The organism is Roseateles noduli, assembly GCF_050626985.1.
In the GTDB taxonomy this organism is placed as follows: Bacteria; Pseudomonadota; Gammaproteobacteria; order Burkholderiales; family Burkholderiaceae_C; genus Roseateles; species Roseateles noduli_A.
In genome coordinates this window covers 5,086,671-5,196,972 of sequence record NZ_CP192463.1, presented here as the reverse complement: position 1 = coordinate 5,196,972, position 110,302 = coordinate 5,086,671, and the positions used below count along the sequence as shown (strand labels likewise).

Here is a 110,302-nt window from a genome sequence, read left to right as displayed (position 1 = left end):
GGCACCAAGCTCTACGGCGGCAAGTACACCACCGACGAGTACGACGCGACCGCGTCCGGCCCGCTGTTCAAGCTGCCGGCCGGCGACGTGATGGGCGCGGTGGGCGTGGACTACCGGATCGAGAAGTACCGCTTCGACGGCAACCAGACGGTCAACACCAACGACATCAACACCTGGATCTTCAACGCGCCGTTCGACAACGTGAACGCGCTGAACGGCGTGAAGCGCAAGGTGGGCGCGATCTTCGGCGAGACCATCATCCCGATCGTCAAGAACCTGGACCTGAACCTGTCGGTACGCTACGACAAGTACACCGGCTTCGGCAGCACGACCAACCCGAAGGCCTCGATCCGCTACGCGCCGATCGACAGCCTGGTGTTCCGCGCGTCGTACAGCACCGGCTTCCGCGTGCCGACCTTCAACCAGCTGTTCAACGGCGTGACCGAGTCGCCGTACACCGGCGCCGGCGTGCCGGATCCGGCCACCTGCCCGACCAACGTGGTCAGCAACGCGCCGGGCTGCCAGGCGGTGACCTTCAACACGCTGTTCGGCGGTCGCTCGGACCTGAAGCCGGAAGAGTCGAAGATGTCCAACATCGGCTTCGTGTGGCAGCCGGTGAAGGACTTCAGCGCCTCGGTCGACCTGTGGGACATCCGTCGTGACGGCCAGATCCAGAGCCTGACGCTAACGCAGATCCTGAACAACTACCAGCTGTTCCCGCAGGCCTTCCAGCGCGACGCCAACGGCGTGCTGCAGACGGTGGACACCCGTTGGGTGAACACCGGCGAGACGCAGACCCGCGGCCTGGAGCTGTCGATGCGCGGCAGCACGCCGATGAACGGCGGCCGCCTGAGCGCGGGGCTGGACGGCACCTACCTGCTGAAGAAGCGTTCCAAGCTGCTGGACAACGTGGCCTTCGGCCCGAGCGAGATCGGCCAGTTCACGCGGTCGAGCGAGCTGGGCATCCGCTGGAAGCACAGCGCGTACATCACCTACACGTATGGCGACTGGGCCTGGTCGCTGCGCCAGCAGTACAGCACCGGCTACTACGGCTATGTCCCGCCGGGCGTGGCCAACGGCAACGCGTCGGCACCGGCCTTCGATCCGTGGGTCAAGCCGTACTACCTGCATCACGCGAGCGTGGCCTACAGCGGCATCAAGAACCTGACGGTCACGGTGGGCGTGAAGAACATCTTCGACCAGGACCCGCCGTTCGCGAACAGCTACGACACGAACACCGGTTCGGGCAGCTCGTGGGAGCCGCGTGTGGCCGACCCGCGCGGACGTTCGTTCACGCTGGGCCTGGACTACAAGTTCTTCTGATCAAGCAGTGTCTGCCGCCTCGCGCGGCGGCCCTTCGGACACCAAGCCCGCCGGGAGACCGGCGGGCTTTTTCGTGATGCCGCCGAGTGCACGGGAACTCAGGGGAAAAACGTTCCTCATGCCCTGTTCCCGGATCGTGTGCAGCAGTCGGAGGACGGGTCCGGTGGGTCGGGTCATTCCCTGCTCATAGCGGCGCAGCAGACGCGCCGTCGTGTTGAGCATGTTGGCGAAGACATAGAGGTTCAGATCCTCCTCCTCCCGGATGGCGCGGACCTCCTCGGGCGTCAGGTCCCCAGGAGGCGCTATGCCGCCCCATCCCAGACGCTGCATGTGTTCGTCGCTCATCAGCCCGAGAGCGTGCATGCCTCGTCCGGTCTTCACCATTCGGTCAATCGAGTCGTACTTGCGCTTGCGCATCACAGTTCACCTCTTTCAAGAATCCTGAGTTGATGGCGGTTTCAAGACGGCCTGCGTCCATTGCGGAAAGGAAAACATTCATGGTCCTGCAGTTGTGCAACTGCTGCTCATCCATGTTTGCGACGACGTTCTTCGCGTAGCCCTCGATGAAGAACCACGGAGCCCCTTGTCGATGGGCCACGATCACGCGATAGCCATCGCGTTTGCCGGCTCCGGATCGTGCAATCCGCTTCTTGAAGAGTCCACTACCGAGATTTGCATCGATCAGCCCGCGTTCCATTTCTGCCACGGCGCGGCAGAGGTCGGCGTCTCTGCATGGCCTGCTTGCGCATCCAACGTTGAAAGCCTTCGACCAGATAGACGGCATGCGCCACATCGACCTCCTCGCACGGTTGCGAGAGGAGTGAGTGACAGGTCATGCCCGGGACTGATTCGTCCTGAAGTCGGCCCTCCGATGGGGGAGGCGCCCCGCTCAGACGCTGAGCGTTCTTTCGACCGGATCCAAGGTCACCGCCACGCCGATCGGCAATGGCAGGTTGGGCGTCGTATGGCCGCTCGGCCAGCCGGCGAGGACCGGGACGCCGAGGTCGCCGAAGTAGTCGGCGAGCACCTCGTCGGGCGTGTCGGCATCGGTGAAGCTGCCGAGCAGCACACCGGCGATGTCGTCGAACACGCCGCCCAGGCGCAGTTGGCACAGCAGGCGATCGATCTTGTACGGGTCCTCGCCGATGTCCTCGAGGAACAGGATCGCGCCGCGCAGGTCCGGCATGAACGGCGTGCCCATCAGCGCGACGAGCACCGCCAGGTTGCCGCCGCTCAGCAGGCCGCGCACCGCCGTCGAGCCGCGATTCAGCGGATGGGGCGCGAGCGCAGGGCCGAGAGCGTCACCCGCACGAAGCCCGCGGCGCAGCCGCTCGGCCAGCGCGACGGCATCGGCCCAGCCGGCCTCGCCCTTGTGCCAGTCCGAAGCCGGCATCGGCGCATGCCAGCCGGCGACGCCCAGTTGCTGTCGCAGCGCATGCAGCGCCGTGAGATCGCTGTAGCCGATCAGCGGCTTCGGTGATCGACGCAGCAGCGCGGGATCGATGCGATCGAGCAGGCGCAGGCAGCCGTAGCCGCCGCGCAGGCCGATCACCGCATCGACCTGGCGGTCGTCCAGCGCTTCATGCAGGTCAGCCAGCCGTCGTCCATCGTCCGCCGCAAGATGACCGAGGAACGCCGGTCCATGGCAGCTCGGGAAGAGCTTGGCGCGAAAACCCAGCCGCTCGATCAGCGGCACCACGAGGTCGAGCGTGCCGTCCCGCGGCGGTCCGGCGGGCGCGATCACGCCGAGGCAGGCGCGCTCGGGCAACGGAGGCAGCAGGAAGGTGTCTTCAGCCATGAGCAGCGTTGAGGAACATCGGCGGCGCGCGCCAGGAACATCGTCGGAATCAGGATTCCAGCCACGCCGCCATCCGCGCGTCGATCGCGGCGCCGAGCGCCGGGATGCGCCAGGTCGTGGAGCAGCTGGGGTGCGGAGCGTAGCGCGAGCCGAGGTTGCTCAGCAGCGCGATCAGGTAATGCCGGCGCCGCGGCAGGATGCCACGCACGATGCCGGCATCGGACGTGTAGTTCTCGGTGTTGCCGGTCTTGTGGGCGAACCAGACCTCGCCCCCCGTGGCGAAACGGCGCAGGTCGCCGGGCAGCGACACCTCGCCCGCGTGCAGCGCGCCGTCGGGAAGCAGCCACCGGCCCGGCAGGCGCGCCGGCAGACCCGGCACCCAGCCGGGCACGCCGCCGAGCGCGCTGCTCGACAGCACCTGATGCAGCGCCTGGTCCTGCAACGCATGCATGGCCTGGTTGCGACTCTCGGGCGAGAGCCGCGGCGCATCGGCGCGCAACCACGGCGCCCGCGGCGCCACCGGGTCCAACCACCACAGCAGCCGCACCGTGTCCCACGCGGTCATCTGGATCTGACCCACACCCGATCCCGAGCCGTTGCCCCAGCCGCCCTCCGCCGTCGTGTTGGCGAAGCGCAGCGTCGTCAGCCCGAGCGCGGCGAACAGCGTGTGCAGCTCGTTGCGCACCTCGCGCCCGCCGTCGCGGCGGATGGCGCCGGCCGCGTGCATCAAAGTGACCAGCGCCGAGGTCGCCTCGTTGCTGCTCCACGTGACCATGTCGTAGGCCCAGTCGGACACCGCGCGCTCGCGGTCGTTGTAGGTCAGCGGCTGCCACCAGCCCGCCCGGCCCTGGTCGACCAGACGGCCCACACCCACCAGCAGCATCAACTTGAGCAGCGATGCCGGGTACGGCGCCACCACGCGGCCGCCGCCCTCGCCCACGTCGCCGGCCAGCGGTACCCAGTCCATCGCGGACCAGTCGGACGCCGGCCGCCAGGCGATCGAGTTGCCCTCGGCATCGCGCTGATCTGCGAGGAACCGGATGTTGCGCACGGCGCCCGCGCCCGCCGCGATGTCGGCGACCAGGCCCTCGGGAAACTCGCGCGAGAACAGCACGTTCGCCGCGACCGGCGCGCCCCGTTCCGGGAACGCGACCACGGCGAGGTCGATGCTCGGGAAATGCCGGATCGACCGGCCCTCGTCCTGCGGATCTCGCGTGGCGCCGAAGTCCTGCGCCAGCACCGCGGCGCGCAGCGCTTCGGCGAGCGAGGCCGCGTCCAGCGCGACAGGCTTGCCGACCATCGTCATCGCGGACCCTCAGGCGGCGCGGAGTTGCAGCCCGTCCAGCGCGATCGGGCTGGGCTTGCCGGAGATGAGGTCGGCCACGATGCGGGCCGAGCCGAACGAGAAGGTGAATCCCAGGGCGCCATGGCCGACATTCAGCCACAGCCCGCGCAGCGGCGTCTCGCCGAGCATGGGCGCGCCGCTCGGTGTCGCCGGGCGCAGACCGGCCCAGGGCACGGCGTGCTCGTAGTCGGCCGCCCTCGGGAAGGTCTCGCGCACGTTGCGCTGCAGCGCCGCCAGGCGCTTGGGGTCGATGCTGGTGTCGTCGCCGACCAGGTCCACCATCGCCGCGACGCGCAGTTGGTCGCCGATGCGGGCGTAGAGCGTCTTGCGTTCGAAGTCCGTGACGCTGACCGTCGGCGGTCGATGCACGCCGTTGATCGGCGCGGACAGGCTGTAGCCCTTCAGCGGATATAGCGGCAGCCGCACGCCGACGAGTTCCGCCAGCGCCGCGCTCTGCAGGCCGGCGGCCAGCACGACGCCGTCCGCGACCAGATCGCCCTGGTCCGTCCTCAGCGCGACGACGCGGCCGCCTTCGACGACGAAGCCGGTGGCACTGGCCTTCACCCGGCCTCGGAAATTGGGATGCCGCGCGAGCCGCTCGCCCAGTTGCACGCTCAGCGCATGGCAGTCGGCGACGGCCTCCCCGGACGTGAAGATGCCCCCGGCCAGCCATTGCGCGCCGCCGTCGCCGAGCGAGGGCTCGATCGCCAGGCACTCATCGCGGGTCAACGCCCGTTCCGGCCCGCCGGCGGACGTGCGCGCGGCGACGCGGGCGAATTCCTCCGCCTTGCGGTACACGACCAGCTTGCCCGGCGTGCGCAGCGCGATGGCATCCAGCGCCGCGTGCCGCTGCAGTTCGCCGAAACACTGCTGGCTGAAGGCGCCCAGTTCGAGCAAGCGCTCGGTCGTGCGTTGATTCACCGGCCCGCGGCAATGCGCGAGGAACGAGGCCAACCAGCGCCATTGCGCGGTCGTGCCGTCGGGCTTGAAGCGCAGCGGGCCGTCCGGATCGAGCAGCCAGCGCAACGCCTTCAGCGGCACGCCGGCATCCGCCAGCGGCGACACATAGCGATAGCTGAGCTGCCCGCCGTTCGCACGGCTGGCGCCGGTGGCGAGCGTGGCCTCGCGCTCCACGAGCGTCACCTGGTGCCCCGCCTCCGCCAGGGCCCAGGCGGTGGTGACGCCCACGACGCCCCCACCGATCACGACTAGCTGCTTCATCCCGGACGAAATCATTCTTGAATGGTCCGGGAGGTTACGGACTCGTGACGACGTCAGCCAATGAAAGCGGTGCCGCTACCCATAACCTTGTTGAATGCGCGCAAGGGTGATGCCTGCGGCTTCCGTGACGTGGCGGACTTCGCCGTCCCCCTGGGGCCTGGATCGCTCCCCACCCAGCATCCCACGTTGGGACGTCCCGTGCGGTGGTCGATCGGGTGGTGCGGCGTCCATCCGGCATCGACCATGCACTGCCGGATCGCCTCCTTGATCAGATCCTCGCCGTGACTTCCCACGACAACGGTGGTCTGCCGGTTGATCACCTGCTCATTCAACAGATGACGGAAGATGGCCCGCGCCACCTCCGTGCAGACGCCCTTTCGTTCGTGCTCCGCGCCTGACTCGACGGCTCGACTGTGCAAGTCCAGCTTGTTGCTGTCCTTGTCGTAGCCCAGGCAGTGTTGGAAGGCCCCGCACGCGACGGCGTCTCTCAGATGCCTGCTTACCTGACGCCGATCGCCACCCTTCTCCAGCGCGGAGATCAGCGTGCTGTAGATGCGCGCATTCGGCTGGATGCCTTGCGCCAGCATGTGCTCGAAGCATCGGACGGCACCTTGCGTGTCGGCACGCGTGGCGTACGCCAAGATCAGCGCGCGGTAGGTGAAGATTTCCGGCTCGATGCCGTCGCTCACCATCTGATCGAGCCGGTCGCTGGCACCTTCCGCGTCCGCAGCCTTCGCATACGCCGAGATCAGCGCGTTGTACGTGACAGCGTTCGGCTCGACGCCGCTGTTCACCATGTGCTCGAACCAATCGCCGGCGCGTTTCGCGTCGGCGAGCTTTTCATACGCCGAGATCAGTGTGCCGTAGATGACCACGTCCGGCCTGATGCCCTTCTTGAGCATCTTCTCGAACCACTGGACGGCGCCGTCCGGGTCATTGGCCTTCACATGCGCCGAGATCAGCGCGCCGTAGATGAACCGGTTGGGACTGGCCCGATCGTCGCCCGACCGACGAGCCGCCCGATCCAGTTCCTCGAAGCAGGCCAGCGCGTCAACAGTCCTGGCGCCGCATTGGTGGATCGCCGTGACGGTCCGTTTCAGCGCGCTCAGCCCATTGCAGCGCCGGTCCAGGAACTCATCGATGATGCCCGCGTTGTGAGCCCGCCCGTGGCCTGGGGCCTGCTGCCTGCGCAAGGCGGCCGCGCCGGCGAAGGTGGCGGCATGGGGCACTGGCCGCTGTCTGCGAGGCCCTGCCGCCTGCCACGATGAAGCGTCCGATTCATTTGACAAACCACCATGAGGCTCGGCGGCATCGACATCCGCCGCCAGATCAACTTGACGGACTGCGGACAACGGAAGGGGATACATGGGACATCCTGGTACGAGGGGTGCACGAAGTGCGCCTGCAAACCAAGAAAGTTCGTCCCGATCGTTCGGGAAACGAAAAGGGCAGCCTCCCGGCTGCCCTCCAAACATCGGGAACTGACCGGGTCAGGTCATGCCAGGACGGCCGCCATCGCGTTCGCCGTCGCCTCGACGTTGCGCGTGTTCAGGCCCGCGATGCACATGCGGCCGGAACGCAGGATGTAGACGCCGAATTCCTCGCGCAGGCGGTCCACCTGCTCGGGCGTCAGGCCGGTGTAGCTGAACATGCCGCGCTGCTTCAGGAAGTAGTCGAAGTTGCGGCCCGGCACCTTGGCCGACACGACCTCGAACAGCGCGTTGCGCATCGCCAGGATGCGCTCGCGCATTTCCTCGACCTCGCCTTCCCAGAGCGCGCGCAGCTGCGGGTCGCCCAGCACCTTGGCCACGACCTGGCCGCCGTGCATCGGCGGGTTCGAATAGTTGCGGCGGATCGTGAACTTCAGCTGCCCCAGCACGTTGGCCGCCTGCGCCGCGTCCGGACACACGACCGACAGCGCGCCGCAGCGCTCGCCGTACAGGCTCATGTTCTTGGAGAAACTGTTCGCGACAAAGAAGCTCAGGCCCGCCGCGGTCAGCGCGCGGATCGCGAAGGTGTCCTGCTCCAGCCCGTCGCCATACCCCTGGTACGCCAGGTCCAGGAAGGGGATCAGCTCACGCTCCTGCAGGACCGGGATCAGCGCGTCCCATTGCGACTGCGACAGGTCCACGCCGGTCGGGTTGTGGCAGCACGCGTGCAGCAGCACGACGCTGCGGGCCGGCGCCTCCGACAGCGCCTGCAGCATCGCGTCGAAACGCAGGCCGCCGGTCCTGGCGTCGTAGTACGGGTAGCTGCGGCACTCGATGTAGGAGCCCTCGAAGACCGCGCGGTGGTTGTCCCAGGTCGGGTCGCTCAGGTAGATCGCGCTGTCGGGGAAGTAGCGCTTGATGAAGTCCGCGCCGACCTTCAGGCCGCCGGACGAGCCCACGCCCTGGATCGTCGCGACGCGCTTGCGCTGCAGCGCCTCGCTGTCGGCGCCGAAGAGCAGCTTCTGCACCTCGGTGCGGAAGTTGGCCGCGCCTTCCATCGGCAGGTAGGGGCGCGCGCCCGCCTGTTCCACCACGGCCAGCTCGGCCCGGCGCACCGAGTCCAGCATCGGGATGCGACCATCGTCATCGAAGTAGATGCCGATGGACAGGTTGATCTTCTGCGTGCGCGGATCCTTCTGGAAAGCCTCGTTCAGGCTGAGGATGGGATCGCCCGCGTAGGCGTCGACGTGCTGGAACATGCTGGGAACTCCCCGTTGGACTATCGGCTCGCGTCATTATCCCCAGCCGCGCCCGCCCGCACCGGAACACCCCCCCTGCCGATGCGCCGATACAGGCCGACGACAATGCCGGCTTCGCATGACCTGATCCACCCGCTCCACAGACTCACATGATCAACGACTTCAACGCGCGCGGCGCCGCCTGCCTGCCCGGCCACATGGGCATCGAGATCGTCGAGGTCGAGAAAGGCCGCGTCTTCGCCCGCCTGCCGGTCACCCAGCAGGTGATGGCGCCCAACGGCTACCTGCACGCCGGCAGCGTCGTCACGCTGGCCGACACCTGCTGCGGCTACGGCTGCATCTCGTCGCTGCCCGAGGGCGCGCAGAACTTCACCACGGTCGAACTCAAGTCCAACCACCTGGGCACCGCCCGCGACGGCGTCATCGAGTGCACCGCCACCGCCGTGCACATGGGCCGCACCACCCAGGTCTGGGACGCGACCGTCACGCACAACGGCAAGACGATCGCGCTGTTCCGCTGCACGCAGATGGTCCTGTATCCGAAGGCCTGACCGCGCTTCGTCCTGCCACCTGTCGCGCGCTTGGCCGCCATGGCATGGGGCCCCGGACGCAAGGTCCGAAACCCCACGCCATGCCGTCCCCGAATCACCGAGGACTGCTGCCGTCCCGGAACCACCGAGGACTGCTGCCTTCTCCTAGCCACCGAGGGCTGCGTCAGAGCGCCTTGCCGCTGCCGATCGCCATCACCAGGCGCGTGACGAGCACCAGCTTCGGCGCGATGGCGTCGACGACGACGTACTCGCTGTCGCTGCTGTGCGCGCCGTAGCCGCGCACGCCCAGGCCCTCGATCACCGGCGCCTTGGTCGCCAGCGATGCATAGGCGGCATCGGTGCCGCCGCCGGTCGGGCGGTCACGCACGACCAGCTCCAGCTTCTGCTCGTCGGCCAGGGCCTTGACCTTCGCGGCCAGCGCCCGCGACGCGTCGGTCGCCGCCAGCGGCGGGCGGCCGCGGTTGAAGCTCAAGCTCACTTCCGCGTCCGGGACCAGCTTGTTCTGGATGCGCTTGCGCAGCTCGGCTTCCAGGGCATCGAAGTCGGCGAAGCGGTCCGCGCGCGCATCCCCTTGGGCCTCGGCGCGTTCGGGAATCGCGTTGCGGACCGAGCCCGCCTTGGCCAGCGTCCAGTTCAGGTGCAGGCCGCGTTTCGGATCGGACAGGTCGCGCGTCTGCAGGATCTGATGCGACAGCTCGGTCAGCGCGTTGATGCCCTTCTCCGGCGCCGCGCCCGCGTGCGACGAGCGCCCCTTGACCTTCAGGTCCACCGAGGCGATGCCGCTGGTGGCCAGGCGCACCGTGTCCGGCGATGTCGGGGCGCCGCCGCCTTCGAAGGACAGCACGGCGTCGTGCTCGCCGCCGAGCTTCGTGATCAGCGCATTCGAGCCCGGGGAGCCGATCTCCTCGTCGCCGTTGATCAGCACGGTGATCTCGGCGTAGTCCTTGAAGCCGACCGACTTCAACATCGCCAGCGCATGGAGGATGGTCGCGACGCCCTGCTTGTCATCGGCGATGCCGAGTCCGTAGGCGTGGTTGCCGTCGATGCGGAAGGGTTGCTGTTTCAGGCCGCCGCGCTGGTAGACGGTGTCCATGTGCGCGATCAGCATCAGGCGCTTGCCGTTGGCGTTGCCGCCCTTGAACGACGCCCGCACGATCTGGCCGACCTTGGCCGGACCGTCGCCCGCGTCCGAGGTCGGCGAGGCGATGATCGTGTCCGGATCGATCAGCTGGACCTGCCCGCCCAGCTCACGCAAGCGCTGCGCGATGACGCCGGCGATGCGGTCCAGGCCCTGGCGGTCGGAGCTGCCGGACTCGATCTCGACCAGCTGCTGCAGCGTCTTCATCAACGCGGGCTGTTCCTTGGCGGCGAGCGCGTTGAGCTCGGGCACCGTCTGCGCCTGGGCGCCGAGGGCGGTCATCGCGGCCAGGGCCAGCGCCGCGCGCCGCAAGGTGGGAAGGGAAGCGAGCATCGGCGAAGTCTCCAGAGCGTTCTTGAAGGAACCGCCCCCCGCGGGAGCGAAGGAAGGGCCGATCCTATCGGGGCCGCGTTCTTGCGTCCGGGTTGAAAGTGTTTCGTGTGCGAGGGGCTGTTGCGTTGGACGCGGGGCGCCTAGCATTCGCCGCTTTCCCTTCCCTGGAACGCCCCATGAGCCTGACGGACACCTCTTCCCCCCGCCCGCTGACGATGATCGCGGTGCTGACGGCCGCGCCCGGCCGTCGCGACGACCTGCGGGCCGCCCTTGCCGGACTGGTGGCGCCGACGCGGCTGGAGCCCGGTTGCCGGGATTACCGCCTCTTCGAAATGCTCGACGAGCCCGGTACGTTCCAGATGCATGAGACGTTCGACGACGAGGCCGCGCTGGAGGCCCACCGCGCCACGCCGCATTTCCGCGCGTTCGAGCGGCAAGCCGGGGAACTGCTCGGCGCCCCGTTGCGCCTGGTGAAGCTGACGGCCGTCGCTTGAGGTCGGAGCGACGGGGAGTCGCTCAAGCCGGGCGGACACCCTCGGCATCCAGCCACTCGATCCACCGTCCGTGCGGATGCGACCAGGCCAGCGGCTCGGTGCGGACCTCCCCGCCGTCGCGCCATTGCAGCGTCCACAGCGTGCCGCTGCCGGGCGATTCCCCGGCCGGGCAGTCCGGGGGCGACGGGAGCGGCGCGAGCTTGCCCACTTCGCCGCTGATCCAGGCCAGACCGCGCTCGCGCACCAGCCGACCGATGCGCTCGACATGCGTCTTGAACGCCGCGGCGTCGAAGTAGGCCAGCACCCAGACGTTGAAGATCACCGGCGTGACGCCGGCGGGCAGCTCGTCGAGCCAGCGCTCCAGGACCGAGAGCCCATCCTCCGACTGGATCAACGGCACCGGATGCCGGCGCGCATCGGCCAACGCGCGGTCGAGCCGCTCGCGACGCGCCGCATCACCCGGCCAGAGGCAGGCCCGCAACCAGCGGGCGGCGGATTCGTCGGCGGGGTCGATCGGATGGAGGTCGACGCCCCTCCGGCGCGACGACCGCCAGCACGGTTCACCGAGCAGCGCAACGGGCCGTTCACCGCGCCAGACCGTGCGGATCAGCGGCGCGTCGGGCGATTCGCCGGGCAACGACCCGGCGTCGTCGTCGTCGTCGTCGCCATAGGCATACCGATCGACGCCCAGATTCAACCCGGCGCTGCAGCCGAAGTCGAACAGGGCGAACTCGACCGGCGTGCGGGACGTCCCTCCGAGACGCGTCGCCAACGCCTGCAGCGCGGGCCGCAACACGGCGCAGCGGCCGGTCTCGTTGGTCTGCGTCGTGCGCGAGCGGATCAGCGCGCGCAACGCGGCATCCTCACGGCGGATGAAGTCTCTGAGCTGCGGCCCCACCTCATCGTCCGGCGCCCGCGTGCCGCCGACACTCGCGTAGTACGCGGCCAGCGGGTGCGGCGCGCCCGCGAGGATCCGGTCATGCAGCGCGGCCAGCAGCAGCACCGGCTTGCGTTGCGTCTGCGGCGCCTCGAGCAGCAGGGCCATGAACTCCGGATCCGCCGCGATGACCGCGGCGAGCGCCTGGTACAGCGCGTCGTCCGCGCCGTCGGTCTCGGCAAACCGGGTGAAGTGGTGGGCGATGCGCCCCAAGGCTTCGCGGTCGGCGTCGTGCATGTCGTCGATGAGGTGGAAGGCGGATCGCCCCCGCCGTGAGGCTCAGTCCGCCAGCGCCGCCTCGATCTCGCCGCGGATCGAGTCCGGCGAGTCGTTCGGAGCGAAGCGCTTCAGCACCTGGCCGTCGCGGCCGACCAGGAACTTGGTGAAGTTCCACTTGATCGCCTGCGTGCCCAGGATGCCGGGCTTCTCGCCCTTGAGCCATTGCCACAGCGGGTGCGCCTCCCCGCCGTTGACCTTGATCTTGGCCATCATCGGGAAGCTCACGCCGTAGTTCAGCTGGCAGAACGACGAGATCTCCTCGTTGCTGCCCGGGTCCTGGCCGCCGAATTCATTGCTGGGGAAACCGACGACCACCAGCCCGCGCGCCTGGAAATCGCGCCACAGGTCCTCGAGCCCCTTGAACTGCGGCGTGAAGCCGCATTCGCTGGCGGTGTTGACGACCAGCAGCACACGGCCGCGGTACTGCGACAGCTCGACCGGTTCACCGGCGATGCTGACGGCGTCGAAGTCGAACGCAGTCTTGCCATTGGCGCTCATGGGGGGACCTCCTCGTTGCGGACCGGTTGGACCGGGATGCATCCTAGCGCGGCGGAACGGATCAGGCGCGGCGGCGTTCCAGCGCCGCCAGCATCGCCGCGGCCAGGATCGCGGCGCCGCCCGCCGCGGTCTTGCCGTCCAGCGTGCCGCCGCCCAGCAGCAGCGCCGAGACCGCCGCCACCGGCACCTCCGTCAGCATGACCACCGCCGTCACGTTGGCCGGCAGCCGCGCCGCCCCGTATTGCAGCGACAGGTTGGAGACGAAGAACAGCAACGCCATCCCCGCCAGCGGCAGCAGCCAGGCCGCGCCCGGCAGCGACGGCCACGGCGCGAGGCCCTGGCCGGCCATGGCCGTCGCGGACAGGCCCGCCACCAGCACGCCGCCGGCGAACATGGCCAGCGCCCGCGCGCCGGAGCTGCGGGCGGCTTCGCGGCGCAGCATCACGTTGTTGAACGCGAAGGTCATCCCCCCGAGCAGCCCGAGCACGTCCGGCAGGCTGGACGGCACCGGCCAGCCGCCCTCCGACGGCGCCAGCACCGCCAGCGCGCCGCCCAGCGCCAGGGCGATCCGCAGACCGGCCGACGTCGTCAGCGGCTCGCCCAGGACCAGCCGCGCCAGCAGCACCGCCCAGAGCGGCATCAGGTAGAAGAGCAGCACCACCCGCACCACGTCGCCGGTCGACACCCCCCAGTTGAACGCGGTGTTGGTGATCCCGGCCGCCAGCGTCACCACCCACAGCCCGGGGGAGCGCAGCCACTCCGCCATCGCCCCGCGCTGGCTGGCCAGCACCACGACGAGCGACAGGACGTACAGGATCACCGTCGTCCACAAGGGGTGCATGCCGGCCCCCTCGAACTGCCGGAACGGCCACCAGGAGAGCCCCCAGATGGTGGCGTTGAGCATCAGGGCGAGGATCGGCATTCGGGAACTGGGGACAGACGGAGGAACGGGAGGGACGCCCAAGGGGTGGGGCTTGTGCAACAGTCCCACGGACGGGGCTTGGATCCGGCCTGCGGACCGGCCAACAATGCCCAGGGTTTGTAGCATGGCGCAAGGACTGACCCTGACCTCCAATCGGGGCGCCGTGCGCCTGTCATGCACGCGGCCTACCCTGTCGCGTGTGACCCGTCCACCAAAGTAGGGAGAGCTTCTTGGATCACCTGGCCTGTTTCGCCCCCGAGGATTTGCAGTCCAAGCCCGGGCCCGACCTGCAGACTTATCACTGGCGGCTGCTGGCTCAAGGAGACTCCTGGTTCTCGACCGCCCAGGCCAAGCTCAGCGCGCACGCGAACCTGCTCCAGGAACTGGTGCTGACCAAGGCCGCCGTCGCGATCAATTGCGCCGGACAGCGCGAAAGCCTGTCCAAGGTGGTTGAACTGGCGTCTTCCCCCGACTTCGTGCGCCTGCTCGCCGCGCCGGACGCGCCCGTCTGGGACGGCGTGCTGCTGTCCGTGGGCGGCAACGACCTGATCCAGGCGGCGCAGACGCCGACGCAGATCGACGGCGTGGAAGTGCCGCTGCATCTGCGGCTGCTGCGCAACCAGACCGAATGGGGGCCGCCGTCCGCCGGCGTCGGCCGCTACTTCTCGGAGCCCGGCTGGGCCACCTACGCCGAGTACCTGAAGGCCAACCTGCGCCACCTGCTGACCTTGCGCGACCAGGGGCCGTCGGCGGGCAAGCCGGTCTTCATCCACTGCTACGCGGTGCCGATGCCGCGCCCGGCCGGCGCGGAAGACGCCGGCCACGGCCCGTGGCTGTATCCGGCGCTCAAGGCCTACGCGATCCCGGCGGCCGACTGGGCGGCGGTCAGCCGCCTGATGGTCATGCACCTGGCGCTGCTGCTGAAGACGCTGATGGCGGACAAGGAGCAGTTCCCGGGGCTGTTCGTGTTCGACTCGACCGCCGTCCCCCTGGCCGCGGCCACGCCGGGCGCCAGCGGCATCAGCGGCGACTGGCACAACGAGATCCATCTCAACCACAGCGGCTGCCTGAAGATCGGCCGCGCCTGGTCGGAGCACATCGACCAGGTGCTGACCACCGGCGGCATCGTCGTCGCGGCGCCGCCGACCGGGCGGGGGCGCGCGCGGCGCTGAAGGCTGCAGCACTGCCACCGCCGCTGGCCCTCACCCCTTCCCTCTCCCGCAAGCGGGAGAGGGGGTAGGAAGAAAGAGCGCCCAAACGACGACGGCCCCGTGAGGGGCCGTCGTCATGTCAGCGGAGGATTCAGCGCAGGCGCCGGACTCAGTGCTTGTCGCTTCGGGCGATCGCCAGCAGGCGGTTGAGCTCTTCGGCGTGCTCGCGCTTGTTGTGCTCGTGCCAGCGGCCGACGACCCACATGATCCCCGCCACCAGCAGGCCGAAGATCGTGATCGATCCGAAGGCCGAGGTGCCGAAGCGCGTCAGCATCGTGTACAGCGCGCCCAGGCCCAGGATGCAGGCCTGCTCGTTGAAGTTCTGCACGGCGATCGAGCGGCCCGCACCCATCAGGTTGTGGCCGCGGTGCTGCAGCAGCGCGTTCATCGGCACGACCAGGTAGCCGCCGATCCCGCCCAGCACGATCAGGAAGGGGATGGCCAGCCAGAGGTTGTTGATGAAGTTCAGCACCAGCATCAGCAGGCCCATGCCGATGCCCAGCGGGATGACGCTGGTGGCCTTGTCCAGCCGCACGACCATCGAGGCCACCACGGCGCCGACGGCGGTGCCGATCGCCACCACGCCGGCCAGCGCCGACGCCTGCGTCGTGCCGTAGCCCAGCGCCGCCGCGGCCCAGGCGAAGACGATGTAGCGCATGTTCCCCGACACGCCCCAGAACAGCGTCGTCATGCCGAGCGAGATCTGGCCCAGCTTGTCCTGCCAGAGCCGCGAATTGCAGGCGGCGAACTCGCGCACCAGGTCGGTCGCGTTGTGCGCGATCGGCTGCAGCGGGGACTCCGTGCGGGGGATGCGCAGGTTGAAGAGCGCGGCGATGAAGTACAGCACCACCATGAAGGCGATGGCGGCCTCGGGCGGCGTGTCGATGCCGGTGTCGATGAAGGGGACGTCGATGGCCAGCAGCCACGCCGACGCCTTGTCGCCGATCAGTTGCCCGCCGAAGACGGCGCCCAGGATGATGGAGGCGATGGTCAGGCCCTCGATCCAGCCGTTGGCCTTCACCAGCTGGGACGGCGGCAGGAGCTCGGTCAGGATGCCGTACTTGGCCGGCGAGTAGGCGGCGGCGCCGAGACCGACGATCGCATAGGCGATCAGCGGGTGCACGCCCACCAGCATGCTCAGGCATCCCAGCACCTTGATGGTGTTGGAGATGAACATGACCTTGCCTTTGGGCACCGCGTCCGCGAAGGCGCCGACGAAGGGTGCGAGCACCACGTAGAACAGCGCGAACATGGGCACCAGCGCGGCGCGCTGCCACTCGGCGGCGCCGCTGGTGCGGAGCAGTTCAACGGCGGCCACGAACAGCGCGTTATCAGCCAGCGAGCTGAAGAACTGCGCTGACATGATGGTGTAGAAGCCTTTTTTCATCGACCCGGCATACCTGGAACTGCGGTGAACACGCTGGGTCCACGGGGTGGGGAAAGGCAGCGCTGCGGCGGGTTTATAGCATGCGCTCGTTTTCGTAACAGCGCTTCACGGGACAGTGTCCCTGTGCTATCCAGCACCGCTTTTCCGTCTCCCGGACGCCCTCCCCCTCGCGCCGCGCGGCGGCATGAACCCGTTCATGGCGCGGCACAATGGGCGACCATGCCGCGTCCGATCGAAGCCCTCATCCACCAGCCCGCGCTGGCCCACAACATCGCCCGCGCCCGCGCCAGCGCGCCCGACGCGCAGGTGTTCGCGGTGGTGAAGGCCAACGCCTACGGCCACGGCATCGAGCGTGCGTTCGACGCGCTGCGCAGCGCCGACGGCTTCGCGATGCTGGACCTGGACGAGGCCCAGCGCGTGCGCGATCTCGGCTGGCGCGGCCCGATCCTGCTGCTGGAAGGCTGCTTCGAATCGCGCGACCTGGAACTGTGCTCGCGCCTCAAGCTCTGGCACGCGGTGCACCACGAGCAGCAGGTCGACTGGCTGGCCATGCACAAGACCCATGAGCCGCACCGCGTGTTCCTCAAGCTCAACAGCGGCATGAACCGGCTGGGCTTCACGCCGAGCGCCTTCCGCGGCGCCTGGACGCGGCTGAACGCGCTGCCGCAGGTGGACGAGATCTCGCTGATGACGCACTTCTCGGACGCCGACGGTCCGCGCGGCATCGCGCACCAGATCGCCGTCTTCAAGGAGGCGACGGCCGACCTGCCCGGCTCACGCACGCTGAGCAACAGCGCCGCGATCCTGCGCCACAGCCAGGACCCGGCGGTGCGGGCCGACTGGGTGCGCTCGGGGATCATGACCTACGGCAGCGCGCCGGACTTCCCGGAGCACGACATCACCCACTGGGACCTGAAGCCCACGATGACGCTGCGGGCCAAGGTGCTGGCGGTGCAGCACCTGAAGGAAGGCGACAGCGTCGGTTACGGCAGCAGCTTCGTGGCGCAACGCGCGATGCGCATCGGCACGGTCGCCTGCGGCTATGCGGACGGTTATCCGCGTCACGCCGCGCACGGCACGCCGGTGCTGGTCGGCGGCAGGCGCAGCGCGACGATCGGTCGCGTGTCGATGGACATGCTGGCGGTCGACCTGAGCGATCTTCCCAACGAGGGCATCGGCAGCGAAGTCACGCTGTGGGGCCAGGGCCCGCACGGCTCGGTGCTGCCGATCGACGAGGTGGCCCGCGCGGCCGGCACGATCGGCTACGAGCTGATGTGCGCGGTGACCCGGCGCGTGCCGGTGCACGTCGAGACGCTGGGCTGAGGCCCGGCGTTCGTCCGGCTCCGTCGGCGTCATGCACCTGGACTGGACGCCGGCCGACTGGGAGCTCGAGATCTCCGCGATCCGGGCCAGCGGTCCCGGCGGCCAGAACGTCAACAAGGTCAGCAGCGCGGTGCATCTGCGCTTCGACATCCGGCGCTCCACGCTGCCGGCGCTGATCAAGGAACGCCTGCTGGCGCTCAGCGACCAGCGGATCACGGCCGAGGGCGTCGTGGTGATCAAGGCCCAGGAATCGCGCAGCCAGGAGCAGAACCGCGCCGATGCGATCGCGCGCCTGGTCGCGCTGGCGCAGAGCGTGGCGCACACGCCGAAGACGCGTCGGGCGACGAAGCCGACCTACGGCTCGCAGAAGCGCCGGCTGGAGGCCAAGAGCCAGCGCGGCGACATCAAGGCCGGGCGCGGCAAGGTCCGCGGCGACTGAGCCGGCCGGGAGCGGAAGATCGATGAGGGAGAGGACATGTTCAAGGCATTGCGGATCCTGATCCTGCTCGGGATCCTGTTGACGGTGGCGGTGACCACGCTGGTCGGGCGCTGGCAGGCCCAGTCCTGGAAACGGCCGCAGGTCGTGACGCTGTATCCGATCAATGCGTCGGGCGACGCCGTGACGGACCTCTATCTGGAGCGACTGGACGCCGCCGCCTTCGCGGGACTGGCGCCCTACTTCCAGCGGGAGGCCGCCCGGTACGGCGTGTCCTTGTCCGAACCGGTGCGGATCGTGCTGGGCAGCCGTGTGCGTGTCGCGCCGCCCGCGGTACCGCGCGACGCGGGGCCGCTGTCGGCGATCTCGTGGAGCCTGCGGATGCGCTGGTGGGCCTGGCGCCAGACGCCGCCGAGCTCGCCGGTGCCGGACGTGAAGCTCTTCCTGATGTACCACCCGCCGGACTTCGCGGGCGCGCTGCCGCATTCGATCGGGCTGGAGAAGGGTCGGCTCGGACTGGTGCACCTGTTCGCGTCGAAGGGACAGCAGGCGCAGAACGAGGTCGTCATCGCGCACGAGGCGCTGCACACCTTCGGCGCGACCGACAAGTACGACCCGTCGACGCTGGCGCCGGTGTTCCCCGAGGGCTTTGCGGAGCCGCGACAGGAGCCGCGGTATCCGCAGTCGGCGGCCGAGCTGATGGCCGGCCGCATCCCGGTACGTGAGGGCGAGCAGCGGATCCCATCGGGCCTGGGCGAGACGGTCATCGGTCCGGCGACGGCGGTGGAGATCGGCTGGGTGAAGTAAGCGGGCGTTGCGTCCCCCTCCATTCGAGGGGGCCTGCCGACGCTTTGCAAAGCTGACATGGAGAGAATCCGGCCCGAGAGGGAAGGAACTCCATGAACAAGAAGATCGGCGGGCTGACGCTCGCCCTGGCGGCCGTCGCCGCGATGGCCGCGACGTCGGCACGGGCCGAGCGCATCGAGGTGGCGTTCAGCGGGACACTGAACCGAGCCTACGAAAACTGCAGCGCCGACTGCGCCCATCCGGGCGAGTGGACCGAAACGACGATCGCGCCGCTGGGCTTCACCCGCACGATGGTGTTCGAGATCGGCAAGGACGCCGGCATGACCTCCACATGGGTGATGGGCTACCCCTCGACAGACTTCAACGGGCGTCCGATCTGGACGGAGCTTGGCTCGCAGGACATGGGACTGACGTCCCGGCAGGCTGCACCCGCCGCGAACCTGGTGCCTGACGCGCTGTACGACTGGGCCCGCTTCGACAGGCCCGCAGGCAGCGTTGCGAGCCGCCAGTTGGCCTCACGTAACCGGATGATCGATAGCTATCCTGGAGAGACCGGTACTGAACGGCGCCAGGAACTCTGGAGTCTGAGCCAGTCCCAGACCTGGGCGGACGCGACCGGCACGCAGTTCTCCGAGAACCTGGGGTTCTTCGGCTGGAAACCGTTCAACGTGACCCCGGAAAACATCGGCGAGAGCTTCACGACCGGCCAGTACATGGACCTGTTGCGCCAGAGCATCGGCTGCGCCGGCTGCGAGACCTCCGTCTACATGGGTCTGTACGGCAGCAACAGCCAGGACGGCCGGAACGTCGAGTACTGGGGCACGATCAGCGCGATCAGTGTGCGCGACCTGAGCGCCGCCGTGGTGCCGGAGCCGTCGACCTACGCGCTGATGCTGGCCGGCGTAGCGGCGATCGGGTTTGCCGCACGCCGACGGAAGGCGGACTGACGAAGCACGTCGCGACGTGCCGATGGATCAACACAAGAGGGAGGGCTCGATGAAGAAGCAATGGATGGCCGTCGCGCTGAGCGCCGGTCTCAGCCAGATGGCGATGGCGGTGACCTACAAGGTCGACTTTGAAGGCAGCCTGCTCTCGGGCGACAAGACTGTGGACTGCCCGCCGGAATCGCCTTACTGCGTCGGCTTCTCGCAGGGCTTGGCCGTCCAGGACCAACCCTTCTCGATGAGCTTCACTTTCGAGATCGGAGCGTCACCGGGACAGACCCGCTTCTTCACGGTCCACAACACGTTCACCGATCCCTTCTCCGGTCGCTCCTACGATTCGCAGACAGCGGTCGACCGCTATGCCAACTGGGTGACGAGCGACCCGAAGGCCGCACAGGTGCCCGCCTTGCCGTCGGCCAGCTTGAATCCCTTCGACGGCGCGGCGGGCGTGACGCACGAGGTGTTGACTGCGGCGACGCGCTACCGGAACGTCCGCACCTGGACCGACAACCAGCAAGTGCGCAGTTCCTCCGAATCGTGGGACCTGACCAGTTCGGAGCTCTGGCGGAACGCCGACGGTGCCGGCTTCCAGAGCTTCGTGTCGCTGGGCGGGCGCAGCACTTTCAGCAGCGGCACGGTCGACAACTACGACGACCGCGAGCCGCTCGCCTACTTCCTCGGCCTGCTGCAGCAGGGCACGACCTGCCAGACATGCATCAGCCTGCAATGGTGGGACTCGACGCAATCGGTCAGCGGCCTGTACAGCAGTGTGCGCATCGACGGCGTCGGCCGCCTTGTCTCGATCACCGAGATCACCACGGCAGTGCCGGAACCGTCGACCTATGCGCTGATGCTGGCCGGCGTGGCGGCGATCGGCTTTGCCGCCCGCCGACGCAAGGCGGGCTGAACGGCCACGACGCAACGAGTCGGTGGCTCAGTCCACAAATAGGGAGGAACTGCGATGAAGAAGCGTTGGATGTTGGTCCTGCTGAGCGCGGGACTTTTCCAGGCGGCGGTGGCGGACGTGCTCGTCACGGCACAGGGTGCCAACTTCATGGGCGAGAAGACCGTCGATTGCCCTGGGACCTCGGTGGACTGTGCGGGCCATGTGACGGACATCAGCCTGAGCGGACCGCTGTCCGTGAACTTCAACATCGCGTTCGGTGCTACACCGGGCCAGACGACCTTCGTCACGCGGACCACGAGCTTCACCGATGTCGTGACCGGTCGCGCGTTCACTGTCTTCAGCGCCACGCAGCGTTATGCGCAGTGGGTGACGGCCGATCCGGCTGACGGACAGAACCCCACCCTCCCCGATTCCCCCGCAAACCCGCTGGAGGGGGATGCCTCCGCCACGCTCAGCGTCCTCAACTCGGCTTACCGCAACCGAAGCATCAGTGTCTGGGCCGATACCGGTGAGGTCTTCCGGTCCACCCAGAGTTGGACCCTGCAGAGTCAGCAAACCTGGCGCGGTGACGGCGTCTCCGGTTATCAGCGTCGGCTCTCGCTCACCGGGTATGACAGCGGGTTCATGGCCACCCTCGACAGCTACGATGATCTCGAATCCGCGGACTACTTCGTCGATCTGCTCGCGCGCAGCCAGGATTGCGTCAATTGCGTTGGCATCCTGATGCAAGACTGGCACACGGGCGTCGACGAGACCTTCAACTCCGTCTACCTGGCGGCCGGCGGCCAGCTCACGTCGATCACCGGAAGCACGGCGGCGGCGGTCGTGCCGGAACCGTCGACCTATGCGCTGATCCTGGCCGGCGTGGCGGGGATGGGTGTTGCCGTCCGGCGCCAGCGCGCCGCTGCGACGATCAAGCCCTGATCTCTTCCAGCAGATCCGGGTGGCGGTCGAGCAGCCTCAGCAGCTTGATCAACGCCAGCGGCGGCTGAGTCTTGCCGGTCTCGTAGCGGGAGAAGGCGTTCACGCCACCGCCGAAGATTTCTCCGGCTTCGCGCTGATCCAGCGCGAGCCTCTTTCGGACCTCCGAGATGAAAGACGGATCGACCTGCGACGCATTCACCTGCTTCGAGAATGCGCTCACCGCGCGCATGACGCGCCCAGACTCGTCCATGTCCATCGTCACCTCATCGCACGATGGGCAGAAGTCTCCGGTAACCGCGGGAATGATCGTGGACATGCCCTTGTAGACATGCTCAATATCTCGGGTGTCGCGTACCGTCTTCGCGAATCCGCAGGCCGGACATTTCATTTCACAACTCCTTGAATGAGACGAGCACAACTTCCTCGGCCACGCTCAACTTCAGGTAGATCCGACCTCGAAGCGTCGTAGGCCGATAGACGTCTTGCCACTCGCGATGATCGTGATACGTGGTCATGCTCTTGTAGAAGTCACCCTGGCCCAACGCCAGCACCACGTCGGACATCTGTTCCTCGTCGAAGCCCAGGGCCTCAGCTCCGAGGGACGCCGAGAGCGTTGCTCGAATGCGCCCTTGTGACACCAGTTGCTTGACCGTGGCCAGCGGGTAATGCGCCTTGTGCTTTTCCATCGAATATTAACCTAGTTGGTTAGTGACGGAAATCCGCATTGGCGCTCCGTCATCGAGGGCGAAGCGTGTGATCGAATGAGGCGCGAGACCTTGCGATTGCGCAAGACCTGGCCCCGCTTCCCGCTTCAGCGGGAAGCCATCAGCGAGGCATCAGGAAGAAATCAGGAAGAATTTCGAACCGAACGAGAGAAGCCGCTCACCGCTGCGGCCTTGTCGCCACGTAGATGCTGCCGAGGCACAGCACCATGCCTGCGAGCGCCAGCATCGTCGGCCGCCAGCCTTCGAAGATCGCTGAGATCCCCAGCGCGATCACCGGGATCACCACGCCGGTCAGCGCGGCGCGCGCCGTGCCCTGGCGTTGCGCCAGCTTGAAGTACAGGACGAAGGCGATCACCGAGCCGAACACCGCCAGGTACAGCAGGCTGAATACGTATTCCGGCGTCCACGCGAAGTTCAGGCCCTGCCCCGTCGTCACCGACGTGACCAGCAGGAACACCGCCCCGTAGCCCATGCTCCACGCCAGCACCGGCACCAGCGGCAGGCCGCGGCGGGTCAGGGTCAGCGTCAGCACGTTGCCGATGCACGCGGCCAGCACGGCCGCCAAGCCGATCGCCAGGCCGTAGGCCGCCGTCGGGCGGGCGCCCGTCGAGGCGATCTCCGGCCAGAAGATCATCACCACCCCAGCCACCGCGCCCGCCGACACCGCCAGGAAGCGGCCCGTCACCCGCTGGGCGAAGAAGATCCGGCCCGACAGCGCGTTGCCGAACACCATCAGACAGAACAGCACCGCCACCAGCCCGCTGGGGATGTGGCGCTCGGCCTCGTAGACAGAGTAGTAGTTGCCGCTGTACTGGACGATCCCCGTCGCCAGCATCAGCCCGTGCGCCGACCACGGCAGCTTCAACGACAGCTTCTGCCAGCGTGCAAAGCCGGCCAGCATCAGCGCCGCCAGGCCGAAGCGCCAGCCCACCGAGTTCAGGATCGGCACGCCCGAAGCGAGCTGATAGAGGATCACGTGCCAGGTGCTGGCCCAGATCAGCGTCGGGCCCCAGAACAACCAGCGGTCGGAAACGGTGGACATGATGTGCGGCAGCGATCTGTACCGGCCGCCCACGTGGGGAAGCATTCAGCGGGCCGGTGAAAACGACGAGGCCGCCCTTTGGGGGCGGCCTTCGGTGGGGAGCGACCCTTGTCGGGACCGCTCAGGATGAGCCGGAATCCGGCACTTTGGTCCGGCGCCTCAGTCGGCCGCCTTCTTGAAGGTTGCCAGCAGCGCGCCGGCACCGACGAACAAGGAGCCGAAGATCCGGTTCATCGCCTTCAGGTGCGATTCCGAGCGCAGCGCCCGCAGCACGCGCGCCGCCAGCAGCGTGTAGCCGGCCATCACGACGGCGTCGGTGAAGGCCAGCGTCGCGCCGATCACCGCGTACTGCTGCGGCAGGCTCTGGTGCAGGTTCAGGAACTGCGGCACCACGGCCAGCAGGAAGACCGTCCCCTTGGGGTTCACCGCGTTGATGCCCCAGCCGCGCAGGACCAGCTCACGACGCGACACTTGCCGGCCTTCGGCCTGCTCGGCCACCAGCGGCCTGGCCGGCGAACGCCACTGCTGGATGCCGAGGTACACGAGGTAGGCCACACCGGCCCACTTGACCACCGCGAAGGCTTGTTCCGACGCCGCGATCAGCGCGCCCAGTCCGGCGCCGACCACCACGATCTGGGTCAGGATGCCCAGGATCAGGCCCATCGTCATGAAGTAGCCGCGCTGGAAGCCGTGATTCAGCCCGGCGCTCATCGCCGCAATGGCACCGGCGCCCGGGGACAGGCTGATGGCCCAGGAGGCCGCGAAAAACCCCAGCCAGACTGACAACTCCATGATCGACTCCTTCGAAGGAGCCGAGGTTGTAGCACGCCACCTCTGCGCCGACGAAGGTCAGGGGCAACGCGGCTCCGTGCCCATCGGCCTTGCGGGCCACCACCATTCCCCCGGGAGGGTGGGCTGGCGGGCATCGGCCCGGGTTATGCCCCCCGGCACATTCGGAATGCCGCCCGGACGGCGGCGCTCCAATAATCCCGCGCCATGTCCGCCTCCGTCCTGCTCGTCATCGTCATCGCCTACTTCTCGCTGCTATTGGCGGTGGCGTGGTGGACGTCGCGCCGCGCGGACAACGACAGCTTCTTCATCGGCAACCGCAACAGCCACTGGGGGCTGGTCGCCTTCGGGATGATCGGCACCTCGCTCTCCGGGGTGACCTTCATCAGCGTGCCGGGCTCCGTCGGCGCCGGCGCGTTCAGCTACTTCCAGATCATGCTGGGCCAGTTCGCCGGCTACGCGGTCGTGGCCTTCGTGCTGCTGCCGCTCTATTACCGGCTCAACCTCAGCTCCATCTACCGCTACCTCGGCGCGCGCCTCGGCGTCGCCGCGCACCGTACCGGCGCGGGCTTCTTCATCCTGTCCCGCACCCTCGGCGCGACCGCCCGGCTCTACCTGGTCGTGCGCATCCTGCAGGACCTGGTCCTGTCCCAGTTCGGCATGCCGTTCTGGCTCAGCGCGCTGCTGGTGCTCGTGATGATCCTGCTCTACACGCTCGAGGGCGGCGTCAAGACCATCGTCTGGACCGACACGCTCCAGACCACCGGCATGCTCGGCGGCCTGGTGATCTGCGTGGTGTTCCTGCTCCATGCGCTGGGCCTGGACCTGATGTCGGGCTGGCAGGCGATGCGCGCGGCCGGTCTGGCCGACGTCTTCGTGACCGACCCGATGAGCGCCTCGCACTGGGCCAAGCAACTGCTCGCCGGCGCGGCGATCGCCGTTGCGATGACGGGCCTGGACCAGGAGATGATGCAGAAGAACATCTCCGTCAAGCGCCTGGCCGACGCGCAGAAGAACATGATGGTGATGGCGGCCATCATGACCGTCGTGGTGCTGCTGTTCCTGTTCCTCGGCGGCCTGCTGACGATGTATGCGCAGCAGCAGGACATCAGCGCCCACGGCGACCGGCTCTTCCCCGCCGTCGTGATGGGCCACCTGCCGGCCTGGGTGCAGCTGATCTTCGTGATCGCGCTGATCTCGGCGCTGTTCCCGAGCGCCGACGGCGCCATCACCGCGCTCACCTCCAGCACCTGCATCGACCTGATCGGCCTGCAGGAGCGCCGCGACTGGGACGAGGCCCGCAAGCGCCGCGTCCGCAAGACCGTGCACCTCGGCTACGCCCTGCTGTTCCTGCTGCTGACGCTGGGCTTCCGATGGCTGGACGACCCCAGCATGGTCAACCTCATCCTCAAGCTGGCGGGCTACACCTACGGCCCGCTGCTGGGGTTGTTCGCCTTCGGCATCCTCACGACGCGGGCCTTGCGGGCGGGCATCCTGCCGTGGGTCGCACTCGCGGCCCCCGCCGCGTGCTGGGTCATCGACGCCCACCAGGCCACCCTCTTCGGGGACTACCGAATGGGGCTGGAACTGCTGCTGGTGAATGCCGCGTTGACCTTCGGCGGGCTCTGGGCCGGTTCGCGTTCTTCGATGGGCGGCGTCGAGCGTTCCGCAGTGGCGGACTGATACGCGCCCGCTATCCTGCGGCGACATGCCCACGCCGCACGTTCCGCCGCAACCCCTGCCGCGCGCCGATCACTCCCGTCAGGCCCATCACGCCTCGGCGCCCCTGACGTTCGCCCAGCGCCACCACGCGCGTCTGCACTGGATCCAGAGCCTGCGGCACCGGCTGCGCGGCCAGTTCCTCCTGCGGCTGCACGTCTTCGTCATCGCGCTGCTGATGCTGGGAGCGCTGATGCTGGGCGGCGCCGGACTGAGGGCGCTCGGCGTCGAAGCGCTGGCCTGGCGCTACGCGCTGCTGCTGCCGATCAGCTACCTCTTCTACCTGGGTCTGCTGCGCCTGTGGGCACTGGCGCTGCTGCGTGGCGACGGATCGCCGCTCGAGGCCACACCGGACCTGCTGGATCTCGGCATCCGACTGACCGGCAACCTGGGACGCCCGACGCCACCCGTGCCGTTCCGGACCGGCGGTGGCGGCAACTTCGGCGGCGGCGGGGCTTCCGGAGACTTCTCCACAAGCGCATCCACATCCTTGTCCACCGACTTGCCAACATCCTTGTCCACAGGTTTTCCAGTGGACTTGCCAACAGCTTCTCCCTTGGACTTTTCCCCAGCCGGCGATGCGCTCGGCGCCGCTGGCGACGCCGTGGGCGGGCTGGACGAGGGCGCCCTCGTCGCCGTGCCCGTGCTGCTGATCGTCGGGATCGGCGCGGCACTGGGCTTCTGCGTCTTCGGGCTGTTCGGCGTGGAGGTGCTGTTGGCGGTGTCCGTCGAACTGGCGCTGGCGAGCGTCGCGGGCGGCATGGCCTGGCGGCGCCTGCACGAAGAAGGCTTCTGGCGATGCGCGGTCCGGCGCACCTGGCTGCCGGCCCTGTCGCTGGTGGTGGTGGGCGTGCTGCTGGGGGCGGCCGTCGACCGCTGGATCCCCGCCGCCGACTCGCTGCCGCATGCCTGGCAACTGATCCGGTTGAAGTAGCGGCGAGGGCGGGCGGGCTCCTGCCGCGAGCGGGTCGGGCCGGCGGCGACAATCCCGCCCCATGGCTGCTCAGAAATCCCACTACGTCTGCTCCGAATGCGGCGCCACCAGCGCCAAGTGGCTGGGCCGCTGCCCGTCCTGCAGCGCCTGGAACACCCTCGTCGAAACCGCCGCGGAACCCGCCGCCGGCAAGAACCGCTTCCAGGCGCTGGCCCGCAGCCAGCCCGTCGCGACGCTGTCGGAGATCGAGGCCCGCGACTTCGAACGCACCCCGACTTCGCTGGAAGAGTTGGACCGCGTGCTGGGCGGCGGCATCGTCACCGGCGGCGTGGTGCTGATCGGCGGCGATCCGGGCATCGGCAAGTCGACGCTGCTGCTGCAGGCGGTCGACGCGCTGTCCCGGCAGATGAAGGTCCTCTACGTCACCGGCGAGGAGTCCGGCGCGCAGGTCGCGATGCGCGCCCGCCGCCTGGGCCTGGACGGCTCCCAGGTGCGCGTGCTGGCCGAGATCGGCCTGGAGAAGATCCTCGCCACGATCGAGGTGGAGCAGCCCGACTTCTGCGTCATCGACTCGATCCAGACGATGTACTCCGAACAGCTGTCCTCGGCGCCCGGCTCGGTCGCGCAGGTCCGCGAATGCGCCGCGCAGCTGACCCGCACCGCCAAGTCCGGCGGCTGCGCGATGGTGCTGGTCGGCCACGTCACCAAGGAAGGGGCGCTGGCCGGTCCGCGCGTGCTGGAGCACATCGTCGACACCGTCCTCTACTTCGAGGGCGACACCCACAGCAGCTACCGGCTGGTCCGCGCGATCAAGAACCGCTTCGGCGCGGTCAACGAGATCGGCGTCTTCGCGATGACCGAGAAGGGCCTGAAGGGCGTCACCAACCCGAGCGCGATCTTCCTGTCCACGCACGGCGAGCCGGTGCCCGGCTCCTGCGTGCTGGTCACGCTGGAGGGCACGCGGCCGCTGCTGGTGGAGCTGCAGGCGCTGGTCGACGGCGGCGGGCCCAGCCCGCGCCGGCTGTCGGTCGGCCTGGAGCGCGACCGCCTCGCCATGCTGCTGGCGGTGCTGCACCGGCACGCGGGCGTCGCGACGATGGACCAGGACGTCTTCGTCAACGCCGTCGGCGGCGTGCGCATCAGCGAGCCGGCGGCCGACCTGGCCGTGCTGCTCGCCATCCAGAGCTCGCTGCGCGGCAAGCCGCTGCCCAAGGGCTTCTTCGCCTTCGGCGAGGTCGGCCTGGCCGGCGAGGTCCGCCCCGCGCCGCGCGGTCAGGAGCGGCTGAAGGAAGCCGCCAAGCTGGGCTTCTCGATCGCGGTCGTGCCGCAGGCCAACGCGCCGAAGAAGCCCATCGACGGCCTGACGGTCCACCCGGTCGCCCGCATCGAGGACGCCATCGAGATCCTGCGCGGCCTGTGACGCCGCGCGGGCCGGCGACGGCAATGGCGATGGCGGCATCCGCAATCGCCACACCCCTCGCCGCGGCGGCGCGACGACAATCGCGGGTTCCGCCCGGCCACCCCGCCCGGCACCCGGCTTCACCCCTTCGGAGTTCCCCCGCATGAACCGCCTCGCCGGCATCCTGCTCGCCCTCGCCGCCATCGTCCTCGGCACCTACTTCTTCGGCTGGAAGGGCGCCATCCTGGGCACGTCCGCCGTCATCTTCTACCTGCTGCTGCAGTTCTCGCAGCTGATGCGCGTCATGCGCACGGCCCAGAACTCGCCGCTGGGGCACGTCTCCAGCGCGATCATGCTGAACTCGAAGCTGCACGCCGGGATGAAGCTGATCGACCTGATCCGGATGTGCAAGTCGCTGGGCATCAAGGTCGGGCAGGACACCTACCGCTGGACCGACATCGGCGGCGACGCGGTGGACGTGGTCATGGAACGGGGCGTCGTCGCGCGATGGGCGCTCATCCGCGCCCATGAGCCGGAATCGGCCGCCCCCGCCGACACACCGGCCGCATAAAATCCCCGACTTCGCAGCACCCGGCCCATTCGCGGCCGACAAAGGAAGACTCATGTCTCTGGACGATCGCGACGGCAAGATCTGGATGGACGGCGAGCTGGTGGACTGGCGCGACGCCAAGATCCACGTCCTGACGCACACGCTGCACTACGGCTGCGGCGCCTTCGAGGGCGTGCGCGCCTACCAGACCGACAAGGGCACCGCCATCTTCCGGCTGCGCGAGCACACCGAGCGCCTGTTCAACAGCGCCAAGATCCTGCGCATGAAGATCCCGTTCTCGATCGAGCAGGTCGAGGAAGCGCAGAAGGCCGTCGTCCGCGAGAACCAGCTGGCCAGCTGCTACCTGCGTCCGCTGACCTGGATCGGCAGCGAGAAGCTGGGCGTCAGCCCCAAGGGCAACAAGATCCACCTGATGGTCGCCGCCTGGGCCTGGGGCGCCTACCTGGGCGAGGAAGGCCTCAAGCGCGGCATCCGCGTGAAGACCAGCAGCTACACCCGCCACCACGTCAACATCACGATGACGCAGGCCAAGACGGTGTCGAACTACACCAACTCGATCCTGGCCAACATGGAAGCGACCGAGGACGGCTACGACGAGGCGCTGCTGCTGGACGCCTCGGGCTTCGTCTCCGAAGGCGCGGGCGAGAACCTCTTCGTCATCAAGAACGGCGTCGTCTACACGCCGGACCTGTCGGCCGGCGCGCTCAACGGCATCACCCGCAACACGATCTTCGCGATCTGCGAGGACCTGGGCCTGAAGCTGGTCGAGAAGCGCATCACCCGCGACGAGGTCTACATCAGCGACGAGGCCTTCTTCACCGGCACCGCCGCCGAAGTGACGCCCATCCGCGAGCTGGACCGCATCGAGCTGGGCAGCGGCAGCCGCGGCCCGATCACCGAGAAGATCCAGTCGGCCTTCTTCGACATCGTCAACGGCCGCAATCCCAAGTACGCCCATTGGCTGAGCGTGGTCTGAGCGGGCGGCCTCCGCCTCCCGCCCACCGGACCGCCAGCCTCCGCAAGCCTTCAAGAACAAGATCATGAGCGCCAACACCACCACGCCCAAGGCCACCGTCGAAGTCACCGCCCAGGACCTGCAAGGTCCGGGCGTCGTCTTCTGCCCGAATCCCAAGATGCCGCTGTGGAGCAACCACCCGCGCGTCTTCATCGACCTGAGCCACACCGGCGAAGGCGCCTGCCCGTACTGCGGCACGCTGTACAAGCTGAAGGCCGGCGAGCATCTGCCCTCCGGCCACTGAGCCAACGACGGCCGACCGTCCCGCGATCGGCCGACGCCCGCTCCCTTGAACAAGGAACGAGACCCATGGTGCGCAAGCCTCAGACCGCCCTGCTGCTGGCCTCTCCCGAGGACACCGAAGCGCAGTTCTACGAGGCCCTGCAGGCCGGCGACCTGGAGCGGCTGATGGCCGTCTGGGGCGACGAGGACGAGGTCTGCTGCGTGCATCCCGGCGGACCGCGCGTCGTCGGCGCGGCGGCGATCCGGGCGAGCTTCGAGCAGATCTTCGCCAGAGGCTCGATCCCCGTTCATCCGGAGTGCCAGCGCAGGCTCGTCAACGGCGAGACGGCGATCCACCAGGTGCTGGAGCGCGTCGAGATCACCGACGAGGACGGCGTGCAGAGCGCGTGGGTCGTCGCGACGAATGTCTACCTGAAGACGGCGCTGGGCTGGCGCATGGTCGCGCACCATGCGAGCCCGGGCACCTCGCAGGACGTGAAGCAGGAGCTGTCGATCGTGTCCGCGGGCGCACCGACGACGCTGCATTGAGAGGGTTGTCCATGCAGTACCAGGCGCCTCCCTGGTTGCCCGGAGGCCATGCGCAGACGATCTGGCCCGCGCTGTTCGCGCGGCGCTACGACGGTCCCCCGCCGCAGTTCCGCCGCGAACGCTGGCAGACGCCGGACGGCGATTTCGTCGACGTCGAGCACCTCGTCGATCCGTCGACCACCCCGCCCCTCCCGTTGAATGCCCCGCCGACCGCGTCGTCGGGCGCACAGGCTCCCGCTGCCGAGCCTGCCGAACGGCCGCTGCTGGTGCTGTTCCACGGGCTGGAAGGCTCGGTGGAAAGCCAGTATGTGCAGGCCTTCGCCGCAGTGGCGCAGCAACGGGGCTGGGCCTTCGCGATGCCCTACTTCCGGGGGTGCTCGGGGGAGCTCAACCTCGCCCCGCGCGCTTACCACTCGGGCGACTACCTCGAGATCGGCTGGATGCTGGAGCAACTGCGCGCGTCGCATCGCGGCCCGATCATCGCCGTCGGCATCTCGCTCGGCGGCAACGCGCTGCTGCGCTGGGCGCAGGAAGCCGGCGACAGCGCCGCCGCGACGGTGAAGGCCGTGTGCTCCGTCTGCTCGCCGCTGGACCTGACGGCCGCCGGCCATGCGATCGGCAAGGGCTTCAACGGGCTGGTCTATACGCGGATGTTCCTGCGGACGATGATGCCCAAGGCCATGAGCAAGCTGAAGCAGCACCCGGGCCTGTTCGACGCGGAGCGGATGCGGCGCGTGCGCAACCTCTACGAGTTCGACAACATCTTCACCGGGCCGCTGCACGGTTTCCGGGACGTCGACGATTACTGGCTGCGCGCGTCCGCCAAGCCGCATCTGGCGCGCATCCGCATCCCGGCGCTGGTGCTGAACGCGCGCAACGATCCGTTCGTGCCGGCACACAGCCTGCCCGAGCAGAGCCATGTCGGCGCGCACGTGACGCTCTGGCAGCCGCGCGAGGGCGGGCATGTCGGCTTCCCGTCGGGCCGGCCGCCCGGCCACGTGCGCACGATGCCGGAGCGCGTGACCGACTGGCTCGCGACGCGGCTCTGAGCCGCGCGCCGGGTGGCGCGCCACGCCCCCCCAACCGGCCCGCTCCGCGGACCACGACCGCAAAGGAACGCTCATGGACGCCATCGTCGAAGCCGCACTGAAGAAGTGGCCCAATGTGCCGCACTGCTACGGCTGGCTGGCGCTGGACGCGCGCGGCGACTGGTACATGCGCGACGAGCGCATCCAGGCCGCGGGCCCGTTCCCGGCGGTCAAGGGCAGCCGCATCGTGCACGACAAGCTGATCGGCTTCATCGACCGCAACTACGCCTCGGACGACCAGGGCGCCTGGTTCTTCCAGAACGGGCCGCAGCGGGTCTACGTGGAGTTGGAGGCCGCGCCCTGGATCTGGCGCCTGCAGCCGGACGGCCGCGTGCTGAGCCATACCGGGCGCGAGGCGCAGGTCGCCGGCGCCGTGCTCGATGAGCGGGACCGGCTGTTCCTCGAGACGGATCTCGGCCTGGGACTGGTCCACACGCAGGACATGGGGCCGGCGGCGGACGCGCTCGAGGCCGGGCGCTGGGCGATGTCGAACGCCACGCACGCCGAGTTGATCGCCCGCCATGGGGTGTTGCTGGCGCCCCTCGACCCGAAGGGGGAATCGGGCAAGTCCTGACCCTGCGAGGCGGGGCCGGGCCAGTCGTCCGCGCCGTCACCCTGACCGTCGTCGAGACGATCGCCCATGAAAAAGCCGACCCGGGGGTCGGCTTTCGTGTCGCTGGCGGGCGCGGTTTACTGCGACGCGGCGGAGGCCGGAGCAGCGGCGGACGCGCCGGCATCGGCGCCCGAGGCGGCCGCCGCGGGCAGCTTCGGCTCGTCGAACTTGGCGCCGCCCTGGTTGGCCATGTAGACGACGGCGCGGGAGATCTCGAAGTCGCTGAAGTCGCCGCCGCCTTGCGGGCCCATGTTGCCCTTGCCCTTGAGGGCGGAGTGCACCAGGGTGTCGAAGCCGGTCTTCAGGCGCGGGCCCCAGGCGTCATGGTCGCCGAGCTTGGGCGCGCCGGCCGCGCCGGTGGCGTGGCAGGCCGCGCACTGGCCCTGGAAGACCTGTTCGCCGGTCTTCATGGCTGCGGGGTTCGTGAGGTCCTTGAGCTCGATCGAGCCCACGGGCTGGATGCGTGCGGCGACGGCCTGCGCCTCGAGGCCGGTGCCGCCGGCGCCGGGCTTGATCTCGCTGGACACGTAGTTCGCGAGCATCACGATGATCACGATCGGAATGACGAAGGCGAAGAAGACGGCGACGACCAGTTGCTTGGGTGTCTTGATCGGGCCCTCGTGGGCGTCGTGTCCTTCGGCGTGCGTGTCCTGGGCGTTGGCGTGGTCCTGGGTTCCGCTCATGAATTCCTCGTGGATCGAATCGAATACGGCAGAAGCGAGTCCGTGTTTCGAAGGGGGTGTCGGATGACGTGGCGCCCTGGGAAAACCGGACCGGGGAACAGCAAATCGGCGCAGTATAGCCAGCCCCCTGTCGCCCCACCCTGGGGCTTTCGTCAAGGTCGGCACGTTGGTGGGGCAGGTGTTGCGCGAGGGTCGCGCAGGTGTTCGCGATGGTTCCGTTTTGCCGGGACGCGCGCGGTCGGGTCGGGGAGGGTCAGAAGAAGGCTAGAATGCGCGCTTCCCGCGGCGACCGTGGTGAAGTGGATATCATTGGGCCCTCCGAAGGCTTAGTCGCAAGTTCGATTCTTGCCGGTCGCACCAGAATACCGAGAAGCCGGTTGTCACGAGAGTGGCAACCGGCTTTCTGCTTTCATGAAAGCTAGCAGGCACCGGGAGGGTCAGGTGTTGCCCCCTGTTGCAGTCGAAGCTCCGATCGAGCACCGCAGCGTTCAGTGCCTACAACGTGCATTTGCCGAGGGTTGCACTTCCCGAAGCTCCCTGATGCATAACGCGTGCTGGATGGCAACGGAATCGGCGATGCCCCTAGCACTCTTCTGATGTCTCGCAATTGCCGACTGCTCGCCTGCCCCCCGTAGACAGAGGCGTTCGAGTGGTGGACAGATCAGACATGTAGACCTACCGTTGGTCTGGACTCGCCGATAGACTCCTTGCGCCCAAAGAGGCCCAAGATATCGGAGATTTCCATAATAAGACCAGGGAGGTATATGTCAGTTCCTAGCGAGACTATAAAAATAGTTGGCCGCCGCGGCGATTCGCGCGCGGTAATTAATGACTCCGCGTCTAAGGAAATAATTTTCGCGGTAGTCGGGCCAGCGGGCTCCGGCACGACATTCATTGCACAGAAATTGGTTAGCGCAGTAGGAAGCATACTTCAGACCGCGCAAGTAACTCACATAAAAGCTAGTTCTGTAATCGCTGCCACGTTAGCCGAAGGCGCATTAGATGGCATCGAAAACATGGAGAGAGCGAAGCTACTCCAAGATGCTGGAGATCTCCTCCGAAAGGACGACGAAGCTGCAATTGGCTCGCTTCTAACAATCAAAATCAAGGAAGAGCGGGAGAAATTCAAGGCAGCAAGCGACAAAACAAATGTCGCGTCACTTCGGATCGATGAATCAAACTCTGCCCCGCGGGTATATGTAATCGATTCTCTGAAGCATCCCGCAGAGGTTGAACTGCTTCGAGCTGTCTATCGTGAAGCATTCTGCTTAATCGGTGTCGTGTGTGAGGAAGACGCACGCAAAGAACGTCTCAAGAAGAAGAAATGGCGTTCTTCAAGCTCCGACCAAGTCGATGAATTTATTAAACGGGATGAGGATGGCAGCGATCGTTGAGGTCAAAAAGTTTCCAAAACGTTCCACCTAGCTGATTTCTTTATTGATAACACCGCTTCCCAGTTTACGGACGACGGCAACGAAAACAAGGACTGGGGGGTTCCGGAAAAGCTTGGTCGGTTACTCGACATCCTCGATGGGAAAAAAGTAATCAGACCGTTTGCCAGCGAAACAGGCATGTATCACGCTGCCGGCGCAAAAATGCGAAGTGCATGTCTATCGCGGCAAGTTGGCGCTGCGCTAACCGACCAGCGCGGTAATGTCATAGCCACCGGCACCAATGAAGTTCCAAGAGCGGGCGGTGGTGTTTATGGCGGCGAATTTGCCTTTGAACAAGGTGCCGTGCCCCCGGATCATCGGTGCGCAGTGAAGAACAAATATTGCAGCAACACTCGCATCCAAGATGAAATCATGGAGGAAGTGCTCGACGCACTTCCCATCACAGGCCAAGCGCCCGACAGAGCTGAGTTGAAGAAGGCGCTAAAAGGAACGACGCTTGCCAGGTTGCTTGAGTACAGCCGTGCGGTGCACGCAGAGATGGACGCACTGCTAACTGCTGCGAGACTTGGAAAATCGACTGTCGACACCAAATTGTTTGTCACCACCTTTCCCTGTCATTATTGTGCGAGGCATATTCTTTCCGCCGGAGTGGATGAGGTCCAATTTATTGAACCATATCCAAAGAGTCGGGCATTCACCTTGCACGGGGAGGCAATCGAAACCGTTTTCACGACATGGGTGAAGAAGTCCCCGGACCGCCCCGCAAAGGTTCTATTTCGGCCATTCACTGGCGTCGCCCCGCGACTCTATGGTCGCGCGTTCTTAAAAAATCGAGAACTTAAGAACGAAAACTCTGGAGACATGGAGGTTTCGGAACCAAAATGGGCGCCAGGTCTACTTGAGGCGAGTTATCTTCAGTTGGAAAAGAAGTTAGAGGGCTCGGATCAATGAGCAACGTAATTCATCTCTTCGGAACGATTTTGCGATCCCCGAAGAGCGTTCAGAAAGAAGACTCCAGTGCCGATCTTATAAATGGCACGCCGGAGCAACTGAGCCTATCTTTCGCAGCTCCAGCTGTACTTGTTCAAGTCCTCTGCCAAGACTTTGAAGGTGGCGTTAGCTTCGTTGACTTTCTAGACGCCATTGCGCCGCGCTTTATTGCGGACATGCGCGTGTCTCCACGACTGGACTTCATCTGCCCCTCGCGAAATCAAACGCTTGAATTTCTTGCTGCGCGTCAAATTAGTTATCGCGACATTTTAGGAAGAATAGGGGCCAAGTCCTACGATGACGCAACGGCGCGTCGAAACGAAGCCTTGACGGCACTAAGCGCCTTCGCGGAATTTTCAGATGAAGGGCCAATTCTTTCGCTTTTTGACGATCAGACTTTTCTGCAGAACTGCAGCACGGCGATGCAAGGATTGTTTGAGCCTATGTATATGCAGAAGCACGAACTCGAAAGAGTCATCTTCGAGAATTCGCGGCAGCAAATGTAAATTCCCGTCCTCGTAGGAGGTGCTGCAGGATTTTTCTCCGAGAGTAGGACGCCCATTCACTGTCGCGCCCGTTCACACGCTTCTGCAGGACAGCGAGCCGATCGGGAAGATCCCGGCGCTGCCCCCATCGGCGGGCCTACCGACACGCAAATTCGCTCATACGGGTGCCGCCATTTGTGCGATTGCTACGCGAACGGATTTCCTTAGAGTTCCTCACCTCTGCTCCAGCGCGACCGGCAAAGTCAGCGCTTCACTGGAGTCGGCTTCACGCCCCAAGAGGTCTTCGGATGGAACTGCTCAAAGAGAATTGGATCAGGCTTGCCTACGGAGCGGCCAGCGTCGGCATCGCTTGGGCCGCATATCACTTCCGCATCGAAGTGCTGTCGGACAAGGACACCTTCGACCGCTTCAGCTACATCGGCGGGGTCGCGACCTTCATCGGTCTTCTGATCACGGTGTCTGAAGTGCTGCAAGCGATCAGCATCTCCAAGGGCATCCGCGCCGAGGCGCGGGCGCTGCTCGCCGAAGCGCGGAAGGTGGATCGCGCAGCGCTCCTGAGCGAGTGCCTGTTGTTGATCGATCGCATCAACGACGACCTCATCGACAACCGGAGGTCCACAGCCCTGCAATGCGTCCAGCAGGCTCGGCGGTCTTTCTTGCGGGCCGTGCCGCCTGGCCCTGAGACCGACGAGTTGTCCATCGGGCTTGTGGGACTTGAGGCGCATCTTCAGGACGCCATCCGATCCAACGATCGAGACGAACGTCTCTCCAAACGCGTTCTGACCGACATCCAGGAGCGTTCCCTGGATGTGAAACAAGCCCTTGAACAACTCATATCCGGAAGGAGCAAACCCCATGTTTCCTGAGAAGGTCCGACACTTTGTGTCCGAGCTCGTGCAGCGCACTGAAGCCGGAGAGCTCCCGTGGACGTACGACTATTTCGACGCTGTCTTCTGCACGGCAAAAAACTTCTCCGCGAGGCTGCTCTTCTCCCAGAACTCGCGGGAGTCTTGCACCCAATTCGTCCTGGTCTATCGCGACGCCGAAGACAACCTCTACGACTTCTGCGTCACAAGCCTTGCCAGTGACATCACCGATTACCACCTCGCGAAGCAGCTCTTCGACACGGCCCGCGCCAGCGGGATGGCGCTCCCGTTCTGACATCCCGAAAGATGGACACTGAGGCGACCCCTTCCAAGGAACAGAACGCCATGCGCCTCCTCATCCTCGGCGGCACCGTCTTCCTCGGTCGCCACGTCATCGACGCCGCGCTGGCGCGCGGTCACACGGTCTCGATGCTGAATCGTGGCCGGCACGGCCCAGGGCTGTTCCCCGAGGTCGAGCGGCTCATCGGCGATCGCGACGGCGACATGAGCGCGCTGCGCAGCCGCGAGTTCGATGCGGTCATCGACTGCACCGCCTTCAACCCCGCGCAGATCGAGCGCACGGTGGACGCGCTCGACACGGGCGCGCCGCATGTCGTGCTCGTGTCCTCGATCTCGGCGTATGGCGTGTTCCCGCCGCATCGCGTCTTCGACGAATCAACGCCGCTCGCTGAGGGCAACGAAGGCTACGGTCCGCTCAAGGCCCGTGCCGAAGAAGCACTCGCCCGCGCCCTGCCCGACCGCCACGCGATCGTGCGCCCGGGGTTGATCGTCGGCCCGCATGACCCGACCGGTCGATTCACCTATTGGCCGACGCGCGTCGCTCGCGGCGGCGAGGTGCTCGCCCCCGGGCGGCCCGAGCGGCCGGTGCAGGTCATCGATGTACGCGACCTGGCCGCGTTCTGCGTGGCACTGGCGGAGTCGCGCACCACCGGCGCGTTCAACGCGGTCGGCCCGCAACTGCCGATGCAGACGCTGCTCGACGCATGCCTGCAAGCCGCGCCGGGCAGCGATGCCCGCTTCCACTGGAAGCCGGACGCCATGCTGCTGGTGCTCGGCGTGGCGCCTTGGACCGGGCTGCCGCTGTGGCTGCCCGAAGAGGATCCGACCCACGGCGGCATGCTGCTGGGCGACGTATCCCGCGCCGTCGCCGCGGGTCTCACGACCCGGCCCATCCAGGAGACGGCCGCCGGCACCCTCGCCTGGGCGAAAGCGCCGCGCGAGGCGGGCTGGGATGCCAGCAAGCTCGTCGCGACGCTGACGCTAGAGCGAGAGGCCGAGATCCTCGCCGGCCGTTCCGCCACGAGCCGTCCGAGCGGCCCGGGCGGCTCCGGCCACATCACGTCAACCTGAACACCCCGATCGCCGTCGACAGTCGCTGCGACTGGTCCTTGAGGCTCTCCGCCGCCGAGGCCGCTTCCTCGACCAGCGCCGCGTTCTGCTGCGTCATCTGATCCAGCTGACCCACCGCGGCGTTCACCTGGTTAATGCCGTCGCTCTGCTCCTGCGACGCCGCGCGGATCTCGGCAATGATGTCCGTCACCCGCTGCACGCTGGTCACGATGTCGGTCATCGTCGTGCCCGCGTCGCTGACCAGCCGCGAACCCGATTCCACCCGGTCCACGCTCGTCGCGATCAGCGTCTTGATCTCCTTGGCCGCCTGCGCGCTGCGCTGCGCCAGCGAGCGCACCTCGCTCGCCACCACCGCGAAGCCCCGGCCCTGCTCGCCGGCCCGTGCCGCCTCGACCGCCGCGTTCAGCGCCAGGATGTTGGTCTGGAACGCGATGCCGTCGATCACGCCGATGATGTCGGCGATGCGCCGCGAGCTGTCGCTGATCTCGCCCATCGTCGCCACGACCTGGCCCATCACCGCGCCGCCGCGCTGCGCCGTCTCCGCCGCCGATCCGGCCAGCTGATTGGCCGTCGTCGCCGCGTCCGCGGTCTGCCGCACCGTGCCCGTCAGCTGCGTCAGCGACGCCGCCGCCTGCTGCAGGTTGGACGCCGTCTGCTCCGTACGCGCCGACAGGTCCATGTTGCCCGTGGCGATCTCCGCGCTCGCCGTGCTGATGCTGTCCGTCGATCCGCGCACCTCGCCGATCAGGCGGACCAGCGCGCCCTGCATCTCGCTCAGCGACCGCAGCAGCTGGCCCGTCTCGTCGCCGCCCGTCGTCTCGATGCGGCCCGTCAGGTCGAAGCGCGCGATGGCATCGGCCACCTCCGCCGCCTTGGCGAGCGGACGCGTGATCGATCGCGTCAGCCACACCGCCAGGGCCCCGCCCGCCATCAGCGCCACCAGCCCGAACACCACCAAGGCGGTCCGCGCCCGCGCGTTGGTCTCCGCCAGCGCCTTCAGCGCCGAGTCGAGCTGATCACGCTGCTGCTGCGCGATCACGCGGATGCTCTCCAGATACGCCGCCGCGGCCGGCTTGAACTGCTCGTCGAAGAGCTGCTTCGCCCGCGCCGGGTCGCCTTGCTTCTTCGCCTCGGTGATCGTGTCGCGCACCTTGATGTAGGTCTTGCGCAGATCGATCACGCGGTCGAAGGCGGCGCGTTCCTCCGGTGAGTCCAGCAGCTTGTCCATCCGACCCTGCAGCTCCGTCGAGGACTTCGTCGACTCCGCCGCCTGCTCGGCGAAGAAGGTCGCCAGGGCCGGGTCCGCGCTCACGGCGATCGCCGTCGTGCGCGTCCCGCCGTTGAAAACGTTGCGGTACCAGTCGGAGGCCACCCGCTCGGTGACGATGGTCTCCTGGTACATGGACTCCGTCTGCGCCGCCACGCGGCTCAGCCCCAGATATCCCATCGCCGATCCGATCAGCGCAATCACCAGCACCAGGGCCTGCACCAGGCCCAGTCGCCGGCCGATGGACCCGCGGACGTTCACGTTGGACGTCATGTTTTTTCTCCTCGGTCGCCGGCCCGAAGGGAGATCGGACCCCGCGCGGCGCGATGTTGGCACCCCCACCGTACACCCATCTCAAGCCGCCGTTAAGAGGCATCGGCCCTGTGGAAAGCTTGGCACAGGTGTGGGCGATGCTCAGATCCGGGGCGTCAATCGCACCTGGGGGAGGGGTTTGAGCGAGCCGACATCCAGCGTGCGCGGCTGGCCGGAGAGCTTGCGCGGCGTCGCGGCGCCGAGGCCGTCCAGGCCGGTGAGGAACCGCGCCGCCTCGGCCCGCATCGCCGACGAGCGCTGGTAACGCGTATCCGTGTCGAGCAGCACCAGCCAGTCCCCCGCCGTCCCCGTCCCGGTGCTCCTGCTCGTGCCCGTCGCCATCACCGAGGCCATCACCGACGCCAGCGCCACGGTCGCCGGCTGCATCACGCCGAGGAAGGTCGTCAGCCTGGCGCGCCGGTGGCTGTCCCAGCCTGCCCCGCCCTCTGCGCCCGACGGGTGGAAACGCGCGACCAGGCGCCGAGCCGCCATGTCGCCCGCCTCCGCCAACGCGGCGATCGTGCCGGCGGGCATCGCGAGGTTGAGCCCGCCCTCGTCCGCCTTCTGGCTGATCTGGACGATGCGGTCGCGGAAGCCCGGCGTGGGGAACAGGATCTCGTCGCGCCAGTTCTGCATCGTGGCGACGATGCTCCACAGGAAGCCGGCCAGCCCCGCCAGCGGCGCCTTCTCCCGCGCCTGCGGCGCGTGGTGCTCCCAGCCGTCGACCAGGTCCGGCTCCGGCCAGTAGCGCAGGCGGCCGCCGCGGTCGTCCTCGGGCAGGTAGATCCGCCCACCCTCGTTGCCCGGGTCCACGGGCCGGATCACGTGGTCCGGATGCGGACGCTTCAGGTTGACCGCGAAGGTCGGATGGCGCGGCAGCATCGCGTCGAACAGGTGCAGCGGCAGGTTGCTGCCGATGCCGCCGTCCGAGAACCAGATGCGCGTCGCCCGCAGTCTCAGGCCGCGGCGCTCCTCGGCCGTCACCGCGGCGCGGACCGCCGCCTGCGTGCGCTGGTTGGCCGTGCGCGACCAGTCCACGGCGTACAGCGGCACCGCCGACAGCAGCAGCGGAAAGCTGAGGCTCATCCGGATCGCCACCACCACCGGCAGATCGCCATGCCGGGGCAGCGGGCGCAGCTCGCGGCCCTGGGCGCTCTCGATCACCGGACCGTCATGGCCACTGCCGAACGGGGCCGCCAGCGCCGCCATCACCGCCGGCGGGAACAGCCGCGACCATTCCGTCGGGTCGTAATAGAACATCGGCGTCCCGGGCCGGAACGGGATGCTGTAGACCATCTGCTGGCTGACCGCGCTGGTGATCACCTCGAGGTTGATGCGCCGCGTCGCCGGGTCCGGTCCCCACAGCTCGCCGAAGCTCAACGGCGGGCCATCGACGCTCTTGCCGGCGAGCTCGTTGAAGTAGACGTAGAGCCAGTCGGTGAGCGCGGTCTGTCCCTCGTGCCCCGGCTGGGTCTGGCCGCTGCACAGGCCATAGCCGTTGTCCTTGAGCCCGCGGAGCAAGCCACGGGTGAAGAGCACCAGCACGGTCCCGGCAACGGCTGCCGCCACGAGTGCCACGATCACCGCCAGCCCCGCGACCGCGAGCAGCTTCTGCCAGGGCCCGGTCGCCGCGTCCGGCATGAGCAGCCCGGCATAGGGCACCAGCAAGGCGGCGCCCATGCCGGCGATCGCCAGTGCCGCGAGACCGTGCATCGCGACCATCCCGCCGAGCACCGACGCCACCGCCGCGCCCACCGGCTTGCCGAGCGCCCGCGTCAGCACGTCGAAGTGGCGGCGCAGCGCGGGAACCGGCTGGAAGAGCGTGAACAGCCGGCTGCGAGCGGGGCCACGTCTTGCGCCCGGGAGTTCGGCGCCGAGCTCCTCCGGCAGCCGGGCCAGCCGCTCGAAAGCGCCGGCATGGCCGCGCTGACGGCCGAATTCCGCCGCGGCGCTCGCCCCGGCCGCGATCGCGCCCGCCGAGGTGCCGCCGATGTTCTTGAACCGGTATCGATCGGAGAGCCCGGCCACCAGCCGCGGATAGATCACGCCGCTGGTGACGCCGCCCTTCATGACGAGGTCGCAATGACTGACCCCCTCCGCCTCCGGCCCCGCCTCTGACTGCCGCATGTCGTCGCTTCCCACGTCGCCCTCCATGACGCCCTCCATGACGCCTGATTCTCAGGGTCCGGGCGACAGGCGTTGTCAGGATCCTTCGGACTCGGCCTCGCGCACGCTGCCGTCGCGGAGCATCACGCGGTGATCGCCGAAGCGCGCCAGATCCTCGGGGTCGTGCGTGATCATCAGCATCGGCACGCCGACGCGCTCGAGCAGCGTATCGAGCTCCGTCCGCATGCGGCCGCGCAGCGCCGGATCGAGCGCGGAGAACGGTTCGTCGAGCAGCAGCGCGCGCGGCTCGTTCACCAGCGCGCGCGCCAGCGCGGTGCGCTGACGCTGGCCGCCGGACAGCTGGTGCGGTCGCTGCTGCGCGACGCGTTCCAGCTCGAAGGCCTGGATCCAGCGGTCGACCGCCTCGCCGCCCTCGTGCCGTGACGGGTTCCGCCAGCCGCGCTTCAGCGCGAAGGCGATGTTCTGCCGCACCGTCAGCCGCGGGAACAGCGCATAGTCCTGGAACAGATAACCCAGCCGCCGCTCGCGGGCCGGCACGTCGATGCGCGATGCGCTGTCGAAGACCGGATGACCGTCGATGTGGATCGTGCCCTCGTCGGGCTTCAACAGGCCGGCGATCGCCTGCAGCGTCAGGCTCTTGCCGGCGCCCGACGGCCCGTAGATCACCGTCCGCCGCGCATCGGTGCTGAAGGCGACATCGAGCTCGAAGCGGCGACCGCCGCCCTCGACATGCTTGCGGATGCGCACCTCGAAGCTCATGCGCCGCTCCTCGGTCCGGCCAGCCGGCCGGCGGCCAGAAGCACCACGACGCAGGTCAGCGACACGATCAGCACCAGCAGGTTGGCGGTGTCGTCCTGCCCGGCCTGCACCGCCTCGTAGACCGCGACCGACAACGTCTGCGTCTTGCCCGGGATGCTGCCCGCGACCATCAGCGTCGCGCCGAACTCGCCCAGCGCGCGGGCGAAGGCCAGCAGCACGCCGGCCAGCACGCCGCGCCACGCCATCGGCAGCGTCACGCGGAAGAACAGCGCCCATTCATTGAGCCCCAGCACGCGGCCGGCGCGCTCCAGCTGCGGATCGACGCCCTCGAACGCGGCACGCGCGGACTTCATGACCAGCGGGAAGGCGACGATCGTTGCCGCGATCACCGCGCCCTGCCAGGTGAAGATCAGGTTGATGCCGAAGGTCTCCCACAGCCACGCGCCCAGCCAGCCGCGCTTGCCGATGACCACCAGCAGGTAGTAGCCGAGCACCGTCGGCGGCAGCACCATCGGGAGCGTCAGCACGGCGTCGAGCAGCTCCCGTCCCGGAAAGCGCAGACGCGCGAGCGCGAAGCCGGCGACCACCCCGAGCACCAGATTGAGCGCGGTCGCCCAGCCGGCGACCTTCAGCGACAACGCGAGCGCGATCCAGGCAGGTTCCACGGGGATGCCGCTCCTCAGCCGGATGTCAACGGCCGCTCAGGGCTTCTGGAAGCCATGTCTGGCCAGCACCGCCTGACCGGCGGCCGAGGCGACGAAGTCCAGGAACTGCCTGCCGCCCTGGGCATTCATGCCGCCGTTCGTAATGGCGATCGGATAGGAGATGGGCGTCTCGGTCGGCACGCTGAACAGGATGCGGACCTTGTCCTTCAGCACGAGGGCGTCGGTCGCGTAGACGAAGCCGGCCTCGGTCTCGCCGCGCGAGACGTAGTCCAGGGCCTGGCGCACGTTCTGCGCGTAGACCGCCTTGGGCTCGACGGTCCTCCACAGCTTGGCCTTCTCCAGCGCGCCCTTGGCATAACGGCCGGCAGGCACGCCTTCCGGCTTGCCGATGGCGATGCGCTTCACGCCCGGCTGCTGCAGGTCGGCGAGCGTCTTCAGCGCGACGCCGTTCTCGGCGGGCGTGACGACGACCAGCGCGTTGGTGACGAAATTGCGCCGCGTGCCGTCGACCAGCAGCTTCTGCTGCTGGGCCTTGTCCATCGTCTCCTGGTCGGCCGACGCGAAGACGTCGACCGGCGCGCCTTTGGTGATCTGTGCGAGCAGCGCGTCCGACGCGGCGAAGTTGAACTGGACCTTGGTGCCCGGATGCGCGGCCTCGAAAGCCGGGGCCAGTTCCTTGAACGCGTTGGTCAGGCTGGCGGCGGCGGAGACCGTCACGTCCGCCGCATGCGCGAGGCCGGCGGCCATCAGCGCGAGACTCAGCACGGCGGCTCGGCGAGCGATCTGGACGGGGCGAATCGAGCGCATGGCGAGTCCCTCGAAGGGCGGACACGGAGGAGGATCGCAATATATCTCAGGATATTGCGCCTCAGGCGGCGAGGAGCTTCATCAGCTGCTTGATCTCGCCTTTGCAGGCTGCCAGTGCGGTCTCCTCGATCTGCCGATAGAGCGCGACGAGCGCCCGACCGGACTCGGTGAGCGCGCTCCCGCCGCCCTTGGCGCCACCGGCGGCGGTGGCAACGGCGGGTTCCTTGAGCGCGCGGTTGGTCTCATCGATCAGCAGCCACGCGCGGCGATAGGACATGTCCAGCGACTTCGCTGCCGCGGTGATGGAGCCGGTCTCGTCGAGTGCTTCCAGCAACGCGATCTTGCCCGGCCCGATGGCGATGACCTCGCCGACGGTGACGCGCATGCGGAGCTTGAGCGCTGGCTTCAGCGCCGGTTTGGGCGTGGACGGAGCGGCAGTCGAGCGGGCAACCATGTCGCGCATTACACCCGAAGCCGCGCCCGGAACGCGCGCTCAGTCCGCCAACTTCCAGCAGCCTCGTCCGGCCGCCTTCGCGGCGTAGAGCGCGTTGTCGGCGCGGCCGAGCAAGGCCACGTCGCCCTCGGCCCCGCCGTCATGGCAGGCGATGCCGATGCTGGTCGACAGCTGCAGGTCCTGCCCCTGCAAGGTCAGCGGCGCCATCACCACCGCCAGCACCTTCTCCGCGACGAGCGTCGCCTCCTGAGGGGCATGCAGGTTCTCGATGATCAGGACGAACTCGTCGCCGGCCAGGCGGCAGAGCTGGTCGGTCTCGCGGATCGCGCCGCGCACGCGGTCGGCGAAGGCCCTCAGCACCACGTCCCCCGCCGCATGCCCCATCGAATCGTTCACCTGCTTGAAGTGGTCCAGGTCCAGGAACATCAGTGCCATCGTGCGCTCGTTCCGACGCGTGCGGGCGATGGCGTCGGCGAGGCGGGACTCGAACTGGCGCCGGTTCGGCAACCCGGTCAACGGGTCCACGCGGCTGAGCTGGTCCAGTTCCCGCTCCACCTGCTTGAACGGCGTGATGTCCGTCGCCAGCGTGTACACGCCCGCGACGCTGCCATCGGGACGCAGATCGGGCACGTACTCGGCGAGCATGTCGCGCACCACGCCGTTGGATTCGGAGCGCGTCTCGAAACGCTGCCGCGCGCCGGCCAGTGCCGCCTTCAGGAAGGGTTGCCGCTGCGCATGCAGCACCGGCCCGATGACCTCGGCCAGCGGCCGGCCCAGCACGGCCTCCGGCTCCATGCCCATCCAGGTCCGGAAGGTCGCGTTGAGGAAACACAGGCGCTCCTCCGCGTCGATGTAGGAGATCAGCACCGGGAGGTTGTCCGCGATCGTGCGCAGCCGGCGCTCGCTGGCCTCCTGCCGCAGCATCGCATCGTGCAGCTCCAGCGTGCGCGCCTCGACGCGCAGCTCCAGCGACGCGTTCAGCTCCGCCAGCGAGCGGTCCTGCGCCACCTGCCGCTCCGCCAGCTCGTTCAGCGCGTGCGACAGCACTGCCGCCTCGCGGTAGCCGCCGACGGTGGGAAGCGCGTCCTCGCTCAGGTGACGGCGCTGCGCGATCGCCTTGGCCAGTTGGTGCAGCGGCCGGCTCATGCGCCGCGCCAGCCACCAGCTCAGCGGCACGGCCATCGCCAGCAGCAGCAACGCGCTGAGCATGATCTGGCGCCGCAACCCGTAGTAGTCCGCCAGCGCCACCGCCACCGGCTGCCTCACCAGCACCGTCCAGCCCAGGCCGGGATAAAGGCCGTAACCCTGGCTGGGCACGCTGACGGCGAAGTAGTCGACCCCGTCGGCCTCGTGGTGCCGCAGGCCCTGGCCGTGCTCGGTGCCGATCGGCATCTGCTTGCCCTCTCGGTCCGACGGCCCCAGGATCACCACACCGTCCTTGCCGAGCACCAGCGCATCGGCCTGGTGGGACGCCATCGTCGCGTCGATCAGTTCACTCTTGATCTGCCGCGCCCAGCCCCAGCTCAGGTGGACGCCGAACACGCCCTGCAGCTGACCGCGGCTGTCGAGCAACGGGATCGCGAAGTCGACGAAGCGCCACGGCTCGTTCTGGCGCGGCAGCAGCTTCTCCAGCAGCAGGGCCGCATGCACGTCGCCGACGAAGGGCTGGCCGCCCCTCGCCCCCTGCCACCACGGACGCTTGGAGACGTCGACGCCGTCCAGCAGCCCGCCGGCGGCCGCCAGCACCTTGCCCTGCCCGTCGGTCACGCCCAGCCACGCGAAGTGGTCGAAGCCCACCTGCACCTGATCCAGCGCGCGGCGCATCGCCTCGGGATCGTCGAAGCGTCGGAAGGGCTCCAGCTGAGCCAGCACCCGGACTTCCTTGAACTGCTGCGCCATGCCGCGATCCAGCGCATCGCGGAAGTCGACCGCGACCTGCCGCAGCGACTCGACCGCGCGGCGCTCGGCATGGGCGCGGGCGAAGTTCTCGATCAGCACCGCGGAGGTCAGCAGCGCCACCGCCACCACCGCCAGCACCATGGCGGTCAGCCAGCGGCCCAGCGAGGCGCGCGAGCCGCGCGGGGGGACGAAGCCGTCGGCGTTCACGCCGCCGGATTCGGAGGGACCGCCGGGGACTGGCGGGGTGGGCAGGACCTGCGTGTTCTCGTGCATCGCGACAGTTGTAGCGAGAGCCGGGCCGACCCGCAACGCGGGATAGTGCCACTGCACCAGCGGCGGGCAAAGACCGACCCTGTCCGGGCACCGTCGCGGGGCGGGCTTTGCAGGCGCACCAAAAGCGATCAAGCTGGAGGCCTTGCCCGCCCGTCCGCCGCACGGGGGTGGGCACGAGGCTTGCAACCTGCCCTTTCCGACCGCCAACCGGAGGCGGTCCGTCCCCTGGAGACCTCATGCATGCGCTGACCCTTCCGGCCGCTGGCCACTATGACGAGATGCTGCTGCAAAGCGGCGCGATCCGGCCCAGTTACCAGGACTTCGCGGACTGGCTGCACGCGCAGACGCCCGACACCCTCGCCAAGAAGCGGGCCGAGGCCGACCTGCTGTTCCACAAGGTCGGCATCACCTTCGCCGTCTACGGGGACGAGGCCGGCGCCGAGCGCCTGATCCCCTTCGACACCGTCCCGCGCATCGTGCCCGCCGACGACTGGCGGATGCTGGAGCGCGGCCTGCGCCAGCGCGTCACCGCGCTCAACCGCTTCCTGTGGGACATCTACCACGACCATGAGATCGTGAAGGCCGGCCTGATCCCGGCCGAACAGGTCTTCGCCAACGCGCAGTACCAGCCGGCGATGCAGGGGCTGGACCTGCCGCTGGGCGTCTACGCCCACATCACCGGGGTGGACCTGATCCGGCATTCCGACGGCGGCTATTACGTGCTGGAGGACAACCTGCGCGTGCCTTCCGGCGTCAGCTACATGCTGGAGAACCGCAAGATGATGATGCGGCTCTTCCCGGAGCTGTTCGCGAAGTATCCGATCGCGCCGGTCGCGCACTACCCGGCGCTGCTGCTGAACACGCTGCGCCAGGCCAGCCTGGCGGACAACCCGACCGTCGTCGTGATGACGCCGGGGCCGTTCAATTCCGCCTACTTCGAGCATGCCTTCCTCGCGCAGCAGATGGGCGTGGAGCTGGTCGAGGGCCAGGACCTGTTCGTCAAGGACGGCTTCGTGTTCATGCGGACCACCGTCGGCCCCAAGCGCGTCGACGTGATCTACCGCCGCATCGACGACGCCTTCCTCGACCCGCTGGCCTTCCGGTCGGATTCGATGCTGGGCGTGCCGGGGCTGCTGTCGGTCTACAAGCAGGGCCACGTGGTGCTGGCCAACGCGGTCGGCACCGGCGTGGCGGACGACAAGTCCATCTACCCGTACGTGCCGGACATGGTCCGTTTCTACCTCGGCGAGGAACCCATCCTGCACAACGTGCCGACCTGGCAGTGCCGCAAGCCGCAGGACCTGGACCACGTGCTCGCCAACATGGCCGAGCTGGTGGTGAAGGAGGTGCACGGCGCCGGTGGTTACGGGATGCTGGTCGGACCGGCCTCTACCGTCGCCGAGATCGAGGCCTTCAAGGAGCGCGTCAAGGCCGACCCCTCGAACTACATCGCGCAGCCGACGCTGTGCCTGTCGAGCTGCCCGACCTTCGTCGAGCGCGGCATCGCGCCGCGTCACATCGACCTGCGGCCCTTCGTGCTCTCGGGGCGCGAGGTCAACATGGTCGCCGGCGGCCTGACGCGCGTGGCGTTGAAGGCAGGCTCGCTGGTCGTCAATTCGTCCCAGGGTGGCGGCACCAAGGACACCTGGATCCTGGAGAACTAATAATGATGAAGCCCCCACGCTCACTTCGTCCACTGCCCCCCGAGGGCGCGCAAGCCCCCCTTGGGACGGCCCGGCGGGAGGCTTGAATGCTCAGTCGTACCGCCGCACAGCTCTACTGGATGAGCCGCTACATGGAGCGCGCCGAGAACCTGGTGCGCATGCTCGACGTCACGCATTCGCTGTCGCTGCTGCCGCAATCGCGCGGCGCGGCGACGGAACTCGCCGCGCCGCTCGCCGTCACCGGCACGCTCGAGGCCTACCAGGCGCGGCACCCGCAGTTGAGCGCCGCGCAGCTCTTCCGCTTCATGGGGATCGATCTGGAGAACCCGGCCTCGGTGCTGTCCTGCATCCGGCAGGCGCGCGAGAACGCGCATGCGGTGCGCGGCCAGATCACCGCCGAGATGTGGGAAGCCATCAACACCAGCTGGCTGGAAGCCCGCGAGCTCGCGCGCAAGGGCGTGGCCGAGCCCTCGTCGTTCTTCGACTGGGTGAAGGAGCGCTCCCACCTCTTCCGCGGCGCGACCTACGGCACGCTGCAGCGCAACGACGCGTACTGCTTCATCCGGCTGGGCACCTTCGTCGAGCGCGCGGACAACACCGCGCGGCTGCTGGACGTGAAGTCGCAGCTGATCGCGCCGGCCGTGGACACGCTGGCGCCGGTCGACGCGCCGAGCGAGAGCGCGCCCGACTTCTACGCCTGGAACGCGCTGCTGCGCTCGCTGTCGGCCTTCGAGGCGTACCACGCCGCCTATCGCGACAGCCTGAACGGCCGCCGCGTGACCGAACTGCTGATCCTGCGTCCGGACGTGCCGCGCTCGCTGCGCGCCTGCTGCGACGAGATCCGCGCGGTGCTGCCGCAGATCGAGGCGCGCGAGGGCGCCGAGGACGCTGGCCGCAATGTCAAGCAGAGTGCCGGCCGGCTCGCGCTGCGGCTGGAGTATGGTGCGGTGGATGAGATCCTCGACCAGGGGCTGCATCCCTGGTTGACGGGTTTCCTGCAGGATTCGGCGCGGCTGGGCCGCGACATCCAGCAGGCCTACTTCGAGGCGCAGTGACGGCAGGCGGGCGACCGCCCGGCCGCACAACCCCTTCGATCCTCCGGATCCAAGGGCCCCACCGCACAGAAAGAGCGCCATGCATCTCCACATCTCGCACGAGACCGTCTACGCCTATGACTCGCCCGTGGCGCGCAGCACGCAGTACCTGCGGCTGACGCCGCGCCCGACGCGCGGCCTGCGCGTGCTGCACTGGCAGCTGGAACTGCCGTCGCCCGCCAGCGCCTGCAAGGACGCGTTCGGCAACACCATGCACGTGCTGAGCCTGGACGGGCCGCGGCGCGACATCGTGCTGCGCGCGATCGGCGAGGTCGACACCGACGACGCGCCGCCCACGCCGGACCCCGAGGAAGAGTTGCCCTCCCCGCTGTTCCTGCGCGACAGCATGCTGACGCGCGCGGACGAGCAGTTGCGGCTGTTCGCCGGCGGCTTCGCGGACGCGGCGAAGGCCGACGCGCACGGCGCGCTGCTGGCGTTGATGGCGGCCATCGGCGAGCGCATGCCTTACGTGCGGGGCTACACCGATGCCGCGACGCCCGCGGCGGAGGCCTTCGAGAAGGGTCACGGCGTCTGCCAGGACCATGCGCAGGTCTTCGTCTGCTGCGCGCGGCTGCTGGGGCTGCCGGCGCGTTACGTGTCGGGTTACCTCGCGACGGATTTCGAGCATGTGGCGAGCCACGCCTGGGCGGAAGTGCGCCTGCCCGCGGCTGACGCCGCCGGCCCCGCCGCCGCGCATGGCATGGCCGGGGGCTGGCTGGGCTACGACATCAGCAACCAGTGCCTGGCGGACGGACGCTACGTGAAACTGGCGACCGGCGCGGACTACCTGGACGCCTGCCCGGTGCGCGGTGTGCGCACGGGTGGCGGGCTGGAGACGATGCGGGCGGAAGTGCACGTGAAGCCCGGCACGACCGACCAGCAATGAGCGTGCACCACGACGGCGCGCCGCCAGCCTGATGCGCTAACCTTCCGCCCATGACTTACTGTGTTGCCATGCGGCTGCGTGCCGGCCTGCTGTTCGCGTCGGACTCGCGGACGAATGCGGGCGTGGATCACATCGCCACGTTCCGCAAGATGAATCTGTTCGAGCAGCCCGGCGAGCGCCTGGTCACGCTGCTCACGGCCGGCAATCTGGCGACCACGCAGAGCGTGGTGAGCCTGCTGCGCCAGCGCGCCTCGGCCGACGGCCGGCACCTGATGAACCTGACGTCGATGTACGACGTCGCGGAGCTGGTGGGCAAGACGCTGAAGGAAGTCGTCGCGCGCGACAGCGACGGCGTCGGCCAGCTGAACCAGGGCGTGGACTTCGGCGCCAATTTCATCGTCGGCGGGCAGATCCGGGGCGAAGCGCCGCGCATCTTCCACGTCTATCCGCAAGGCAACTTCATCGAGGCGACGGAGGACACGCCCTACGTGCAGATCGGCGAGTCCAAGTACGGCAAGCCGATCATCGACCGCGTCATCGACTTCGACAGCTCGCTGGCCGAGGCCACGAAGTGCGCGCTGATCTCGTTCGACTCGACGATCCGCAGCAACCTGTCCGTGGGGCTGCCGATCGACATGCTGCTCTACAAGACCGACAGCTTCGCGCCGGCCGAGCCGCATCGGATCACCAAGGACGATCCCTACTTCAAGACGATCAGCCAGGGCTGGGGCGGCGGCTTGAAGCGGGTGTTCGAGCAGCTGCCGGACGAAGACTGGTTCGCGTGAGCGGACCGGGCCGCTGCTGGCGGCTCAAGAGCGAGAGGCTGTCGACGCCGCCTTGCAGCGGATCGCGAAGTCCACGTGGTAATGCTCGTCATGGCGCACGCACGGCTTGCTTCTCATGAAGCTGAGGTGCTTCTCCAGCCACGGGCCTCGTTTCGTGGCGAAGAGCTTCGGCAGATAGGCACGGTCGAAGATCACCTGCACGATGCCCGTGCCCTCCGCTTTCGCGGCGGCATCGAGCTGGTAGAGATGCTCCGCCATTGCCTCGAAGTCGATGCGGTACTCGCCGTGTCTCGCCTCTTTGTCGAACTCGATGTCGTAGCCGAAGCGCTGCGTGACGGGCGTGGGCAGCGGCACTGACCGGTCCTTGCCGTCCCTGACGGGGACGAAGAAGTCCACCGAGGTGCCGTTCTGATGGGTGCGATGCGGCTTGAAGCGCCCACCGTCGGCGAGACCTGTTTCGCCATAGACGAAAACGGTGCCTGGGAGCGCGGTCTCCAAGGTCCGGTAGCTGCGCTCGACGATCTGCGCCACCGACGAGTGCACGTAGGTTCGGCCCGCACCGGCGGCGATCGTGCTGTACGCCGAGAAGTTCGGACCGCTCAACGGGAGGCGGACGCTGTCGGCGATGCGCCCGTTGGCCACGGTGCCGAAACAACGGCTTTCGGCGGCGGCTCCGATCGACGGGAGGAAAGCGATCGCCACCGAGACGCCAAGGAGCCACGGCGTCGGTCGCCGCAGTGCTGTCGTGCGATTCAAGGCGCGGACGGTCCGGATGTGGCCGCGCCACCATCGGCCGCCGGCGGGACCGGCTTCGCGAGCTGCACGTTGATCTCTTCGAGGATCCGTTCCAGCGAGTCCTCGCCGTAGCCGCGGTGCATCGCGGCGATGCGGCCGTCGCGGTCGATGATGAACAGATGCGGCAGCGCGTTCACGCCGTAGGCCCGCTGCGCAGACTTGTCGGCGTCGTTGACGAGCTGGAGCTTGAAGTCCTTCATGATGCCGGCCACGCGGCGGAAGACCTTCTTGTCCTCGGTGTTCACCGCGATCACCCGCAGACGCTCCTTGGCGACGCCCTGCAGGCTTTCGAGCTGAGGCAGCTCCTTGAGGCAGTACGGGCACCAGGTCGCCCAGAAGGTGACGACGACGATCTGCCCGCGATGCTTGGCGAGGTTCAGCTCGTCCCCGTCCAAGGTGCGGCCGAGCCGTTCAGGCGCGAGGTCGCCGCGCTTCAGGCCTTCGGCATGCACAGTCCCTGCGATCAAGGCGCACGCGGCCAGCAAGGTTCCCGCCAGACGGCGCGCTCCGACCTCGAATCTCATGGGTGACTCCCTGTCACGGCTCGCGGTCGATACGCCGCGTGCGTGGGGAGTGATGCTAACGCGGCGGCTTGCAGTCGCAGACCTCGCTGCCGTTGTCGAAGACGACCCGCCAGCGGCCGTCGGCGTCGAGCCGCCATGTGGAGGCGAAACGCGCGACCAGCTTGTCCTTCACATGCACCGGTCCGGTGGAGTACCCGAGCTTGCCGTCGGGCAGCACTTCGACGAGATCGGGCGCCCAGGAGAACGGCGCTTCTGCGCCGTCGAAGAAGCGCTTCCAGTGCGCCAGCACGGCGGCCCGGCCGCGCAGCGGCTGCTTCCCGTCGATGAAGACGGCGTCCTCGGCGATGAACTCGGCGAAGGCCTTGAAGTCCCGCTTCGCCATCGTGGCCGCGAATGCGACTTCGGCGGCGCGCACAGGATTGCTGTCGCCGACGCTGGCTTTGGCGGAAGACACCGCGGCCGTCGAGGAGGTCATGGCGGTCGCACTCAACGCACCGGACGTCAGCGCAAGCGAGGATCGAAGGATCGAGCGGCGGTCGGGCATGGCGGGGCTCCTCGGAGTTCGAGGCGAAGTCTAGGCACGAACCGATCTTCAGCAGGAAGTCAGCTGACGCGCCGTGCCCTTCTTCCAAGGAACGCGGTAGACGCCAGCGCTCGCGGTGCGCGCATGCAGGACGATGAGCGGCCACCAATCGACCAACCGGGAGGCCATCGGCCAGAACGTCTGGGACGCCCATTGGTTGTCGAGCACATAGGCGATCAAACCGTTTCGTCGTATCGCCTTGCGCTCTTCACCCGCCCGCTTGTTCAGCTGATCGCGCGTGATCACGACCCAGCAAGATCCCTGCACTCCGAGTCCATCCATCCATGCCGTGTCGGCCATGTGCGCAGGAAACACTTCCTGCAGATGCACGACCCGCTCCGCGAGATGCTTCTCCTCGGACAGAACCGCCATCGCGCGAGCAATGGTCTCCGAAAGGTTGTTGTCGAACATCACCTTCATGCGGCGACCCTTTGCTCGAACTCGACGGCCGCCATGACTTCCTGAGGTGTCGCACGCCAGAGCCTCGAGACAAAGTCCAAGGCGCCCTTCTCTGCCATGTAGGACTGGTGGACGGTGATGGTCGGAACGCCGGTACGCTCGATGATGGGATGCCCGAACTGGCGGGACGGATCAATCACGATCAGTCGCTTCCTCGGCAACGGAAACCATCGCAAAGGCTGACCGTTGCCGTCGAAGTCGATCTGATCTTTCAAGGCGGGCCTGACGATCCGATCGAAAACGTACTGACGCCGCCGAACATCCACCAGCCGTCGATCCTGCGCGGAGGCGCCGACCACATCCATGAAGATGCGCTTTCCATCTGTCAGGAAGCGCTTGGACTGCAACGGGTATGGACCCAGGTCTTCCCGGGCCACTTCAATCGTCGCGCGGACCGCCTGCAAGGACACGCCTTGCCGGATCAGCTGCGTGACCATCCGCAGTTCCATCAGGTCCTTGAAACCCAGCACGTAGTCGCCGCCGATCTCTTCATCGTCGGCGTACTGGAGAAGCCACAAGGGCTGGGTGATCGACGTCCCTGAGGCCGTCCGGCGCGAATAGCCTTTCAGCCATCGGCGCACGTTGCGCACATCGGCGCCGACCAATTGGGCAGCGCGAGGAATGCGGTAAAGACCGGTACCGACAAGCGAATGACGTTGACTCATGACGAAGCAGTTTAGGAACGCCTCGTGAGTCCGGCATCGAGCCGGCGGGGGATGTTGCCGCTGGGACACGCCCCATCGGGCGCCCCCCTTCAGTGGGTACTCAATCGTCGAGTGATTTCAGGAACTGCTTCAACTCCGGCGTCCTCGGCGAGCCGAACACATCAGCGGGTGTGCCAATCTCATGCACCCGTCCCTGATGCATGAAGATCACCCGATCGGCGACCTTGCGCGCAAAGTTCATTTCGTGCGTGACCATCAGCAGCGTCATGCCTTCGTCGGCCAGCGACTCCACGACACGCAGCACCTCGCCGACCAGTTCGGGATCAAGCGCCGAGGTGATCTCGTCGCACAGCAGCACCTGCGGCTCCATGGCCAGCGCCCGCGCGATCGCGACACGCTGCTGCTGGCCGCCGGACAGCTGATCCGGCATCGCATCGAATTTCTCCGCCAGGCCCACGCGCGCCAGCAGCGCCCGCGCCTGCTCGGCGGCGTCCTTCTCGGAACGCCGCTTCACCAGCGTCGGCGCCAGCATCACGTTGCGCCCGACGCTCAGGTGCGGGAACAGGTTGAAGCTCTGGAAGATCATCCCGACCTGCTGCCGCAGCGCGCGCATCGCCATCGCGCTGTCGTGCAGCAGCGGCTTGTCGGCCACGCGCAGCGAGCCGTCCTGGAACTGCTCCAGCCCGTTGATGCAACGCAGCAGCGTGCTCTTGCCAGAGCCGCTCTTGCCGATCAGCGCGATCACCTCGCCGCGCATCACGTCCAGGTCGATGCCCTTCAGCACCTCGTTCGTCCCGTAGGACTTGCGCAGCGCGGTGATGCGCACGATGGGGACGCCCGGGGCGGGCATCGTCGTCGGCGCGGTCTCGCCGTCGATGGCGTTGGCGACGGCCCCGTCCATGGCGTGGTCGATCACGTGATCGATCGTCTTGTCAGGCGGTGCGGCCATGCTGCTTCCTTTCGAGATGTTGGGCGGCCAGGCTCACGGGGAAGCACAGCACGAAATAGAACAGCGCCACGCAGCCGAAGACCAGGAAGGGCTTGAAGCTCGCGTTGGCGATCATCCCGCCGGCCTTGGTCAGTTCCACGAAGCCGATCACCGACGCCAACGCGGTCCCCTTGATGACCTGCACCAGGAATCCGACCGTCGGCGCGATCGCCAGGCGCGCGGCTTGCGGCAGGATCACGTGGCGCAGCTGCTCGCCGAAACTCATCGCCAGGCTGCGCGCGGCCTCCCACTGGCCGCGCGGCACGGCCTCGACACAACCGCGCCAGATCTCGACCAGGTAGGCGCTCGTGTAGAGCGTCAGTGCCAGCGAGGCCGCCGTCCAGGCCGAGACATCGATGCCCAGCAGCGAGACGCCGAAGTAGGCGAGGAACAGCTGCATCAGCAGCGGCGTGCCCTGGAAGATCGCGACGTAGGCGCCGATCACGCGCTGCGTCCTGGGCCCCAAGCCGATGCGCAGGCAGAGCAGCGTCGCGCCGACCAGGCCGCCGCCGATGAAGGCGATCAGCGACAGCGCCACCGTCCAGCGCAAGGCGAGCGCCAGGTTGCGAAGAATGTCCCAGAGGGTGAACTCAATCATGGGCGCCTCCCGTTCCGGAGCCGGCACCTGCCAGCCGTCGCCACAGCGGCGGCTTCAGGGCGACCGGCGTGCCGCCGAACAGCCACTTCGGCCCCGCCCAGAGCAGGAAGCGCCGCGTGATCATCGACAGCGCCAGATAGATGCCCAACGCGACGAAGGTCGCTTCGAACGCGCGGAAGTTGCGGCTGTGGATCAGGTTGGCGGCGTAGCTCAGCTCCTCGGTGGAGATCTGTCCGCACACCGCCGTGCCGAGCATCACGATGACGATCTGGCTGGTCATCGCCGGCCACACGCGCTTGAACGCCGGCGGCAGGATCACGCGCGTGAAGACCTGCGTCGGACCGAGGGCCAGGCTTTGCGCCGCTTCCCACTGACCCTTGGGCGCGGCCTGGATGCCGGCGCGCAGGATCTCGGTGCCGTAGGCGCCGAGGTTCAGCGTCATCGCGATGAGCGAAGCGGCCTCGGGCGACAGTTTCACGCCGAGCGCCGGCAGGCCGAAGAACACGAAGAACAGCTGCACGATGAAGGGCGTGTTGCGCAGCAGCTCGACATAGACGCCGACGCCGCGCCGCAGCGCCGTCGACCCGCAGGCGCGGGCCCACGCGCCCAGCGTCGCGATCAGCAGGCCGAGCGGCACGGCGATCACCGTGAGGCCCACGGTCCATGCGAGGCCGCGCAGCAGCAGCGGCCATTCGGCAAGGACGGCACCGAAGTCGAACTCGATCATGGGCGGCTCCCGAAGTGCCTGCTATGCGCGATCAATGCCGGAGGGCAGCGGGCTCACCGCTCAGAGCGGCAGCTCGCCCGCGCCGCGGCCCAGCCACTTCTTGGAGAGCGCCTCGAGTTCCCCGCCCTGCTTGGCCGCCGCGACGATCGCGTTGACCTTGGCGAGCAGCGCGTCCTCGCCCTTGGCGACGCCGATGAAACACGGGCTGTCCTTGAGCAGCAGTTTGTATTCGATGTTCAGGCCGGGCTGGCGCTGCATCAGGTTGCCGGCGACGGCGGCGCTGGTGGCGACCACCTGCGTCTGGCCCGCGGCAAACGCGGCGATGGTCGCGTTGTTGTCCTCGAAGCGCTTGAACTCCAGCGTGGCCGGCGCGACCTTGGCGAGCTCCTGGTCCTCCATCGCGCCGCGCGTCACCGCGACGGTCTTGCCGGCGAGGTCGGCGAAACTCTTGATCGCCAGGCTCTTCGGCGCGAAGACGGCTTGATAGAACGGGGCGTAGGCCGAGCTGAAGGCGATGACCTTCTCGCGTTCCGGGTTCTTGCCGAGCGTCGAGATGACGAGGTCGGCCTTCTTCGTCTGCAGGTAGGGAATGCGGTTGGCGCTGGTGACCGGCACCAGCTCGACCTTCACGCCGAGCTTGGCGGCGATCAGCTCGGCCATCGCGACGTCCAGGCCTTGCGGCTTCATGTCGGGACCGACGAAGCCGTAAGGCGGGTAGTCGGTCGGGATCGCGATCTTGATGGTCTTGGACTTGGTGATCGTGTCCAACGCGGTCTGCGCGTGCGCGCCCGGCGCCATGACACCGATGCTGAGGCCGAGGCCGGCGGCCAGCAGCAGGCGACGCGGCATGAGGGTGCGGACGGAGGAACGGACGGCGTGGCTCATAACAGGGCTCCTAGGTAGGGGGCGGGGGCGGAATCGGCGGCGTCGGCCGCCACCGTGCGCGCGCGGGAACGGCGCGCCGGCGCGGCGGGGGAAGCTGGGGAGGACGCGGAGGCACTCGACGCCATCGGCGTGAGCGCCTGCCGCAGGTGATGCAACGGGTCGTCGGTCTGCGTCTCGAGCTGCAGGCCGGCCTGCACGCTGGCGAGGTGCTCGGCCATCAGCGCCTCGGCGCGGACGGCGTCGCCCTGCTCGAGCGCGGCCACGATGGCGACGTGCTCCTGGCAGGACTGCGCGGCGTCGTGCGACGACTGGTAGAGCATCGCGATCAGCGTGGTGCGCGCGGTGTAGTCGCGCAGCGTGTCGGCGAGCAGGCTGTTGCCGAGGCACTCGGCCAGACAGACATGGAAGTCGCCCAGCAGGAAGCTGCGTGCGCCGACGTCGTCGCCGCGCAGCGCGGCCTTCTCCTGCGCGAGGTGCTTCTTCAGACGCGTGAGCGCGGGCTTGTCGAGCGGTCGCCGACCGCGCAGCAGGCCGAGCTCGATGACGCGGCGGGCCTCGAAGGCTTCACGGGCTTCATCGCGGGAGGGGGCGATGAGGTACCAGCCGCGGCGCGCGCTGACCGTGACGATGCCCCGCGCGGCGAGCCGGGTCAGCGCCTCTCGGACGATGGTGCGGCTGCAGTCGAAGAGCAGCGCGAGCTGCTGCTCGCCGAGGCGGGTGCCCGGTGCCAGCTTCTGCGCGAGCACCGCATCGATGATGCGCTGGCTGATGTCGGTGGCGGTGATGCCCATGCACGGGACTTTGCAGCTTCCATGCCAGTGCGGGTCCACCCTGCCTTCCCAGGCTCATCTGTCTTGTATGCAAGCCAGAACGACACTCGCGCACTGCCGTTGCGCACAAGATTGGTGTGGTGGGCACTGTCGCAGTGCCTGCCTGGCCGTCAATGCGGCCACGGGGCTTCAATTTCGTTCATTGCAGGCGGGCGAGGACGCTGGTCTTCTTCGGACCGTTCCGCCTGGTCCATCAAGAATGGAGCGTGCTTGATCTTCTCGTACAGATTCAGCAGTCGACTCTCCGCCCTCTCGAGAAGGGTGTCGTAACGCATCAGCGTGACAGTGGTCTGGGGCCCACTACTCCAGGCCTCCTCTTCCCCGCGTTCGATGTCTTCCCCGAGAACATAGCAATCGATCTTCGTATGCGCCTTGAAGCATCCGCGATTCCGAAGCTCCTTCACGTACTTCAACACCTGCGACCGCTCGGTATCCCCGATCTCCGTGCCGGTCGTCTTCAGTTCAATGATTGCGAGATGCTTGATGCCGTTGACCTCATGCGTGCCGTCAAAGGACGGGCAGGCATAGAGCCCGATGCTGCTCTCGGGTAGAACCACGAAATCAGGACGATTTCGGGAGCCGACTGCCATCGGATCCTTGAGGAATTTCCGGATCACTCGCGTCATGCCGACGTTCGCCGTGAATTCAGCCGACTCGAACTCCGGGCCGAACATCCACAACCCGTGCGCGAAGAGCGGCTGCAGTTCGTGGACTTCATCGACGCCCACCACGTCGAGCTTGCCGCGAAGCTCGGCCATCAGTCGCAGACGGCACTCGACCTCATTGAGCACCAGCATCGCCATGCTGGCCGGCCAGCGGCTCAGGATGTCGCGGAGCGCGCCCGCATTCGCATTGGGCACGTGTTCATCGTTGCAAGCTTCAATCAATACTGTCTCCTTCGGTTGGGAAGGAAGCCAGTGTCAGAAAGAAGTTCGGCGCCGAAAATGGCGCCGAATTGCAGGAGTCGCTGATATCTGAGTCAGCGTCAGCCGTCGACCCGCATCGAGTAGTCAACCGCCTTCGCGTCCTTGGTCAGGCGCCCGACCGAGATGCGGTCGACGCCCGTCGCCGCGATCCAGCGCAACTGGTCGATGGCCACGCCGCCGGAGACTTCCAGCAAGGCCTGACCCCCGGCGATCGCCACCGCCTCGCGCATCATCGGCTCGCTGAAGTTGTCCAGCAGCACGCTGACCGCGCCGGCCTTCAGGGCCTCGCGCAGCTGTTCGATGGTCTCGACCTCGACCTGGATCGTGACACCGGCCTCCAGCGCCTGCGCCTGCTGCAGCGCCTGCGTCACGCCGCCGGCCGCGGCGATGTGGTTCTCCTTGATCAGGATCCCGTCGTAGAGGGCCAGGCGTTGATTCGCCCCGCCGCCGACGCGCACCGCGTACTTCTGCGCCAGCCGCAGACCCGGCAGCGTCTTGCGCGTGTCCAGCACCGCGCAGCCGCGCGGGTTCGGGCTGGCGCCTTCGATCGCGCGTGCATGCGCGCGCGTCGTCGTCGCCGTGCCCGACAACAGCTGCAGGAAGTTCAGCGCCGGCCGCTCGGCCGACAGCAGCGAACGGCCTTCCGCCTCGATGCGGCAGACCACCGTGTCGGGCGCCATGTCGGCGCCTTCCTCATACGACCACTCGATCCGCGACGACCCGTCCAGCGCCAGGAAGACGCCCTCGAACCAGTCGCGGCCGCACAGCACCGCCGCCTCGCGCACGCGGACATGCGCCGTCACGCGCCGGCCCGCCGGCACCAGCCGCGCGGTCCAGTCGGCGACGCCGATGTCCTCGAACAGCGCATCGCGGATGTTGCGAGCGCGGGCTTCGTCCAGGGTCTCGTTGTGATCGAACATCGTCGCGGGTCTCTGACTGGCGCCGGGTTACTCGGCCTCGCCGATCGAGATCGACAGCTCGCCGAAGCCCTCGATCACGCCGACGATCTTGTCGCCCGGCTTCACCGGACCGACACCTTCCGGCGTGCCCGTGTAGATCAGGTCGCCCGGCTCCAGGTGATAGAACTGCGACAGGTTGGCCACCAGCTCCGGAATGCTCCAGATCATGTCCGACAGGTCGCCGCGCTGCTTCTCCACGCCGTTCACCGACAGCGTGATCGCGCCCTTGCTCAGCTCGCCCTGCTCCGAACGCGGCACCAGCTCGGTGATCACCGCCGAGTGCTCGAAGCCCTTGCCCAGGTCCCAGGGCCGGCCGATGGCCTTGGCCTCGTTCTGCAGGTCGCGGCGCGTCATGTCCAGCCCGGCGGCGTAGCCCCAGACCGCGTCGGCGGCCTGCTCGGGCGTCGCCTTGAACACCGGCTTGCCGATCGCGACGACCAGCTCCATCTCATAGTGCAGGTTCTTCGTGCCCGGCGCGTAGGGGATGGTGCCGCCCGACGGCGCCAGCGCGCTGGCCGGCTTGGTGAAGTAGAACGGCGGCTCGCGATCCGGATCGCTGCCCATCTCGCGGGCGTGGGCGGCGTAGTTGCGGCCGACGCAGAAGATGCGGCTGACGGCGTAGAGCGCGTCGGTGCCGCGCACGGCCACGGCGGCCTGCGGCGCTGGGGGGAAGAGGTAGTTGCTCATGACGGTGCGGACGTAACGATCGAAACGATCATGAAAGGGAAGAAGGGTGCGCGCAGCATAACCTTGGCAAATCCGCGCCGCATTGCTAGGGTTGCGGCCATGTTTGAAGCCCGCCCCGCCGGTCAGCGCCTGACCGTCCTGACGTGTGCCCTGATCCTGGCCGCCTGCGCCAGCCCTGGCCCCTCCTCCACCCGTTCCTCCTCCGGCGGCGCCAAGGTCTCCTCCTGGCCCGACCGGGACGGCCCCGACGCCGTCGTCCCCCCCGATCTCAAGAAGGTCCCCGATGCGGTGCCCCGGCTGGAGTCCATCCGCAAGGGCGGCCCCAACAAGCCGTACGAGGTGCTCGGCGAACGCTACGAGCCCATCGCCGAGGACAAGCCCCTGGTGCAGAAGGGCCTGGCGTCCTGGTACGGCCGCAAGTTCCACGGCAGGCCGACGTCCAGCGGCGAGATCTACAACATGTACGCGATGACCGCCGCGCACGCGACGATCCCGATCCCGAGCTACGCCCGCGTGCGCAACCCGAAGAACGGGCGCGAGATCATCGTGCGCATCAACGACCGCGGCCCCTTCCACAAGGGCCGCATCATCGACCTGAGCTATACCGCCGCGCTCAAGCTGGACGTGCTCAACGGCGTGGCGCCGGTGGAGATCGAGCGCATCACCTACGAGGACATCCGCTCCGGCGCGTGGACACGCGACCGCGACACCCTCTCGCCCGATCCGAAGGTCGCCCCCGACACGCCGGTGTATGCCGCGGCCACGCCCAGCGGCGCGCCCGACCTGACGACCACCGCCCAGATGCGCCCGCCGGTCACGCCGGTGCCGGCGCAAGTGCCGCTGCCGACGCCGCTGCCGACGCCGGTGATGTCGCCGGTCGCCAAGGCGGACCGTCCCGCGACATCGTCGACGCCGACCTCGTCCTCCTCGGCGAACCCCGACGCGGGCATGACACCGATTCCGATCACCGCGCTGCCGCCCGGCAGCGACCTGCCGCCGTCGGGCCAATCCAAGGCCGACGCGATGGCGACCGCCACCGCCGGCGCGATCGCCGCGACCGACTCGCAGGCGCCGGTGCCCGCGCTGAAGATCGCCGCCGCGCAAGGCTACTGGCTGCAGTTCGGCGCGTTCTCCCGCATGGAAGGCGCCGAGCAACTGCGCGAGCGCTTCGCGCGCGGCATGGAAGAACTCGCGCCGATGCTGACGATCTTCAAGGACAAGAACCTGCACCGTCTGCAGGCCGGTCCGTTCGCGAGCCGCGAGGACGCCCGCGCCGCCGCGGACCGCGTCCGCACGTCGATGGCGCTGACGCCGATCCTGGTCGAGCGGCGCTGAGCGCCACCGACGTCCCGGAACGCCCGCGCCATCGAGGTATCGGCGAGGCGCCGGCGCTCAGCCGGCCTCAGCGCCCGCCCGCCACGTCCAGCGTGGCACCGACGGTGTAGCCCGCCGCATCGGAGAGCAACCACGCGATGGCCTCGGCGATCTCCTCCGCGCGGCCGAGCCGGCCGATCGGAATGCCCTTGGCCGCCTCCGCCAGCCGGGCCTGCAGCGTTTCCGCGGGAAGGCTGTCGGCATGGATGTCGGTCTCGATGACGCCGGGGCGCACGCCGTTGACCCGGATGCCCTGTCCGATCAGCTCATGCCCCAGGCTCAAGGTCAGCGTGTCCACCGCGCCCTTGCTGGCGGCGTAGTCCGAATAGAGGTTCGCCGAGCCGCGTTGCGCCGCGCGCGACGACAGGTTGACGATCGCGCCGCCGCGTCCGCCGTGCGCGGTGCTCATCCGCGCAGCGGCCTGCTGCGTGCAGTAGATGAGGCCGAAGACATTGACCTCGAAGACACGCCGGATGCGGTCGGGGGTCAGGTCTGCCAACGAGGCCATGCGTCCCACCATGCCGGCGTTGTTCACCAGCCCGGTGAGCCGGCCCAGCCGCGCATCGACCTGCGCGAACATCGCCGCGACCTGCTCCGGATCGGCGACGTCGGCGCGGATCGTCACCGCCCGCCGTCCCAGCGCCCGCACACGCCGCGCCGTGTCTTCGGCGGCATCGACGTCCTGCCGATAGTTGAGCGCGAGGTCGTGGCCACGCGCCGCCAGCAGCAGCGCGGTCGCCGCGCCAATGCCGCGACCGGCGCCGGTGATCAGCGTGATCGAGCGATCGGCCTCATCGGTCGTCGCGGCGGGCCCGCCGGCCCCCTCGGAGTCAGGGACATCATTCGTCATGTGCGCGATTGTGCGCGCGGCATCGCTTTGCGATGATGATCCGCATGCCGCCGCTCGACGCCGCCACGCTGCTGATGGTGATCGCCGTGATCGACGCCGTCGCGTGTGTCGTCTGGCTCGCGCTGGGCGAGGCGCTGCGCATCGCGCCGCGGGCCTCACGGCGGATCTCGGCGTATCACGGCCTGCTCGCACTGGCCTGGTGGCCGACGCTCCCGGACTCGATGGAGCGGCTGGTCGCGCTGCCGCTGGACCTGGTCTCCGCGGGCCTGCTCACCGCCGGCGTGCGCGCGCTGACACGGGTCCGCGACGGCGCCTGGGACATCGTCGCCATCGTCGGCCTCGGGCTCGTCGCCACCGCCTTCACGGCCGGCGATCCGGACCTGGCCACCGCGCGCGCCATCTCCAACCTCGTCGGCGGGGTACTGGCGCTGATGGCCGCATGGGATGTCGCCATCGGCGCGGGCTTCCGGATCGGACTCACCAGCGTCGTCGTGCTGCCGTACGGCGTGCTGGCCGTCGGCTGCTTCTGGCGCGCGGGCGGACTGCTCGGCTGGATCCCGGCGGGGCTGAGTCCTGCGGGCCTGGGCGCCAATGCGCCGCTCGCGCTGTTGCGCCTGGTGGTGGACCTGTCGATCGCCACCGGCCTGGTCGCGCTCGTCATCCAGCGCCTGATCGCGCGGGTGCGCCATCTGACCCGTCGCGATGCGTTGACGGGCCTGCTCAACCGCCGCGCGCTGGAAGAGCACCTCGCCCGCCTGCAGGCGCAGGCCGAGCGCGGCCGCCGCCATGCCGTGCTGGTGCTGGACGTCGACCACTTCAAGCGCATCAACGACGAGCTCGGTCACGCGGGCGGCGACGCCGCGCTGCAGCACCTGGCGGGTGTGCTCGGGGCGACGCTGCGCGACACCGACTGTTTCGGGCGTCTGGGCGGCGAGGAGTTCGCCGTGTTGCTGCCCGACACCGAGCTGGACGGCGCGATGCTGGTCGCCGAGCGCCTGCGCGAATTGCTGCAGAAGCAGCCGCTGGCGTGGGGCGACAAGCTCTGGCCGATCAGCGCGAGCTTCGGCGTCGCGACCATGCATCCGGGCGACGCCAACGGCCACGGCGCGCTGTCGCGGGCCGACGCGGCGATGTACGCGGCGAAGGCGCGCGGACGCAATCGCGTGCTGCGCGCCGCCGGCGAGCCGGAACTCGCCTGATGCTGCCCGTTGCCGATCCCGTCACGCTGATCGCCGCACTGGTGGCGCTGTTCGGTGTCGCGGCGGTGGTCTGGCTCATGCTCGCCGTCGGTCTGCGCGAGTCGCCCTGGGCCTGCGCCAGCGTGGCCGGCGCGAATGCGGCGCTGGCGGGCTCGTTCCTGCTGCATGAGGCGCTCAGCTTCGCACCGCGCATGGACGACGGGTGGTCGGACTTCCTGTCGCTGGCGGCCTTCGGCCTGGTCCGCGTGACGGTGCCGCTGGTCGGCGAGCGGCCCGCGCCATGGCGTTCGACCGCGCTGCTGATCGTGGCTGTCGGACTCGGCACGGCGCGGTTCACGGGCGGACCGGGAACGCTGCCGCACACGCTGGTGCTCTTCGGCGCGATGAGCGCGCTGGCGCTGATGTCGGCCTCCGACGCCTGGCGGCTGATGCGCGCGCGCGGGCTGAATGCGCGGGCGGCACTGGTGCTCGCCTCGCCGCTGGTGGTCGTCGGGTTGCTGCTGCTCTCGCGGCCGGTGGAGGCTTCGCTCGCGCCGGGCCGCACCGACGACATCGACGTCGCCAGCGCCTTCAACATCGCGTGGTTGTGGGCCTCGCTGGTGCTGGCGCTGTTGATCAACGGCTGGATCGCGTTCCTGCTGCTGATGAAGCTGGTGCTGGAGATCCGCCGCTTGACCGAGCGCGACCCGCTGACCGACGCGCTGAACCGGCGTGCGCTGTCCGAGGCCGTGGACCTCGAGCATTCGCGCCAGACGCGCGGTCACGGCTACGCGCTGGTGCTGCTGGACATGGACCGCTTCAAGCAGCTGAACGACACGCTCGGCCACGCGGCCGGCGATGCGGCGCTGAAGGCGCTGGTGACGGTGCTGAAGCCGTGCCTGCGCGAGGTGGACCGCTTCGCGCGCCTGGGCGGCGAGGAGTTCTGCGTGCTGCTGCCCCACACCGGCATCGCCGGCGCCGCCCTGGTGGCGGAACGGATGCGGACGCTGCTCGCGGAACACCCGTTCGCCTGGGAAGGACAGGGCTGGCCGCTGACGGCCAGCTTCGGCATCGCCGAGTCCATGACTGGAGACGCCACCGCCGCCGACGTGCTGCGACGCGCCGATCAGGCGCTCTACCGCGCGAAGGCGCAGGGTCGCAACGTGGTGCAGGCGGTGGAGCTCGAACTGGCACGGAAGCCGGAGCGCTGATCCGCTCCGGCGATCCGCTTCAGGGGCCCGCTTCAGGGGCCCGCTTCAGGGGCCCGCTTCAGGGATCCTCTCTCGGCCCCCTTCAGCGAAGTGCCAGTGTGAAGCGCTCGGGTGCAGCCCCCGTCAGAACCGGCCGCGCACGCTCAGCATCACGCTGCGCGGATCCCCGTAGTTGGGATAGTCGAGGTTGGCCCAGTAGGTCTTGTCCAGCGCGTTGCGGACCGACAGGCCGAGGCTGAAGTGGTCGTTCAACTGGTAGTTGGCATGCAGGTTCAGCAGCACGTAGCTGCCCTGCGTGACGGTCACCGTGCCCAGCGTCGGATGCGGGATGCCGTAGCCCGCCACCGCGCTCTGCGCGTTCACGCCGGCGCCGACGGTGAGCCGCTCCCACGCGCCGCGCAGGCGGTAGCTGGTGCTGAGCTGCACCGTGTGGCGCGGCAGGTTCGCATAGATCAGATCCAGCGCGTTGCGCGTGATGCGCGTGTTGGCGTAACCCGCGTTCAAGGTCCAGCCCGGCGCGAGCTGGCCGGCAACGTCGAGCTCGAAGCCCTTGGTCTTCGTCCCGTTGACGCCGATGTACGCTGAGCCGCCGTCGGGCAGCGTGCCCTCCGGCACCGACGAGTCGCGCACCGCGTAGTGGTCCTGCTTGGCCTCGAACACCGCGGCCGACACCGCCAGGCGCTTGTCGAGGAACTCGCCCTTGATGCCGAACTCGGTGTTGCTGCCGCGAACCGGCGCGAGCAGGTTGTCGTTCTTGTCCTTGTAGTTCTGCGGCTTGAACAGGTCGGTGTAGCTCGCGTAAAGCGAGACCGCGTCGTTGATGTCGTAGACGATGCCGAAGTACGGCGACACCTCGTCGGTCACCTTGTAGGCGCCGGTCCGAGCCGTGAAGTTGCCGGCCGTGTTGAAGGCGTCGGTGCCGGTCTTCCAATAGCTCAGCCGCGCGCCAGTAATCACCGACAGCGGCTCCAGGACCTTCCACCGGCCCATCGCGAAGACGCCGCTCTGTTCGGTCTCGGCGACGCGCTTCGCGCCGGTGGCGCTGAAGGTCGGCGCGGGCGCGTTGCCGTCCCAGCTGCGGATGTCGGGGATGTTGTAGCTCCACGAGGCGACCGAGGTCAGCGTCGGCGTGGTCGTCGTCGTCTTCACGCCGTTGGCGCCGATCACCAGGTCGTGCTGGCGGCCGAACAGCGTCAACGTGCCCGAGGCGTAGAGATCCAGGCTGTCGCGCTTCTCCCAGCTCTTGCCGACGGCGGCGAGCAGCTTCAGCCCGGCGCCGGTCTTCGGGTCCGGATAGCCGCTGGCATACGTGCGCAGGCTGAAGGTGTTGCCTTCGCTGTGGTTGGCGATGGCCTTCAGCGTCCAGTCGCCGCCGAGCTTGTGCTCGAGCTGCGCGTAGCTCGTGCCGTTGTGGCGCGACCAGCGCGTCCACGGCGGCGAGAAGCTGGTCTCGCGCGGCAGGTCGGCGAGCGAGCCGTCCGACGCGAAGCGCGGGATCGTGCCCCAGATCGGGCCCTTGGGCACGTTGTTCTGGTCCTGGTAGCCGAGGGTCAGCGTCGTGCTGTCCGTCAGGTCGGCTTCGACGGTCGCCATGAAGGCGGTCTTGGTCTCGCTGTGCCGATCGCGATAGCCGTCCTTCTCCTGCGCCGAGGCGATCAGGCGTGCCCGCACGCGGCCGTCGCGGGTGATCGGGGTGTTGAGGTCGGCCTCGACACGATGGAAATCCTCGGAGCCCATCACCAGCCCGCCGTAGGCCGAGAACGCCTTCTCCGGTCGCTTGCGGATCATGTTGACCGTCGCGGACGGAATGCCGGCGCCGGTGGTCAGGCCGTTGGCGCCGCGCACGACGTCGATGCGCGAGTAGAAGACGGTGTCGTACTCCTGCTGCGTGCCGCCGCTGTAGGTCGGCACGCCGTCGGTCTGGAAGTCGGTGATCTGGAAGCCGCGCGCGAAGTACAGCGGACGCTGCGTGTCGTAGAAGGACACGTTCACGCCGGTGATGTTCTGCATCACGTCGTTGATGCTGATCAGCGTCTCGTTCTCGAGGCGGCTCGCGTCGAGGCTGCTCATCGACTGCGGCGTCTCGCGCGCGGTCAGCGGCAGGCGCGTGCTCGCTCCCTCGAGCTTCTTGCGCGCGGCGCTGATGGTGACGCGGTCCAGCGCACGGCGACGGTCGGCGCGGGTTGCGCCCTCGCCGGTGGATTCATTGGCGGCTTCGGCGGCAGGTTCAGCAGCAGCTTCGGCGGCATCAGCGTGGACATCCGGGACATCGGCATCGCGGACGGACGCCGGCAACGACTGGGCCATGGCGGCACCGGCGGACAAGAACAATGCGACCGCAGCCGCAACGGGGGTTCGAGAGGAGCGTGACATGGGAAAGAGCAGCAGCAAGCAGGCGTGAGCCCGCATACCGGCGCGCGCAAGCGCACCGGCCCCGGGGAGGGAGGTGGATGACAGAGGCTTGCGGGATCGGCTCCAGCGTCGCGCGGCGTGTGCAACGGGCGTTGCAAGGCGCGGGGAGCGGAAGATCAGGCTGGCAGGAGGTTCATCGGCGGGGAGTTACCCGACAGACGAGAACTGTTCTCATTGTAGAAACAGATCCGGCCGGCAGTCGGGCAAGACCTGTCACCGGGTGCGGGCTTCAGGCTGGGCCTCATTCGAGTCGCCAAGCGCGGGCTCTCCACGGGGCATGGGGGATCCCTCCAGGACCCCCAAGCCCCATTCCGGCCCCAGTGACGTTCGTGACGTTCGTGGCGTTCGTGGCGTTCGTGGCGTTCGGGGCGTTCGGGGCGCTCGTGGCGTTCGTGGCGTTATGGCGTCCGCAGCATCAGGTGTGTTCGTCGACGGCCGTGCTCAGGCCAGGGCGACACGGTTGCGGCCCAGATGCTTGGCGCGTTCGACGGCGGCGTTGGCGCGCGCGATGAGCAGGTCGGTCGCGTAGGGCGGCGCGCTCGCCAGGCCCATGCTGAGCGTCACGTCCAGGCCCGGTGCGAGCTCATGCCACGGGTGCACGGAGACGCTGGCGCGGATGCGCTCGCAGACCTCGAAGCCACGGTCCGCGATGGTGTCGGGGAACACGACGAGGAACTCCTCGCCGCTCCATCGCAGCAGCAGATCGGAGCCGCGTGTGTTCTCGCGCAGCAGTTCGGCGAGTTCCTGCAGCACACGGTCGCCGATCTCGTGGCCGTGGCGTTCGTTGATGTTGCGCAAGCCGTCGGCGTCGATCAGGGCGACGGTCAGCGGACGCCCCTCCTGCTCCGCCGTGCGCAGCAGCGGCGGCAGGCGGGTTTCCAGGCAGCGCCGGTTGCCCAGGCCGGTCAAGGGATCCTTGAACTCGGCGGCATCGCGCGCGGCGACGCTCGCCGGGTCGGTGGCGAACTCCGCCTCCATGCGCGAGACGAAGTACTGCGATTGCGCCATCAGCTGCGAGACCGCGCGCCGACGCTCCAGCGTGCGCGCCTGTTCGAGGTGGAACAGCGACGGCCCGAGCAGCGCGAGCGCCTTCGCGGCCCGATAGCTGGCCTGGTGCAGCCGCACGCGCAGGAACAGCGGCACGTCCTGCGGCGCGGGACTCGTCGCCGCTGCCGGCGCCTCGGCGGTCGCGACGTGCTCGGTCTCCGCGCACAGCACCTGCAGCTGCTGCCAGGCCATGCGGGCCTGTCCGCGCGCGAGCTGCAGCTCGGCGAGCATGCAGCGCAGGCGCCAGTCCAGCAGCCGGAAGCCGGCGCGCTCGCATTCGTCGCGGGCCTCGATCAGCATCGGCTCGGCCTCGTCGAGGCGCCCCATCAGCAGCAGCACCTCGGCGAAGTTGGACGCGGTCAATGCGATGCCGTAGCGGTCGCCGAGCTGCAGCGAGTGCGGGCGCGCCTCGCGGGCGAGTTCCAGCGCGCGTTCGAGCGTGCGCGTCGCCTGCGCCGGTGCGGCGCCGTCGCGTTGCAGGTGGTAGGCGCCAAGCGCGACCGTACACAGGTTGGTCAGCGTGACGACCTGCTCGAACGGCGTGGCATTGCTGCGGAGCAGGCCCGCGGCCTCGCTCATCAGGCGCTCGGCCTGCCAGGGATCGCCCATGCGCTCGAAGCAGGCGCCGAGGCCGTTCAGCGCGACCGCATGCAGCCGCATGTCGCCGAGCTCGCCGGCGAGCTTGAGCGCTTCATGCGCGCAGGCCAGCCCTTGTTCGTACGCGCCGAGCTCGCAGGCGGCGAGGCTCATCCAGCGCAGCAGCTCGCACATCGCGGGGCTCGCGCCCAGCGGACGCATCAGACGCAGCGCACGCTCGCCGACATCGAGCATGCCGGGCAGATCGCCCATGCGCAGCCGGAAGAAGCTGCGCAGCTTGCCGGCCTCGGCCTGCTCGTTGATGAAGCCTTCGGCTTCGGCGCGATCCCAGATCGCATCGGCCAGCGCAACGCCGTCGTCGAGCCGCGCCTGCTGCTGCGCGAGGCGCGCGCGCTCAAGCAGCTCGCTCAGCGGAACGCCGTCGAAGGCGGGCGCCGGAACCGGGACGGAAGAGGGAGCACCATGCGGAAACATCCGGCAAGGTTAGCCGATCAGGCGGCATGCGACGGCTGCTGGCCCTGCGGGGCTTACTTGCTCGTGGGCATCACGAACTCGGCGCCCTTGGCGATGCTGGCGGGCCAGCGCTGCATGACGCTCTTCTGCTTTGTGTAGAAGCGGACGCCTTCTTCGCCGTAGGCGTGCATGTCGCCGAAGAGGCTCTTCTTCCAGCCGCCGAAACCGTGCCAGGCCATCGGCACCGGGATCGGCACATTGATGCCGACCATGCCGACCTGCACGCGGCGCGCGAACTCGCGGGCGACGTTGCCGTCGCTGGTAAAGCAGGCGACGCCGTTGCCGAACTCGTGCGCGTTGACGAGGTCCAGCGCCGCGCCGAAATCCTTGACCCGCACGCAGGCGAGCACCGGGCCGAAGATCTCTTCCTTGTAGATGCGCATCGACGGCTGGACGTGGTCGAACAGCGTGCCGCCGGTGAAGAAGCCGTCGGGCAGGCCGTCGACGCGGTGGCCGCGGCCATCGACGACCAACGTGGCGCCTTCCTCGACGCCGTGGGCGATGTAGCCCTCGATGCGATCGCGCGCTTCGCGCGTGACGATCGGCCCCATCTCGGCGTCGAGCGCCATGCCGTTCTTGATCTTGAGCGCCTTCGCGCGCTCGGCGAGCAGCGGCACGATGCGGTCGGCGACATCGCCGACCAGCACGGCCACCGAGATCGCCATGCAGCGCTCGCCGGCCGAGCCGTAGGCGGCGCCTATCAGCGCGTCGACGGCCTGGTCGATGTCGGCATCGGGCATGACGACCATGTGGTTCTTCGCGCCGCCGAGCGCCTGCACGCGCTTGCCGTTGCGGGCGCCGGTCTCGTAGATGTACTGCGCGATCGGCGTGGAGCCGACGAAGCTCAGCGCCCGCACGTCGGGGTGATGCAGCAGCGCGTCGACGACCTGCTTGTCGCCCTGCACGACCTGGAAGATGCCGTCAGGCAGACCGGCCTGCTTGAAGAGCTCAGCGACGGCGAGGCTCGGCGACGGATCGCGCTCGCTGGGCTTGAGGATGAAGGCGTTGCCGGTGGCGATGGCCAGCGGGGCCATCCACATCGGGACCATGAAGGGGAAGTTGAACGGCGTGATGCCGGCGACCACGCCCAGCGCCTGGCGCGTGGTCCAGTTGTCGATGCCGGTGGAGACCTGCTCGGTGTAGTCGCCCTTGAGCAGCTGCGGCACGCCGCAGGCGAACTCGACGACGTCGATGCCGCGGCTCACCTCGCCCTGCGCGTCGGTGAAGACCTTGCCATGCTCGGCGGTGATCATCGCGGCGAGGCGGTCGCGATGCTGGTTCAGCAACTCGAGGAACTTGAACATCACGCGCGCACGGCGCAGCGGCGGCGCGTCCGCCCAGGCGGGGAAGGCGGCCTGCGCGGCGGCGACGGCGGTGTTCACGTCCTCGGCGTTGCCGAGCTGGAGCTGGCGGGCGACCTGGCCCGTGGCGGGATTGAAAACCGCTTGGCTGCGACCCGAAGTCGCCGGGACTCGCTCACCAGCGATGAAGTGGGTGATGTCGGCGCTGTCGGTGAAGGCGGCGGGGGCATGGGCGGACGAGGTCACGGCGGTCTCCTGCTTCTTGGGGGTTGGGATGAGTCTAGGCACCAGGCCCTCCCCTGCCTAGCCCAGATCACCAATCACATTGTTCGATAGACTGAACAATCATGGCCACCCGTCCCTCCCCCCGCTCTCCCGCTGCTGCTGCGCCCACCCTCTCGAGCCCGCCCTCGGAGGGTGTTGGTCCGTCGTCCATACGGGGGGACGCGCGCGATGAGCTGCTGTGGTCGCAGCTGCAGGCACTGATCGCGGTGGCGCGGCTCGGCAGCTTCACCAAGGCGGCGCAGCGGCTGGGGCTGTCGAAGGCCGCGATCAGTCAGCGGGTGGCGGAGCTGGAACGCCACCTCGACCAGCAGCTGGTGCAGCGCACGACGCGCTCGGTGCGCCTGAGCGAGGCGGGGTTGCGGCTCGTCGAGCAGGCGGAGCCGGGCCTCCTCCTGCTGAACCGCAGTCTGAGCGAGGCGCGCGAGGCGGCCGGCGCGCCACGAGGATTGCTGCGCGTCACGGCGCCGGTGGCGCTGGGCAGGCAACACGTGGCCCCGGCGCTGCCCGCCTTCTTCGAGCGCTATCCGGAGTTGCGGATCGAGCTCGACCTGTCGGACCGGCTGGTACCGCTGGCGCAAGAGGGCTTCGACCTGGCGATCCGGCACACGAGCGCGCCGCCGGAGACGCATGTGGCGTTCAAGCTGTGCGCGTCGCGGGCGCTGCTGACGGCGAGTCCGGCCTATCTGGAGCGGGCCGGCGTGCCGCAGCATCCGGCGGAACTGGCGCAGCACCGCTGCCTGCCGTATCTGCGGCCGGGACCCGCACAGTGGTTCTTCGAACGCAGCGCGGGCGACGCGGAGCCCGAGCGCATCCGCGTGCCGGTCCAGGGTCCCTTCCGCGCCAGCAACAGCGAGGTGCTGCGGGACGGCGCGCTGTCGGGGCTGGGCATTGCGCTGTTGCCCGACTTCAGCGCGCGCGATGCGATGCGGGAGGGTCGGCTGGTCGAGGTCCTGCCCGACTGGCGCGCGGTCGGCTTCTTCGGTGATGCGATCTACGCGATCCACCCGTGGAGCAGCCACACCCCGCAGGGGGTGCGATTGCTGATCGACCACCTCAAGGGCGTCATGAGCGAGGGGTATTGACCGCGGCGCCAATCCCCGAAAGGGCATCCAGCCGCGCGCGAAGGTCGGCGATCTCGGCGGCGAAGTTGTCACGGGCGGTGGTGGCGCCGACGAGCTCCATCTCGGCGGCGAGGCGCTTGTCGGATTCCGCGGCGGAGGTCGCGACCTGGCGCTCCAGCTGCTGGCGGAGGTCGGCGAGTTGCCCGTCCTTGCCCGCGATGGCGAGCTGGTCCTTGGCCTTGCCGACGAGCGCGTCCGAGGCGATGTCGCGCGCGTGGCGCAACTCGATGGTGAGACGTTCGATGCTGGCGTCGCGCTCGGCGACGCGGGAGAGCGCTTCGTCGCGGTCGGCGGCGGCCCGGTCCAGATGCGCCTGCAACTCGTCGCGCTCGGCTTCCGCGCGCTCGTTCAGGTGCAGCAGCGCGGCGAGGTCCGTTTCCGTCCGAGCGAGGCTGTCGCGCCAACGGGCGGCGACGTCCTCCATCAGATGCCGGGCATCGCGGAAGGTCGCGGAGATGCCGGAGGTGGCGGGCGGCGCGGCGACGGCGGCGTCGTCGAGTGTCGTGTCCATGTCGGTTCCCAATGAGGTCCGTGAGCCGGAGGGATCACGGCGGCGACCGATGCGTGTGTCGGGCGCCCATGGACGTGAAGGCGACCGTGGGATGTCGATGCTTTAATCGCCCCCTCCTGGAGGCTGACGTTTGGATGGCGAGCCCGTCGCTGCCAAGATGACGACCAGCCGACGCCCTTTGCAGGCCGACCGCCAAGGAGTGACCGACCATGAGCACCGTCTCCATCCTGTCGAAGCTGTTCCGCCACCAGGCCTGGGCCCATGACGGGTTCCTGCAGGTTCTCGAGACGCCCGACGCCGAGCGACACGCCGAAGAGCGCCAGACGGCGCTGCGGATCCTGAATCACTGCTACGTGGTCAACCAGATCTTCACGGGGCACCTGACGGGCCGGCCGCACGGGTACACGGCCAGCAACACCGTCGAGACGCCGACGCCGGAGGCGCTGCGTGCGGCGCATGCGGCGTCTGATCGTTGGTTCCTGGACTACGTCGCGTCGGTCACGCCCGAGCAACTGGCCGAGCGCATCGCATTCACCTTCACCGACGGCGATCGTGGCGCGATGACGCGCGAGGAAATGCTGTTCCACGTCGTGACCCACGACGGGTTTCATCGTGGCGAGGTCGGGCGCCTCCTGAAGCAGATCTCGTTGTCGCCGCCGCGGGACACCTTGGCCGTGACCCTGCACCGGGAAGAGCCGGCGCGGCGCGACCACGGCTGACCCGACCCTCGCCGCCGTTGTGCCGTCCGTCGTGGCGGCTTCATCCGATCGCCCGCGCCATGTACCGCACCCACCCGATGCGGCCCTGCTCGCGCAGCCCCGAGTCGACGAACCCGGCCTTCTCATACGCGCGACGCCCGGGCGCGTTGTCTTCGTCGACCGAGAGCACCAGTCGCGTCGACGCCGGCCATTGCTGCCGGACCCAATCGAAGACGGCGCGGAGCGCCAAGGTGCCGAAACCCTTGCCCTGGTGCGCGAGGTCGATCCGCATGGCGCTGATGACGGCATCCGACGCCAGCGCCCAGGCGGGCAGGCTCGTGCCTCGCTTCAGGACCAGGAAGCCGACGACCTGCCGACGTTCGATGATGGCCAAGCCTGCCACGTTGCCGTCCGCGTTGGCGTCGCACGTCTGCATGGCGCGCTCGACGCTGCCGGCGAATTCGACCTGCTCGGCCGTCACCGACAGCGTTGAGACGGCCTGCCGTTCGACATCGGTGAGCGCGTCCCAGGTCTTCAAGGCAATGACGGCGCCGACAGGCCTCACGTAGTAGCAATCGAACTCGCCTTCGTCGACGAGCTCGAATCCATGCCGCTGGTAGAAGCGATTCGAGTCGCTCTGCTTCAGCGCTCCGACCCGCACCGGCAGGCCGAGCCGCCGCGATTCATCGAAGACGTCCGCCAGCACCGCGGCGCCGATGCCGCGACCTTGGCTCGACGGATCGATGTAGAGGTGATCGAGCGACAGCCATTCCGCCTGCGGCGTCGTGACGACGAAGCCGACGCGATGTCCGTCGACGACGATGTGCCGCGTGCGCGTCGGATCGAAGCTCGACAGGAAGCGCTCGCGGGCGCGCTGGGGATCGAAGCGGCCGATGCGCTCAAGACTCTCGCGCATGGCGGCGATGCGCAGGGCCACCAGAGCATCGGCGTCATCCCGATGCGCCGGAAGGAACTGCATCGACGGCAAGTGGTTCGTCGTCATCGGTCCGGCGACGCTTCCGGATCGGTGCCGGCCTTGGGTGCATGCCCGTGAACCGCCATGGCATAGAGCTCCGCCACCCGCGCCGCAGTGATGCCCTCGCGTTGTTCAACCGCCAAGGGATGATCCGTCCGCTCCACTTCGATGAACGGGCGGATGAAGCCGTCGCGCAGGTGCACGTGGGTCTTGAGGTTCACCGTGTCCGGATAGCCCGTGAGCGCCGCATTCAGCCATCCGAAGAAGGGGCCGACATGGGAACGCTGCTCCTGCTCGTAGCACGCGAGCCACTGCTCGAAACTCGCCCGGCTCAGCGAGACCCACACGCCCCAACTGAACGGATCGCTCTCGCCTTCGACCGGGATCTCGAGGCAACCCCGGACGAAGAAGAACTCGCCGTCGATGACGCATTCGTCACTGCCCAGGGAGCAACGCTGTTCGCGCTCTGCCTCGGCAACGACGTAGTAGCTGAGCGGCGCCCGTGCATCGAGCGCCGGCATCCCATGATGCGTCTGGCCGCATCCGGCGCAATGAAACTCGAATCCCATGCCTCTCTCTCCGCTTCCCGTTTTCTTCTGCCGGCGGATCGTAGCCTTGGCGCCGTGACGCCCGTCGGACGCCACAAAAAAGGACGCCCGACCAGCAGAGCTGACCGGGCGTTGCAAGTCCTAGAAAGGACGTCGTTGGGATCGGTGCCGTCCATCGGGGCCTTGCGGGCCGCGCCGTTGGAGGGCGTAGATGCACTCTAGGGCGAACCCTGAGCATGCGGCATCCCCTCAAGGTGGGATACATGCGAAAAATGGTCAGCAGGTGTAAGAGCGACTCCGCATTACGGAAAACTGCGCACTGCCGCCTTGTTCGCACCATGACTTTTGTGCGGTGGCGAACAGAAGCCATGTGACTGACCTGCCGTGGCAGGCCCACCCGGATAATCGCCACCCATGACCGCGCCCAAGCACCCCAACAAGTCCGCGCCTCGCCGGCCCGCTCCCAAGACTTCCGGGAGCCCCGCCAAGGCTGGCACGCCAGCGCGGGGTCCGCGACCGCAACAGGGATTCGCCGGCCCGGGCCCGTCCGCTCCGCCCGCAGCCGCGACGCCGGGTGCGCCGCCCGAGGCCTGGAGCGATGCCGATCTCGAGGAGCTGCAAGCGCTGCTCGACGAGGTCCCCGCGCCGCTGGAACCGCTCGACGTGTCGATGCTCGACGGCTTCCTCGTCGCCGTGATCCTGCAACCCAAGCCAGTCCCGCTGTCCGACTGGTGGCGCTGGGTGCTCGACTCCGAGGAAGGCCGGCCCGCCCCCGCCCGCTACGACGCGCGGCCGCTGCTGCAGCTCGTCCAGCGTCGCGAGCATGACCTCAAGCAGGCCATCGCCGATCGCCAGTGGTTCGATCCGTGGGTGTTCGAACTCGACGAGGACGCCTCCGCCTCCGAGACCGTGCTGCCCTGGGTCGCGGGCTTCGCGCTCGCGGCCGATCTGTTCCCGGCGTTGATGAACCTGGACGAGACCGAACTCACCGAACCGCTCGCCCAGCTCTACATGCATCTGGATCCCGAGGACCTCGAGGACGCGGATGCGCTGCTCGAGGAGATCGAGAGCCTGGAGCCGCCGGAAGAGCTCGACGACGCGGTCGAGAGCCTGGTGCGAGCCAGTCTGCTGCTGGCCGACGTCTCCCGGCCGCAGCCCGCACCCAAACCGCAACGGCCAGGCGGCCATCGCGGGGGGCCTGGCGGTCCGGGCGGCCCGCGCCGCGGCGGACCGCCGCCCCGTCGACTGCGCTGAGGTCGTCAGCGCAGTGCGACTTCGGCGCTCAGCGCTGAGGAATCGCCGCGCCGGGTCCGACCTGGCGCTTCATCCACTCGCTCATCTCCCAGAGCGTGTGTCCCACCGACTCGCGCGCCGAATAACCGTGCGACTCGAACGGCAGCGTGACGTAGCGCACCGTGCCGCCCGTGCCCGCCAGGGCCTGGTACAGCCGCGCGCTCTGGATGGGGAAGGTGCCTGAGTTGTTGTCCGCCTCGCCGTGGATCAGCAGCAGCGGCTCCTTCAGCTTGTCGGCATAGTTGAACGGCGAGAGCTTCTGGTAGACGTCCTGCGCCTCCCAGTAAGTGCGGCGTTCGCTCTGGAAGCCGAACGGCGTCAGGCTGCGGTTGTACGCGCCGCTGCGCGCGATGCCCGCCTTGAACAGGTGGGTGTGCGCCAGCAGGTTGGCCGTCATGAACGCGCCGTAGCTGTGTCCGCCGACGACCATGTGCTCGCGGTCGCTGACACCCAGCTCCACCGCCTTGTCGATGACCGCCTGCGCGTTGGCCGTGATCTGCGCGATGAAGCTGTCGTTGACCGTCTTGGGGTCACCGACCACCGGCATCGTCGCGTCCATCAGCACCACGTAGCCGTCCAGCAGCAGCATCAGCGGGCTGGTGGCCGCGAAGCTGTTGAAGCGGTTGCCGGAGCCGCTCACCTGACCCGCCGTCGACGCGTCCGTGTACTCCAGCGGATAGGCCCAGACAAACGTCGGGCGACGCTCGCCGGCCTGGTAGCCCGGCGGCTTGTAGAGCCAGAACGACAGCTCGACGCCGTCCGCGCGCTTGAAGCGGACGAACTCGCGCTGGATGTCGCGCAGCTGCGGCGACGGGTCCTTCACCGCCGTCAGCGCCTGCGCCGTCGCGAGCGCGGCACCGCCGCGCAGCATCACGTTGCCGGGCTCGCTGACGCTCTCACGCACGGTGAGGACACGCGCGCCTTCAGCGTCGAGCACGGCCAGCGGGCGCTCGTAGTGCGCGCTGTCGCCGCCGTTGGCCTCGGCGCCGGACTGGAACACGCGCGTCTTCTTGTTGTCCGCGAGCACGAGCCGGTCGATGAAGGGCTTGTCACCCTCCGGGCTCGCGCCCGTGCCGAAGTACCAGATCGCATCGCCGTCCAGGCGCACCACCGCGCGTCCCGTCGGCTGCATGCGATGCACCGGCGTGCCCGGGTCGCGGTAGCGGTCGCGCACCGAGCGCTCGACCAGCCGCTGCGCCGGCGACGTGCCGTCCGTCGTGACGAGCTCCGTCGACGTGCGCATCTTCGTCAGGTCGAAGTCCTGCACCAAGGCCTGCTTGCCGCCCTCGAGGAACTCGAGCCGCGACAGCCGCTGCGGGACGCGATGCACTTCGCGCGCCTCGCCGGTGTAGGGCGCATCCAGGCGCATCAGCCGGTCCCGATGGGGCACCTGCGCGCGGTTGTCGCCGCCGTCCAGCGCCTCGACCCAGTAGACCGCGCCGTCAGCGCCAGGGGAGGCGAAGAAGTTGCGCGGGCCGGTGATCACGCCTTCGACCGGCACGCCTTCCTTCAGCTTCACCTTGCCGATCGCCGCGACCTTGCCGTCGATGCCGCGGACCTCGGCCTGCGCGGCGAAGTCATCCCAGCCGACCTGGTAGCTGAATGGCGGCAGCAGCCGCATGGTCAAGACCTGACCCGGCGTGCCGAGCGCTTCGAGGTGGCTGAAGAGGGCCGGCTCGCCGACCGGACGCACCGCGCCGGTGTTCAGGTCGATGCGCGCCAGCTGCGAGGTCGCGTGATGCGCGAAGACGGTCGCCTCCTGCGCATTGGTCAGCAGGTCCTGCTGGGTGCGCTCGGGCGAGTTGCGTGCGATGGATTCCTGGATAGCCGGACCCGACGGCGCGGCGAAGGTCGGCGCCGGACCGCGCCTGGCGGGCACCGTCAGCGTGACGAGCTCATGATCGTTGAGCCACACGACGTCGTTCTCGAGCATCGTGTGCAGCTTGAGCTTGGGCACGGCCTTGAGCTTGCCGGTCGCGACGTCGCCGACCCACAGCTCGACGGCCGTGTCGGTGCGCCGGTTCAGCAGGAAGCGCTTGCCGTCCGGCGAGAAACGCAGGTGATGGAAGGCGCCGCCCGCGGGCAGCACGACGGGACGCGCGACGCCGTCCGCGCCGTTCTGGAGCGGGCGCAGCGACAGCGATTCGATCGTGGTGATCAGCTGCGGGCTGTCGGTCGCCGGGTCGTAGCGCAGGCCGGCCTGACGCAGCACCGGCCGCGCGAGCTCGGCGATCGCGCGCGACTTGCGGTTGACGACGATCGCCAGCGTGCGCTGGTCCGGCGAGACCTGGAAGACCGGCAAGGCCTTCGCGTCGAGCACCGCGCGGATCGCCTCGGACGGCTGCTGGTAGATCTGCGCCAGCGACGCGGCGGAGGTCAGGGCCGAGGTCGACGCGGCCTCGTCCGCCGGCGCCGCGATCGCGGAGAAACCGCCGAACGCGGCGGACAGGGACAGGGTCAGCGGGATCAACGACGAGGCGCGAGGCTTGGGCATGTGTCGGCACCGTGAAGCAGAGGAAGGCGGCAATCTAGCAGCGCCCTCCCCCGATGTCCGACGTCAGCCCCCCGGGTGATCCCGAGGTTTCAGGCTCCGGGCCTCACGTCCGCATCACGCAGCGAACAGACGCGCCGCATGCAGGCCCAATCCGGTCGCGACCGACGCGAAACGGTCGCCGCGCACCGTCTTGGCGTCGGGGTAGTCCGCCGCGATGCGGTCGGCCAGCACGGTCAGGCCGGTCGAGCCGCCGGTGAAGTACAGCGCGTCGATGTCAGACGGCTTCAGCCCCGCGCGCTCGACCGTCTCGCGGCCGGCCTGCGCGATGCGCTCGATGTCGCCGCGCAGCGCATCCAGCGCCACGGCTTCCGAGAGCGGCACCGTCAGGCCGGACTCGATCAGCTGCAGGTCGATCGTGCAGTCACCGCCGCCGGCGACCTCGATCTTGGCGTCTTCCGCGCGATTGGCGAGCTCGTGGCCGAGCCGCTCGTCCAGCACCGTCATCAGTCGCTGGTGATGGCGCGGATCGCCGTAGAAGCCCTTCATGTTGCGCAGCTCCAGCACGCGCTGCGGGCTGTAGCAGGTGTTGATCAGGTGCCAGGTCGCGAGGTCGAAGTAGACGCCGCTGGGCACCTCGCGCGGCGTCTGGCCGGGCTTGGCGGGGCCGAGCGCGCGATAGCCGAATTCACGCAGGATGCCGGTCAGCTCGATGTGGCGGTCGAAGTCCGTGCCGGCGATGTGCACGCCGTGGTTGGCGAGGATGTCGTCACGGCGATCCAGCCGCTTCGCGCGGTCGGGGCCGACGCGCACCAGCGAGAAGTCGGAGGTGCCGCCGCCGATGTCGGCCACCAGCACGAGCTGCTCGCGGTCGGCCTGCTGCTCGAAGTCGAACGCCGCCGCGATCGGCTCGAACTGGAAGTGCACGTCCTCGAAACCCACCGCCCGCGCGGCGGCGGCCAGCGAGGCCTGCGCCGCGGCATCGCGCTCAGGCTCGCCGTCGACGAAGTAGACCGGCCGGCCGAGCACGACACGACGCGGTTCGTGGCCCTGCGCATCGGACAGGCCGGCCTGCTTGCGCAGGCGCTTCAGGTAGCCGCTGAGCATGTCGATGTACTTCACGCCGCGGCCGCCGCCGACGTCGGTGACCTGGTCGATCAGGCTGGTGCCGAGGATGCTCTTCATCGAGCGCATCAGCCGGCCGTCGACGCCCTCGACGTAGGCGTTCATCGCCGCGCGGCCGAAGGCGCGCGGCGGGCCGTCGGCGTCGTGGCGCCCCTCGGCGAAGTAGAAGACCGCCGTCGGCATGGTCACGTTGCCGCCTTCGAGCGGCACCAGGCGCATCGCGCCGGGGCGTTCGATGTCGGGCACGGCGACCGCCGAGTTGGAGGTGCCGAAGTCGATGGCGCAGAAATCGCGCGGCAGGTCGGAAAGCAGAGAGGACATGGCGGCGCGGCGGAAATGCGAAAAGGGCGCGGATTCTAGCCGCGCCCTGGTTTCGGGGCTCCGGCGCTCCGATGACGCCGGGAGGGGTTCCGCCGGATCAGGCGGGCTGCAGGCTCCGCACGGCCTGGGCGGGCAACGCGTCGCCATAGAAGCCGAAGTCCAGTTCGGGCCGCTTGCCGCTCATCAGTTCCGCCAGCGCGCGGCCGGAGCCGGCGCCGTGCGTCCAGCCCAGCGTGCCGTGGCCGGCGTTGATCCACAGGTTGGACGCCTTCTGACTGCGGCCGATGTAGGGCACGTTGGTCGGCGTGCTCGGGCGCAGGCCGGTCCAGAAGTTGGGCTCGGACAGGTCGGCGACGCCGGGGAACAGCTCTTCATAGCGACGCACCAGCGACTCGCAACGCACCTTGGAGGTCGGGCTGTCCAGGCTCGTGTCCAGGCCCACCAGTTCGGCGGTGCCGGCGATGCGGACGAAGTCCCCCAGGCGCGAGATCGCGATCTTGCGCGCGTCGTCCAGCAGGCTCACGGTGCTGGCCTGCTCCGGCTTCTTCAGCCGCAGCGTGGCCGAGTAGCCCTTGGCCGGATAGATGTTGAGGTGCTCGCCCAGGGACTTCGTCAGGGCCGGCGCGTACGACGCCAGCGCCACGACGTAGGCATCGCCCTTGAGCCATTGCGTCTGGCCGGTCTCACGCGACTGGATCTGCACGCCCGCGATCTCGGTCCCCTGCGCACCGCCTTGCGACTGCAGGGTCACGATGTCGTGGTTCCACAGGAACTGCGCGCCGCGCTTCTCGGCCAGCTTCGCCAGCGCCTGCGTGAAGACGCGCGCGTCGCCGGATTCGTCGCTCGGCGTGTAGGTGCCGCCGAACACCGCATGCTGGGCCGAGCGCAGCGCGGGCTCGATCGCCAGGACTTCGTCGCGGCTCAGCACGCGACGGTCGACGCCGTGGCGGCGCATGATCTCGGCGCCCTGCACGCCGGCCTCGAAGTCGGCTTCGCTGCCGAAGAAGTGCAGGATGCCCTTCTGCAGGCGGTTGTACTCGATGCCCGTTTCCGCAACGAGCGATTGCAGCGACTCATGGCTGTAGCGGCCCAGGCGCACGAGCTGCTCGACGTTGCGCTCGAACGCGGCCGTCGTGCACTGGCCCAGGAAGGACAGGCCCCAGCGCCATTGCGCCGGATCCAGCCGCGGGCGGAACAGCAGCGGCGCGTCGTCCTTCAACAGCCATTTCGCGACCTTGAAGGGCGCCCCGGCGTTGGCCCAGGGCTCGCAGAAGCAGACCGAGATCTGCGCGCCGTTGGCGAAGCTGGTTTCCAGCGCCGCATCGGGCTGGCGGTCGACGACGACGACATCGTGACCCTGGTCCAGCAGGTACCAGGCGGTGTGGATGCCGATGATGCCGGCGCCGAGGACGATGACCTTCATGGAGAGCTCCAGGTGAACTTGTGGTTCTGCTGCGGTTCAGCGTTGGACATGCATGCTTCAGGCCAGCGGGCGCAGGATCAGCTGCAGTCCCAGCACGGCCATCACGACGGCGATCAAGGCATCGATGCTGCGCCAGACCGCCGGCCGGCGCAACGCCGGCGCCACCGCCGCCGCGCCGAAGCCCAGCAGCGAGAACCACATCCAGGACGCCACCGAGGCGCCCGCCGCGAACGGCAATTGCAGGCCCGCCGGCTGCTGCGCACCGACGGTGCCCAGCAGCACCACCGTGTCCAGGTAGACATGCGGGTTCAGATACGTCATCGCCAGCGTGCTGCCCAGCACCGTCGACAGCGAGGCACTGCCCGCCTGCGCCTGCAGACCGGCCCGGGGGGACAGCGCGCGCAGCGCCGCCTTCGCGCCGTAGGCCAGCAGGAAGGCGGCCCCACCCCAGCGGAAGGCTTCCATCAGCAGCGGGCTGGCGGCGATCAGCCGGCCCAGCCCGAACACGCCCAGCCAGATCAGGAGCATGTCCGACAGCGCGCACACCACCACCACCGGCGCCACGTGCTGGCGCATCAGGCCCTGCCGCAGCACGAGCGCGTTCTGCGCGCCGATGGCGACGATCAGGCCGGCTCCGGTGAGCCAGCCTTGCAACAGGGCTGCGCTGAACGATGACATCGGAGGGATCCGGTTGAAACGGGGCGGGGGGAAGAAGGTGTCGGGGCGAGCGTTGCCACCCGTCCGAAGGAACGGTTCGCCGGGATTGTCGGGAGCACACCCGCTTTCATGAAGCGGGATTAATATCTCAGCGTCTCCATTAGGAACACTTATGAAAGACCTGGACGCCGCCGGCCTGGATTGCCTTGCCGCGCTGGCCGACGAACGCAGCTTCGAACGGGCGGCAGAGACGCTGGCCATCACGCAGAGCGCCGTCTCGCAGCGGCTGCGCAGTCTGGAAGCGCAGGTCGGACAGCTGCTGGTCGTGCGCTCCCGGCCGTTGCGGCTCACCGAGCCCGGCAAGCGCCTGCTGCGTTATGCGCGCCAGCTGGCGGCGCTGCGCGCCGACGTCGTCCGGGAACTGGGCGTGCAGGCGGCCCAGGCCGAGCGGCTGCCGATCGCGGTGAATGCCGACAGCCTGGCGACCTGGGTGCTCCCGGCGCTCGACCCGCTGGTCCAGCGCGGCATGCGGGAGGGATTCGGGCTGGAGCTGGTCGTCGACGACCAGGACTTCACCCATGACTGGCTGCGTCAGGGCGAGGTGCTGGGCTGCGTCACGACCGTGCCCCAGGCCCTGCGCGGGTGCATCGCCCAGCCGCTGGGCGTGATGCGCTACATCGCCGTCGCCAGCCCCGACTTCGTCGCGCGGGTGCTGCCCGACGGCCTGGGGGCGGCCAACTTCGCGCAGGTGCCGTTCCTGGTCTTCAACCGCAAGGACGACGCCCAGCAGCAGTGGGTCCGCCAGGCGATGGGGCTGCGCTCGGCGCGGCTGAACGCCAGATACTTGCCGTCCAGCGAGGGCTACGTGAACGCGGTGCGGATGGGCTGGGGGGTGGGCGTCGCGCCGGAGCTGCAGGTCCGGCCGCTGCTCGCGAGCGGGGAACTGGTGGCCTTGCGCCCGGAGGTGCAGGTGGAGGTCGCCCTGTACTGGCACCAGTGGAAGCTTGGCGGGGAGACCGCCGCCGGCGCGGCGGGCGTCGCCAGCGTCGCCGACGTCGCGAGAGCTGGGAAAATCGGGAAAGCCGGACAGGCCTCAGCGCCGGAAGGCGGTGCGCCTCCGGCGTTGCTGGACCAGATCGGAGAAGCGCTGGCCCGGGGTGCCCGGGGCGCCTTGATCAGCGCTTGAGCGACGCGACCTGCACCTGGGTCTCGACTTGCGCCTTCAGATGCGCGGGGACCACGGTCGGCGCGGCCGATGCGGGCGTGGCGCGCTGCTCGGCCAGACGCAGCCGGTAACCGCCGCGCTCGTGCTTGTCCTGCACGGAATTGGCCAGCCAGGCGGAAGTCAGCACGACGCTGCTGACGATTGCCCAGGTCATCGATTTGTGAATCAGTGGAGACATGAGAAAGCAATGGCTTCCACGAATTAGGGAAGATCCGGAGCATAGTTACCCCTGAATGAGGGGGGCATCACACCTAAGAGGGGCGCGTGGTTATTTCGCCGCACCTGTGGTGGGCACACCCCAATCTGTGTGTATTTGTGAACGCGATTCCAGCGCACCCGCGATCTGGGGATTTGCCTGAAGACAAAGACGCGCAAACTGTGTTTCACCGCGCGGCGCAGCATCGCACCGCGCGGCGGTCACACCCCGTGCTTTCCGACGAGGTCCATCATGCGAATCACGTCCGCCCTGCGCCTTTTCCGTCGCAACTCGTCCGGCACTCACGAACCGGAGCCCGCCGACATGGGCACCGCCTTCGGGATGGAAGCCAGCTTCGGTGACGACAGCGAATACGACGACTTCCGGCGCAGCGACTACGGGCTGGAGTCAGAATCCGCCCCGCCGGCCACGATCGAGTCGCCGCTGTCCTGGATGGCCGCCCGGCGCGGCTGACGCGGCAAGGCGCCCCACGCGGGCGCCTTTTGCATTCCAGGGACGCCGCCCATGCGGCCCTGGGCGCGGATCAGCGGATCAGCGGATCAGCAGCACCGGCACGTCGCTGTGGGCCATGACCTTCGTGGCGACCGAACCCAGCACCAGCTTGCCCAGCGCCGTGTGGCCGTGCGAGCCCATCATCAGCAGATCGAAGCGCCCCTTCTCGGCGACGGCCGTGATCGCTTCCGACGCATGCCCGGTCTTGACGACGTACTGGGCCTTGATACCGCGCTTGTCCATGAACGTGCGGATCGGTTTGAGGACCTTCTCGGCCTCGTCCTCGTAATACTCGGCGAGCACGGCCTTGTCGAGCACCGCGGCGGCGCGCGGCGGCACGCCCGGGACCACGTGCACCACGGTGTAGTCATGCGATCCGCCCAGCCACTCGTCGTGGGCGGAGAGATAGGCCAGCATGCGCTTCGAGTACGTGCTGCCATCGACGGCGACGAGGATCTTCATCGTGGGGTCCCTCACTGACGGCCGACGTCCGGCCACGGGCAGTGTGGCACAGGGTCGGTTCCGGAAAGCCACTTCCGGGCCGCAGCTTGCTTCGTTCTTGACGTTGGACAATCGCGCTTTCCGCCCTTCGCTGATCCGCCGTGCGCCTGCAACTGATTTCCGACCTCCATCTCGAGCGCCAGACCGACTTCCAGACCGTGGCCGCGCCGGACGTCGACCTGCTGGTGCTGGCCGGCGATGTCGGCTCATACCAGGCCGGCTCGCGGCTGGTGACGGACGACTTCGGCCTGGGCCGCTTCTCGCCGAAGCGCGACGGCGCGCCGTGGTCTCGCGTGCTCTACGTGCCAGGCAACCACGAGTACGACGGCATCGACTTCCCCACGGCGCAAGCGCGACTGCGCCAGACCTGCGAGGACCTCGGCATCGAATGGCTGGACCGCGAGGAGATCGTCATCGGCGACGTGCGTTTCCTCGGGACGACGCTGTGGGCGGACTTCGACGCGCTGGCCGCGCGCGAGGCGACGCCGACCAAGCAGTTGGCGGCGCGCGAGAAGGCCTTCCGGGCGGCGAATCACTACCTGCGACGGTTCTCGACGCTGGTCGACGGGCAGCACATGCTGGCCGAGCGGCAGCGCGACCTGGCGCTGGAATGCCAGGCCTGGCTGCGCGAAGCGCTCGCGCGGCCTTTCGACGGCCGGACGGTGGCGGTCACCCACTACGCCCCGACCCTGCGCAGCGCCGACCCGCGCTACGGCCTGACGCCGGGCACGGCCGGTTTCTGCAATTCGCTCGACGACCTGCTGCCCTACGCCGACCTGTGGCTGCACGGCCACCTGCATTGCGGCCACGACTACGTCGTCGAATCGCCGTCCGGGCCGCGCGGCGAGGTGCCGCATCGCTGCCGCGTCGTCGCGAATCCGCTGGGCTACGCCAACAAGGGCGAGCAGGAGGACTACCGGCCGGACCTCGTCATCGAAGTCTGAGCCGTCGCGCTGGCCGGCCGCCCTCGGCCGTGCGTCAGCGCCTGGCCGGCGGACCGTCGTAGGTCCACAGGTACTCACGCGGCATCGGGCCCTTGTTGCGGCCGCCTTGCTGCGTCTGTTCCCACGCGTGCGCCAGGATCCCCACCGAGCGCGAGATGCAGAACAGCCCCCGCGCCAGGGGCGCCGGGAAGCCGAGCTCGGCGTAGATCACGGCCGTCGCGCCGTCGATGTTCATCGGAATGCGGCGGCCGTCCTTGCGCCGCCGCAGTTCCGCCTCCACGGCCCGGCCGATGGCCGCGAAGCGGCCCGACACCACGCCGAGCTGGGCCGCCTCGTCGACCAGCTCCAGCAGCCGGGGCGCGCGCGGATCCACCGGATGGAAACGGTGCCCGAAGCCCGACACGAACTTGCCGCGCAGCTCGATCGCCTCGTCCAGGCCCGCGACGGTCGCGTCCTCGATCGAGGCGCCGGCATCCATCCGCGCCGCGATGGACTGCAGCATCTCCACGCACTGCTCGCCCGCGCCGCCGTGCACATCGCCGAGCACGTTGATCGCCGACGCCATCGCGTTGTTGAGTCCCACGCCGCAGGTCGCGGCCATGCGCGCGATGGCGATGCTCGGTGCCTGCGGGCCGTGGTCGACCGCGGCCATCAGCGCGACGTCCAGCAGCTTGGCCTGCTCCGAACCGGGCAGCTCGCCGCGCGTCATCAGCCAGATCATCTGCGCGAAGCTGACCTGTCCGATCAGGTCCTGGATGGCGTGGCCGCGATAGCGGATGACGCCGGGCGACATCTCGATGATCGAGGTGCGCCACCAGTCCGGCACGCGTTGGTCGTGCACCGGCCCGTCGCCCGCGGGCGCCTTGTCGTCGTTGGCGCTCATACGGCTTTCTCCTCTTTCAGCGCGGCGCGCTCGGCGGCGCCATAACCCAGTTCTTCCAGGATCGCTTCCGTGTCCTGCCCGAGCCGCGGCGGCGGCGTCGACACCGACGGCGCCTGCCCGTTCAGCTTGAAGCCGGTGCGCAGCACGCGGACGTCGCGCCCGACGCCGGGCACGTTCTCGAAGTGGGCGACCATCCCGCGATCGGCCACCTGCGGATGCGCGAGCGCCTCCTTGACCGAGTACACCGGCCCCGCCGGCACGCCCGCGTCGTTGAAGCGCTGCCACCAATCCGCTGCGGGGCGGTCGCTCATCGCGGCCTCCAGCAGATGCTTGAGTTCGGCGCGGTGCTTCAAGCGCGCGTGACGATCAACAAAGCGCGGATCGGTCTTCCATTCCGGATGACCGACGGTGTCGCAGACCGCCTCGAACTGCTCCTGCTTGTTGGCCGCGATGTTGAGCAGGCCCTGCCCCGTCTGGAAGGTACCCGAAGGACTGGCCGTCACGTTGTCGTTGCCCATCGGCTGGGGCTCGCGTCCCGCGACGAGCAGGTTCGACACCGCCCACCCCATCGTCGCCATCGCGGCCTCGAGCATCGACACGTCGATGAAGGTCGCCTCGGCGCGTTCCTTGTCGGCCAGCGCCGCGGCGATGGCCATCGCCGCGGTCAGGCCGCCGATGGTGTCTGCCACCGGATGGCCGACGCGATAGGGCGCGGTGCCCGGATCGCCGGTGATGCTCATCATCCCGGACATGCCCTGGATGATCTGGTCGTAGGCGGGCAGGTCGCGCAGCGGACCGTCCTGGCCGAAGCCCGAGATCGCGCAATAGACCAGCCGCGGATTCACCTGCCGCAGCTCGTCGAATCCGACGCCCAGGCGCTGCATCACGCCGGGTCGGAAGTTCTCGACGACGACGTCCGCCGTCGCCACCAGCCTGCGGAACACCGCCTTGCCGGCGGGCCGCTTGAGGTCGATCGTGATCGACCGCTTCCCGGGGTTCTGCGCCAGGAAGGACACGCCCATGTGCGCCTGGTTCAGCGCCGTGTCGGCGCCGAGCTGGCGGGCGAGGTCGCCGGTCTCGCGCGCCTCGACCTTGATCACGTCGGCGCCCAGGTGCGCCAGCTGGTGGCAGGCGAAGGGGCCGGCCAGCACATTGGTCAGGTCGAGGACGCGGACGCCGCGGAGCGGAGATTGACTCATGCGGGGCTCCGTCGCGCGCTCAGTCGACCTTGACGTTGCCGCTGCGCACCACGTCGCCCCAGCGCTTCTGCTCGCGCAGCAGGAACTGCGCGGCCTGCTGCGGGGTGCCGGCCATCGGCACGCTGCCTTCGGACTGCAGCTGCCCGATCGTGGCGGCCTTCGAGAGCGCCTTCTGCACCTGCGCGTTCATCCGGGTCACGACCGCCGCCGGCGTGCCGGCGGGCGCGACGATCATCTTCCAGTCCGAGGTGTCGAAGCCCTTGAAGCCGCTCTCGGCCACCGTGGGCACGTCGGGCAGCACCGGCAGCCGCGCGGCAGAGCTGATCGCCAGCGCGCGCAGCTTGCCGGCCTTGATGAAGGGAACGACCGTCTGCGGCGTCGCGAAGTAGTAATCCACCTGCCCGCCGAGCAGGTCCGTCGCCGCCGGGCCGGCACCCTTGTAGGGGACGTGGGTCACCTGGATGGCGGCCTGCCTGGAGAACAGCTCCCCCGTCAGATGGCCCACCGTGCCATTGCCGGCGGAGGCCATGGTCAAGGTGCCAGGTTTTGCCTTGGCGGCGGCAACGAGATCGCCCACGGTCTTGAAGCTCGAGGACGACGAGACCACCAGCACCACCGGCTGCCCAGCCACCAGCGCGACCGGCGTGAACGCCTTGGCCGCGTCGTACGGCATCTTGGGATAGAGCGTCGGGTTGATCGCCAGGTTGGCGGTCTGGCCCATGCCCAGCGTGTAGCCGTCGGCCTTGCTCTTGGCGACGGCGTCCAGCCCGATGTTGCCGCCGGCGCCTGCCTTGTTGTCCGCGACGAAGGTCCAGCCGGTGTCCTCGCGCACCTTCTCGAGGATCAGCCGCGACACGATGTCGGTTCCACCGCCCGGGGGGAAGGGAACGATCAGCTTGATGGGCTGGGTCGGGAACGCCGCATCGGCGGCCTGCGCCGCCGTGGCGGTCATGCCTGCGCTCGCTGCGGCCATCAAGGTGAAGGCGGTGCCTCGGATCAGGAACTGCGTCATGTCGCGTCTCCGTGTTTGTTCTATCTAGCAGAACGTCGGTTTGTTTGATAGAACTGTAGGACGTCTCACTTGGCAAGAGACCAGGGATTACCCGTGGCCGACAACGACGACTCCTCTTCCGACACCGCCAACAGCACAGCCGCATCGAGCGGCGTGGCCGTGCTCGATCGCGCGTTCGCGCTGCTGGGCGCGTTCGGCCAGGACGACGACGCCCTGTCGCTGGCGGAGCTGTCGCGGCGCACGGGCCTCTACAAGAGCACCGTGCTGCGGCTGTTGGCCGCGCTGGAGCACGGCGGCTTCGTGCGGCGGCTGCCGGACGGCCAGTACGCGATCGGACCCGCGCCGCTGCGCCTGGCGACGATCTACCAGCGCTCGTTCCATGTCGGGCCGATCGTGGAACCGCTGCTCAAGCAGCTCAGCACCGACACCGGCGAGACCGCGTCCTTCTACGTCCGGCACGGCGAGGCGCGGATCGCGCTCTATCGCTGGGAGCCGGCACGCTCGGTGCGCGCGGCGGTGGCAGTGGGGCAGCAGTACGCGCTGCACCAGGGCGCGTCCGGCAAGGTGTTGTGCGCGTTCTCGGGCGCCTTGAGCGATCGGGGCGAGGGCCTCGCGGCCATCCGCGAACGCGGATGGGCCGCCTCCTATGGCGAGCGCGAGCCGGATACGGCCTCGGTCGCCGCGCCGGTGTGGGCCATCGACGGGCTCGTGCAGGGCGCGATCGCCCTTTCCGGACCGCGCGTGCGGCTGTCGCCGCCGGAGACGATGCTGGGCGCCTGCCGCGCCGTGCTCGGCGCCGCGCGCGAGGCCAGCCGGCTGCTGGGCGGCGATATCGCGTTGCTGGAAAACGCGTTGCGCACGGTGTCGGTCGCCGACTTCGCGGCCGGCGGCTGAGCATGAAAAACGCCGGCACAAGGGCCGGCGTCGGGAGTCTCTACCGCTCCCCGGGAGCGGCGTGACGATCGGCGACGATCAGGCCGCGCCGTGGCAGTTCTTGAACTTCTTGCCCGAGCCGCAGTGGCACGGATCGTTGCGGCCCAGCTTGGGCGTGTCGCGGCGCACCTGCTCGACGTGGTAGCGCTGCTGCTCCGTCGCTTCCTGCAGGTCGACGACCGTCAGGATCAGGTCTTCGATGGCCTCGTCGATGTTCTTGAGCGGATGCTCCTCGTTCAACAGCTCGACGATCTCCACCTCTTCCGGCGTCTCGGCGGGCAGGTGGCGATACAGGCGCGCCAGCAGCGCGTTGATGTTGTCGTCGGCCTGCTCATGCAGGTCGGGGAAGGTCACCGCGGCGTACTCGAAGCCGCCGACCCACGGCAGCAGCGCCTGGGTGATCGGGTCTTCGGGCAGTTTCGGCGCGTCCGGATCGACGGGCTCTTCAGCCGCGGCGTCGACGGCGGCGTCGGCGGAAGCCTCCGCGGCGCCCTCGGCGGGGGCCTCGCCGTCTTCCGCACCCGCTTCTTCGGCATCCAGGTCCAGGACCACCGGGTAGAACCAGCCCTGCTCCAGCATGCTCTGGTTGAGCGAGGCGAAGCGCCGCTCCACCAGCGAGCGGATGCGGGCCAGCCAGGCGGGGTCGATGTCGTCGGGCAGCGCGCGGCCTTCGTAGTCGAAGATCGGCGGCAGCCATTCCTCGATCGGGATCAGGCGAGGCTGCACCAGCACGCCGGCCAGGTAGCCGTCCAGCATCGAGGCGTCCAGCGGCTCGAGCGGCTCGGGCGTGATGGCGAGAAGTTCGTCGAGTTCGTCGAACTCGGCGTCGGAAAGGTCGTGGGCAATGCTCATGGGACGCGATTGTCGCCGGTCGCGTCGACAGGGGTGTCGGCGGAAGGCGGCCGCACCGCGTCGATCAGCCGTTCTCGCATCCAGCGCTGGGCGCTGCGGTCCTCGTTGCGCAGGTGCCAGAGCACGTCGACGTGCACCGGCGACAGCGGCATCGGCAGCGGCCGGTAGATCAGCGCCTCCTGGTAGCCGGTGGCGCTGATGAAGGACTGCGGCAGCACCGTCAGCAGGTCGGAATGCGCCACCACGCGGCCGGCGGTGAAGAACTGGTTGACGGTCAGCGCGATCCGGCGGCTGCGCTTGAGCGCCGCCAGTGCCTCGTCGACGAAGCCGTAGGGCCGGCCCGAGAAGCTCACCAGCAGGTGATGCGCCTGGCAGAAGGCGTCGAGCGTCAGCTCCTGGTCGGCCAGCGGATGGCCGCGCCGCATCACGCAGACGTAGTACGAGTCGTACAGCCGCTGCTGCCGGATCGCCGCCATGTCGCCCTGCCCCTTCAGCGCGGCGACCGCGTTCGGGAAGTAGCCGAGCGCGAAATCCGTCTCGCCCTGTTCCAGCAGCAGGCGCGGGTCGCGGGTCGTCAGCGGCAGCACGTGGACGTTGGCCAGGGCCCGCATGCGCTCCAGCTGCTGCATCAGCGGCGGCAGGATCAGCGCGGCCGTTGCGTCGGCCATGGCCAGGCGGAAGGTGTATTCCTCCGACGTCGGCTGGTAGTCGCCGGGATCCAGCGCCACGCGCAGTCGCGTCAGCGCCGAACGGACGTCCGGCCAGAGCCCTTCCGCCCGCGATGTCGGCTTCATCCCGAAGGCCTGGCGCACGAACAGGTCCTCGCCGAGCGCCTCGCGCAGCCGCTTCAGCGCATGGCTGACCGCGGGTTGCGTCATCGACAGGCGCTCCGCAGCGCGCGTCATGGAGCGCTCGGCCATCACGGCGTCGAACACCTTCAACAGGTTCAGATCGAGGTTCCGGAAGCTCATGGAAGGCACTTTTTCACGGAAAACGCGCGGAAATGGCGGTGGCACAAGGGCGCGATGGCGGCCCACCAACAGGTCATCGTGGCCCCGGCTTGCGCATTCCTTGGCACTCGGCGGAGGGCGGCGTGACGTGCATCACGGGCTGAACGCGATCCGCCCAATGATATGCACGCTGTTTATACATTCGATGCCCATCTTTCATTGGCGGCATGCCTAGGGGAAACCCTATAGTTCGCTCATCGGTTCTACAGAGCCGACCCAACAAGCCAATCAAAGGAAATCGCCATGAGCGTCGCTACCCAAACCTTCGGTCTTCCGCTGAGCCGCACGGTGCGTCGCGGCGGCACGTTCGCCACCATCGGTGCCCGCGTCTGGGCCCGCACGATCACGAACGTCAAGGCCCGCATCGAGTCCGCCAAGATGGCTCGCGCCGAGCGCGAGATCCTGGCCCTCGCCGCCCAGTACGAAGAGAGCATGCCCTCCTTCGCCGCTGAGCTGCGCGCCGCGAATGCCCGTCGTCACGGCTGATCAGCCGACCCCGCCGGGCGCCGTACGGGCCCGGTCGCGAAGTTTGGAAATGTCGTGATGTGAGCGCAGGCTCTCATTGAATGTCGCTCCAGGCCGAGCAAAAGAAAAGCCCGCTTCGAATCACTTCGAGCGGGCTTTGCCTTTTCAGGCTCCCCCGGACCCGCCTCTTTCGAGGCGGTCGCCGGGTGGAATTCGGTGAACGATCAGGCCTGGGCCAGACGCTGTTCGATCTTGGCCTTGGTGGCGGGCAGTTCCGCCGGCAGACCTTGGGCCAGCTGGACGAACAGCTGGTCGTGGAGCTTCAGCTCCGTCGCCCAGTCCTCGTTCGAGATGTGGGTGACGGTCTTGTACTGTTCCGGCGTGAAGGCGAGGCCTTGCCAGTTCAGGTCCTCGTAACGCGGGCTGGTGCCGAAGGCGTGCTCGACGCCCTGACCCTGGCCGTCGACGCGTTCGAGCATCCACTTCAGCACGCGCATGTTCTCGCCGTAGCCGGGCCAGACGAACTTGCCGTCGGCGCCCTTGCGGAACCAGTTGACGCAGAAGATCGCCGGCAGCTTGGCGCCGGACTGGGCCAGCTTGGCGCCCAGCGTCAGCCAGTGCTGGAAGTAGTCCGCCATGTTGTAGCCCATGAAGGGCAGCATCGCGAACGGGTCGCGGCGCACGACGCCCTGCTGGCCGGCGGCCGCGGCGGTGGTCTCGGAGCCCATGGTCGCGGCCATGTAGACGCCTTCGGTCCAGTCGCGGGCCTCGGTCACCAGCGGCACGGTCGTCGAGCGGCGGCCGCCGAAGATGAACGCGTCGATCGGCACACCGGCGGGGTTGTCCCACTCGGCGTCCAGCGCCGGGTTGTTGGTCGCGGCGACGGTGAAGCGGGCGTTCGGGTGGGCGGCCTTGGCGCCGGTTTCCTTGGCGATCGCCGGCGTCCAGTCCTTGCCCTGCCAGTCGATCAGATGGGCCGGCGGCGTGTCGGTCATGCCTTCCCACCAGACGTCGCCGTCGTCGGTCAGCGCGACGTTGGTGAAGATCACGTCCTTGTCCAGGCTGGCCATGCAGTTCGGGTTGGTCTGCACGTTGGTGCCCGGGGCGACGCCGAAATAGCCGGCTTCCGGGTTGATCGCGTACAGGCGGCCGTCCTTGCCGGGCTTGATCCAGGCGATGTCGTCGCCGATGGTGGTGACCTTCCAGCCTTCAAAGCCGGTGGGCGGGATCAGCATCGCGAAGTTGGTCTTGCCGCAGGCGCTGGGGAAGGCGGCGGCGACGTGGTGCTTCTTGCCTTCGGGCGAGGTCACGCCCAGGACGAGCATGTGCTCCGCCAGCCAACCCTGATCGCGACCCATGGTCGACGCGATGCGCAGTGCGAAGCACTTCTTGCCCAGCAGCGCGTTGCCGCCGTAGCCGGAGCCGTAGGACCAGATCTCGCGGGTCTCGGGGTAATGGACGATGTACTTCGTCTTGTTGCAGGGCCACTTGACGTCGGCCTGGCCGGCTTCGAGCGGCGCACCCACGGTGTGGACGCAGGGGACGAATTCGCCGTTGTCGCCCAGCGTGTCCAGGACCGCGCGACCCATGCGGGTCATGATGCGCATGTTCACGGCGACATAGGGGCTGTCGGACAGCTCGACGCCGATGTGGGCGATCGGGGAACCGATCGGACCCATCGAGAACGGCACGACGTACAGGGTGCGACCGCGCATGGCGCCGCGGAACAGGGCGTTGTCGCCGTTCTGCAGCAGCGCGCGCATCTCGGCAGGTTCCATCCAGTTGTTGGTGGGACCGGCGTCGAGCTTGTTCTTCGTGCAGATGAAGGTGCGGTCCTCGACGCGCGCGACGTCGCTCGGATCGCTCCATGCGAGATAGCTGCCCGGGCGCTTGGCCGGGTTCAGCTTCTGGAAGGTGCCGGCGTCGACGAGCTGCTGGCACAGGCGGTCGTACTCGGCCTGGCTGCCGTCGCACCAGTAGACGTCCTTCGCCTCGGTGAGGGCGGCGATCTCGGCGACCCAGGCGACCAGGCGCTGGTGTTTGACGTAAGCCGGTACGTTCAGGCGCAAGCCTTCCATTACGGGTTGGTTCATGGCGGTTCCCAATTTGAGGATATGAAAAGCGGAATTGGGTCAGCTCCGTTCCGGTGGCTCCCGCCCCTGCTTTTCAGAGGAGGAGACCGCGGAGCTGACCCAATGCCGCGCCTCAGCGTGGTGCTTCGCCGAACACTGGTTCCAATGTAATCACGCCGTAACTCCAACGCGCGCGGGGGTTATGCGTTTCTGGAATGGTTTGATGCAGCGGCTGACAGACGACAGGTCTGCCGGGGCAGGCAATCGGCGTGCGCACCAGGTGTCAGCGAGCGTCGCCGACGCCCTGCCCGCTCCGTGCCACCGGCGCGTGTGCCCGGCGGTCAGGGTCGGAGGTCCGCCTCCCGGCACAACTCCCACAACGCCGGCACCCACAGCGCCTGCGGCGCCGGTTTCGGCAGCTTGACGAGTCCGGCCTCCCCCGGCCAATCCCGACGCGGGGACGCCGCGCACAGCAGCGTCTTCATCCCCGGCCAGCGTGCGCGCCAGTCATGCCACGCCTCGACCGACGGCAGCGACTCCGGCGACGAGGCCAGCAGCAGTCCCTGCCCCGTCGCCGCCGCGTCCTCGAGCGCCTCGGGCAGTTCCTCCACCCGCTCGACCTCGCGCGCGTCGAAGCCGCATTGCAGGAGCCGCTCCAGCATCACCTCGCGCACCATCGCGCAGCGGTCCCACACGACCGCCACCCAGCCGTCGCCGATCCGTTCCATCCCGGCCTGCGTCTGCAGCGGCGGCCATTGGACTTCAGCCTCCGTCGCCTCGATCAGCGGGAGTTCCGCGATGAAGCTGCTCCCCTGCCCCGGCGTGCTTCGACCGCTCAACTCACCGCCCATGGCCCGCATCGTCTGACGCGCGATCGCCAACCCGAGTCCCAAACCCGGCATCGCGCTGACCGTCCGACCCCGCGTGAACGGGTCGAAGATCCGCTCCAGTTCCTCCGGCATCAGGCCCGGCCCTTCGTCGGTCACGGCGAGCACCAACTGCCCGCCCACCACGCGGGCCTTCAGCACGACCTCGCCCGCCTGCCCGTACTTCGCCGCATTCGACAGGAGGTTGAGCAGCACCTGCCGGAGCCGCCGCGCATCCAGCGCCACGACCGCCGGCAACGACTCCTCCATGACCAGCGAGAGCCGGGTCTTGCCCGCCAGCATCAAGGCCTGCGACTGCAGCGCCAGTTCATGCAGCAGCCCGTGCAGATAGACCGGCGCGTTCAGCACCTCCACATCCGCCTCCGCCGTCGGCTGCCGCGCGAAGCGCTGCAACTCATCGATCGTGTCGAGCAGCATCACCCCGCCGTGCTCCAGCGCCTGCCGGGTCGATTCGAACTCCGCCCCCGGCGCCAGACGCCGCGTCAGCTGCACCATCGACGCCAACGGTGCGCGCAGGTCATGCCCGATGTGGCCCAGCAGCCGGCCCTTCGCCGCATCGCTCGCCTGCGCATGCGCGCTGGCGCGGGCCAGCTCCGCGGTGCGCTCCAGCACCGCCGCCTCCAAGGCCTGCGCGTGCTGCAGGCGCTCGCGCTGCAGCAGACGCAGCATCGCCACCAGCACCGCCGCCGCGCCCGCCGTGCCCACCATCGACGGGGCCAGTTCGATCCAGTCCGCATACGGCAGGTAGCCCAGCAGGCTGAAGTAGCGCGGCGCCAGGCCCAGCACCACGCCGATGAGCGCGCACAGCCACACGCCGCCGACCGGATCGCCGCGCCGCATCGCCCGGAAGCTCGCGATCAGGCCGATCGCCGTCAGGGCGAGGTTGGTCGGCGCGGCCATGCGCGTGCCGGTCTGATAGTCCGCCCCGATGCACGCGGCCACCGCGATCAGGCTCATCCCCACCACCGCCAGCAGGGCCCGATGCACCGCCGGTTGCGTGATGCGCAGCCGCAGAACCGTCGCCAGCGCCATCAGCTGGAAGACCGTCGTCAGCGCGCCCGTCGTGCCCAGCGCCCGCTGCGCCCAGTCGGTCGCGTCCGGCCAGAAGCGCTGGAAGGCGGTGCCGCGCATCGCCATCTCGTAGACCATCGCGCTCGACAGGAAGGCCGCGATCCAGGCGTAGCCTCGGTCGCGCAGCGAGACCGCGAGTCCCGCCGCCAGCGCCGCCAGCGTCAGCCCCACCGCGGACAACATGCCGTCACGCCAGACGCGCCACTGCTGCTCCTCGACCAGCGCCTCCGCGACCCACAAGGTCGGCTCGATGGACAGCGCCCCGCGGCTCGTGGCGCGCAGCCGCAGCTCCCACACCTCGCCGGGCTCGATGCGCATCGGGAAGGCGCTCTCGCGCAAGGCCAGAGGCCGCTGGCCGAAGGCGACATCGGTGCCGGCGCGTTCCCGCGTCCACGGCGTCGCACTGCCATCCGGCAGCACTCGGCGTCGATAGAGCGCCACCGATTCGATCCGCGCCGGGTCGACCATCAGGACGTAGCGCGCCGCTTCAGTCCCGTCCTGGCGCAGCGTCCAGCGCAACCAGTAGGTATGGCGCGTGTACCCGGGCGACAGCGCGGCCCGATTGGCGGGGCGCCAGCGCGTCGCGACCTTGTCGGACAGGGGTTCCGCGCGTTCGATCCAGAGCTGCCCCTGGTCGACCAGCGCGATGCGGTCCGGCGCCGTGCCGTGCAGGGCGATCACCGGCGGCGGCTCGAGCTCGCTCGACAGCTCGGGCATGGCCGCCGGCAGTTCCGGTACGGGCTGCGCGTGCGCAGTGGCGAACGCGACCGCGCACGCGGCACCCAGCATCGTGGCCCATCGACGCCACTCGGCCATCAGGGTTCCAGACCTTCTGGCGCGCTGGAATCCCGCGCGCGCAGCGCCGTCCGGTAGGCCTGTGGACTGAGCCCGTTGCGCTCGCGGAACGCGGTCGCGAAATTGCCGGCGTTCGCATAGCCGACGTGGAACGCGACGTCCGACACGCTCATGTCGGTCTCCGCCAACAGCCGCTGGCCGGTCCGCACGCGCTCATCACTGATGTAGCCGGACACCGTCGTCCCCAGTTCCTCGCGGAACAGCGCCAGCAGCCGCCGCCCGGTCAGCCCGACCTGCCGGCCGATCTGGTTCACCGTCAGCGGCTCGACCAGGTGCTCGCCGATGTACTGGCGCGCCGCGCTCAGCAGGCGCTGGTCGGGCGTGGCCGCTTCCATGCCGGGCGCCGCCGCCACGTCGTTGGAGGCCTGCGGCCGGCGCGACGCGGCCAGATGCAGATGCACCCGCACGCGCGCGAGCACTTCCTGCGGATGGAAGGGCTTGCTGATGAAGTCCACCGCGCCGTGGGACAGGCCCTCGATCCGGCTGTCCACGTCGTTGTGGGCGCTCAGGAAGAGCAGCGGCATCTCGCGCGTCGCCGGGTCCGACTTGAGCAGCCGGCACAGCGCGAAGCCGTCCATGTCGGGCAGCCCGACGTCCAGCAGCGCCAGGTCCGGTGCCAGGCCTTGCGCCTTCTGCAGCGCCGCGCGGCCGCTCTCGGCGAAAGCCAGCCGGTAGAGCGGATGCAGCAGCGCGGTCAACCAGCGCAGGTCCTCGGGCTGGTCGTCCACCAGCAGCAGCAAGGGGCGATGGATCGCGGGAGCGGGCGCGGCACGGGACATGGCCGGGATTGTCCCGGCCCGACCTCCGCAGCGCGCACACAAGGCCCGGTCCCGTGGGCGCGTGGCGTTCAAACCGCCCATCTGGGGGGGAGGTCGCGAGGAGGAAAAACTACCGGAAACGGGCACGGCCTGACCCCGTCGGTCGGCCTTGAACGAATCGCCAAACATCGACGGCGAATTGACAGAACTCCGGACCGTCGCCGCACGGGATAACCGCGCCCTTGGCAAACACAACCGGAGATTGGGAATGAAGTACAGCACGCGACTAGGCGCGGCCGGCCTGGGGCTGAGTCTGATGAGCCTGTCCGTCAGCCTGGCCTGGGCGGCGGCACCGGATGCCGGCCAACTGCTCAACGAGCAGCGCCGCCTGAACCCGCCCGCGCAGCGCGGCGACCTCGACAAGGCCCCGACCGTGAACGCGCCGCTGGGCGACGACCAGCAGGCAGGCCTGCGCGCGCGCATCGACCGCATCCGCTTCACCGGCGCCGACGACCTGATCCCCGAGCCCGACCTCCAGGCGTTGGTCGCCGACGCCAAGGGCCGCCAGTTGTCGCACAGCCAGCTGCAGTCGCTGGCCTCGCGCGTCACCGCGGCGCTGCAGAAGCGCGGCTTCGTGCTCGCCCGCGCCTATCTGCCCCGGCAAGACCTGACCCAGGGTGAGCTGGAGATCGCCGTGCTGTCCGGCCGGCTCCAGTCCGGCGCGAACCGCGTGCGGGTGACCGGCGCCGACGAGGCGCTCGCCCCGCGCCTCGGCGCGATCGCCGATGCGGCCCTGGCCTACGGCCCGGTCCGCTACGAGCAGCTCGAACGCGCGCTGCTGCTGATCAACGACGTGCCCGGCGTGCAGGCCCGCGCCACGCTGGAACGCGGCGACGAGCCCGGCACCAGCCGCCTCGACGTCCGCACCGACACGGGCCGCGCCTGGGCGCTGGACGCCTCGGTCGACGATTACAACAACCGCTACACCGGCCAGTGGCGCGTCGGCGCCGCGGCGTCGCTGATCCGTCCGCTCAACCGCGAGGACCTGCTGCAGGCCAGCGTGTCGCGCACCGACGGCAGCCGCCAGGCCGCCCTCGTCTATGGATTCGCCGTCGGCGCCTCGGGCCTGCGCGCCCAGCTCGCGACGACCTGGCTCGACTATCACGTCGGCGAGGAGCTCAAGCCGCTGGATCTGCGCGGCACCGCGCGCACGGTTTCGGCCAGCCTGAGCTATCCGCTGCTGCGCGGCCGCGAGCGCAACCTGTGGGTCTCCGCCGAAGGCGAGCAGCGCACGCTGGTCGACGACGCGCTCGGCCAGACGCTGCGCGACCGCCGCCTCAACCGGCTGTCGGTCAACGTCTACGGCAACGCCTGGGACAACGTGCTGGGCGGCGCGCAGAACGACTTCGGCCTGAGCGTCACCAGCGGCACCGTCGCGCTGCGCGAGGCCGGCGACCAGATCGCCGATGCGCTGACCGCCCGCACCTCGGGCAGCTACGACAAGGCGACCTGGCGTGTCTCCCGCCTGCAGACCGCGCAGGCGCTGCCGGGCTGGGGCCTGTTCGTCGGCGGCTACGGCCAGATGAGCGCGCGCAACCTGGACTCGTCGGAGAAGTTCCTGCTCGGCGGACCGTCGGGCGTCCGCGCCTACCCGGTCGGCGAGGCCAGCGGCGACAACGGCTGGGTCGGCACCGCCGAACTGCGCCGAGAGCTGCGCATCGGCAACGGCCTGGCCGCGCAGCTGATCGCCTTCGCGGACTACGGCCGCGTCGAACAGCACGAGCGCCCCTGGACCGGCGCGCTGGCCGGACAGCCGAACGCCTACGGACTGGGCGGCGCCGGACTGGGCGCCAACCTGGCCGGCGAGCGCTGGACGCTGCGCGCCAGCTGGGCGCATGCCGTCGGCCACAACGCCGGGCGCACCGCCGCGGGCCGCGACGCGGATGGCCGCGACGACCGCCAGCGCTTCTGGCTGCAGGCCTCCTTCCACTATTGATCGCCGCCGCGGCCGTGCCTCAGCCCGCCGCCGTGCGCGCTGATCCGGCCGCCCCGACCGCACAGACCGCATAGAGCAAAGAGAACCACCATGGGATCGTTGAACCACAGCTATCGGCTCGTCTGGAACGAGCTTTGCGGCGCCTTCGTCGCCGTGCCTGAATTCGCCCGCGGACGCGGCAAGCGCACCAGCGGCACCGTCCGCCGCGCCATCGCCGCCGCCATCGCGGCGGCGGCCGCCGGAACCTTCGCGGGACCGGCCGCCGCGCTCGATGCGGGCGCGCTGCCCACCGGCGGACAGATCGCCGCCGGCCAGGCCGCGCTGACGCAGCAGGGCTCGCAACTGCGTATCGACCAGAGCTCCAACAAGCTGATCCTCAACTGGAACAGCTTCGACATCGGCAGCGGCGCCTCGGTGCGCTTCAACCAGACCGGCGCCGACGCCGTGGCGCTGAACCGCGTCACCGGTGGCGCGCCGAGCCAGATCTTCGGCGACCTCTCCGCCAACGGTCAGGTCTGGCTGGTCAACAACAGCGGCGTGGTCTTCGGCAAGGGCGCGACGGTCAACGTCGGCGGCCTGGTCGCCAGCACGCTGAACGTCAGCGACGCCGACTTCCTCGGCGGTCACGCGCGCTTCTCCGGCACCAGCACCGCGCAGGTCCGCAACGACGGCACGATCCGCGCCGACGGCGTGGTCGCGCTGCTGGGCGCGTCGGTGGTCAACACCGGCACGATCAGCGCCGGCCAAGTCGCGATGGCGGCCGGCCAGCAGGTCGCGCTCGACTTCAACGGCGACGGGCTGCTGCAGGTCCGCGTCGACCAGGCGGCGCTGGACGCCGAACTGTCGCAGGAAGGCCTCGTGCAAGGCCGCCAGGTCGTGCTGAGCGCGCCCAGCGCCAGCGCGCTGCGCGCCAGCGTCATCAACATGGACGGCGTGATCGAGGCCAAGGGTCTGTCCGAACAGGGTGGCCGCATCGTCCTTGACGGCGGCGACCTCGGCCAGGTGAACGTCGCCGGTCGACTCGACGCCAGCTCGGCCCGGGGCCTGGGCGGCGACGTCCGCGTCACCGGCGGCACGATCGCGCTGCGCGGCGCGACGCTGGACGCGAGCGGCGCCACCGGCGGCGGCCAGATCCACGTCGGCGGCGGCTGGCAAGGCAAGGACGCGAGCCTGATCAATGCGAAGAACGTCAGCGTCGACGCGGCGACCACGCTGCGCGCCAACGCGACGGTGAACGGCAACGGCGGCGAGGTCGTGACCTGGTCGGACGGCCGCACCGAATTCGCCGGTCGCGTCGAATCGCGCGGCGGCGACCAGGGCGGCAACGGCGGCCGCATCGAGGTCTCCGGGAAGCAGGCGCTGGCCTACAGCGGCCGCGCCGACGCGCGCGCCGCCAAGGGCGCGACCGGCGACCTGCTGCTCGACCCGAGCTCACTCGAAATCAACGGCGGCGGCAGCGGCAGCGGCGCACTCACCGGCTCCGTGGTCTACGAGAAGGACATCGAGGCGCAGCAGGCCAACGTGCTGCTGCAGGCCACCGGCGACATCCTCGTCAACGACCTGAACCTCAACGGCGGCGACGGCAAGATCACGATGCAGCCGAACGTCAGCCTGCGCATCGAGGCCGGCACCGCCAACGGCACGCACCTGACGCCGCCGCCCAACCTGACGGACGGCAGCTTCGCCTCCTACACCGACCTGATGTTCGCCAATGCCAGCAACGTGCTGGAGGTGTCCGGCAGCGGCAGCCTGATGCTGGTGGCCGGCGCGACCAACTCGGGTCGCGTGCTCAACGTGCCCACGTTGATCGCGCATGGCGCCGGCACCAACCCGTCCGGCGCGCTGCCCACGCACAACGTCTCCAGCCCGGGCAGCGGCACGCCGGGCGCGGGCTCGATCACCATCTACGGCGCCGACGGCGCGACGGTGGGCGGCTCGCTGACCACCAACGGCGGCTACGTGCGCATCTGGGCCGACTCCGACAACGGCGGCGCGGGCTACTTCACGCTGTCCGCGCCGGTCGCGACCAACGGCGGCAACCTCTACGTGTCGACCGGCAGCGGCGACGTGACGCTGAACTCCAGCATGGTGCTGGGCACCGGCCGGATCTTCTTCCGCGCCGACGGCGGCTACACCAACGGCAACAAGATCCTCGCCGGCCTGCTGAGCGTCAGCGGCGACGTCGACATCGACACCCCCTTCATCTTCAAGGGCGGCGCCAGCATCTACACGGACAGCGCGATCAACTTCGGCAACGTCAACGTCAACATGGACACCGGCACCGGCGTCCTGACGCTGCGCGCGAACCGCATCGACTGGGGCACCTCGACGCTGCAGAACCTGAGCACCGCGTCCATGCGCCTGGAGCCCTACGACCCGGCGACCAACATGGTGCTGGGCGACGCGAACGGCTTCGCCTCCGCGACGACGCTGGCCAAGCTCCCGGGCATCAAGAACCTGACGATCGGCCGCGCCGACGGCACGGGCACGATCAGCGTGCCGGGCAACTTCAGCTTCGACGCCTCGGGCAGCTTCGAGATGGTGGACCGCACCATCGACATCACCGCCGGCACGCTGAACAACACGACCGGCAACGTCGTGCTGACCGGCGACAACGTCAACCTGTCGCAGACCATCACCGCCAACGGCGGCGCGGGCAAGGTCACGATCCGCCAGATGACGGCCGCCAACGAGCTGCACCTGGGCGGCGGACTGAGCAACGCGTCGATCGGCCAGGTCAACGCGGCGACGCTGGAAGTCGGCCGCAGCGACGGCGGCAACCTCGTCTTCGACAGCGACATCACCACCAACGCCACCACGGTCAGCCTGAAGAGCGGCGGACAGGTGATCGGCGTGAACGGCGGCGTGGCCGCGGCGAACGTGGCCGTGACCGCGGGCCAGGGCGCGACGCTGACGGACGACACCTTCAACTTCACGCGCCTGGCGCTGGACGTCGGCGGCACGACCGTCGTGAATCCGGCGAGCGCCAGCGGCTTCACGCTGGGCACCGTCGACGGCGTCGTCGGCCTGACCACGCGCGGCGCCGCCGACGTGACGCTCAACAGCGGCACCGGCACGCTGGCGCTCGACGCGCCGATCAACTTCACCGGTGGCGCGGCGCAACTCACGCTGCAGGCGCCGAGCTGGAGCAGCACGTCCAACCAGGTGACGAGCAACGGCGCGCTGGCCACGGTCGTCTTCGACCGCACCGGCCCGGCGACCGGCATCACCGTCGGCGGCACGACCACGGCGGACCTGACCAACACGATGCTGGCGCGATTCAACGGCGTGAACACCCTGCGCGTGGACGCATCGGACCTCGACCTGAGCGTCGTCGATCCGGTCCAGCTGTCCCTGGGCAACCGCCTGGAGCTGCTGGGCGGGACCTTCGCCCAGGCCGGCACGATCACGATGACCAACGGCGGCGTGCTCGTGCGCGCCGAGGCCGGCGGCATCGACGTCGCGCGCAACATCAGTTCGAGCGGCACGGTCTCGCTGGACGATCGCAGCACGGCCGGCATCGGCAACCAGGGTGGCGGCCTCGTCACCGCCGGCAGGCTGGCGCTGCGCAGCGGCGGCGACGTCCGCTTCGACAACGCCCAGCAGGTCGGCACGGTCGCGGCGGATGTCCACTCGCTGGCGCTGACCAACAACGGCGCGCTGATCGTCGGCACCGCCGACGGACTGCAAGGCATCCAGGCCGACGGCACGGTCGCCGTCCAGGCCCAGGGCGCCGGCGCGGACCTGACGCTGCAGCAGCAGATCGTGGCGGGCAACGACGGCAACGCCACGACGCCGGTCGTCCTGCGCGCGGGGCGCAACTTCGTCAACCAGGCGGGCGCCACGGCGCTGCAGGTGGCGAACGGCGGTGCCTGGCAGGTGTACTCGACCTCGCCGTTGAACGACACGCGCGGCGGCCTGGTCGCCGCGTTCAAGCAGTACGACGCGAACTACGGCGACACCGTGCTCGGTAGCGGCAACGGCTTCCTGTACACGGTGGCCCCGACGCTGACCGTCGGCCTGTCGGGCAGCGCGTCCAAGGTCTACGACGGCAATGACAACGCGGCGACCGGCGGTCTCCAGCTGGGCGCCACCGGTGCGATCGACGGGGACGTGATCAACCTGGCCATCGGCGCCCATGGCGCGGCCCACTACGACACGAAGAACGTGGGCAACGGCAAGACCGTCACGGTCGACGGTGTCGTCATCGCCGACGGCCAGAACGGCGGCACCGCCGTCTACGGCTACCGGCTGGCCTCGGACAGCGCCAGCGCGGCGATCGGTCAGGTCACGCCCAAGACGGTGACCGTGGCCAACGGCGCGGTGCAGGACAAGGTCTACGACGGCAACACCTCGGCGCAGCTGTCGGGTGGTGGGATCGCGGGCTTCGTGCAGGGCGACGACGCGGCGCTGAACGGCGCGGTCAACTTCCTGGACAAGAACGCGGGTCGCGGCAAGTCGGTCGATCTGTCGGGCCTCGGCCTGGCGGGCGCGGATGCCGGCAACTACGTGCTGGACACGAGCGCGGCCGTCACGGCCACGATCACGCCCAAGACGGTGGACGTCGGCGCGATCCAGGTCAGCGGCAAGGTCTATGACGGCACGCGCGACGCGCAGGTCAGCACCGGCGGCCTCAGCGGCACCGTGGCGGGCGACCAGCTCGACGTGTCGGTCAGCGGCCAGTTCGACAACAAGAATGCCGGCAACGGCAAGGCTGTCGACGTGCAGCTGGCGCTGAGCGGCGCGGACGCGGGCAACTACGTGCTGGCCACGGACTCGGTGCGCGGCGCCGCCTCGATCACGGCGCGCACGGTGGACGTCGGCGCGATCCACGTCGACAACAAGGTCTACGACGGCACGCGCGGCGCGCAGGTCAGCACCGGGGGCGCCGTCGGCGTCGTGGCCGGCGACCAGCTCGGCGTGACGGCCAGCGGCCAGTTCGACAACAAGAATGCCGGCACCGGCAAGACCGTGGACGTGCAGCTCGGGTTGACCGGCGCGGACGCGGGCAACTACGTGCTGGCGTCGGGCTCCGCCCGATCCAGCGCCAACATCAGCGTCCGCACGATCCAGGCGCCCACGGTCACCGTGATCGGCGGCGTCTTCAACAGCGACACCACCGCCACGATCGTGGTCGGCGCGCCGCAAGGCGTGGTCGCGGGCGATCAGGTGAGCGTCGGCGGCACGGGTCGCTTCGACACGCCCTTCGTCGGCACCGGCAAGCCGGTGAACGTGCAGCTCACGCTGAACGGCGCCGACGCGGCGAACTATCGCCTCGAACCCGCGACGCTGACGGTGACCGGAACGGTCAATCCGCAGGTCGTGCCGGCTGCGATCGGCGCACTGGTGGTCCAGCCCGTCGGCGGCAACGGCACGCAGGACGGCGGCGGCAGCAAGACCTCGAACGTCCCGACCGGCAACGGCGGCAATGGGGGCGGCCTCGGCAGCAGCGTGTCCGCGGTCGCGGCAGGTCCGTCGGGCAATCCGGCAGGCACGATCGATCTCGGCAACGGCAGCAGCGCGGGGAATGGTTCCGGCGGCGGCAGCGGCAGCGGCAGCAGCAGCAACGGCAGCAGCGGCAGCGGCAGCGGCAGCAGCAGCAGCAGCGGCAGCAGCAGCAGCAGCGGCAGCGGCAACGGCAACGGCAACAGCAACAGCAACAGCAACAGCAACGGCAATGGCAATGGCAATGGCGCGAGTTCCGGCAACGGCACAGGCGCCAATGGCGGCGTGGGCAATGGCCAAGCGGGTGCCGACGGAAGCACGGGGGGTTCCGGTCTGAACGGCGGCAACGGCTCAGCCAATGGTTCGGCCAATGGCTCGAGCACCGGCGCCGGCAATGGCGCGGGCAATGGCGCGGGCAACAACGCCGCCGCTGCCGGCGACGGCACCGGCTCGGGCCAGAACGCCAACGGCACCGGCGGCAACGTCGCGGTCGCCAACGTCGGCCTGGAGCAGATGCTGCGCGACAACGGGCAGATCAGCCTGGCCGTCGACACGCCGGCCTACGACCAGCCGCGTCAGAGCCAGTTGCCGGTCTACGCCGACAAGGGCGACGCGGCGCCGACGCCGCTGGGCATGTTCCGCGTGGACGACCTGGGCGACAGCCTGGCGCTGAAGCCGGTGCAGCAGCCAGTCCCGGCGGCGGACGTGTCCTCCGGCGGCGTGATGCGCCAGGTGAAGGCGATCGTGGCGCTCGGCGACGAGCGCTCGGCGACGCTGGACGTGGTCCTGATGGCCGACGGCACGCTGCGGGTGCAGGCGCCCGCGACGGCCTCGGAGCTGGACGACGACCTCGTCACCACGCTGGCGCTCAGCGCGCTCAAGCAGCAGACCGGCGTCGCACCCGCCAGCGTGCGGGCGGTGATGCTGCATCGCGGCGGTTGATCCCAGCCGCTCCCCGCTGATCCCCGTGAAGGGGTTCCACCAACGCCGCGGCGCCAACACGCCGCGGCGTTGTCGTTGTCGGGCGGTGGATGGCGGATCCCCCAAAGCTTCGGGGATCGGCTCCCACGCTGAAACGCCCTATGCTCGGCGCCTCCTCCGTGAGGTCTCCGACGCCCATGTCCGCTCCCACCGGCCTCTCGCTCCGCGCCCGCCTCTACCTGGTCCTGGGCCTGGCGCTCGCCTTGGTCGCCGCTTCCGCGCTGCTGGGGTGGTGGCAATCGAAGCGGCTGGCCGGGATCGCGCAGTCGCTGTACGAGGACCGCCTCGTCCCCGTCGACCTGCTCCGCGAACTCGAGCACGCGCTCGGTCCCCACCAGCTGGGCACGCTGCTGATCACGCAGACGCAACAGCCCGACGCCGGCAAGCTGGACAGCGGCGGCCGCCGTCTCGCCGACACGACCCGCCAGCTCTGGACCCGCTACCTCGCCACGCGCATGACGCCGGCCGAGAGCGCCCTCATCGCCCGCACGCAGCCGCTGCTCGACCAGCTCTGGACCTCCCTCACCGCGAGCCAGGCGGCTTCGCCGGACACGCTGCGCGAGCTGAACCAGCGCCGCCTCGCGACGACGCGGATGCTCGACGAACTGATCGCCTTCCAGCTCAGCCAGGCCCGCGTCGACACCGAGCGCGCCCAGCAGGCCGCCACGGAGGCCGCGCACCTGGGCCTGCTCCTGGTGCTGCTGACCGGCGGCCTGTGCAGCGTCGTCGTCTGCACCGTCTGGACGCGTTACGACGACGAGCGCCGCCTCAGCCAGGATTCGCGCGAGCAGCTCCAACGGCTTTACGTCGCGCTGTCGCAGACCAACCAGCTCATCGTGCGCCGCGAGGCCGAGGCCTTCGATGATCCGCGGGCGGAGCAGCATCTGTTCGAGGGCCTCTGCCGCATCTGCGTCGAGACGGGCCATGCCCGCTTCGCGGCCGTGGTGCTGTTCGACGGCGATCACTTCGAGCGTGTCGCCGAGCACGGTCCCGGCGACCGACTGATGCCCGGCGCGCCCCGCGAGTGGTCGCGCGACTCGCCCTTCGCGCGCAGCTCGATGGCGACACGCGCGATCCTCGAAGGCACGCACCAGGTCAGCAACCGGGCGCTGGAGGACCCGAGCCTCGCCGTCCCCGGCGCGCCGCTGATCCCGCCCGGCGTCGAGGCCATGGCGGCCTTCCCGCTGCGCCGTCGCGGCGAGGTCGTGGGCGCGCTCACCCTGCTCGCCGGCGAGCCGGGCTACTTCAGCCCGCAGGTGCTCGGGCTCATGGACGAGATGGCCGGCGACCTGTCCTTCGCGCTCGACCATCTGCGGCGCGAGCGCGATCAGGCGCGCGAGCTCGACGGCCTGCGCGACGCGCTGCGTCGACAGGAGGCCGGTCTCGTCGAGACCACGCCGGCCGCCTTCCGCCCCGCGATGCCTCCGCCGCCGCTGAGGCCTGCGGCAGAATCGCCCGATGCAACTGATCAGTCTGAACACGGCCCGCGCTGAACCGCTGCTCATCGACGGGCGCCCGGTCATGACGGGCATCCGCAAGCGTCCGGTGGACGGCGCGATCGAGGTCCTGCCCCTCGGCCTGGAGGGCGACGAGCAAGCCGATCCCAGCGTCCACGGCGGCCTGTCCAAGGCCGTCTACGCCTACCCGTCCGAGCACTACGCCTTCTGGCGCACCGTGCGTGCGCAGGCGCAGGTCGCGGGCTGGGACGACGCGCTCCCGTGGGGGGCGATGGGCGAGAACCTGACGATCTCCGGCCTCGCCGAAGGCGACGCCTGGATCGGCGACGTGCTGGTCTTCCCGGACTGCGAGCTCGCCGTCAGCGAGCCGCGCTATCCCTGCTTCAAGTTCAACGCGGTGATGGGCTTCAACAAGGCCGCGAAGATGATGACCCAGAGCGGGTGGTGCGGTTTCTACCTCGCGGTGCGGCAGCCCGGCACGATCACGGCCGGCCAGACCTTTACCGTGCGCCCCGGCCCGCGCGAAGTCTCCATCGCGGAGCTCTTCCGGGCCAAGACCCAGCGCTGATCGCCCGCCTTACACCCTCTCCCGCTTGCGGGAGAGGGCAGGGGTGAGGGCCAGCGGCGATGGCAGTACTGAAGCCCTCAGTCCGCCAACGCCGGATAGTCGGTATACCCCTCGGCGCCACCGCCATACATCGTGGCCGAGTGGGCCTTCTGCAGCGGGGCGTTGAGCTTCAGCCGGCGCACCAGGTCCGGGTTGGAGATGAAGCTGCGGCCGAAGGCCACCGCATCCGCATGGCCCTTGGCCACGGCGTCGATCGCCATCTCGCGGGTGTAGCCGTTGTTGGCGATGTACACACCCTTGAAGCGCTCGCGCAGCGCGTCGTAATCGAACGGCGCGACATCCCGCGGTCCGCCGGTGTGACCCTCGATGACATGCAGGAAGGCCAGCTTCATCGGCGACAGCTGCTCGACGACATGGTTGAAGAGCGCCTGCGCATCGCTGTCCTGGCCCGCGTCGTTGACCGGCGTGACCGGGGACAGGCGCAGCCCGGTGCGGTCGGCACCGATCGCGCCGGCGATGGCCGCCATCACTTCGAGCAGCAGGCGCGCGCGGTTCTCGATCGAGCCGCCGTAGGCATCGGTGCGGTCGTTGATGCTGTTGCGCAGGAACTGGTCCAGCAGGTAGCCGTTGGCGCCGTGAACCTCGACGGCGTCGAAGCCCGCGGCCATCGCCGCCTTCGCCGCATGGACGTAGGACTGGACGACACCCGGCAGCTCCTCGGTCTTCAGCGCGCGCGGCGCGGCGACATCGACGAAGCCATCCTTGGTGAAGGTCTTGCTATTAGCCTGGCGATCCGTCGCCGACAGCGGCTTGGCACCGCCGGGCTGGAAGTCGGCATGGGAGATGCGGCCCACGTGCCACAGCTGCACGGCGATCTTGCCGCCGGCTTCATGGACAGCGTCCGTCACCTTTTTCCACGCGGCAATCTGCTCGGGCGAATGGATCCCGGGCGTGTCGAGGTAGCCCTGCCCCTCCTGCGTGATCTGGGCGCCCTCGCTGATGATCAGGCCGGCGCTGGCGCGCTGGCGGTAGTACTCGATCGCGAGCGGTCCCGGCACCAGGCCGACGGAGCGGTTGCGCGTGAGCGGCGCCATGACGATGCGGTTGGCCAGGGAGACGGCGCCGACTTGCAAGGGATCGAAGAGACTGGGCATGGCGATATCGAGGATGCGGAGTGGATGTGGCGTGAAGCCCGGCGGGGGGCCGGACAAGGCTGGACCGCAGCTTAGCGAGCGAAAGGATCCGTCGCAGCGCCTAGGCGACAGCCCGGATACCGGCTGGGGCCTTGCAAGGCGGTCGCGACCGGTCTGAAACGCTTGGCTACACTCGCCCGGCCGCCTGGGGGCGCCATCCCCCTTTTCATCTCCCCTTTTCGCGCGGCGCCCCTCCTCCACCGCCACGACTCGGGAGCCTGTCGATGCCCTTCGGTTCCTCGCTCGAATCTCGACGCCGCCGCCCGCTCGCCGACATCCAACGCCGCCGGCTTCTTCAGGCCGGCGCCTCGCTGGGGCTGACGCCCTGGCTGCTGTCGGCCCACCCGCAGCGAGGCGGCGCGTCGGGGGCCGTGATGCACGTGGGGCCCGATCATCCGGTGAAGACGCTGGCGGCGGCCGCCGCGCAGGCGAAGGCCGGCATGACGATCGAGGTGCAGGCCGGCGACTATGCCGGCGACGTCGCCGTCTGGCCGCAGGACGACCTGACCCTGCGCGCCGTCGGCGGCCGCGCCCGGATGGTGGCCAAGGGCGCGCATGCGCAGGGCAAGGGGATCTTCGTCACGACCGGCAAACGGATGACCATCGAGGGCTTCGACTTCGTCGGCGCGCGCGTGCCGGACCGCAACGGCGCGGGCATCCGCCTGGAGCGCGGCTCGCTGACGCTGCGCGACTGCCGTTTCCAGGACAACGAGAACGGCCTGCTGGCCGGCAACGACGCCAGCATCGAGCTGCGCATCGAGTCCTGCGACTTCGGCCCGATCGCGCCTGGAGA

The 110,302-nt window shown here is 68.9% G+C and carries 103 protein-coding genes, 1 tRNA gene and 2 pseudogenes (2 of these 106 only partly in view); 46 read left to right on the top strand and 60 right to left on the bottom strand.

The window, feature by feature from the left end:
- On the top strand, positions 1–1,323 hold the 3' end of the coding sequence (locus ACQ4L4_RS22615; RefSeq protein WP_431101087.1) for a TonB-dependent receptor domain-containing protein. It extends 1,539 nt beyond the left edge of the window; only the last 1,323 of its 2,862 coding nucleotides appear in the window; its start codon lies beyond the left edge, outside the window; the stop codon is at positions 1,321–1,323.
- On the opposite strand, the gene ACQ4L4_RS22610 is transcribed toward ACQ4L4_RS22615, so the two are convergent.
- From ACQ4L4_RS22610 to ACQ4L4_RS22580, 7 genes are all read right to left on the bottom strand, one after another.
- A complete protein-coding gene (locus ACQ4L4_RS22610; protein WP_431101086.1) occupies positions 1,324–1,740 on the bottom strand; it encodes a helix-turn-helix domain-containing protein in 417 nt (138 codons plus the stop codon). It abuts the gene before it with no gap.
- Positions 1,712–2,116, bottom strand: a complete 405-nt coding sequence (locus ACQ4L4_RS22605) for a type II toxin-antitoxin system RelE/ParE family toxin (protein WP_431101085.1) — start codon at positions 2,114–2,116, stop codon at positions 1,712–1,714. Before ACQ4L4_RS22605 ends, ACQ4L4_RS22610 begins: the two co-directional genes overlap by 29 nt.
- A 96-nt stretch (positions 2,117–2,212) precedes the next feature.
- Entirely contained in the window at positions 2,213–3,121 is a 909-nt protein-coding gene (locus tag ACQ4L4_RS22600; protein WP_431101084.1) for a S66 peptidase family protein, read from the bottom strand.
- Positions 3,122–3,170: 49 nt separating this feature from the next.
- Positions 3,171–4,427, bottom strand: a complete 1,257-nt coding sequence (locus ACQ4L4_RS22595) for a serine hydrolase (RefSeq protein ID WP_431101083.1) — start codon at positions 4,425–4,427, stop codon at positions 3,171–3,173.
- Positions 4,428–4,436: 9 nt separating this feature from the next.
- Complete coding sequence (locus ACQ4L4_RS22590; RefSeq protein WP_431104991.1) at positions 4,437–5,744, bottom strand: D-amino acid dehydrogenase; 1,308 nt, start codon at positions 5,742–5,744, stop codon at positions 4,437–4,439.
- Entirely contained in the window at positions 5,741–7,054 is a 1,314-nt protein-coding gene (locus ACQ4L4_RS22585; RefSeq protein ID WP_431101082.1) for a hypothetical protein, read from the bottom strand. The genes ACQ4L4_RS22590 and ACQ4L4_RS22585 overlap by 4 nt, the downstream gene beginning before the upstream one ends.
- Before the next feature lie 128 nt (positions 7,055–7,182).
- Entirely contained in the window at positions 7,183–8,376 is a 1,194-nt protein-coding gene (locus ACQ4L4_RS22580) for an aromatic amino acid transaminase (RefSeq protein WP_431101081.1), read from the bottom strand.
- 149 nt (positions 8,377–8,525) lie between these two features.
- Between ACQ4L4_RS22580 and ACQ4L4_RS22575 the strand changes: the two genes are divergently transcribed.
- A complete protein-coding gene (locus ACQ4L4_RS22575) occupies positions 8,526–8,927 on the top strand; it encodes a PaaI family thioesterase (protein WP_431101080.1) in 402 nt (133 codons plus the stop codon).
- Positions 8,928–9,090: 163 nt separating this feature from the next.
- Here the strand turns inward: ACQ4L4_RS22575 and ACQ4L4_RS22570 are convergent, their stop codons facing one another.
- Positions 9,091–10,398 (bottom strand): glutamate carboxypeptidase, encoded by a 1,308-nt coding sequence (locus ACQ4L4_RS22570; protein WP_431101079.1) that lies wholly within the window; start codon positions 10,396–10,398, stop codon positions 9,091–9,093.
- Positions 10,399–10,574: 176 nt separating this feature from the next.
- On the opposite strand from ACQ4L4_RS22570, the gene ACQ4L4_RS22565 reads away from it, so the two are divergent.
- A complete protein-coding gene (locus tag ACQ4L4_RS22565) occupies positions 10,575–10,892 on the top strand; it encodes a putative quinol monooxygenase (RefSeq protein ID WP_431101078.1) in 318 nt (105 codons plus the stop codon).
- Positions 10,893–10,914: 22 nt separating this feature from the next.
- Here ACQ4L4_RS22565 and ACQ4L4_RS22560 read toward each other — a convergent pair whose 3' ends face one another.
- The 3 genes from ACQ4L4_RS22560 to ACQ4L4_RS22550 all read right to left on the bottom strand — a co-directional run bounded on the left by ACQ4L4_RS22560 (position 10,915) and on the right by ACQ4L4_RS22550 (position 13,528).
- Positions 10,915–12,066 (bottom strand): DUF2332 domain-containing protein, encoded by a 1,152-nt coding sequence (locus ACQ4L4_RS22560; protein WP_431101077.1) that lies wholly within the window; start codon positions 12,064–12,066, stop codon positions 10,915–10,917.
- A 42-nt stretch (positions 12,067–12,108) separates the two neighbouring features.
- Complete coding sequence (locus ACQ4L4_RS22555) at positions 12,109–12,606, bottom strand: glutathione peroxidase (RefSeq protein ID WP_377158597.1); 498 nt, start codon at positions 12,604–12,606, stop codon at positions 12,109–12,111.
- Positions 12,607–12,667: 61 nt separating this feature from the next.
- Entirely contained in the window at positions 12,668–13,528 is an 861-nt protein-coding gene (locus tag ACQ4L4_RS22550; RefSeq protein WP_431101076.1) for an EamA family transporter, read from the bottom strand.
- A 230-nt stretch (positions 13,529–13,758) separates the two neighbouring features.
- On the opposite strand from ACQ4L4_RS22550, the gene ACQ4L4_RS22545 reads away from it, so the two are divergent.
- On the top strand, positions 13,759–14,700 hold the full coding sequence (locus ACQ4L4_RS22545; protein WP_431101075.1) for a hypothetical protein: 942 nt from the start codon (positions 13,759–13,761) through the stop codon (positions 14,698–14,700).
- A 148-nt stretch (positions 14,701–14,848) separates the two neighbouring features.
- On the opposite strand, the gene lplT is transcribed toward ACQ4L4_RS22545, so the two are convergent.
- Positions 14,849–16,126, bottom strand: coding sequence for a lysophospholipid transporter LplT (lplT, locus tag ACQ4L4_RS22540; protein WP_431101074.1), 1,278 nt, complete (start codon positions 16,124–16,126; stop codon positions 14,849–14,851).
- A gap of 219 nt (positions 16,127–16,345) precedes the next feature.
- Here lplT and alr point away from each other — a divergent pair, with 219 nt between their 5' ends.
- The 6 genes from alr (at position 16,346) to ACQ4L4_RS22510 (ending at position 21,467) form a co-directional block, all read left to right on the top strand.
- Positions 16,346–17,449 (top strand): alanine racemase, encoded by a 1,104-nt coding sequence (gene alr / locus ACQ4L4_RS22535; protein WP_431101073.1) that lies wholly within the window; start codon positions 16,346–16,348, stop codon positions 17,447–17,449.
- A 31-nt stretch (positions 17,450–17,480) separates the two neighbouring features.
- Positions 17,481–17,888, top strand: coding sequence for an alternative ribosome rescue aminoacyl-tRNA hydrolase ArfB (gene arfB / locus ACQ4L4_RS22530; RefSeq protein WP_377158606.1), 408 nt, complete (start codon positions 17,481–17,483; stop codon positions 17,886–17,888).
- 36 nt (positions 17,889–17,924) lie between these two features.
- Entirely contained in the window at positions 17,925–18,692 is a 768-nt protein-coding gene (locus ACQ4L4_RS22525) for a hypothetical protein (RefSeq protein ID WP_431101072.1), read from the top strand.
- Between the two features lie 92 nt (positions 18,693–18,784).
- Positions 18,785–19,639, top strand: coding sequence for a PEP-CTERM sorting domain-containing protein (locus ACQ4L4_RS22520; RefSeq protein WP_431101071.1), 855 nt, complete (start codon positions 18,785–18,787; stop codon positions 19,637–19,639).
- Between the two features lie 49 nt (positions 19,640–19,688).
- Entirely contained in the window at positions 19,689–20,543 is an 855-nt protein-coding gene (locus ACQ4L4_RS22515; RefSeq protein ID WP_431101070.1) for a PEP-CTERM sorting domain-containing protein, read from the top strand.
- A gap of 69 nt (positions 20,544–20,612) precedes the next feature.
- Entirely contained in the window at positions 20,613–21,467 is an 855-nt protein-coding gene (locus ACQ4L4_RS22510; RefSeq protein ID WP_431101069.1) for a PEP-CTERM sorting domain-containing protein, read from the top strand.
- Here ACQ4L4_RS22510 and ACQ4L4_RS22505 read toward each other — a convergent pair.
- The 4 genes from ACQ4L4_RS22505 to ACQ4L4_RS22490 all read right to left on the bottom strand — a co-directional run bounded on the left by ACQ4L4_RS22505 (position 21,457) and on the right by ACQ4L4_RS22490 (position 24,026).
- Positions 21,457–21,855, bottom strand: coding sequence for a type II TA system antitoxin MqsA family protein (locus ACQ4L4_RS22505; RefSeq protein ID WP_377158614.1), 399 nt, complete (start codon positions 21,853–21,855; stop codon positions 21,457–21,459). The two genes, ACQ4L4_RS22510 and ACQ4L4_RS22505, sit on opposite strands and share 11 nt — an antisense overlap.
- A 1-nt stretch (position 21,856) precedes the next feature.
- Entirely contained in the window at positions 21,857–22,153 is a 297-nt protein-coding gene (locus tag ACQ4L4_RS22500; RefSeq protein ID WP_431101068.1) for a type II toxin-antitoxin system MqsR family toxin, read from the bottom strand.
- A 196-nt stretch (positions 22,154–22,349) separates the two neighbouring features.
- A complete protein-coding gene (locus tag ACQ4L4_RS22495) occupies positions 22,350–23,234 on the bottom strand; it encodes a DMT family transporter (protein WP_431101067.1) in 885 nt (294 codons plus the stop codon).
- A gap of 159 nt (positions 23,235–23,393) precedes the next feature.
- Positions 23,394–24,026: a LysE family transporter gene (locus tag ACQ4L4_RS22490; RefSeq protein ID WP_431101066.1), complete on the bottom strand. Its 633-nt coding sequence runs from the start codon at positions 24,024–24,026 to the stop codon at positions 23,394–23,396.
- A gap of 204 nt (positions 24,027–24,230) precedes the next feature.
- On the opposite strand from ACQ4L4_RS22490, the gene ACQ4L4_RS22485 reads away from it, so the two are divergent.
- The 9 genes from ACQ4L4_RS22485 (at position 24,231) to ACQ4L4_RS22445 (ending at position 32,094) form a co-directional block, all read left to right on the top strand.
- Positions 24,231–25,706: a sodium:solute symporter gene (locus tag ACQ4L4_RS22485; RefSeq protein WP_431101065.1), complete on the top strand. Its 1,476-nt coding sequence runs from the start codon at positions 24,231–24,233 to the stop codon at positions 25,704–25,706.
- Positions 25,707–25,731: 25 nt separating this feature from the next.
- Positions 25,732–26,676: a hypothetical protein gene (locus tag ACQ4L4_RS22480; RefSeq protein ID WP_431101064.1), complete on the top strand. Its 945-nt coding sequence runs from the start codon at positions 25,732–25,734 to the stop codon at positions 26,674–26,676.
- Positions 26,677–26,737: 61 nt separating this feature from the next.
- Positions 26,738–28,096 carry a DNA repair protein RadA gene (gene radA / locus ACQ4L4_RS22475; RefSeq protein WP_377158625.1) on the top strand — a complete coding sequence of 453 codons (1,359 nt, stop codon included), beginning with the start codon at positions 26,738–26,740 and terminating at the stop codon, positions 28,094–28,096.
- 142 nt (positions 28,097–28,238) lie between these two features.
- Positions 28,239–28,646 carry a hypothetical protein gene (locus ACQ4L4_RS22470; RefSeq protein ID WP_431101063.1) on the top strand — a complete coding sequence of 136 codons (408 nt, stop codon included), beginning with the start codon at positions 28,239–28,241 and terminating at the stop codon, positions 28,644–28,646.
- Positions 28,647–28,698: 52 nt separating this feature from the next.
- Positions 28,699–29,622 carry a branched-chain amino acid transaminase gene (locus ACQ4L4_RS22465; protein ID WP_431101062.1) on the top strand — a complete coding sequence of 308 codons (924 nt, stop codon included), beginning with the start codon at positions 28,699–28,701 and terminating at the stop codon, positions 29,620–29,622.
- A gap of 64 nt (positions 29,623–29,686) precedes the next feature.
- Positions 29,687–29,905: a zinc-finger domain-containing protein gene (locus ACQ4L4_RS22460; RefSeq protein ID WP_067279675.1), complete on the top strand. Its 219-nt coding sequence runs from the start codon at positions 29,687–29,689 to the stop codon at positions 29,903–29,905.
- 65 nt (positions 29,906–29,970) lie between these two features.
- Positions 29,971–30,432, top strand: coding sequence for a YybH family protein (locus ACQ4L4_RS22455; protein ID WP_377158630.1), 462 nt, complete (start codon positions 29,971–29,973; stop codon positions 30,430–30,432).
- 11 nt (positions 30,433–30,443) lie between these two features.
- Positions 30,444–31,481 carry a YheT family hydrolase gene (locus ACQ4L4_RS22450; RefSeq protein WP_431101061.1) on the top strand — a complete coding sequence of 346 codons (1,038 nt, stop codon included), beginning with the start codon at positions 30,444–30,446 and terminating at the stop codon, positions 31,479–31,481.
- A 73-nt stretch (positions 31,482–31,554) separates the two neighbouring features.
- On the top strand, positions 31,555–32,094 hold the full coding sequence (locus tag ACQ4L4_RS22445; RefSeq protein WP_431101060.1) for a DUF2946 family protein: 540 nt from the start codon (positions 31,555–31,557) through the stop codon (positions 32,092–32,094).
- Between the two features lie 116 nt (positions 32,095–32,210).
- On the opposite strand, the gene ACQ4L4_RS22440 is transcribed toward ACQ4L4_RS22445, so the two are convergent.
- Positions 32,211–32,816, bottom strand: coding sequence for a c-type cytochrome (locus tag ACQ4L4_RS22440; protein WP_431101059.1), 606 nt, complete (start codon positions 32,814–32,816; stop codon positions 32,211–32,213).
- Positions 32,817–33,101: 285 nt separating this feature from the next.
- Between ACQ4L4_RS22440 and ACQ4L4_RS22435 the strand changes: the two genes are divergently transcribed.
- From ACQ4L4_RS22435 to ACQ4L4_RS22405, 7 genes are all read left to right on the top strand, one after another.
- Positions 33,102–33,176 (top strand) — tRNA-Arg (locus ACQ4L4_RS22435).
- Positions 33,177–33,580: 404 nt separating this feature from the next.
- A complete protein-coding gene (locus tag ACQ4L4_RS22430) occupies positions 33,581–34,210 on the top strand; it encodes a hypothetical protein (protein WP_431101058.1) in 630 nt (209 codons plus the stop codon).
- A gap of 177 nt (positions 34,211–34,387) precedes the next feature.
- Positions 34,388–35,161, top strand: a complete 774-nt coding sequence (locus ACQ4L4_RS22425; RefSeq protein ID WP_431101057.1) for a deaminase — start codon at positions 34,388–34,390, stop codon at positions 35,159–35,161.
- Positions 35,158–35,706: a hypothetical protein gene (locus ACQ4L4_RS22420; protein WP_431101056.1), complete on the top strand. Its 549-nt coding sequence runs from the start codon at positions 35,158–35,160 to the stop codon at positions 35,704–35,706. Before ACQ4L4_RS22425 ends, ACQ4L4_RS22420 begins: the two co-directional genes overlap by 4 nt.
- A 287-nt stretch (positions 35,707–35,993) precedes the next feature.
- The gene (locus tag ACQ4L4_RS22415; protein ID WP_431101055.1) at positions 35,994–36,572 is read left to right on the top strand and encodes a hypothetical protein; all 579 of its coding nucleotides are present in this window, start codon (positions 35,994–35,996) and stop codon (positions 36,570–36,572) included.
- Positions 36,562–36,867, top strand: coding sequence for a hypothetical protein (locus ACQ4L4_RS22410; RefSeq protein WP_431101054.1), 306 nt, complete (start codon positions 36,562–36,564; stop codon positions 36,865–36,867). The genes ACQ4L4_RS22415 and ACQ4L4_RS22410 overlap by 11 nt, the downstream gene beginning before the upstream one ends.
- A gap of 50 nt (positions 36,868–36,917) precedes the next feature.
- The gene (locus ACQ4L4_RS22405) at positions 36,918–37,943 is read left to right on the top strand and encodes an NAD-dependent epimerase/dehydratase family protein (protein WP_431101053.1); all 1,026 of its coding nucleotides are present in this window, start codon (positions 36,918–36,920) and stop codon (positions 37,941–37,943) included.
- Here the strand turns inward: ACQ4L4_RS22405 and ACQ4L4_RS22400 are convergent.
- The 7 genes from ACQ4L4_RS22400 to ACQ4L4_RS22370 form a co-directional block, all read right to left on the bottom strand.
- Positions 37,930–39,483 carry a methyl-accepting chemotaxis protein gene (locus ACQ4L4_RS22400; protein ID WP_431101052.1) on the bottom strand — a complete coding sequence of 518 codons (1,554 nt, stop codon included), beginning with the start codon at positions 39,481–39,483 and terminating at the stop codon, positions 37,930–37,932. The two genes, ACQ4L4_RS22405 and ACQ4L4_RS22400, sit on opposite strands and share 14 nt — an antisense overlap.
- Positions 39,484–39,624: 141 nt before the next feature.
- Positions 39,625–41,664, bottom strand: coding sequence for a hypothetical protein (locus tag ACQ4L4_RS22395; RefSeq protein WP_431101051.1), 2,040 nt, complete (start codon positions 41,662–41,664; stop codon positions 39,625–39,627).
- Positions 41,665–41,724: 60 nt separating this feature from the next.
- A complete protein-coding gene (locus ACQ4L4_RS22390; protein ID WP_431101050.1) occupies positions 41,725–42,408 on the bottom strand; it encodes a sulfate/molybdate ABC transporter ATP-binding protein in 684 nt (227 codons plus the stop codon).
- Positions 42,405–43,073: a molybdate ABC transporter permease subunit gene (modB, locus tag ACQ4L4_RS22385; protein ID WP_377158645.1), complete on the bottom strand. Its 669-nt coding sequence runs from the start codon at positions 43,071–43,073 to the stop codon at positions 42,405–42,407. The genes ACQ4L4_RS22390 and modB overlap by 4 nt, the downstream gene beginning before the upstream one ends.
- A 36-nt stretch (positions 43,074–43,109) precedes the next feature.
- Entirely contained in the window at positions 43,110–43,880 is a 771-nt protein-coding gene (modA, locus tag ACQ4L4_RS22380) for a molybdate ABC transporter substrate-binding protein (protein ID WP_431101049.1), read from the bottom strand.
- 61 nt (positions 43,881–43,941) lie between these two features.
- Positions 43,942–44,265: a winged helix-turn-helix domain-containing protein gene (locus tag ACQ4L4_RS22375; protein WP_431101048.1), complete on the bottom strand. Its 324-nt coding sequence runs from the start codon at positions 44,263–44,265 to the stop codon at positions 43,942–43,944.
- 108 nt (positions 44,266–44,373) lie between these two features.
- Positions 44,374–46,506, bottom strand: coding sequence for a diguanylate cyclase domain-containing protein (locus tag ACQ4L4_RS22370; RefSeq protein ID WP_431101047.1), 2,133 nt, complete (start codon positions 46,504–46,506; stop codon positions 44,374–44,376).
- 236 nt (positions 46,507–46,742) lie between these two features.
- Between ACQ4L4_RS22370 and ACQ4L4_RS22365 the strand changes: the two genes are divergently transcribed.
- From ACQ4L4_RS22365 to ACQ4L4_RS22350, 4 genes are all read left to right on the top strand, one after another.
- The gene (locus ACQ4L4_RS22365; RefSeq protein WP_431101046.1) at positions 46,743–48,170 is read left to right on the top strand and encodes a circularly permuted type 2 ATP-grasp protein; all 1,428 of its coding nucleotides are present in this window, start codon (positions 46,743–46,745) and stop codon (positions 48,168–48,170) included.
- An 86-nt stretch (positions 48,171–48,256) separates the two neighbouring features.
- On the top strand, positions 48,257–49,225 hold the full coding sequence (locus tag ACQ4L4_RS22360; protein ID WP_377158654.1) for an alpha-E domain-containing protein: 969 nt from the start codon (positions 48,257–48,259) through the stop codon (positions 49,223–49,225).
- A gap of 79 nt (positions 49,226–49,304) precedes the next feature.
- A complete protein-coding gene (locus ACQ4L4_RS22355) occupies positions 49,305–50,150 on the top strand; it encodes a transglutaminase family protein (protein ID WP_431101045.1) in 846 nt (281 codons plus the stop codon).
- A 50-nt stretch (positions 50,151–50,200) separates the two neighbouring features.
- A complete protein-coding gene (locus ACQ4L4_RS22350) occupies positions 50,201–50,935 on the top strand; it encodes a peptidase (RefSeq protein WP_431101044.1) in 735 nt (244 codons plus the stop codon).
- A gap of 24 nt (positions 50,936–50,959) precedes the next feature.
- Here ACQ4L4_RS22350 and ACQ4L4_RS22345 read toward each other — a convergent pair whose 3' ends face one another.
- The 13 genes from ACQ4L4_RS22345 to ACQ4L4_RS22285 form a co-directional block, all read right to left on the bottom strand.
- Complete coding sequence (locus ACQ4L4_RS22345; RefSeq protein ID WP_431101043.1) at positions 50,960–51,691, bottom strand: penicillin-insensitive murein endopeptidase; 732 nt, start codon at positions 51,689–51,691, stop codon at positions 50,960–50,962.
- Positions 51,688–52,254 (bottom strand): TlpA family protein disulfide reductase, encoded by a 567-nt coding sequence (locus tag ACQ4L4_RS22340; protein ID WP_431101042.1) that lies wholly within the window; start codon positions 52,252–52,254, stop codon positions 51,688–51,690. Before ACQ4L4_RS22340 ends, ACQ4L4_RS22345 begins: the two co-directional genes overlap by 4 nt.
- Before the next feature lie 55 nt (positions 52,255–52,309).
- On the bottom strand, positions 52,310–52,798 hold the full coding sequence (locus ACQ4L4_RS22335) for a YybH family protein (protein WP_431101041.1): 489 nt from the start codon (positions 52,796–52,798) through the stop codon (positions 52,310–52,312).
- A gap of 48 nt (positions 52,799–52,846) precedes the next feature.
- The gene (locus ACQ4L4_RS22330; RefSeq protein WP_377158662.1) at positions 52,847–53,257 is read right to left on the bottom strand and encodes a hypothetical protein; all 411 of its coding nucleotides are present in this window, start codon (positions 53,255–53,257) and stop codon (positions 52,847–52,849) included.
- A complete protein-coding gene (locus ACQ4L4_RS22325) occupies positions 53,254–53,961 on the bottom strand; it encodes a DUF433 domain-containing protein (protein ID WP_377158663.1) in 708 nt (235 codons plus the stop codon). The genes ACQ4L4_RS22330 and ACQ4L4_RS22325 overlap by 4 nt, the downstream gene beginning before the upstream one ends.
- 100 nt (positions 53,962–54,061) lie before the next feature.
- Positions 54,062–54,811 carry an amino acid ABC transporter ATP-binding protein gene (locus tag ACQ4L4_RS22320; protein ID WP_377161652.1) on the bottom strand — a complete coding sequence of 250 codons (750 nt, stop codon included), beginning with the start codon at positions 54,809–54,811 and terminating at the stop codon, positions 54,062–54,064.
- An 82-nt stretch (positions 54,812–54,893) separates the two neighbouring features.
- On the bottom strand, positions 54,894–55,547 hold the full coding sequence (locus tag ACQ4L4_RS22315; protein ID WP_431101039.1) for an amino acid ABC transporter permease: 654 nt from the start codon (positions 55,545–55,547) through the stop codon (positions 54,894–54,896).
- Positions 55,540–56,274 carry an amino acid ABC transporter permease gene (locus tag ACQ4L4_RS22310; protein ID WP_431101038.1) on the bottom strand — a complete coding sequence of 245 codons (735 nt, stop codon included), beginning with the start codon at positions 56,272–56,274 and terminating at the stop codon, positions 55,540–55,542. Before ACQ4L4_RS22310 ends, ACQ4L4_RS22315 begins: the two co-directional genes overlap by 8 nt.
- 60 nt (positions 56,275–56,334) lie before the next feature.
- Positions 56,335–57,159 (bottom strand): transporter substrate-binding domain-containing protein, encoded by an 825-nt coding sequence (locus tag ACQ4L4_RS22305; protein ID WP_431101036.1) that lies wholly within the window; start codon positions 57,157–57,159, stop codon positions 56,335–56,337.
- Positions 57,156–57,950 (bottom strand): GntR family transcriptional regulator, encoded by a 795-nt coding sequence (locus ACQ4L4_RS22300; protein ID WP_431101035.1) that lies wholly within the window; start codon positions 57,948–57,950, stop codon positions 57,156–57,158. Before ACQ4L4_RS22300 ends, ACQ4L4_RS22305 begins: the two co-directional genes overlap by 4 nt.
- Positions 57,951–58,099: 149 nt before the next feature.
- Positions 58,100–58,849 (bottom strand): hypothetical protein, encoded by a 750-nt coding sequence (locus tag ACQ4L4_RS22295; RefSeq protein WP_431101034.1) that lies wholly within the window; start codon positions 58,847–58,849, stop codon positions 58,100–58,102.
- Positions 58,850–58,974: 125 nt separating this feature from the next.
- Positions 58,975–59,835, bottom strand: a complete 861-nt coding sequence (gene nadC / locus ACQ4L4_RS22290) for a carboxylating nicotinate-nucleotide diphosphorylase (RefSeq protein WP_431101033.1) — start codon at positions 59,833–59,835, stop codon at positions 58,975–58,977.
- A 27-nt stretch (positions 59,836–59,862) separates the two neighbouring features.
- Positions 59,863–60,561 carry a fumarylacetoacetate hydrolase family protein gene (locus ACQ4L4_RS22285; RefSeq protein ID WP_431101032.1) on the bottom strand — a complete coding sequence of 233 codons (699 nt, stop codon included), beginning with the start codon at positions 60,559–60,561 and terminating at the stop codon, positions 59,863–59,865.
- Positions 60,562–60,660: 99 nt separating this feature from the next.
- Here ACQ4L4_RS22285 and ACQ4L4_RS22280 point away from each other — a divergent pair, with 99 nt between their 5' ends.
- Positions 60,661–61,896, top strand: a complete 1,236-nt coding sequence (locus ACQ4L4_RS22280) for a septal ring lytic transglycosylase RlpA family protein (protein WP_431101031.1) — start codon at positions 60,661–60,663, stop codon at positions 61,894–61,896.
- A 67-nt stretch (positions 61,897–61,963) separates the two neighbouring features.
- Here ACQ4L4_RS22280 and ACQ4L4_RS22275 read toward each other — a convergent pair whose 3' ends face one another.
- Positions 61,964–62,785 carry an SDR family oxidoreductase gene (locus tag ACQ4L4_RS22275; RefSeq protein WP_431101030.1) on the bottom strand — a complete coding sequence of 274 codons (822 nt, stop codon included), beginning with the start codon at positions 62,783–62,785 and terminating at the stop codon, positions 61,964–61,966.
- Between the two features lie 44 nt (positions 62,786–62,829).
- On the opposite strand from ACQ4L4_RS22275, the gene ACQ4L4_RS22270 reads away from it, so the two are divergent.
- Positions 62,830–63,984: a diguanylate cyclase gene (locus tag ACQ4L4_RS22270; protein ID WP_431101029.1), complete on the top strand. Its 1,155-nt coding sequence runs from the start codon at positions 62,830–62,832 to the stop codon at positions 63,982–63,984.
- Complete coding sequence (locus ACQ4L4_RS22265; RefSeq protein WP_431101028.1) at positions 63,984–65,174, top strand: GGDEF domain-containing protein; 1,191 nt, start codon at positions 63,984–63,986, stop codon at positions 65,172–65,174. Before ACQ4L4_RS22270 ends, ACQ4L4_RS22265 begins: the two co-directional genes overlap by 1 nt.
- A gap of 123 nt (positions 65,175–65,297) precedes the next feature.
- Here the strand turns inward: ACQ4L4_RS22265 and ACQ4L4_RS22260 are convergent, their stop codons facing one another.
- The 3 genes from ACQ4L4_RS22260 to ACQ4L4_RS22250 all read right to left on the bottom strand — a co-directional run bounded on the left by ACQ4L4_RS22260 (position 65,298) and on the right by ACQ4L4_RS22250 (position 71,290).
- Complete coding sequence (locus ACQ4L4_RS22260) at positions 65,298–67,481, bottom strand: TonB-dependent siderophore receptor (RefSeq protein ID WP_431101027.1); 2,184 nt, start codon at positions 67,479–67,481, stop codon at positions 65,298–65,300.
- Between the two features lie 546 nt (positions 67,482–68,027).
- On the bottom strand, positions 68,028–69,704 hold the full coding sequence (locus tag ACQ4L4_RS22255; RefSeq protein ID WP_431101026.1) for a diguanylate cyclase domain-containing protein: 1,677 nt from the start codon (positions 69,702–69,704) through the stop codon (positions 68,028–68,030).
- Between the two features lie 53 nt (positions 69,705–69,757).
- Positions 69,758–71,290 (bottom strand): CoA-acylating methylmalonate-semialdehyde dehydrogenase, encoded by a 1,533-nt coding sequence (locus tag ACQ4L4_RS22250; RefSeq protein ID WP_431101025.1) that lies wholly within the window; start codon positions 71,288–71,290, stop codon positions 69,758–69,760.
- A 101-nt stretch (positions 71,291–71,391) separates the two neighbouring features.
- Between ACQ4L4_RS22250 and ACQ4L4_RS22245 the strand changes: the two genes are divergently transcribed.
- Positions 71,392–72,411, top strand: a complete 1,020-nt coding sequence (locus tag ACQ4L4_RS22245; RefSeq protein WP_431101024.1) for a LysR substrate-binding domain-containing protein — start codon at positions 71,392–71,394, stop codon at positions 72,409–72,411.
- Here ACQ4L4_RS22245 and ACQ4L4_RS22240 read toward each other — a convergent pair.
- A complete protein-coding gene (locus ACQ4L4_RS22240) occupies positions 72,392–72,961 on the bottom strand; it encodes a DNA-binding protein (RefSeq protein WP_431101023.1) in 570 nt (189 codons plus the stop codon). The two genes, ACQ4L4_RS22245 and ACQ4L4_RS22240, sit on opposite strands and share 20 nt — an antisense overlap.
- Before the next feature lie 209 nt (positions 72,962–73,170).
- On the opposite strand from ACQ4L4_RS22240, the gene ACQ4L4_RS22235 reads away from it, so the two are divergent.
- Positions 73,171–73,680, top strand: a complete 510-nt coding sequence (locus ACQ4L4_RS22235) for a DinB family protein (RefSeq protein ID WP_431101022.1) — start codon at positions 73,171–73,173, stop codon at positions 73,678–73,680.
- Positions 73,681–73,720: 40 nt separating this feature from the next.
- On the opposite strand, the pseudogene ACQ4L4_RS22230 reads toward ACQ4L4_RS22235, so the two are convergent.
- The 3 genes and pseudogenes from ACQ4L4_RS22230 to ACQ4L4_RS22220 all read right to left on the bottom strand — a co-directional run.
- Positions 73,721–74,092, bottom strand: a pseudogene (locus tag ACQ4L4_RS22230) (GNAT family N-acetyltransferase); the annotation flags it as partial.
- 117 nt (positions 74,093–74,209) lie between these two features.
- Positions 74,210–74,662, bottom strand: a pseudogene (locus ACQ4L4_RS22225) (GNAT family N-acetyltransferase); the annotation flags it as partial.
- Positions 74,659–75,204 carry a DUF2199 domain-containing protein gene (locus ACQ4L4_RS22220; RefSeq protein ID WP_431101021.1) on the bottom strand — a complete coding sequence of 182 codons (546 nt, stop codon included), beginning with the start codon at positions 75,202–75,204 and terminating at the stop codon, positions 74,659–74,661. The pseudogene ACQ4L4_RS22225 and the gene ACQ4L4_RS22220, both read right to left, overlap by 4 nt.
- 393 nt (positions 75,205–75,597) lie before the next feature.
- On the opposite strand from ACQ4L4_RS22220, the gene ACQ4L4_RS22215 reads away from it, so the two are divergent.
- A complete protein-coding gene (locus tag ACQ4L4_RS22215; protein WP_431101019.1) occupies positions 75,598–76,437 on the top strand; it encodes a YecA family protein in 840 nt (279 codons plus the stop codon).
- Positions 76,438–76,465: 28 nt separating this feature from the next.
- On the opposite strand, the gene ACQ4L4_RS22210 is transcribed toward ACQ4L4_RS22215, so the two are convergent.
- The 4 genes from ACQ4L4_RS22210 to ACQ4L4_RS22195 form a co-directional block, all read right to left on the bottom strand.
- Entirely contained in the window at positions 76,466–78,970 is a 2,505-nt protein-coding gene (locus ACQ4L4_RS22210; protein ID WP_431101018.1) for a prolyl oligopeptidase family serine peptidase, read from the bottom strand.
- Positions 78,971–79,084: 114 nt separating this feature from the next.
- Positions 79,085–80,413 carry an Hsp70 family protein gene (locus tag ACQ4L4_RS22205; RefSeq protein WP_431101016.1) on the bottom strand — a complete coding sequence of 443 codons (1,329 nt, stop codon included), beginning with the start codon at positions 80,411–80,413 and terminating at the stop codon, positions 79,085–79,087.
- A gap of 97 nt (positions 80,414–80,510) precedes the next feature.
- The gene (locus ACQ4L4_RS22200; RefSeq protein WP_431101015.1) at positions 80,511–81,836 is read right to left on the bottom strand and encodes a D-amino acid dehydrogenase; all 1,326 of its coding nucleotides are present in this window, start codon (positions 81,834–81,836) and stop codon (positions 80,511–80,513) included.
- A gap of 57 nt (positions 81,837–81,893) precedes the next feature.
- On the bottom strand, positions 81,894–82,514 hold the full coding sequence (locus ACQ4L4_RS22195) for a LysE/ArgO family amino acid transporter (protein WP_431101014.1): 621 nt from the start codon (positions 82,512–82,514) through the stop codon (positions 81,894–81,896).
- A gap of 151 nt (positions 82,515–82,665) precedes the next feature.
- Here ACQ4L4_RS22195 and ACQ4L4_RS22190 point away from each other — a divergent pair, with 151 nt between their 5' ends.
- On the top strand, positions 82,666–83,679 hold the full coding sequence (locus tag ACQ4L4_RS22190; protein ID WP_431101013.1) for a LysR family transcriptional regulator ArgP: 1,014 nt from the start codon (positions 82,666–82,668) through the stop codon (positions 83,677–83,679).
- Here the strand turns inward: ACQ4L4_RS22190 and ACQ4L4_RS22185 are convergent.
- Positions 83,669–83,872, bottom strand: coding sequence for a hypothetical protein (locus ACQ4L4_RS22185; protein WP_431101012.1), 204 nt, complete (start codon positions 83,870–83,872; stop codon positions 83,669–83,671). The genes ACQ4L4_RS22190 and ACQ4L4_RS22185 overlap by 11 nt on opposite strands.
- Positions 83,873–84,166: 294 nt before the next feature.
- Between ACQ4L4_RS22185 and ACQ4L4_RS22180 the strand changes: the two genes are divergently transcribed.
- The gene (locus ACQ4L4_RS22180) at positions 84,167–84,388 is read left to right on the top strand and encodes a hypothetical protein (protein WP_431101011.1); all 222 of its coding nucleotides are present in this window, start codon (positions 84,167–84,169) and stop codon (positions 84,386–84,388) included.
- A 78-nt stretch (positions 84,389–84,466) separates the two neighbouring features.
- Here the strand turns inward: ACQ4L4_RS22180 and ACQ4L4_RS22175 are convergent, their stop codons facing one another.
- Complete coding sequence (locus ACQ4L4_RS22175; RefSeq protein ID WP_431101010.1) at positions 84,467–84,889, bottom strand: universal stress protein; 423 nt, start codon at positions 84,887–84,889, stop codon at positions 84,467–84,469.
- Positions 84,890–85,029: 140 nt separating this feature from the next.
- Between ACQ4L4_RS22175 and ACQ4L4_RS22170 the strand changes: the two genes are divergently transcribed.
- Positions 85,030–85,872, top strand: coding sequence for a metallophosphoesterase (locus ACQ4L4_RS22170; RefSeq protein ID WP_431101009.1), 843 nt, complete (start codon positions 85,030–85,032; stop codon positions 85,870–85,872).
- Positions 85,873–85,906: 34 nt separating this feature from the next.
- Here the strand turns inward: ACQ4L4_RS22170 and ACQ4L4_RS22165 are convergent, their stop codons facing one another.
- From ACQ4L4_RS22165 to ACQ4L4_RS22155, 3 genes are read right to left on the bottom strand one after another with little or no spacing between them, the layout of a single operon-like run.
- Complete coding sequence (locus ACQ4L4_RS22165) at positions 85,907–86,755, bottom strand: citryl-CoA lyase (protein WP_431101008.1); 849 nt, start codon at positions 86,753–86,755, stop codon at positions 85,907–85,909.
- Complete coding sequence (locus ACQ4L4_RS22160; protein WP_431101007.1) at positions 86,752–87,954, bottom strand: CaiB/BaiF CoA transferase family protein; 1,203 nt, start codon at positions 87,952–87,954, stop codon at positions 86,752–86,754. Before ACQ4L4_RS22160 ends, ACQ4L4_RS22165 begins: the two co-directional genes overlap by 4 nt.
- A 19-nt stretch (positions 87,955–87,973) precedes the next feature.
- The gene (locus tag ACQ4L4_RS22155; protein WP_431101006.1) at positions 87,974–88,966 is read right to left on the bottom strand and encodes a Bug family tripartite tricarboxylate transporter substrate binding protein; all 993 of its coding nucleotides are present in this window, start codon (positions 88,964–88,966) and stop codon (positions 87,974–87,976) included.
- Between the two features lie 93 nt (positions 88,967–89,059).
- Here ACQ4L4_RS22155 and ACQ4L4_RS22150 point away from each other — a divergent pair, with 93 nt between their 5' ends.
- A complete protein-coding gene (locus ACQ4L4_RS22150; RefSeq protein WP_431101005.1) occupies positions 89,060–89,860 on the top strand; it encodes an IclR family transcriptional regulator in 801 nt (266 codons plus the stop codon).
- Positions 89,861–89,938: 78 nt separating this feature from the next.
- Here ACQ4L4_RS22150 and ACQ4L4_RS22145 read toward each other — a convergent pair whose 3' ends face one another.
- Together ACQ4L4_RS22145 and ACQ4L4_RS22140 are read right to left on the bottom strand one after the other, a co-directional pair.
- Positions 89,939–90,751 (bottom strand): UPF0149 family protein, encoded by an 813-nt coding sequence (locus ACQ4L4_RS22145; RefSeq protein ID WP_431101004.1) that lies wholly within the window; start codon positions 90,749–90,751, stop codon positions 89,939–89,941.
- Complete coding sequence (locus ACQ4L4_RS22140) at positions 90,748–91,722, bottom strand: LysR family transcriptional regulator (RefSeq protein ID WP_431101003.1); 975 nt, start codon at positions 91,720–91,722, stop codon at positions 90,748–90,750. The genes ACQ4L4_RS22145 and ACQ4L4_RS22140 overlap by 4 nt, the downstream gene beginning before the upstream one ends.
- A 282-nt stretch (positions 91,723–92,004) precedes the next feature.
- Between ACQ4L4_RS22140 and ACQ4L4_RS22135 the strand changes: the two genes are divergently transcribed.
- Positions 92,005–92,247 carry a hypothetical protein gene (locus ACQ4L4_RS22135; RefSeq protein ID WP_431101002.1) on the top strand — a complete coding sequence of 81 codons (243 nt, stop codon included), beginning with the start codon at positions 92,005–92,007 and terminating at the stop codon, positions 92,245–92,247.
- A 203-nt stretch (positions 92,248–92,450) separates the two neighbouring features.
- Here ACQ4L4_RS22135 and ACQ4L4_RS22130 read toward each other — a convergent pair whose 3' ends face one another.
- From ACQ4L4_RS22130 to ACQ4L4_RS22120, 3 genes are all read right to left on the bottom strand, one after another.
- A complete protein-coding gene (locus ACQ4L4_RS22130) occupies positions 92,451–94,319 on the bottom strand; it encodes a phosphoenolpyruvate carboxykinase (GTP) (protein WP_431101001.1) in 1,869 nt (622 codons plus the stop codon).
- 320 nt (positions 94,320–94,639) lie between these two features.
- Positions 94,640–97,072: a sensor histidine kinase gene (locus ACQ4L4_RS22125; protein ID WP_431101000.1), complete on the bottom strand. Its 2,433-nt coding sequence runs from the start codon at positions 97,070–97,072 to the stop codon at positions 94,640–94,642.
- A complete protein-coding gene (locus ACQ4L4_RS22120) occupies positions 97,072–97,890 on the bottom strand; it encodes a response regulator (protein WP_431100998.1) in 819 nt (272 codons plus the stop codon). The genes ACQ4L4_RS22125 and ACQ4L4_RS22120 overlap by 1 nt, the downstream gene beginning before the upstream one ends.
- A 247-nt stretch (positions 97,891–98,137) precedes the next feature.
- On the opposite strand from ACQ4L4_RS22120, the gene ACQ4L4_RS22115 reads away from it, so the two are divergent.
- The 4 genes from ACQ4L4_RS22115 to ACQ4L4_RS22100 all read left to right on the top strand — a co-directional run bounded on the left by ACQ4L4_RS22115 (position 98,138) and on the right by ACQ4L4_RS22100 (position 108,316).
- Positions 98,138–99,865, top strand: coding sequence for a ShlB/FhaC/HecB family hemolysin secretion/activation protein (locus ACQ4L4_RS22115; RefSeq protein ID WP_431100997.1), 1,728 nt, complete (start codon positions 98,138–98,140; stop codon positions 99,863–99,865).
- A 90-nt stretch (positions 99,866–99,955) separates the two neighbouring features.
- A complete protein-coding gene (locus ACQ4L4_RS22110; protein WP_431100996.1) occupies positions 99,956–106,252 on the top strand; it encodes a YDG domain-containing protein in 6,297 nt (2,098 codons plus the stop codon).
- A gap of 176 nt (positions 106,253–106,428) precedes the next feature.
- Positions 106,429–107,784 carry a GAF domain-containing protein gene (locus ACQ4L4_RS22105; protein WP_431100995.1) on the top strand — a complete coding sequence of 452 codons (1,356 nt, stop codon included), beginning with the start codon at positions 106,429–106,431 and terminating at the stop codon, positions 107,782–107,784.
- Positions 107,750–108,316 carry an MOSC domain-containing protein gene (locus ACQ4L4_RS22100; protein WP_431100994.1) on the top strand — a complete coding sequence of 189 codons (567 nt, stop codon included), beginning with the start codon at positions 107,750–107,752 and terminating at the stop codon, positions 108,314–108,316. Before ACQ4L4_RS22105 ends, ACQ4L4_RS22100 begins: the two co-directional genes overlap by 35 nt.
- Before the next feature lie 77 nt (positions 108,317–108,393).
- Here ACQ4L4_RS22100 and ACQ4L4_RS22095 read toward each other — a convergent pair whose 3' ends face one another.
- Complete coding sequence (locus ACQ4L4_RS22095) at positions 108,394–109,470, bottom strand: alkene reductase (protein WP_431100993.1); 1,077 nt, start codon at positions 109,468–109,470, stop codon at positions 108,394–108,396.
- Between the two features lie 263 nt (positions 109,471–109,733).
- On the opposite strand from ACQ4L4_RS22095, the gene ACQ4L4_RS22090 reads away from it, so the two are divergent.
- On the top strand, positions 109,734–110,302 hold the 5' portion of the coding sequence (locus ACQ4L4_RS22090; protein ID WP_431100992.1) for a hypothetical protein. Its footprint extends 646 nt past the window's final position; 569 of the gene's 1,215 nt are visible here — the first part of the coding sequence; its start codon is at positions 109,734–109,736; the stop codon falls past the right edge of the window.

Bases quoted from the DNA above. Each gene is read 5' to 3' on its own strand.
- ACQ4L4_RS22510 (WP_431101069.1), top strand. From the start codon at position 20,613: ATGTTGGTCCTGCTGAGCGCGGGACTTTTCCAGGCGGCGGTGGCGGAC.
- ACQ4L4_RS22600 (WP_431101084.1), bottom strand. From the start codon at position 3,121: ATGGCTGAAGACACCTTCCTGCTGCCTCCGTTGCCCGAGCGCGCCTGC.
- ACQ4L4_RS22200 (WP_431101015.1), bottom strand. From the start codon at position 81,836: ATGAAGGTCATCGTCCTCGGCGCCGGCATCATCGGCATCCACACCGCC.
- ACQ4L4_RS22505 (WP_377158614.1), bottom strand. From the start codon at position 21,855: ATGAAATGTCCGGCCTGCGGATTCGCGAAGACGGTACGCGACACCCGA.
- ACQ4L4_RS22570 (WP_431101079.1), bottom strand. From the start codon at position 10,398: ATGCTCGCTTCCCTTCCCACCTTGCGGCGCGCGGCGCTGGCCCTGGCC.
- ACQ4L4_RS22595 (WP_431101083.1), bottom strand. From the start codon at position 4,427: ATGACGATGGTCGGCAAGCCTGTCGCGCTGGACGCGGCCTCGCTCGCC.
- ACQ4L4_RS22340 (WP_431101042.1), bottom strand. From the start codon at position 52,254: ATGAGATTCGAGGTCGGAGCGCGCCGTCTGGCGGGAACCTTGCTGGCC.
- ACQ4L4_RS22495 (WP_431101067.1), bottom strand. From the start codon at position 23,234: ATGTCCACCGTTTCCGACCGCTGGTTGTTCTGGGGCCCGACGCTGATC.
- ACQ4L4_RS22335 (WP_431101041.1), bottom strand. From the start codon at position 52,798: ATGCCCGACCGCCGCTCGATCCTTCGATCCTCGCTTGCGCTGACGTCC.
- ACQ4L4_RS22330 (WP_377158662.1), bottom strand. From the start codon at position 53,257: ATGAAGGTGATGTTCGACAACAACCTTTCGGAGACCATTGCTCGCGCG.
- modA (WP_431101049.1), bottom strand. From the start codon at position 43,880: ATGCGCTCGATTCGCCCCGTCCAGATCGCTCGCCGAGCCGCCGTGCTG.
- ACQ4L4_RS22160 (WP_431101007.1), bottom strand. From the start codon at position 87,954: ATGAGTCAATCTCCGCTCCGCGGCGTCCGCGTCCTCGACCTGACCAAT.
- ACQ4L4_RS22100 (WP_431100994.1), top strand. From the start codon at position 107,750: ATGCAACTGATCAGTCTGAACACGGCCCGCGCTGAACCGCTGCTCATC.
- ACQ4L4_RS22560 (WP_431101077.1), bottom strand. From the start codon at position 12,066: ATGCACGACGCCGACCGCGAAGCCTTGGGGCGCATCGCCCACCACTTC.
- ACQ4L4_RS22485 (WP_431101065.1), top strand. From the start codon at position 24,231: ATGTCCGCCTCCGTCCTGCTCGTCATCGTCATCGCCTACTTCTCGCTG.
- ACQ4L4_RS22215 (WP_431101019.1), top strand. From the start codon at position 75,598: ATGACCGCGCCCAAGCACCCCAACAAGTCCGCGCCTCGCCGGCCCGCT.
- ACQ4L4_RS22300 (WP_431101035.1), bottom strand. From the start codon at position 57,950: ATGGGCATCACCGCCACCGACATCAGCCAGCGCATCATCGATGCGGTG.
- ACQ4L4_RS22320 (WP_377161652.1), bottom strand. From the start codon at position 54,811: ATGCCCGCCCCGGGCGTCCCCATCGTGCGCATCACCGCGCTGCGCAAG.
- alr (WP_431101073.1), top strand. From the start codon at position 16,346: ATGCCGCGTCCGATCGAAGCCCTCATCCACCAGCCCGCGCTGGCCCAC.
- ACQ4L4_RS22415 (WP_431101055.1), top strand. From the start codon at position 35,994: ATGGAACTGCTCAAAGAGAATTGGATCAGGCTTGCCTACGGAGCGGCC.
- lplT (WP_431101074.1), bottom strand. From the start codon at position 16,126: ATGAAAAAAGGCTTCTACACCATCATGTCAGCGCAGTTCTTCAGCTCG.
- ACQ4L4_RS22235 (WP_431101022.1), top strand. From the start codon at position 73,171: ATGAGCACCGTCTCCATCCTGTCGAAGCTGTTCCGCCACCAGGCCTGG.
- ACQ4L4_RS22255 (WP_431101026.1), bottom strand. From the start codon at position 69,704: ATGTTTCCGCATGGTGCTCCCTCTTCCGTCCCGGTTCCGGCGCCCGCC.
- ACQ4L4_RS22390 (WP_431101050.1), bottom strand. From the start codon at position 42,408: ATGAGCTTCGAGGTGCGCATCCGCAAGCATGTCGAGGGCGGCGGTCGC.
- arfB (WP_377158606.1), top strand. From the start codon at position 17,481: ATGCACCTGGACTGGACGCCGGCCGACTGGGAGCTCGAGATCTCCGCG.
- ACQ4L4_RS22095 (WP_431100993.1), bottom strand. From the start codon at position 109,470: ATGCCCAGTCTCTTCGATCCCTTGCAAGTCGGCGCCGTCTCCCTGGCC.
- ACQ4L4_RS22555 (WP_377158597.1), bottom strand. From the start codon at position 12,606: ATGAGCGCCAATGGCAAGACTGCGTTCGACTTCGACGCCGTCAGCATC.
- ACQ4L4_RS22440 (WP_431101059.1), bottom strand. From the start codon at position 32,816: ATGAGCGGAACCCAGGACCACGCCAACGCCCAGGACACGCACGCCGAA.
- ACQ4L4_RS22365 (WP_431101046.1), top strand. From the start codon at position 46,743: ATGCATGCGCTGACCCTTCCGGCCGCTGGCCACTATGACGAGATGCTG.
- ACQ4L4_RS22125 (WP_431101000.1), bottom strand. From the start codon at position 97,072: ATGGCCGAGTGGCGTCGATGGGCCACGATGCTGGGTGCCGCGTGCGCG.
- ACQ4L4_RS22310 (WP_431101038.1), bottom strand. From the start codon at position 56,274: ATGATCGAGTTCGACTTCGGTGCCGTCCTTGCCGAATGGCCGCTGCTG.
- ACQ4L4_RS22360 (WP_377158654.1), top strand. From the start codon at position 48,257: ATGCTCAGTCGTACCGCCGCACAGCTCTACTGGATGAGCCGCTACATG.
- ACQ4L4_RS22515 (WP_431101070.1), top strand. From the start codon at position 19,689: ATGAAGAAGCAATGGATGGCCGTCGCGCTGAGCGCCGGTCTCAGCCAG.
- ACQ4L4_RS22165 (WP_431101008.1), bottom strand. From the start codon at position 86,755: ATGAGCGCCAACGACGACAAGGCGCCCGCGGGCGACGGGCCGGTGCAC.
- ACQ4L4_RS22325 (WP_377158663.1), bottom strand. From the start codon at position 53,961: ATGAGTCAACGTCATTCGCTTGTCGGTACCGGTCTTTACCGCATTCCT.
- ACQ4L4_RS22275 (WP_431101030.1), bottom strand. From the start codon at position 62,785: ATGACGAATGATGTCCCTGACTCCGAGGGGGCCGGCGGGCCCGCCGCG.
- ACQ4L4_RS22575 (WP_431101080.1), top strand. From the start codon at position 8,526: ATGATCAACGACTTCAACGCGCGCGGCGCCGCCTGCCTGCCCGGCCAC.
- ACQ4L4_RS22265 (WP_431101028.1), top strand. From the start codon at position 63,984: ATGCTGCCCGTTGCCGATCCCGTCACGCTGATCGCCGCACTGGTGGCG.
- ACQ4L4_RS22155 (WP_431101006.1), bottom strand. From the start codon at position 88,966: ATGACGCAGTTCCTGATCCGAGGCACCGCCTTCACCTTGATGGCCGCA.
- ACQ4L4_RS22140 (WP_431101003.1), bottom strand. From the start codon at position 91,722: ATGAGCTTCCGGAACCTCGATCTGAACCTGTTGAAGGTGTTCGACGCC.
- ACQ4L4_RS22605 (WP_431101085.1), bottom strand. From the start codon at position 2,116: ATGTGGCGCATGCCGTCTATCTGGTCGAAGGCTTTCAACGTTGGATGC.
- ACQ4L4_RS22525 (WP_431101072.1), top strand. From the start codon at position 17,925: ATGTTCAAGGCATTGCGGATCCTGATCCTGCTCGGGATCCTGTTGACG.
- ACQ4L4_RS22135 (WP_431101002.1), top strand. From the start codon at position 92,005: ATGAGCGTCGCTACCCAAACCTTCGGTCTTCCGCTGAGCCGCACGGTG.
- ACQ4L4_RS22280 (WP_431101031.1), top strand. From the start codon at position 60,661: ATGTTTGAAGCCCGCCCCGCCGGTCAGCGCCTGACCGTCCTGACGTGT.
- ACQ4L4_RS22370 (WP_431101047.1), bottom strand. From the start codon at position 46,506: ATGCACGAGAACACGCAGGTCCTGCCCACCCCGCCAGTCCCCGGCGGT.
- ACQ4L4_RS22120 (WP_431100998.1), bottom strand. From the start codon at position 97,890: ATGTCCCGTGCCGCGCCCGCTCCCGCGATCCATCGCCCCTTGCTGCTG.
- ACQ4L4_RS22350 (WP_431101044.1), top strand. From the start codon at position 50,201: ATGACTTACTGTGTTGCCATGCGGCTGCGTGCCGGCCTGCTGTTCGCG.
- ACQ4L4_RS22500 (WP_431101068.1), bottom strand. From the start codon at position 22,153: ATGGAAAAGCACAAGGCGCATTACCCGCTGGCCACGGTCAAGCAACTG.
- ACQ4L4_RS22550 (WP_431101076.1), bottom strand. From the start codon at position 13,528: ATGCCGATCCTCGCCCTGATGCTCAACGCCACCATCTGGGGGCTCTCC.
- ACQ4L4_RS22405 (WP_431101053.1), top strand. From the start codon at position 36,918: ATGCGCCTCCTCATCCTCGGCGGCACCGTCTTCCTCGGTCGCCACGTC.
- ACQ4L4_RS22190 (WP_431101013.1), top strand. From the start codon at position 82,666: ATGAAAGACCTGGACGCCGCCGGCCTGGATTGCCTTGCCGCGCTGGCC.
- ACQ4L4_RS22180 (WP_431101011.1), top strand. From the start codon at position 84,167: ATGCGAATCACGTCCGCCCTGCGCCTTTTCCGTCGCAACTCGTCCGGC.
- ACQ4L4_RS22145 (WP_431101004.1), bottom strand. From the start codon at position 90,751: ATGAGCATTGCCCACGACCTTTCCGACGCCGAGTTCGACGAACTCGAC.
- ACQ4L4_RS22450 (WP_431101061.1), top strand. From the start codon at position 30,444: ATGCAGTACCAGGCGCCTCCCTGGTTGCCCGGAGGCCATGCGCAGACG.
- ACQ4L4_RS22220 (WP_431101021.1), bottom strand. From the start codon at position 75,204: ATGGGATTCGAGTTTCATTGCGCCGGATGCGGCCAGACGCATCATGGG.
- ACQ4L4_RS22420 (WP_431101056.1), top strand. From the start codon at position 35,158: ATGAGCAACGTAATTCATCTCTTCGGAACGATTTTGCGATCCCCGAAG.
- ACQ4L4_RS22110 (WP_431100996.1), top strand. From the start codon at position 99,956: ATGGGATCGTTGAACCACAGCTATCGGCTCGTCTGGAACGAGCTTTGC.
- ACQ4L4_RS22285 (WP_431101032.1), bottom strand. From the start codon at position 60,561: ATGAGCAACTACCTCTTCCCCCCAGCGCCGCAGGCCGCCGTGGCCGTG.
- ACQ4L4_RS22355 (WP_431101045.1), top strand. From the start codon at position 49,305: ATGCATCTCCACATCTCGCACGAGACCGTCTACGCCTATGACTCGCCC.
- ACQ4L4_RS22445 (WP_431101060.1), top strand. From the start codon at position 31,555: ATGGACGCCATCGTCGAAGCCGCACTGAAGAAGTGGCCCAATGTGCCG.
- ACQ4L4_RS22480 (WP_431101064.1), top strand. From the start codon at position 25,732: ATGCCCACGCCGCACGTTCCGCCGCAACCCCTGCCGCGCGCCGATCAC.
- ACQ4L4_RS22105 (WP_431100995.1), top strand. From the start codon at position 106,429: ATGTCCGCTCCCACCGGCCTCTCGCTCCGCGCCCGCCTCTACCTGGTC.
- ACQ4L4_RS22400 (WP_431101052.1), bottom strand. From the start codon at position 39,483: ATGACGTCCAACGTGAACGTCCGCGGGTCCATCGGCCGGCGACTGGGC.
- ACQ4L4_RS22270 (WP_431101029.1), top strand. From the start codon at position 62,830: ATGCCGCCGCTCGACGCCGCCACGCTGCTGATGGTGATCGCCGTGATC.
- ACQ4L4_RS22185 (WP_431101012.1), bottom strand. From the start codon at position 83,872: ATGACCTGGGCAATCGTCAGCAGCGTCGTGCTGACTTCCGCCTGGCTG.
- ACQ4L4_RS22205 (WP_431101016.1), bottom strand. From the start codon at position 80,413: ATGTCCTCTCTGCTTTCCGACCTGCCGCGCGATTTCTGCGCCATCGAC.
- ACQ4L4_RS22455 (WP_377158630.1), top strand. From the start codon at position 29,971: ATGGTGCGCAAGCCTCAGACCGCCCTGCTGCTGGCCTCTCCCGAGGAC.
- ACQ4L4_RS22195 (WP_431101014.1), bottom strand. From the start codon at position 82,514: ATGTCATCGTTCAGCGCAGCCCTGTTGCAAGGCTGGCTCACCGGAGCC.
- ACQ4L4_RS22260 (WP_431101027.1), bottom strand. From the start codon at position 67,481: ATGGCCCAGTCGTTGCCGGCGTCCGTCCGCGATGCCGATGTCCCGGAT.
- ACQ4L4_RS22115 (WP_431100997.1), top strand. From the start codon at position 98,138: ATGAAGTACAGCACGCGACTAGGCGCGGCCGGCCTGGGGCTGAGTCTG.
- ACQ4L4_RS22565 (WP_431101078.1), top strand. From the start codon at position 10,575: ATGAGCCTGACGGACACCTCTTCCCCCCGCCCGCTGACGATGATCGCG.
- ACQ4L4_RS22430 (WP_431101058.1), top strand. From the start codon at position 33,581: ATGTCAGTTCCTAGCGAGACTATAAAAATAGTTGGCCGCCGCGGCGAT.
- ACQ4L4_RS22460 (WP_067279675.1), top strand. From the start codon at position 29,687: ATGAGCGCCAACACCACCACGCCCAAGGCCACCGTCGAAGTCACCGCC.
- ACQ4L4_RS22490 (WP_431101066.1), bottom strand. From the start codon at position 24,026: ATGGAGTTGTCAGTCTGGCTGGGGTTTTTCGCGGCCTCCTGGGCCATC.
- nadC (WP_431101033.1), bottom strand. From the start codon at position 59,835: ATGTTCGATCACAACGAGACCCTGGACGAAGCCCGCGCTCGCAACATC.
- ACQ4L4_RS22465 (WP_431101062.1), top strand. From the start codon at position 28,699: ATGTCTCTGGACGATCGCGACGGCAAGATCTGGATGGACGGCGAGCTG.
- ACQ4L4_RS22210 (WP_431101018.1), bottom strand. From the start codon at position 78,970: ATGCCCAAGCCTCGCGCCTCGTCGTTGATCCCGCTGACCCTGTCCCTG.
- ACQ4L4_RS22425 (WP_431101057.1), top strand. From the start codon at position 34,388: ATGTATCACGCTGCCGGCGCAAAAATGCGAAGTGCATGTCTATCGCGG.
- ACQ4L4_RS22175 (WP_431101010.1), bottom strand. From the start codon at position 84,889: ATGAAGATCCTCGTCGCCGTCGATGGCAGCACGTACTCGAAGCGCATG.
- ACQ4L4_RS22585 (WP_431101082.1), bottom strand. From the start codon at position 7,054: ATGTATCCCCTTCCGTTGTCCGCAGTCCGTCAAGTTGATCTGGCGGCG.
- ACQ4L4_RS22610 (WP_431101086.1), bottom strand. From the start codon at position 1,740: ATGCGCAAGCGCAAGTACGACTCGATTGACCGAATGGTGAAGACCGGA.
- ACQ4L4_RS22580 (WP_431101081.1), bottom strand. From the start codon at position 8,376: ATGTTCCAGCACGTCGACGCCTACGCGGGCGATCCCATCCTCAGCCTG.
- ACQ4L4_RS22315 (WP_431101039.1), bottom strand. From the start codon at position 55,547: ATGATTGAGTTCACCCTCTGGGACATTCTTCGCAACCTGGCGCTCGCC.
- ACQ4L4_RS22130 (WP_431101001.1), bottom strand. From the start codon at position 94,319: ATGAACCAACCCGTAATGGAAGGCTTGCGCCTGAACGTACCGGCTTAC.
- ACQ4L4_RS22410 (WP_431101054.1), top strand. From the start codon at position 36,562: ATGTTTCCTGAGAAGGTCCGACACTTTGTGTCCGAGCTCGTGCAGCGC.
- radA (WP_377158625.1), top strand. From the start codon at position 26,738: ATGGCTGCTCAGAAATCCCACTACGTCTGCTCCGAATGCGGCGCCACC.
- ACQ4L4_RS22470 (WP_431101063.1), top strand. From the start codon at position 28,239: ATGAACCGCCTCGCCGGCATCCTGCTCGCCCTCGCCGCCATCGTCCTC.
- ACQ4L4_RS22375 (WP_431101048.1), bottom strand. From the start codon at position 44,265: ATGCGCGTCACCGTCGGCGAGGTCATCGCCATCGGGCCGGGCAAGATC.
- ACQ4L4_RS22240 (WP_431101023.1), bottom strand. From the start codon at position 72,961: ATGGACACGACACTCGACGACGCCGCCGTCGCCGCGCCGCCCGCCACC.
- ACQ4L4_RS22245 (WP_431101024.1), top strand. From the start codon at position 71,392: ATGGCCACCCGTCCCTCCCCCCGCTCTCCCGCTGCTGCTGCGCCCACC.
- ACQ4L4_RS22305 (WP_431101036.1), bottom strand. From the start codon at position 57,159: ATGAGCCACGCCGTCCGTTCCTCCGTCCGCACCCTCATGCCGCGTCGC.
- ACQ4L4_RS22520 (WP_431101071.1), top strand. From the start codon at position 18,785: ATGAACAAGAAGATCGGCGGGCTGACGCTCGCCCTGGCGGCCGTCGCC.